The sequence below is a fragment of the [Clostridium] aerotolerans DSM 5434 genome, from assembly GCF_000687555.1.
GTDB classification, from domain to species: domain Bacteria; phylum Bacillota; class Clostridia; order Lachnospirales; family Lachnospiraceae; genus Lacrimispora; species Lacrimispora aerotolerans.
Window position 1 is genome coordinate 1 of sequence record NZ_JHWJ01000009.1, and the last position, 115,343, is coordinate 115,343.

General features: G+C 43.0%; 102 protein-coding genes, 1 pseudogene and 1 other annotated feature (1 of these 104 running past the window's edge). Of the genes and pseudogenes, 77 read left to right on the forward strand and 26 right to left on the reverse strand.

Annotated features, from left to right (window positions below):
• The 7 genes from T546_RS0112915 to T546_RS0112945 all read right to left on the reverse strand — a co-directional run.
• Window positions 1-244, reverse strand: a 244-nt coding sequence (locus T546_RS0112915; protein ID WP_026891965.1) for a transposase, incomplete at its 3' end; no start/stop codon positions are given.
• Between the two features lie 37 nt (window positions 245-281).
• Window positions 282-1,226 (reverse strand): hypothetical protein, encoded by a 945-nt coding sequence (locus tag T546_RS0112920; RefSeq protein WP_026891966.1) that lies wholly within the window; start codon window positions 1,224-1,226, stop codon window positions 282-284.
• A gap of 99 nt (window positions 1,227-1,325) precedes the next feature.
• Window positions 1,326-2,873 (reverse strand): DUF5605 domain-containing protein, encoded by a 1,548-nt coding sequence (locus T546_RS0112925; protein WP_026891967.1) that lies wholly within the window; start codon window positions 2,871-2,873, stop codon window positions 1,326-1,328.
• Between the two features lie 105 nt (window positions 2,874-2,978).
• Window positions 2,979-3,863, reverse strand: a complete 885-nt coding sequence (locus T546_RS0112930) for a carbohydrate ABC transporter permease (protein WP_026891968.1) — start codon at window positions 3,861-3,863, stop codon at window positions 2,979-2,981.
• A 1-nt stretch (window position 3,864) separates the two neighbouring features.
• Window positions 3,865-4,686, reverse strand: coding sequence for a carbohydrate ABC transporter permease (locus T546_RS0112935; protein WP_334291593.1), 822 nt, complete (start codon window positions 4,684-4,686; stop codon window positions 3,865-3,867).
• 133 nt (window positions 4,687-4,819) lie between these two features.
• Window positions 4,820-6,175, reverse strand: a complete 1,356-nt coding sequence (locus tag T546_RS0112940) for an ABC transporter substrate-binding protein (protein ID WP_026891970.1) — start codon at window positions 6,173-6,175, stop codon at window positions 4,820-4,822.
• 50 nt (window positions 6,176-6,225) lie between these two features.
• Window positions 6,226-8,187 (reverse strand): alpha-glucuronidase, encoded by a 1,962-nt coding sequence (locus tag T546_RS0112945; RefSeq protein WP_026891971.1) that lies wholly within the window; start codon window positions 8,185-8,187, stop codon window positions 6,226-6,228.
• A 305-nt stretch (window positions 8,188-8,492) separates the two neighbouring features.
• Here T546_RS0112945 and T546_RS0112950 point away from each other — a divergent pair, with 305 nt between their 5' ends.
• From T546_RS0112950 to T546_RS23520, 3 genes are all read left to right on the forward strand, one after another.
• On the forward strand, window positions 8,493-9,317 hold the full coding sequence (locus T546_RS0112950; protein ID WP_026891972.1) for an AraC family transcriptional regulator: 825 nt from the start codon (window positions 8,493-8,495) through the stop codon (window positions 9,315-9,317).
• Between the two features lie 2 nt (window positions 9,318-9,319).
• Window positions 9,320-9,853 (forward strand): AAA family ATPase, encoded by a 534-nt coding sequence (locus T546_RS0112955; RefSeq protein WP_026891973.1) that lies wholly within the window; start codon window positions 9,320-9,322, stop codon window positions 9,851-9,853.
• 147 nt (window positions 9,854-10,000) lie between these two features.
• On the forward strand, window positions 10,001-10,981 hold the full coding sequence (locus T546_RS23520; RefSeq protein ID WP_051629812.1) for an ABC transporter substrate-binding protein: 981 nt from the start codon (window positions 10,001-10,003) through the stop codon (window positions 10,979-10,981).
• Window positions 10,982-11,049: 68 nt separating this feature from the next.
• On the opposite strand, the gene T546_RS0112965 is transcribed toward T546_RS23520, so the two are convergent.
• The gene (locus tag T546_RS0112965) at window positions 11,050-13,338 is read right to left on the reverse strand and encodes a helix-turn-helix domain-containing protein (RefSeq protein ID WP_026891974.1); all 2,289 of its coding nucleotides are present in this window, start codon (window positions 13,336-13,338) and stop codon (window positions 11,050-11,052) included.
• Between the two features lie 231 nt (window positions 13,339-13,569).
• Between T546_RS0112965 and T546_RS0112970 the strand changes: the two genes are divergently transcribed.
• The 6 genes from T546_RS0112970 (at window position 13,570) to T546_RS0112995 (ending at window position 19,739) form a co-directional block, all read left to right on the forward strand.
• Complete coding sequence (locus T546_RS0112970) at window positions 13,570-14,523, forward strand: ABC transporter permease (protein WP_026891975.1); 954 nt, start codon at window positions 13,570-13,572, stop codon at window positions 14,521-14,523.
• A gap of 16 nt (window positions 14,524-14,539) precedes the next feature.
• Window positions 14,540-15,403, forward strand: coding sequence for a carbohydrate ABC transporter permease (locus T546_RS0112975; protein ID WP_024836497.1), 864 nt, complete (start codon window positions 14,540-14,542; stop codon window positions 15,401-15,403).
• A gap of 47 nt (window positions 15,404-15,450) precedes the next feature.
• On the forward strand, window positions 15,451-17,103 hold the full coding sequence (locus tag T546_RS0112980) for an extracellular solute-binding protein (RefSeq protein WP_026891976.1): 1,653 nt from the start codon (window positions 15,451-15,453) through the stop codon (window positions 17,101-17,103).
• A 42-nt stretch (window positions 17,104-17,145) separates the two neighbouring features.
• A complete protein-coding gene (locus T546_RS0112985; protein WP_026891977.1) occupies window positions 17,146-18,240 on the forward strand; it encodes a Gfo/Idh/MocA family protein in 1,095 nt (364 codons plus the stop codon).
• Between the two features lie 5 nt (window positions 18,241-18,245).
• Window positions 18,246-19,412 carry a Gfo/Idh/MocA family protein gene (locus tag T546_RS0112990; protein ID WP_026891978.1) on the forward strand — a complete coding sequence of 389 codons (1,167 nt, stop codon included), beginning with the start codon at window positions 18,246-18,248 and terminating at the stop codon, window positions 19,410-19,412.
• A gap of 105 nt (window positions 19,413-19,517) precedes the next feature.
• Entirely contained in the window at window positions 19,518-19,739 is a 222-nt protein-coding gene (locus T546_RS0112995; protein ID WP_026891979.1) for a sulfurtransferase TusA family protein, read from the forward strand.
• On the opposite strand, the gene T546_RS23525 is transcribed toward T546_RS0112995, so the two are convergent.
• Window positions 19,729-20,628 carry a LysR family transcriptional regulator gene (locus T546_RS23525; protein WP_051629814.1) on the reverse strand — a complete coding sequence of 300 codons (900 nt, stop codon included), beginning with the start codon at window positions 20,626-20,628 and terminating at the stop codon, window positions 19,729-19,731. The genes T546_RS0112995 and T546_RS23525 overlap by 11 nt on opposite strands.
• A gap of 238 nt (window positions 20,629-20,866) precedes the next feature.
• On the opposite strand from T546_RS23525, the gene T546_RS0113005 reads away from it, so the two are divergent.
• The 4 genes from T546_RS0113005 to T546_RS0113020 are packed head-to-tail and all read left to right on the forward strand — an operon-like array spanning window position 20,867 to window position 23,631.
• Window positions 20,867-21,559, forward strand: a complete 693-nt coding sequence (locus tag T546_RS0113005) for a YeeE/YedE thiosulfate transporter family protein (RefSeq protein ID WP_051629816.1) — start codon at window positions 20,867-20,869, stop codon at window positions 21,557-21,559.
• Between the two features lie 24 nt (window positions 21,560-21,583).
• Window positions 21,584-21,811 carry a sulfurtransferase TusA family protein gene (locus T546_RS0113010; protein ID WP_026891981.1) on the forward strand — a complete coding sequence of 76 codons (228 nt, stop codon included), beginning with the start codon at window positions 21,584-21,586 and terminating at the stop codon, window positions 21,809-21,811.
• 28 nt (window positions 21,812-21,839) lie between these two features.
• Window positions 21,840-22,388 (forward strand): YeeE/YedE thiosulfate transporter family protein, encoded by a 549-nt coding sequence (locus tag T546_RS0113015; protein WP_026891982.1) that lies wholly within the window; start codon window positions 21,840-21,842, stop codon window positions 22,386-22,388.
• 16 nt (window positions 22,389-22,404) lie between these two features.
• Window positions 22,405-23,631 (forward strand): FAD-dependent oxidoreductase, encoded by a 1,227-nt coding sequence (locus T546_RS0113020; RefSeq protein ID WP_026891983.1) that lies wholly within the window; start codon window positions 22,405-22,407, stop codon window positions 23,629-23,631.
• An 80-nt stretch (window positions 23,632-23,711) separates the two neighbouring features.
• Here the strand turns inward: T546_RS0113020 and T546_RS23530 are convergent, their stop codons facing one another.
• Window positions 23,712-26,213 carry a glycosyltransferase family 2 protein gene (locus T546_RS23530; RefSeq protein ID WP_051629817.1) on the reverse strand — a complete coding sequence of 834 codons (2,502 nt, stop codon included), beginning with the start codon at window positions 26,211-26,213 and terminating at the stop codon, window positions 23,712-23,714.
• A 218-nt stretch (window positions 26,214-26,431) separates the two neighbouring features.
• Between T546_RS23530 and T546_RS0113035 the strand changes: the two genes are divergently transcribed.
• The 9 genes and pseudogenes from T546_RS0113035 (at window position 26,432) to T546_RS0113075 (ending at window position 41,646) form a co-directional block, all read left to right on the forward strand.
• A complete protein-coding gene (locus T546_RS0113035) occupies window positions 26,432-27,340 on the forward strand; it encodes an AraC family transcriptional regulator (RefSeq protein WP_026891984.1) in 909 nt (302 codons plus the stop codon).
• Between the two features lie 151 nt (window positions 27,341-27,491).
• Window positions 27,492-28,841 carry an ABC transporter substrate-binding protein gene (locus T546_RS23535; protein WP_051629819.1) on the forward strand — a complete coding sequence of 450 codons (1,350 nt, stop codon included), beginning with the start codon at window positions 27,492-27,494 and terminating at the stop codon, window positions 28,839-28,841.
• 21 nt (window positions 28,842-28,862) lie between these two features.
• A complete protein-coding gene (locus T546_RS0113045) occupies window positions 28,863-29,753 on the forward strand; it encodes a carbohydrate ABC transporter permease (RefSeq protein ID WP_026891985.1) in 891 nt (296 codons plus the stop codon).
• On the forward strand, window positions 29,750-30,577 hold the full coding sequence (locus tag T546_RS0113050; protein WP_026891986.1) for a carbohydrate ABC transporter permease: 828 nt from the start codon (window positions 29,750-29,752) through the stop codon (window positions 30,575-30,577). The genes T546_RS0113045 and T546_RS0113050 overlap by 4 nt, the downstream gene beginning before the upstream one ends.
• A 15-nt stretch (window positions 30,578-30,592) precedes the next feature.
• Entirely contained in the window at window positions 30,593-32,032 is a 1,440-nt protein-coding gene (gene gtfA / locus T546_RS0113055; protein ID WP_026891987.1) for a sucrose phosphorylase, read from the forward strand.
• A gap of 81 nt (window positions 32,033-32,113) precedes the next feature.
• Window positions 32,114-32,551: pseudogene (locus T546_RS26525) on the forward strand (transposase).
• Window positions 32,552-32,770: 219 nt separating this feature from the next.
• The gene (locus tag T546_RS0113065; RefSeq protein ID WP_026891989.1) at window positions 32,771-38,575 is read left to right on the forward strand and encodes a glucoamylase family protein; all 5,805 of its coding nucleotides are present in this window, start codon (window positions 32,771-32,773) and stop codon (window positions 38,573-38,575) included.
• A gap of 5 nt (window positions 38,576-38,580) precedes the next feature.
• Window positions 38,581-40,974, forward strand: coding sequence for a GH36-type glycosyl hydrolase domain-containing protein (locus T546_RS0113070; protein WP_026891990.1), 2,394 nt, complete (start codon window positions 38,581-38,583; stop codon window positions 40,972-40,974).
• 36 nt (window positions 40,975-41,010) lie between these two features.
• The gene (locus tag T546_RS0113075) at window positions 41,011-41,646 is read left to right on the forward strand and encodes an HDIG domain-containing metalloprotein (RefSeq protein ID WP_026891991.1); all 636 of its coding nucleotides are present in this window, start codon (window positions 41,011-41,013) and stop codon (window positions 41,644-41,646) included.
• On the opposite strand, the gene T546_RS0113080 is transcribed toward T546_RS0113075, so the two are convergent.
• On the reverse strand, window positions 41,643-42,590 hold the full coding sequence (locus tag T546_RS0113080; RefSeq protein WP_026891992.1) for an FAD:protein FMN transferase: 948 nt from the start codon (window positions 42,588-42,590) through the stop codon (window positions 41,643-41,645). The two genes, T546_RS0113075 and T546_RS0113080, sit on opposite strands and share 4 nt — an antisense overlap.
• A 1-nt stretch (window position 42,591) precedes the next feature.
• Window positions 42,592-43,530 carry a LysR family transcriptional regulator gene (locus tag T546_RS0113085; protein WP_026891993.1) on the reverse strand — a complete coding sequence of 313 codons (939 nt, stop codon included), beginning with the start codon at window positions 43,528-43,530 and terminating at the stop codon, window positions 42,592-42,594.
• Window positions 43,531-43,703: 173 nt separating this feature from the next.
• Here T546_RS0113085 and T546_RS0113090 point away from each other — a divergent pair, with 173 nt between their 5' ends.
• The 5 genes from T546_RS0113090 (at window position 43,704) to T546_RS0113110 (ending at window position 51,283) form a co-directional block, all read left to right on the forward strand.
• A complete protein-coding gene (locus T546_RS0113090; RefSeq protein WP_026891994.1) occupies window positions 43,704-44,303 on the forward strand; it encodes an NADPH-dependent FMN reductase in 600 nt (199 codons plus the stop codon).
• 14 nt (window positions 44,304-44,317) lie between these two features.
• On the forward strand, window positions 44,318-46,741 hold the full coding sequence (locus T546_RS0113095) for a flavocytochrome c (protein WP_026891995.1): 2,424 nt from the start codon (window positions 44,318-44,320) through the stop codon (window positions 46,739-46,741).
• A 208-nt stretch (window positions 46,742-46,949) separates the two neighbouring features.
• The gene (locus T546_RS0113100; RefSeq protein WP_026891996.1) at window positions 46,950-48,317 is read left to right on the forward strand and encodes a jacalin-like lectin; all 1,368 of its coding nucleotides are present in this window, start codon (window positions 46,950-46,952) and stop codon (window positions 48,315-48,317) included.
• A gap of 228 nt (window positions 48,318-48,545) precedes the next feature.
• Entirely contained in the window at window positions 48,546-48,821 is a 276-nt protein-coding gene (locus T546_RS0113105; RefSeq protein WP_026891997.1) for an ArsR/SmtB family transcription factor, read from the forward strand.
• 38 nt (window positions 48,822-48,859) lie between these two features.
• The gene (locus T546_RS0113110; protein ID WP_026891998.1) at window positions 48,860-51,283 is read left to right on the forward strand and encodes a DsrE/DsrF/DrsH-like family protein; all 2,424 of its coding nucleotides are present in this window, start codon (window positions 48,860-48,862) and stop codon (window positions 51,281-51,283) included.
• An 83-nt stretch (window positions 51,284-51,366) separates the two neighbouring features.
• On the opposite strand, the gene T546_RS0113115 is transcribed toward T546_RS0113110, so the two are convergent.
• The gene (locus tag T546_RS0113115) at window positions 51,367-51,639 is read right to left on the reverse strand and encodes a GNAT family N-acetyltransferase (RefSeq protein WP_026891999.1); all 273 of its coding nucleotides are present in this window, start codon (window positions 51,637-51,639) and stop codon (window positions 51,367-51,369) included.
• Window positions 51,640-51,802: 163 nt separating this feature from the next.
• On the opposite strand from T546_RS0113115, the gene T546_RS0113120 reads away from it, so the two are divergent.
• From T546_RS0113120 to T546_RS0113130, 3 genes are all read left to right on the forward strand, one after another.
• Window positions 51,803-52,639, forward strand: coding sequence for a hypothetical protein (locus T546_RS0113120; RefSeq protein WP_026892000.1), 837 nt, complete (start codon window positions 51,803-51,805; stop codon window positions 52,637-52,639).
• 133 nt (window positions 52,640-52,772) lie between these two features.
• Window positions 52,773-53,390, forward strand: coding sequence for a gluconate 2-dehydrogenase subunit 3 family protein (locus T546_RS0113125; protein ID WP_026892001.1), 618 nt, complete (start codon window positions 52,773-52,775; stop codon window positions 53,388-53,390).
• A 29-nt stretch (window positions 53,391-53,419) separates the two neighbouring features.
• Window positions 53,420-55,144, forward strand: a complete 1,725-nt coding sequence (locus T546_RS0113130; protein ID WP_026892002.1) for a GMC family oxidoreductase N-terminal domain-containing protein — start codon at window positions 53,420-53,422, stop codon at window positions 55,142-55,144.
• Between the two features lie 94 nt (window positions 55,145-55,238).
• On the opposite strand, the gene T546_RS0113135 is transcribed toward T546_RS0113130, so the two are convergent.
• Window positions 55,239-55,937 carry an AAA family ATPase gene (locus tag T546_RS0113135; RefSeq protein ID WP_034599261.1) on the reverse strand — a complete coding sequence of 233 codons (699 nt, stop codon included), beginning with the start codon at window positions 55,935-55,937 and terminating at the stop codon, window positions 55,239-55,241.
• Window positions 55,938-56,043: 106 nt separating this feature from the next.
• Window positions 56,044-56,928 (reverse strand): DUF2935 domain-containing protein, encoded by an 885-nt coding sequence (locus T546_RS0113140; RefSeq protein WP_026892004.1) that lies wholly within the window; start codon window positions 56,926-56,928, stop codon window positions 56,044-56,046.
• A gap of 147 nt (window positions 56,929-57,075) precedes the next feature.
• On the opposite strand from T546_RS0113140, the gene msrB reads away from it, so the two are divergent.
• From msrB to T546_RS0113175, 7 genes are all read left to right on the forward strand, one after another.
• The gene (gene msrB / locus T546_RS0113145; RefSeq protein WP_026892005.1) at window positions 57,076-58,026 is read left to right on the forward strand and encodes a peptide-methionine (R)-S-oxide reductase MsrB; all 951 of its coding nucleotides are present in this window, start codon (window positions 57,076-57,078) and stop codon (window positions 58,024-58,026) included.
• Between the two features lie 60 nt (window positions 58,027-58,086).
• Complete coding sequence (locus T546_RS0113150; protein ID WP_051629822.1) at window positions 58,087-59,463, forward strand: PQQ-dependent sugar dehydrogenase; 1,377 nt, start codon at window positions 58,087-58,089, stop codon at window positions 59,461-59,463.
• A 41-nt stretch (window positions 59,464-59,504) separates the two neighbouring features.
• The gene (locus T546_RS0113155) at window positions 59,505-60,047 is read left to right on the forward strand and encodes a beta-class carbonic anhydrase (protein ID WP_026892007.1); all 543 of its coding nucleotides are present in this window, start codon (window positions 59,505-59,507) and stop codon (window positions 60,045-60,047) included.
• A 33-nt stretch (window positions 60,048-60,080) separates the two neighbouring features.
• Complete coding sequence (locus T546_RS0113160) at window positions 60,081-61,073, forward strand: Gfo/Idh/MocA family protein (RefSeq protein WP_026892008.1); 993 nt, start codon at window positions 60,081-60,083, stop codon at window positions 61,071-61,073.
• 41 nt (window positions 61,074-61,114) lie between these two features.
• Window positions 61,115-61,353: a binding site (T-box leader), on the forward strand.
• A 59-nt stretch (window positions 61,354-61,412) separates the two neighbouring features.
• A complete protein-coding gene (locus tag T546_RS0113165; protein WP_026892009.1) occupies window positions 61,413-62,633 on the forward strand; it encodes a pyridoxal phosphate-dependent aminotransferase in 1,221 nt (406 codons plus the stop codon).
• Between the two features lie 20 nt (window positions 62,634-62,653).
• Window positions 62,654-63,793: an MFS transporter gene (locus T546_RS0113170; RefSeq protein WP_026892010.1), complete on the forward strand. Its 1,140-nt coding sequence runs from the start codon at window positions 62,654-62,656 to the stop codon at window positions 63,791-63,793.
• Between the two features lie 386 nt (window positions 63,794-64,179).
• Complete coding sequence (locus T546_RS0113175) at window positions 64,180-65,553, forward strand: family 43 glycosylhydrolase (protein WP_026892011.1); 1,374 nt, start codon at window positions 64,180-64,182, stop codon at window positions 65,551-65,553.
• Between the two features lie 227 nt (window positions 65,554-65,780).
• Here T546_RS0113175 and T546_RS0113180 read toward each other — a convergent pair whose 3' ends face one another.
• From T546_RS0113180 to T546_RS0113215, 8 genes are all read right to left on the reverse strand, one after another.
• A complete protein-coding gene (locus T546_RS0113180; protein WP_026892012.1) occupies window positions 65,781-66,413 on the reverse strand; it encodes a DsbA family oxidoreductase in 633 nt (210 codons plus the stop codon).
• Window positions 66,414-66,543: 130 nt separating this feature from the next.
• Window positions 66,544-67,509 (reverse strand): hypothetical protein, encoded by a 966-nt coding sequence (locus T546_RS0113185; RefSeq protein ID WP_026892013.1) that lies wholly within the window; start codon window positions 67,507-67,509, stop codon window positions 66,544-66,546.
• 11 nt (window positions 67,510-67,520) lie between these two features.
• Complete coding sequence (locus T546_RS0113190) at window positions 67,521-69,104, reverse strand: MBOAT family O-acyltransferase (RefSeq protein WP_026892014.1); 1,584 nt, start codon at window positions 69,102-69,104, stop codon at window positions 67,521-67,523.
• A 3-nt stretch (window positions 69,105-69,107) separates the two neighbouring features.
• On the reverse strand, window positions 69,108-69,335 hold the full coding sequence (locus T546_RS0113195; protein ID WP_026892015.1) for an acyl carrier protein: 228 nt from the start codon (window positions 69,333-69,335) through the stop codon (window positions 69,108-69,110).
• 12 nt (window positions 69,336-69,347) lie between these two features.
• Complete coding sequence (locus T546_RS0113200; protein ID WP_051629824.1) at window positions 69,348-70,532, reverse strand: alanine racemase; 1,185 nt, start codon at window positions 70,530-70,532, stop codon at window positions 69,348-69,350.
• A complete protein-coding gene (locus tag T546_RS0113205; protein ID WP_026892017.1) occupies window positions 70,529-72,034 on the reverse strand; it encodes an amino acid adenylation domain-containing protein in 1,506 nt (501 codons plus the stop codon). The genes T546_RS0113200 and T546_RS0113205 overlap by 4 nt, the downstream gene beginning before the upstream one ends.
• A gap of 2 nt (window positions 72,035-72,036) precedes the next feature.
• The gene (locus T546_RS0113210; protein WP_084326380.1) at window positions 72,037-73,368 is read right to left on the reverse strand and encodes a sensor histidine kinase; all 1,332 of its coding nucleotides are present in this window, start codon (window positions 73,366-73,368) and stop codon (window positions 72,037-72,039) included.
• Window positions 73,358-74,071 (reverse strand): response regulator transcription factor, encoded by a 714-nt coding sequence (locus T546_RS0113215; RefSeq protein ID WP_026892019.1) that lies wholly within the window; start codon window positions 74,069-74,071, stop codon window positions 73,358-73,360. Before T546_RS0113215 ends, T546_RS0113210 begins: the two co-directional genes overlap by 11 nt.
• Window positions 74,072-74,422: 351 nt before the next feature.
• On the opposite strand from T546_RS0113215, the gene T546_RS23545 reads away from it, so the two are divergent.
• From T546_RS23545 to T546_RS0113335, 24 genes are all read left to right on the forward strand, one after another.
• Window positions 74,423-74,947, forward strand: coding sequence for a ferritin-like domain-containing protein (locus tag T546_RS23545; RefSeq protein WP_156951336.1), 525 nt, complete (start codon window positions 74,423-74,425; stop codon window positions 74,945-74,947).
• 114 nt (window positions 74,948-75,061) lie between these two features.
• Window positions 75,062-75,196, forward strand: a complete 135-nt coding sequence (locus T546_RS26125; RefSeq protein ID WP_268116307.1) for a hypothetical protein — start codon at window positions 75,062-75,064, stop codon at window positions 75,194-75,196.
• A gap of 323 nt (window positions 75,197-75,519) precedes the next feature.
• Complete coding sequence (locus T546_RS0113230; protein ID WP_026892020.1) at window positions 75,520-76,473, forward strand: glutathione S-transferase C-terminal domain-containing protein; 954 nt, start codon at window positions 75,520-75,522, stop codon at window positions 76,471-76,473.
• A gap of 56 nt (window positions 76,474-76,529) precedes the next feature.
• The gene (locus T546_RS0113235; RefSeq protein WP_026892021.1) at window positions 76,530-77,615 is read left to right on the forward strand and encodes an ABC transporter substrate-binding protein; all 1,086 of its coding nucleotides are present in this window, start codon (window positions 76,530-76,532) and stop codon (window positions 77,613-77,615) included.
• Between the two features lie 24 nt (window positions 77,616-77,639).
• On the forward strand, window positions 77,640-78,401 hold the full coding sequence (locus T546_RS0113240; protein WP_026892022.1) for an ABC transporter permease subunit: 762 nt from the start codon (window positions 77,640-77,642) through the stop codon (window positions 78,399-78,401).
• Window positions 78,402-78,415: 14 nt separating this feature from the next.
• Complete coding sequence (locus T546_RS0113245) at window positions 78,416-79,177, forward strand: ABC transporter ATP-binding protein (RefSeq protein ID WP_026892023.1); 762 nt, start codon at window positions 78,416-78,418, stop codon at window positions 79,175-79,177.
• Window positions 79,178-79,188: 11 nt separating this feature from the next.
• On the forward strand, window positions 79,189-80,301 hold the full coding sequence (locus T546_RS23550; RefSeq protein ID WP_051629825.1) for an iron-containing alcohol dehydrogenase family protein: 1,113 nt from the start codon (window positions 79,189-79,191) through the stop codon (window positions 80,299-80,301).
• Between the two features lies 1 nt (window position 80,302).
• Window positions 80,303-81,382: a histidinol-phosphate transaminase gene (gene hisC, locus T546_RS0113255; RefSeq protein WP_026892024.1), complete on the forward strand. Its 1,080-nt coding sequence runs from the start codon at window positions 80,303-80,305 to the stop codon at window positions 81,380-81,382.
• Window positions 81,383-81,542: 160 nt separating this feature from the next.
• Window positions 81,543-83,177 carry a pectate lyase family protein gene (locus T546_RS23555; protein WP_051629827.1) on the forward strand — a complete coding sequence of 545 codons (1,635 nt, stop codon included), beginning with the start codon at window positions 81,543-81,545 and terminating at the stop codon, window positions 83,175-83,177.
• 627 nt (window positions 83,178-83,804) lie between these two features.
• Window positions 83,805-85,712, forward strand: a complete 1,908-nt coding sequence (locus T546_RS0113265) for an NADH-quinone oxidoreductase subunit 5 family protein (RefSeq protein ID WP_026892025.1) — start codon at window positions 83,805-83,807, stop codon at window positions 85,710-85,712.
• Window position 85,713: 1 nt separating this feature from the next.
• Window positions 85,714-86,571 carry a respiratory chain complex I subunit 1 family protein gene (locus tag T546_RS0113270; protein WP_026892026.1) on the forward strand — a complete coding sequence of 286 codons (858 nt, stop codon included), beginning with the start codon at window positions 85,714-85,716 and terminating at the stop codon, window positions 86,569-86,571.
• A 46-nt stretch (window positions 86,572-86,617) separates the two neighbouring features.
• Window positions 86,618-87,052: an NADH-quinone oxidoreductase subunit B family protein gene (locus T546_RS0113275; RefSeq protein WP_024836452.1), complete on the forward strand. Its 435-nt coding sequence runs from the start codon at window positions 86,618-86,620 to the stop codon at window positions 87,050-87,052.
• A 21-nt stretch (window positions 87,053-87,073) separates the two neighbouring features.
• On the forward strand, window positions 87,074-87,415 hold the full coding sequence (locus T546_RS0113280; protein ID WP_026892027.1) for an NADH-quinone oxidoreductase subunit C: 342 nt from the start codon (window positions 87,074-87,076) through the stop codon (window positions 87,413-87,415).
• A 36-nt stretch (window positions 87,416-87,451) separates the two neighbouring features.
• Window positions 87,452-88,531 (forward strand): hydrogenase large subunit, encoded by a 1,080-nt coding sequence (locus T546_RS0113285; RefSeq protein ID WP_026892028.1) that lies wholly within the window; start codon window positions 87,452-87,454, stop codon window positions 88,529-88,531.
• 54 nt (window positions 88,532-88,585) lie between these two features.
• Window positions 88,586-88,951 carry a 4Fe-4S dicluster domain-containing protein gene (locus T546_RS23560; protein ID WP_024836449.1) on the forward strand — a complete coding sequence of 122 codons (366 nt, stop codon included), beginning with the start codon at window positions 88,586-88,588 and terminating at the stop codon, window positions 88,949-88,951.
• Window positions 88,918-89,256 (forward strand): hydrogenase maturation nickel metallochaperone HypA/HybF, encoded by a 339-nt coding sequence (locus tag T546_RS0113295; RefSeq protein WP_024836448.1) that lies wholly within the window; start codon window positions 88,918-88,920, stop codon window positions 89,254-89,256. The genes T546_RS23560 and T546_RS0113295 overlap by 34 nt, the downstream gene beginning before the upstream one ends.
• A 42-nt stretch (window positions 89,257-89,298) precedes the next feature.
• A complete protein-coding gene (gene hypB / locus T546_RS0113300; RefSeq protein ID WP_026892029.1) occupies window positions 89,299-89,952 on the forward strand; it encodes a hydrogenase nickel incorporation protein HypB in 654 nt (217 codons plus the stop codon).
• Window positions 89,925-92,231, forward strand: a complete 2,307-nt coding sequence (gene hypF / locus T546_RS23565) for a carbamoyltransferase HypF (protein ID WP_051629828.1) — start codon at window positions 89,925-89,927, stop codon at window positions 92,229-92,231. Before hypB ends, hypF begins: the two co-directional genes overlap by 28 nt.
• 14 nt (window positions 92,232-92,245) lie before the next feature.
• On the forward strand, window positions 92,246-92,473 hold the full coding sequence (locus T546_RS0113310; protein ID WP_024836445.1) for a HypC/HybG/HupF family hydrogenase formation chaperone: 228 nt from the start codon (window positions 92,246-92,248) through the stop codon (window positions 92,471-92,473).
• Window positions 92,460-93,503: a hydrogenase formation protein HypD gene (gene hypD, locus T546_RS0113315; RefSeq protein ID WP_026892030.1), complete on the forward strand. Its 1,044-nt coding sequence runs from the start codon at window positions 92,460-92,462 to the stop codon at window positions 93,501-93,503. The genes T546_RS0113310 and hypD overlap by 14 nt, the downstream gene beginning before the upstream one ends.
• 21 nt (window positions 93,504-93,524) lie before the next feature.
• Window positions 93,525-94,502 carry a hydrogenase expression/formation protein HypE gene (gene hypE, locus T546_RS0113320; RefSeq protein ID WP_026892031.1) on the forward strand — a complete coding sequence of 326 codons (978 nt, stop codon included), beginning with the start codon at window positions 93,525-93,527 and terminating at the stop codon, window positions 94,500-94,502.
• An 87-nt stretch (window positions 94,503-94,589) separates the two neighbouring features.
• Window positions 94,590-95,159, forward strand: coding sequence for an N-acetylmuramoyl-L-alanine amidase family protein (locus T546_RS0113325; RefSeq protein ID WP_026892032.1), 570 nt, complete (start codon window positions 94,590-94,592; stop codon window positions 95,157-95,159).
• A 70-nt stretch (window positions 95,160-95,229) separates the two neighbouring features.
• Window positions 95,230-95,991, forward strand: a complete 762-nt coding sequence (locus tag T546_RS0113330) for a MurR/RpiR family transcriptional regulator (protein WP_051629831.1) — start codon at window positions 95,230-95,232, stop codon at window positions 95,989-95,991.
• Between the two features lie 129 nt (window positions 95,992-96,120).
• Window positions 96,121-97,491, forward strand: coding sequence for a 6-phospho-beta-glucosidase (locus T546_RS0113335; protein WP_026892034.1), 1,371 nt, complete (start codon window positions 96,121-96,123; stop codon window positions 97,489-97,491).
• Between the two features lie 17 nt (window positions 97,492-97,508).
• On the opposite strand, the gene T546_RS0113340 is transcribed toward T546_RS0113335, so the two are convergent.
• Window positions 97,509-98,471, reverse strand: coding sequence for an aromatic acid exporter family protein (locus T546_RS0113340; protein WP_026892035.1), 963 nt, complete (start codon window positions 98,469-98,471; stop codon window positions 97,509-97,511).
• A 168-nt stretch (window positions 98,472-98,639) separates the two neighbouring features.
• Between T546_RS0113340 and aroE the strand changes: the two genes are divergently transcribed.
• On the forward strand, window positions 98,640-99,509 hold the full coding sequence (gene aroE, locus T546_RS0113345) for a shikimate dehydrogenase (RefSeq protein ID WP_026892036.1): 870 nt from the start codon (window positions 98,640-98,642) through the stop codon (window positions 99,507-99,509).
• Between the two features lie 73 nt (window positions 99,510-99,582).
• Window positions 99,583-101,016: a 6-phospho-beta-glucosidase gene (locus tag T546_RS0113350; RefSeq protein ID WP_034599272.1), complete on the forward strand. Its 1,434-nt coding sequence runs from the start codon at window positions 99,583-99,585 to the stop codon at window positions 101,014-101,016.
• On the opposite strand, the gene T546_RS0113355 is transcribed toward T546_RS0113350, so the two are convergent.
• Window positions 101,013-102,920 carry a sensor domain-containing diguanylate cyclase gene (locus T546_RS0113355; protein WP_026892038.1) on the reverse strand — a complete coding sequence of 636 codons (1,908 nt, stop codon included), beginning with the start codon at window positions 102,918-102,920 and terminating at the stop codon, window positions 101,013-101,015. The two genes, T546_RS0113350 and T546_RS0113355, sit on opposite strands and share 4 nt — an antisense overlap.
• Before the next feature lie 244 nt (window positions 102,921-103,164).
• Between T546_RS0113355 and T546_RS0113360 the strand changes: the two genes are divergently transcribed.
• The 13 genes from T546_RS0113360 to T546_RS0113420 all read left to right on the forward strand — a co-directional run bounded on the left by T546_RS0113360 (window position 103,165) and on the right by T546_RS0113420 (window position 114,712).
• Entirely contained in the window at window positions 103,165-103,629 is a 465-nt protein-coding gene (locus T546_RS0113360; protein WP_026892039.1) for a pyridoxamine 5'-phosphate oxidase family protein, read from the forward strand.
• Window positions 103,630-103,772: 143 nt separating this feature from the next.
• Entirely contained in the window at window positions 103,773-104,867 is a 1,095-nt protein-coding gene (locus T546_RS0113365) for a glycerol dehydrogenase (protein ID WP_026892040.1), read from the forward strand.
• Between the two features lie 179 nt (window positions 104,868-105,046).
• Entirely contained in the window at window positions 105,047-105,235 is a 189-nt protein-coding gene (locus tag T546_RS0113370) for a ferredoxin (protein ID WP_024836431.1), read from the forward strand.
• 76 nt (window positions 105,236-105,311) lie between these two features.
• On the forward strand, window positions 105,312-106,538 hold the full coding sequence (locus T546_RS0113375; RefSeq protein WP_026892041.1) for a DUF438 domain-containing protein: 1,227 nt from the start codon (window positions 105,312-105,314) through the stop codon (window positions 106,536-106,538).
• 149 nt (window positions 106,539-106,687) lie between these two features.
• Window positions 106,688-107,116 carry a PTS sugar transporter subunit IIA gene (locus T546_RS0113380; RefSeq protein WP_026892042.1) on the forward strand — a complete coding sequence of 143 codons (429 nt, stop codon included), beginning with the start codon at window positions 106,688-106,690 and terminating at the stop codon, window positions 107,114-107,116.
• Window positions 107,117-107,158: 42 nt separating this feature from the next.
• Window positions 107,159-107,653, forward strand: a complete 495-nt coding sequence (locus T546_RS0113385; RefSeq protein WP_026892043.1) for a PTS system mannose/fructose/N-acetylgalactosamine-transporter subunit IIB — start codon at window positions 107,159-107,161, stop codon at window positions 107,651-107,653.
• Window positions 107,654-107,691: 38 nt separating this feature from the next.
• Window positions 107,692-108,519 carry a PTS mannose/fructose/sorbose/N-acetylgalactosamine transporter subunit IIC gene (locus T546_RS0113390; protein ID WP_026892044.1) on the forward strand — a complete coding sequence of 276 codons (828 nt, stop codon included), beginning with the start codon at window positions 107,692-107,694 and terminating at the stop codon, window positions 108,517-108,519.
• A gap of 1 nt (window position 108,520) precedes the next feature.
• Window positions 108,521-109,333 carry a PTS system mannose/fructose/sorbose family transporter subunit IID gene (locus T546_RS0113395; RefSeq protein ID WP_034599276.1) on the forward strand — a complete coding sequence of 271 codons (813 nt, stop codon included), beginning with the start codon at window positions 108,521-108,523 and terminating at the stop codon, window positions 109,331-109,333.
• A 192-nt stretch (window positions 109,334-109,525) separates the two neighbouring features.
• Window positions 109,526-110,491 carry a sugar ABC transporter substrate-binding protein gene (locus tag T546_RS0113400; RefSeq protein WP_026892046.1) on the forward strand — a complete coding sequence of 322 codons (966 nt, stop codon included), beginning with the start codon at window positions 109,526-109,528 and terminating at the stop codon, window positions 110,489-110,491.
• Between the two features lie 23 nt (window positions 110,492-110,514).
• Complete coding sequence (locus T546_RS25965; protein WP_026892047.1) at window positions 110,515-111,822, forward strand: sensor histidine kinase; 1,308 nt, start codon at window positions 110,515-110,517, stop codon at window positions 111,820-111,822.
• Window positions 111,823-112,506: a response regulator transcription factor gene (locus T546_RS0113410; protein ID WP_026892048.1), complete on the forward strand. Its 684-nt coding sequence runs from the start codon at window positions 111,823-111,825 to the stop codon at window positions 112,504-112,506.
• A gap of 11 nt (window positions 112,507-112,517) precedes the next feature.
• Entirely contained in the window at window positions 112,518-113,864 is a 1,347-nt protein-coding gene (locus T546_RS0113415) for an ABC transporter substrate-binding protein (protein WP_166429821.1), read from the forward strand.
• Window positions 113,865-113,875: 11 nt separating this feature from the next.
• Window positions 113,876-114,712: a Cof-type HAD-IIB family hydrolase gene (locus tag T546_RS0113420; protein WP_026892050.1), complete on the forward strand. Its 837-nt coding sequence runs from the start codon at window positions 113,876-113,878 to the stop codon at window positions 114,710-114,712.
• A 62-nt stretch (window positions 114,713-114,774) separates the two neighbouring features.
• On the opposite strand, the gene T546_RS0113425 is transcribed toward T546_RS0113420, so the two are convergent.
• Complete coding sequence (locus tag T546_RS0113425) at window positions 114,775-115,170, reverse strand: pyridoxamine 5'-phosphate oxidase family protein (protein ID WP_026892051.1); 396 nt, start codon at window positions 115,168-115,170, stop codon at window positions 114,775-114,777.
• Between the two features lie 118 nt (window positions 115,171-115,288).
• Here T546_RS0113425 and T546_RS0113430 point away from each other — a divergent pair, with 118 nt between their 5' ends.
• On the forward strand, window positions 115,289-115,343 hold the 5' portion of the coding sequence (locus T546_RS0113430; RefSeq protein WP_034599280.1) for a winged helix-turn-helix transcriptional regulator. Its footprint extends 314 nt past the window's final position; only the first 55 of its 369 coding nucleotides appear in the window; the start codon lies at window positions 115,289-115,291; its stop codon lies beyond the right edge, outside the window.

Below are 115,343 nucleotides of genomic sequence, written 5' to 3' on the forward strand. Positions count from 1 at the left end.
ATGTTTTTGAGTTATAACCATTCCTGCTATTATCTGTTTCTTTGTTACGGAAATCGTACTTGGAGTAACCAAGTTCCTCCTCCATTTCACCATCCAGACTACCTTCCAGGATGACAGACATCATTTCTCTCATGAGACCATTGACATCTGTACCATTCTTAACTGGATTTTCTTTCAGATATCCATTCATCATTTCACGTAGTGCCTGTCTTTCGGGAGACTCGTCCCTTCTTCTTTTTGCCATAAAATAAAACCTCCAAACTGAGTAATTTTATTTTACATCAGTTTGAAAGTTTACACAAACTTTGGGATTCTCCCATGTCTCCATTTCCCATCATAACACCCATGTCGTTGCTAAATAAATATGTGGTCTGGCTGTTCTTTATTTTATCTTTGAAATCAGCCGTAATAATGTCATCATAGGATTGTATCAATTCTTCTGAGGTATTAATCGCCTTTTTTTCATTGTGAATGGTCACATTGATTGGATAATGAATCAATTGCGCTAATTCTTTTTTATTATCACTTGTAACATATGATTTGATTTCCTTTGCGAAGTTCTCAATTTCTTCCGTACTTGCATTCATGAGAGGATATCTTGCCTCAGGGGTACTTGCAAAAGAGTAGGAGAGTACCAGTTTAACGTCTGCCTCAACTCTATCTTTTTTATTTTTATAAATTCCTGTCAATAAATCCCCTTCTTTCGTCCCAGGAATTATCAAACCATAAAAAATGATGCTGTCGTCTTCATTCTTTAATGTATATGTTGAACTATTAGCTTTTGATGTAAACGCTGGGTCATTAAGTTGTATGGTCCCAGTTAAATGAGCTTCTGTATTGTCATCTCCTGAGGTGATTAAGGAGGCTGTCAAATCATCCCCATTTCTGAATATGGCTAAAAATATCTCCGGCTTGCCAGCTTTCCCTTTAAATACGCTGCTGTTCTGGTCGCTGATAACCATATTAACCTCATCAATATTCTCTGGTGTGAAAACCGCCTCTTTGGAAAATGCCTGCGTATCGGAATCGGGAATTGCTGGCTCGTCAGTAGCCTCCAAATTGCTTTCCGGCTCCCTATTTTCACTGGAAGCCATGGTAGATTCCTCTGCTTTTGTTTCCGGTTCTGTTTTTGGTGCTTTAAGTTTCTGGGCAGTAATGGAATAGCCTAAAACAAGGAAGAAGAGTACTACGGGAATGATGATAACTATTCTCTTTTTTTGTTTCAATGGATTAAACCTCACATTCATATTTGAGTATCATAGGGACGCATTTTATTATCTACGTTATCATAAAATGAGGAGATTAACAAGATACAATCAACCAGTTCATACCATAGCCTTCTTTACTCTGATTGCCATAAAGGCTCTTCCTGGTAGTGTAATAATAAATCTTCCTTTATAACGTCCTCTGGGTTCTTTTGTCATATTCCAGGAATCAATGACCTCCACCTCATATTCGTTCTTATCATCAAAATAAAAAGTCCGGAAGGAAGGACGCATAAAGCTATAATAGAATAAGTAATAATCCTTAATTGGTTCCTCTTTTTCTTCCTCCGGTACCCCGCAAATTTCATCCCAGCCACATTTTTCATAAGGCATCAAACCGTAACCTGGAGTTTCCAGCATGATATCATGAAGAAATTTAAACCGTTTCCAGCTTTCCCCTTTCAGTTTTCCCCCATGGGACCACCAGAGAATATTATCATGGCTCAAAAAGCACTCACTATGTCCGGGATACCCACCTCTTATGGCTGCTTCCCAGAATCGCCTCACCATTTCTTCTCCGCTTATATTACCCCAGCCATGCTGAATATTTCCTTCATAAGCAATTTCATCTAATACCACGGGTTTCCCAAACTGTGCCCTCCACTCATTGACCAGCTCCGATGACCGATATAGCTCTTGTCTTTGAATGCTGCAGTGGGTGATCCAGGGACGGGTGTGGTCGTAAAAGCCAAAGCAATTGTGAATGGACCGCAAATGATGATAGGGATCCTTTTCGCAGATAATGGCTGCGTAACGCTCCCAGTCATCCATAGACTTTTCTGGAAGCAAATCATATTCATTGGCTAAGGACCACCATACGTTATGGAAGGCGGCAAAGCGTGCTATCACATAATTAAAGTAAAGATCATCCTGTTCCTTCGTCATCTGGGAAAAGCCCCATCTGTCGTAAGGGTGCATGACAATAAGGTCGGCCTCGATTCCTCGCTTGCCCAGTTCATAAATACAGTTTTCTATATGAGTGAAATGTTCCGGATTAAATCTTGTAAAGTCCCAGTCATTTCCCTCTTGAAGATTTCCAAGAGAAGCAGTAAAATCATTGAAATTATCACTGGTCAATACACTGCTGTCAATGGGCGTACCCTCATAGGGGTAAGACCTCGGTTCTCCCAGATTATAATCATAATGTTTCGGAAAGATGCAGAAACGAATTTTATTAAATCCGGCTTCAGAAAGGCTCTCCAGGGTCTCTGCAATCAGCTCATCGGATTGCAGCTCCCATACATAGCATGTGGTTCCAATGGAATAATATTTCGTGCCATCCTCATAGGAAAAGTGGAATTTGTTTACCACCCGGACCGGACCGTGATTCTCCTTTCTGGCAGCTGATACCAGGAATTTCCCTTCTGACTTTTCCTCTGAAAAATCACCTGTGATGGTAAACATATACTCCCCCTCATAAGAAGGCATAAAGCGTACTTTATAGCTTCCATCTCCGTTATAGAAGCCATCTGCTGTAACTTGTTCCTGTTCTCCCTGAAAATATCCTTGTATCCTGTATTCAGTAAATGGGTTTCCCTCTGTTTTTCCCTTAAGCTCCACTTCAAAGACATCCCATTTAGCGACCTGTGGTTTAAATATCACGTCCATAATATCTCCTTAACCTTTCCTGTGAATTCTTGATCTGATAGAGCCTCAAAGCTGAAAAAGGCTCTGCGCAGTGAGAGCGCGAGAGCCAAAATGTTTGTTATAATATTACCCTTTTACTCCTGATGAAGTTACGCCCTCTACAAAGTATTTCTGTGCAGAGAAGAATAGAATCAGCGCAGGGACTAGAGCTAAGAAGGACATGGCAAGAATCTGATTCCATTCCACGATACCGCTGCTTTGGTCGATGGACATCTTTAAGGCCAGGGCAACGGGATACTTTGCCAGACTGGTCACATAAATAAGTGGTCCTAAGAAATCATTGAAGCTCCAGACGAACTGGAAGATCATACAGCTGATGAGTGCCGGCTTTAAGGCTGGCAGCAGGATTCGGACCAGAACCTGGAAGGAGTTACAGCCGTCAATGGTTGCCGCCTCATCGAGATACGTTGGAATCGAGCGTAAAAACTGAATCAGCATGAACACAAAAAAAGGTTCATTGGCAAAAATAGTGGGTGCAACCAAAGGTACATAAGTATCCAAAAGTCCAAACTGCTTCCACAAAAGGTAAAGAGGAATTCTCGTTACTACAGCAGGAAGGAACATGGTTGCCATTAAGATAGAGAAGAAAATCTTCTTAAGGGGAAACTGGAATCTGGCAAAGCCATAAGCCACCAGGGTACTGGATACCAGACAAAACACGATCTTCGGTATTACAAATAAAAAGGTATTGATGAAAAACGTGGTAAAGGTATACTTGGTTCTTGTCTTCCAGCCTTCGATATACGGTGTAAAATCAATCCGCTTGGGAATGAAGTTTACAGAGGTAAAAATCTCGTTGTTCGTCTTAAAGGTAGCGCCCACCAGCCAGAGAATGGGATAGATCATAACAATGGCTACGATGGTTAAAATGGCGTACCGGAAGACTGCGTTGATTGCCTGCTGCTGACGTCTGCGCCGTTCTATTTCACTGAATTTGTATGTTTTTTCCATGTTAGTTACCTCCGTCAGAATAAAATACCCACTTATTCTGTGTTGCGAAAAGAATCAGCGTTACAGACACGATTATGACAAACAAAATCCAGCTTGCTGCACTGGCATAGCCCATATTAAAATATTTAAAGGCATTGTCATAAATAAACATGGAGGTAAGGTAAGTTGAGTTTAAGGGGCCTTTGCCTGTTACCAGATACGGTCCGTTAAATTCCTGGAATGCATTGACAAGCTGCATGACCAGATTGAAAAAAATAGTTGGTGTTATAAGTGGAATTGTAATGTGAAAAAATGAGTGGAATTTAGTCGCGCCATCCACACTGGCGGCTTCATAAAGATCCTGGGGTACATCCTTTAAGGCGGCCAGGAATATGAGCATGGCGGAACCAAACTGCCATACTTTAAGTAAAACAATAATGCTCATGGCACCAGAGGGAGAGGAGAGCCACGGAACTGGTTCACCGCCAAATAAGCTGATGAAACGGTTTACAAAGCCATCCTGCTGGAATAAAAACCGCCATAAAACAGCAACTGCAACGTTTCCGCCTAAAAGAGATGGAACGTAATAGGCAGTCCGGTAAAAATTAATGAATTTCAATTTAAAGTTTAATATGTATGCAATAAATAACGCAAAGGTGAGCTGCAACGGTACCGTAATCACTGTGTACTTTAAGGTAGCAAGCAGCGTGCTTAAAAAGTCTTTATCCTTGAAAAGATTCGTATAGTTAGTCAAACCAATGAAGTTAGGCTCTCTTACCAGATTGTAATCCGAAAAACTGATGATAAGTGCGTTAATAAACGGATACAGGGTAAGAAATACCATTCCTATCAGCCATGGAAGAATATATACAAGTCCTATTTTACTGTGTCTCAAGAAGCTTCCTCCTTTTACCAATGGATTGCAGGAGAAGACGGAGCTTCGCCTGCAATGCCATCTAACGGATTTTAATAATGGATTATTTTCCGTACTGCTGTTTTAATTTTGTAACCTGTTCGCTTGTTGCATCAAAGATTGCTTTGGCTGCTTCGTCTACCGTGCTCTGGCCGAACTCGAATTTTTCGTAATTGCTGTCATAAGCATTGGTGAAGACAGCACTTTCAAAAATAGGAGAGTTGTTGATTACCTTAGCATCCTTTGTAAAGTCATAAGCCTGCTTTACGGCACCTGTAATCTGTCCGTCTGCCTCTAAAGAAGCTTTTGCGGCCTTGGATGCCACCATACCACGGGTAGAACCCATGAGCTTGGTGCCTTCCGGATCATTTAAGATGTACTGTAAGAATTCAGCTGCTTCCTTTGGATGCTTGGTATCCTTGGAGATTGCCATAGTTAAGGATGGTTTTGCCATTGTGCCTTCAAATTTAGCTCCGTCAATCACTGGAAGAGGAGCAACGATCAGCTCGTCCCCTTTATCAGCCAAAGTCTTTGCATTGGAAGCGATTCCGCCGGTCCATTCCAGTACACCAACGTAGCCGCCATTAATGAACTTGGAGTTCTGAGCAATGGAAACAGGATCATTGCCTACATTTTCAATGTAATCTTTTCTGGAACAGAATACGTGAGCATCGGCGAGGTCCTTGTACCATGCCAGAGCTTCCTTGTAATCCTCTAAGGTGTAATTCATGGTCAGATCGTCTGCAAATTCGCCTTTTCCGGTTTTCTGCTGTAAGTAATAAGTAGCAGCAAAGCGGAAGGTTGGGCTGACGATGAGATACGAATTAGGATCATTCTTGGTAAAGATCTTGGCAGCTTCCTTATATTCTTCAAATGTCTTTGGAATTTCCTTGATTCCTGCACGGTCAAAGGCAGACTTATTTAAATATACGCCCAGAGTGTTCTGTCCGTATGGAATGGCCTGCATCTTTCCGTTGCTCTTACCAAATTCCAAAAATCCAGGCTCATACTGAGTGAAATCAAATACATCCTTTACCTGATCCAGATCATAGAATCCGTCTCCCTTTGGGCTGTACTGTAAAATCCAGGGATAGTTTACTGTCATGATATCTGATGCAGTTCCGCCTGCATAACGGGTTGCAAACGTTTCTTCTAAGTTACCGAATCCGGAAGGCTCGCCTGTTACAACGATTTTGCCTTCATGGGCTGCATTGAATGCATCAATTGCCTTTTGGGTTGCCTGATGGCGGTCGTCATTGCCCCACCAGGAAAAGCTTAAAGCTACCGGCTCATCGCCGCCCTTTGCTTTTGCATCACCGCTGGCTGATGTATTGCTAGAGCTACCCCCGCAGCCTGCCAGCGTAAGACTTGCAGCCAATGCTGCCGCACACATAATACTTGTTTTTTTCCACTTCCTCATATTGATACCTCTCTTCCCTATACTTTCATTCCTATATCCAATTAACTAAGTTAATCAAATATCCTTCTGCCTCGTTCATCCTCAATTCCGGATTTCCGATAAAAATAGGTGTTCACCTGGTCCCGCCAGTTTGTTGCATTTTTTTCCTGCTGGATTAAGCGGGTCTTTACATTCTCATAAGCTTCTTCATCAAGTACTTCCTTTAAGCTGTCCCAGACTGTCTGGTATTCCATTACCTTTTCCACTCCATTAAAATGAGTGTCGTATATGTGCTGAATCACCGTCTTTCCCGAATGCAGAACATGGGTATACGGAACGTGGTGGAAGAAGAGCAGAAGCTCATCCGGACAGGTTTTAAGGCTTTCATATTCCTTACAGCGTTCCTCAGAATACTGTCTCGTGAAGCCAGTTCCAGTGGCCATGGTACGATCTCTTCCTACGCCGTCTCTGTCGGCGTAATGATACGTTCCCCATTTGTCATATTCATAGCCATCCACATCAGGTCCATAATGAAGGGAAGGCTTGCACATAAATCCCACAGAAAGAGGGCAGGTGTAATCTTCATACGTATCTCTGGAAGTAGTAAGAATGGAAGATACCTTTTGTAAATCCCCGTCATTTAAGTGAAAGCTTAAACGAGTCCATTCTTCTGAAATTTCCTGAGAGGATAATTCGTTGTTCCAGATAAGTCTGCCATAGCCGTAAAGATTGGCCTGAGCCAGCTTGTTGCCTGTCCAGTTGTGGTCCATACCTACATTGACCACGGCTGCAATGCCGGAGCAGCTCTTATTTGGAGAATTTTCCTTGATGGTGTGTTTCACCAGGTCGTTATCCCTGTGTCTGGTATCGAAGTCCAGTACCTCCTTCCACATGGGAACGAGATAGCAGATATCCTTTTGATGGCCTGTATATTCCTGGGTTATCTGGAATTCCAGAATCTGGTTTGTCTTTTTCAATGCCCCAAATAGAGGTGAGATAGGCTCCCTGATCTGAAAATCAATGGGACCGTTTTTAATCTGCAAAATCGCATTCTCTTCAAAACATCCATCTAAGTCTTTAAATATGTCATAAGCAGCCCTTGCTCTGTCAAGGCTTCGGTCCCGCCAGTCCTGGGTACAGTCATAGACAAAGCAGCGCCAGATAATAAGTCCCCCAAAGGGCTTTATGGCTCTTGCCAGCATATTGGCTCCTTCGTCATGATTCCTTCCATATGTAAATGGTCCAGGTTCCCCTTCGGAATCAGCCTTTACTAGCAGGCCGCCAAAGTCAGGTATGATGCGGTATAGATTGCTTATGACGTCCTTCCACCAGCTCTCCACTTCCAGAGAAAGAGGATCCGCAGTGGTCAGCCCCCCTACCGTGATAGGAGCAGCGAAATTAATGGAAAGGAAGGTCTTTATTCCATAGGAAGAAAAGATCTCCGCTATTTTTTTGATTTCTGTCAGCGCTTCATCTTTAATAAAGAAGCTTTCCAACTTGTGAACATTAACATTATTAATGGATACTGCATTGATTCCCACTGAGGCCAGGAGCCTTGAGTACTGAAATACCAGCTCCGTATCACCCCGAAAGGAGTTGTTGTGGTAAAATATGGAGTTTCCAGCATATCCCCGTTCGATGGAGCCGTCGTAATTATCCCAATGGTTGACCATGCGGATGGTTTGATCCGGCTTGGATTCATAAGGAAATAACGTCGTTTCTCCAGCCAGCAGCAATCGGTGCAGACCGAACATTCCATAAAGGAGACCTTCATAGGAACCGCTTATTACCTGGTATCCATGTAGAGTTTTTTCAATACGGTAGCTTCCGTTCGTTTCAGCTTCACTTGAAAGGGAAAAAGCAATGGAAGCAACTGGATCCTGGGACAGTGATATGTCTTCAAACAGAAGTGGCATCTCACGTGCTATGGTTTTTGATATAGGCGAATCGCTTTCCTCATCCATATACCAGGTGGAAATCCCGGGGTTTTGCACTTTCTTAGTCAGCCAGCACAAATCTCTCGTCTCAAACATGTTGTAAAATCCTCCTAATTGATTGGTACTTTTCTCATAAAGCCATCGGCATCCCGGAAATGCCTTCTAGTTTTTCATCTCCAATATAATTTGCATAAATGATTAATAAATGAAGTTTAAAACTAGCTCCATTATAGCAATTTGCACAAAGCAAATGAATGAATTAATCAAAGGTGATTTGTACTTTTTAAAGATTATTTTTGATTGATATCATGGTGTTGCTAAAATTCCTGTCTTAATTTATAATATTCTTATACCAGAAACATAGGAAAAACCTCGATTTTTGTCGATAAGGAGCGCTTGTTATGGATTTGGATTTTAATAATATGGTTCCAGAACTTCATTACTACATTCATAGAAAATGCACGGTCAACTGGAAAATAGAAGCGGGGATCACCCCATTTATTGATATTACCTATGTGATCAAGGGCAAGGCAAAGTATACCATAGGCAATCAGGAGTATATCGTTAAGAAGGGAGACCTGCTTTGCATCCCAAAGAAGACGTACCGTGCCGCGACCAATATTCCAGAGGATTTGATGGAATGTTATGTGGTCAACTTCTTTTTACGTGATTTAAACGGACAGGATGTGTCGCTGCCCTTTCCGGTCATCAGCCATATTGGGATTCATCCCCGGCTCATTACCCTTTTTCATGAGATTCATGGAGAGTGGATGCAGCGTGAATTTGGCTATATGCTGAAGGTGAGGTCCAACATGTGCCTCATCCTTTATCAGGTATCCAATCTGCTGTTGAATGAGAAGCGCATCAGTCAGGAGGATCCCAGAATCAAAAACAGCATCCGGTTTATGAGCAGCCATTATTCAGAGCCTTCACTGACCATTGACAAGCTGGCAAAGCAGTTTGATCTCCATCCCGTTTATTTTGGCAGCCTCTTTCAACAGTCCACCGGTATGACCTTTAAACAGTATTTGACCTCACTTCGTCTTAATTACGCGGAAAGTATGTTAAAAAGCGGGGAGTACGGAGTCAGTGAAGTGGCGATTCAGTGCGGGTTTTCCGATATTTTTTATTTCAGCCGGCTATTTAAGCGTAACAAGGGGATTTCTCCTTCCGAGCTGTTTCCGGAGAAGGGGAAAGGATTACAATTAGAACAGGGGGAAGAGTGAAGATGAAGTATCAGGTAATTCATATCTATGGGGCCTCCGGATCTGGAACCTCCACCTTGGGGGAGGCAATATCCAGGAGATATGATTATTTTCATATGGATACGGATGACTATTACTGGCTGCCAACCAATCCCAGTTTCACCGCTAAACGTGATATTGAGGAGCGATTATTCCTGATGAAGCGTGATATAAAGGCTCATGAAGGCGTTGTCATAACCGGCTCATTGGTTGATTGGGGAGATGAACTCATTCCGTATTTTGATCTGGCAATCCGTGTGGTGACAGATCAGAGTGTTCGGCTGGAGCGGATTAAAAAGAGGGAAAAGGAACGATTTGGTTCAAAAATAGAAGCTGGGGGCGATATGTTTGACCAGCACAGGGTATTTTTGGATTGGACAGCCCAGTACGATACTGGTGATGTAACCATGCGCAGTAAGGCCATGCATGACAATTGGGAAAAGCAGTTACCATGTAAACGAATTTCAGTGGATGGTGGAAAACCGGTGGATGAAATCTTGAAATGTGCTTTTGAGTAGTATGTCAGCTGAATTATTATTTAAAGTTCCGAACCTGTGACTTGGCGTCCAGGCCGGAACTTTTTTCTAATCTGTACAAAGACAGATATTTGTGATATACTAACTCCTGTTAGTTAAGACTTACTTAAAACGGGAGGTACTCATATCATGAGTAAATACAAGAGAAAAAGTATATTAGCAGCCGCAGCGTTATCTGCCATACTGCTTACTGCCTGCGGAGCAGCAAATAAAGGAGCAGCCCCGGAAGCTGGTTCAAAGGTGACAGAACAAACAACTGAGACGACCCCAGATACAAGCAAAGACACCAGAGTCATTAAGATGGAATATGGAGACGTAGAAATACCGGCAAATCCAAAACGGGTGGTGGTGGCATTCTTCCAGGGAGATTTACTTGCACTTGGGATTCATCCGGTAGGCACCTCCTTTAATGATGACGCAGTATTTGAACAGGAGCTGGGAGACGTTACCGTTGTGGATGCCTTTGAATTAAATCCGGAAGCCATTATGGAGCTGGATCCTGATCTTATTATCTGGAACAATACAGATGATTATGAGAGACTATCAAAGATTGCCCCAACTCTGGCCAGAAATTACTACGATATGGAAGTAAAGGACCGGGTCGCATTTTTCGGAGAAGTATTTGGAGTACCGGAAAAGGCAGAAAAGATTATGTCAGACTTTGAGAAAAAGGCGGAAGAATCAAAGAAGCAGCTTTCTGAAAAGGGGCTGGGGGATAAGAATGTTATTCTATTAGAAAATCAGACAAAGGGAGTATTAAGAGTCTTTGGTGATGATTATGGACGAGGCGGTGAGATCATCTATAAATACTTAGGCTTAAAAGCACCGGAGAGAATCCAGAAAGAGGTTATGGATAAAGAAGGCGTGGATTACATAGATATCTCCTATGAGACCCTTAAGGATTATGTGGGAGATTACATTTTTTCTGATGAAAGGATAGCTGAGATGAAAGATGTAGAAGTGTGGGAGAGCCTTCCAGCGGTCAAGGAAGGACGACTGGTGCAAAACTCCAGCGGTATGTTCTGGTTCAGTGATATTACTTCCATGAATGCACAGATGGATTTTGTTATGGATTCTTTACTGAAGACAGTGGATGGGCAGACCCGATAAAGGAAAGCTTTGTTACAAAGGACTCATGCCGGGCATTTATGTCAGGCACGGGTCCTTTTTTCGTTGTTTTACTGGGAAAGACCTGGGGTCTTATATTTTCTGTATTCTCCAGGAGTCATGGCTACATATTTCTTAAAGAACCGCTGGTAGCTCTGGACGTTATTGTACCCCACCTTTTCCGATATTTCTGTGAGAGTAAGGAAAGAGCCGGTCAGGTAATCTTTGCTTTTCTCAATCCGGGTCTGATTTAAATAATCGGTTAAAGTAATTCCTGCCCTGGCACGAAAAATCTTGCTTAGGTAGGAATAGCTGATATTTAGATAATCAGCAGTGTCTGTGATGTTCATATCCTTCATATAGTGATCACTTAAATATTGTTTTGCCAATTCACAATAGTTGTTTTCTTTGGCATCGTTGCTTTTATACTGAACAGAGATGTTTCTTAGAAGCACTTTGCTGTCATGGATCATATCAGCCAGAGATTTGTATTCATTCAGAGCGTCCAGTAAACTGGTCTCCATGTGGCGGGTGAAATGAAATTCATGGTCCAGCTCCACCAGAATCCGGTTATACACATCCTTTACCTGAGAAACGTTGCGGATTGCCATAAGCTTCTCTTCTAATTCCAGAAAGAGCCGCTCAATTTCCGGTTCATTCTGAGTGACAATACTTCGGATAAAAGAAGCGTTGATGTTTAAAAGCATACCGTAAAGCTCATCAGAATCCATGACCTTTTCCGTTTGCCCGCTGGTGATCAGCTCATTGCTCCAGTGGAAGAAACAGGCGTTCTTCACAGCTTCCAGACATTTTGGAAATTCCTCCAGGATTTCCTCCCCGTGATGTATGGTCTGGCTGAGACCGAAATAGGCGTTCCCATTGGTCAGCTTGATTACCGTATCTGTCAGGACCCTTCTGGTCTGGTCAAGATTCTCCCCTTCATTTCCCTGATAAAGCAGGACGAAGGTCTCTTCCTCTATCTTCGTTAAAATACCCTTTTGAGAGGACAGGAGATAGCTTCGCAGCACTTCCTCTAAATTCATCCGAAACAATAGCTCTTCTTCTGATGTCATTTTCCTGTGGGAAACGTCAAACCGAACCAGTAAAAGCTGGCAATGGCAGAAGCCGTTGTTATCAAACAGATAAGGATGGTCGCTTATGAACTCCTGTTTGTACTTCCGGTTCTCCAAGAAGCTTCTGAATGTAAAGGCTTTGCTTAATTCGTCAAAACGCTTTAATTTTATCTTCACATTGGAATTATAGGTGTTCATTTCAGTAAAAATCTGTTTCAGCAGCTCTATTTCGTCGGTAACTCTTTCCTGGCTGGTATATTTGCCCCCTTTTGCAAAATCAGAATACAAAATATGTATGGGGCGGTACAGCCGTCTGGCCATATAGGCGGAAATGATAAGAGAAAACAACATAAGGCCAGCACATACCAGCAGAATATATTTGCCCAGATAAACCGCTTCCGTATAGGAGTCACTAAGTGGGTAGGAGGTAACTGCTAAGGCATTAAAATCCACAGGCTTTACAAAATAAATCCGGCTGTTTCTTATGACATAAGAAACCTGAATGTCAGACGATTTAAAAGACTGTAAGACCAGCTCCTTTGAGTCCATATAGCTGCTATTTCCTTCCATCATAGTTCCATCAAGGGCAGTAAGGAAGAATTCTCCCCGGCCGTTTCCTAAGTGATAGGAGTCTAGAATATCATGATACAATCCCTTCATGCTGATATTAGCCACCAGATAAAAGTCCGGTTTTCCCTTTAAAACCAGTGAAAGGACCAGGTTGTTCCGCTTGTTGTATAAAAAGCTGTATTTATCAAACAGCGATTCATCCTCAAAGACAAGACGGGGAGGCAGCTGTTGTATGGTGCAGGAGGTTTCCTTAATGTCATGAATCCACCCGGTATCATAAAATTCCGGGAAAAAGTATTGTCCTGTTTTTGAACTGTATATTTTGCCTGTGGTCCTGTCGTAGAAATATACGGAATCAATGAGGTGATACTTTTGTGTCATGGCGGATAACCGTTTTGAGATCATGGACAGGTCCGTATTATAGCTGCCGGAATAGGTATAGGTGCTGTACCTCTTTTCGCTGATTTCAGTTGCAAGCTCCAGCTTTATATTTTTAATTCTCTGATCGATTCCGGAGGCAATCTCATTAAGGGCAATGGATTTTTGCTGATAAAATTTCTTGGTCGCCTGCTGAATCATCATGTGGTACCAGAAGAGCCCCAGAATGCTGATGGGGATCAGAATTAAAAGGATATTGGATAGCAGAATTTTTGTAAAATACCTTCGAAAGCCTCTTTTTTCTCTCCCCTTTAAATTCCAGATTCTAAATCCTTTCATAAAAGCATCCCCCGTTATAAAAAGTCCAATTGTTACCAATTGTAAAAATAAGCCATCTTTTACTATAGCATATGTTTTCCTGAATTTTCAATAAAAAGCAGATTCCTACATGGTTATGATAGATATTCATAGTACAGGATAGTTATTCATAGCCCCAAATAGAATCCTACTATTGTAAATAGGGGGATCACTGGGTAGATTGGAGGAAACGACAGATTACGGAGGGAAGCTATGAAAGGTAAGTTGTTAGTAAGCCGCCGGGCCGGGTGCCGGTCTGGGGATAAAAGAATCTGGTTTTATTTATGGAGAGACAAATGGCTCTATCTGATGCTGGCACCTGTCATCATCTACTATATTGTATTTAAGTATGTACCAATGTACGGTCTCATCATAGCCTTTCAGGATTATAATGTGTTTAAGGGGATTGGCGGAAGCAAATGGACGGGACTTCTTAACTTTAAGCAGGTATTTACAACGGATCTTTTCTGGCTGTCCATCCGCAATACCTTAATTCTTAATCTATCCACACTGGCAGTAAATTTTCCTCTGACCATTGTGGTGGCACTGATGTTAAATGAAGTACGGTGCAGCGTATTTAAGCGGATTTCCCAATCCTTTCTTTACCTGCCTCATTTTATGTCATGGGTGGTGGTGGCAGGCATTGCCACCAATTTATTTGCTCAGACAGACGGAAGCATCAATCATCTCATTAAAACCCTGGGCTTTGCCCCCATTCCATTCTTAAACAGCAAAGGCTGGTGGATCTTTACTTATGTGATCTGTAACGTGTGGAAGGAAATCGGCTGGGGAACCATCATCTATCTGGCGGCTATAACAGGCATTGATGAGTCTCTTTATGAGGCTGCATACATAGACGGCGCAAACCGGATTCAGAGAATCCGTTATATTACCCTTCCCATGATCCGGTCGGTCATCATCGTCATGCTGATTTTATCCATCAGCAAAATGATGAGCATAGGTCTCGATGCTCCCTTACTCCTTGGAAATACAAAGGTAATCAATGTCTCGGAGGTAATCAGTACCTATATTTACCGGCTGGGAATCGTAAAAGCCGAATACAGCTTATCAACGGTCATCGGTCTCTTTCAGTCTGTGGTCAACATCATCATACTGATCCTGGCGGATCGTTTTGCCAAGCTGATTGGCGAAGAAGGCATTCTATAGAAAGGAGCAGCCTGTCATGAAGAAAAAAATTCCATCCTGGGGAACTGTGATAAACTATATCCTGCTGTCCCTTTTAGTCATCATATGCTTTTATCCCTTTTTAAATGTGGTTGCTTATTCTCTCAGCAGCAACCGGGCGGTTCTTTCCGGAAGCGTTACATTTTATCCCATAGAAATGCAGTTAGATGCCTATAAGGAGATTATACATCGAAGTCAGATCTGGACGTCCATGAGGGTGACCATACTTGTAACCTTATTAGGCACTGGCCTTGGGCTGATGCTAACCGTATTTGCGGCTTATGCGTTATCCAAGGATAAATTAAAGGGGCGTAAATGGATCTCTGGAATGATCCTTTTTACCATGTATTTCAGCGGAGGCATCATTCCTACCTTCCTGGTGGTGAAAAACCTGGGTATGTTCGATCAGCTTACCTCCCTTTACATACCATCAGCGGTCAATGTATTTAACTTCATTGTAATGAGAACTTTTTTCCGGGAGATTCCAAAAAGCCTGGAGGAGGCAGCCTATCTGGATGGTGCCACGGACGTACAGATCCTTTTGAGAGTGGTCCTTCCCCTTTCCATGCCGATTATCGCTACCATCGGATTGTTTTACGCCGTTTATTATTGGAACGATTATTTTAACGCCCTGATTTTCATTCAGTCCCCTGAAAAATTTACTCTTCAGCTGCGCCTTAGAAGCCTTTTGTTTGAAGGAGAGCTTGGGGCAGCAGGCAATGAAGGCTTAGCCCAGCAGGTCATGGCAGAATCTCTTAAAATGACCTGTATTGTAGTAGGAACCGTTCCCATACTGGCTGTTTATCCATGGCTTCAGCGGTATTTTGTAAAGGGTGTTATGCTTGGGTCTGTCAAAGGTTAGCAGATCCGGATTATAAATACACTAATTATATGATTGGAGGAAGGTATATGAAAAAGGCAAGACGTTTGCTGGCGGGGGCACTGGTCTGTGCAATGGGAGTGAGCTTATTTGGCTGCAATGCTTCCAGGGAAACAGGGAAAAAGACAGAGGAAACGGGGACGGTCGGGACAGAGACCAAAGAGGAAGGCAGTGAATTTAAGACCACCTATGGGTCCAGGAAATTTGATGATGTGACCATAACCGTAGAAGTATTTGACCGGAGCAATGCGCCGGAAGGAAGCACAGTCATTGATAACAAATGGACCAAATACATCAATGAGGAAATGAACAAGGTAGGTATTACCGTAAAATTCGTAGCGGTTCCAAGAGCCGATGAAGTAAATAAAGCCCAGCTTATGATGGCGTCAGGCACAGGGCCGGATATCATGATCTGTTATACGTCATCTATTGTGGAAGGATTTTATAAGGATGGGGGAACCTATGACCTTTCTCCATACGTGGACGGAATGGATCAGGCGAAGAACCTAAAGGATTACATCGGAAAAGATTGTATGGACCTTGGACGGAATCAGGAGGGAGAGCTTTGGGCCATTCCGGCAAGACGTTCCACCACGGCCTCCACCAACTTATTTATCCGCAAGGACTGGCTGGATGCTCTGGGACTCAAAGTGCCTACCACAAAAGAAGAGATGTACCAGGTATTAAAGGAATTCCAGAAATACAAACCAGACGCTTTTGCAGCCAGCTTCTGGGTTTGCACCAAAGCAAGCGATATCCCAGGCGTTATGGCAGCGTCCTTTTTAAAGAATATCGCAGATGAAAAGGCTTATGCTATCGAGGGCGACTCTGCAACCAGCCTCCTGTATACAGACCCAGGCTTTGGAGAGTATTTCAAATGGATGAATGGGTTGTATAACGAGGGACTGATCGATCCGGAATATTATGTGGATACCACGGAAAACGCCTTAAAAGAGGACTTTGTAAACGGAAAGGTGGGCTGCTTTGAATCCAATGTAAATTACAATGTTGACAGTCTTAGAGGCAGCCTGTTAAAAGTGCTCCAGTCAACAGACCCAAAGGCAGATGTCATCAGCATCCCACCCTTAAAGAATGAAAATGACGGAGAGATTTATAACAAGAATTACCCCATTAACGGAGCCTACCTTTTCATTCCTCAATCCGCCAAGAATGTAGAAGCAGCTGTTACCTATCTTGACTGGCTTGCAACCAAGGAAGGCGGCTTTACCCTTTTTCATGGTATTGAGGGAGAACATTTTAAATATGATGATTCAGGGGTTCCATGCGTCATAGATGCAGGGTATAATACAAAGGACAAAGACTGGACCAGACACGATTTATTCCTCATCGGAAACCAGGGTTATTATAAGACCCCCGATGAATTTGCGAAAGCGACCTCCAAGGAGTGTCCCGGATACGAGAATTATGTGCTTGATAATTATAAGAATGCATCCCTTGGAATCGTCAGGCACGATCCTACCTTCACAGCTCCAACTTCTACAGAGAAAAACACGGAAATCAGTGTTATCCGGGAAGAGTATTTCGTAAAATTAGTTACCTGTCCTCCTGATAAATTCGATGCCACCCTTCAGGAATTTAAGGATAAGTTAAAGAAGGCTGGTTACGACCAGATCATGACTGAGCGGACAGAATATTATGACAAAGCCTTTGCCGGGAAATAAGCTGGTCCAGACAATCGGGTGAAAGGCGAAAGGAGATACAACATGGGAAACGGGAACGATGGCATGAATTATGCGCCAAAGGGAAAACCAGAACCAGTGGTTTCAGAGGGGACCTTCTGCATCGCAGCGGTGGCGCTGGATCACGGACACATCTATGGCATGTGCAATGGCTTAACAGAGGCAGGCGCTACGCTAAAATGGGTCTATGACAGGGATCCGAAGAAAGTAGCTGACTTTATGAGGGCATTTCCTCAGGCTAAGGCAGCAGGGAGTGAAGAAGAGGTGTTACGAGATCCTGAGGTAAAGCTTGTTTGTTCCGCAGCAATAACCAGTCTTCGCAGTGCTTTGGGAATCCGGGTCATGAAGGCAGGAAAGGATTACTTTACAGACAAAGCCCCCTTAACGACCCTTGAGCAGCTGAGAGAAGTAAAGGAAGCCATTCAGGAGACGGGAAAGAAATACATGGTCTACTACAGTGAACGGATTCACGTAGAGGCAGCCGTTTTTGCCGGTCAGCTCATAGACCAGGGTGCCATCGGAATGCCCATACATATTGACGGCTTTGGGCCTCACCGAGTGGGAGCTCCAGAAAGCAGACCGGAGTGGTTTTTTCAGAAGGAGAAATACGGTGGCATTCTCTGCGATATCGGAAGCCATCAGATCGAACAGTTTCTCTATTACTGTGGGGTAAAAGAGGCTAAAGTACAGTACTCTCAGGTTGGTAACTTTAGTCATCCGGATTATCCGGAGCTGGAGGACTTTGGAGATGCGGTGCTTTTAGGGGACAATGGAGCCACCCAGCATTTCAGGGTAGACTGGCTGACACCAAAGGGGCTTTCCACCTGGGGAGACGGAAGAACCTTTATTTTAGGAACCAGGGGATATATAGAACTGCGTAAGTATGTAAACATCGGAACCGGAGACGGAAGCTCTGACCACGTATTTCTGGTAAATGATGACGGGGAGCAGCATTTTTTAGTTACGGGAAAGGTGGGATATCCATTTTTCGGACAGTTGATCTTGGACTGCATCAACCGGACAGAAAATGCCATGACTCAGGAGCACGCACTAAAGGCGGTTGAGCTGTGCGTCAAGGCAGAAGATCAGGCAGTCCTTATAAAAGAAGCCGGGAGGTAGAGACCATGTTGCAGATCGCAGTTGTGGGAATCGGAAATATTTCTCCGGCTCATATCGAAGGCCTTCTAGCCTTCCCGGACCGGTGCCGGATCGTAGCCCTGTGTGATATTTATCCGGAAAAGGCGGAGAGAGCAAAGGAGAAATATCATCTGGATTGTAAGGTGTTTGATGACCATGAAAAAATGCTAAAGTCCGGCCTGACCATCGATGTGGTACACGTTTGTACGCCTCCCTATGTGCATGGGGAAATTGCCATACATGCTATGGACTCAGGCTGTCATGTGGTAGTGGAAAAACCAATGGCAACCTGTCTCAAAGAGTGTGATGCTATGCTGGAAGCAGAAAAGAGAAATAAAGTCACAATGGCATGCATTGCACAAAATCGTTTTAGAAACCAGATTTACAAATTAAAAAAGGTGGTAGACAGTGAGTTAGCTGGAAAGATCTGCTGCGCCCATGTAAATTCCAACTGGTGGAGAGGCCATTGCTACTATGATCTGTGGTGGAGAGGGCTTTGGGAAAAGGAAGGCGGAGGGCCTACCTTAAACCATGCCGTGCACCATATCGATATGCTTAACTGGCTGGAGGGGAGGCTCCCGTCTGGTGTCATGTCCATGCTTGCCAACCTGATGCATGACAATGCAGAGGTGGAGGACTTATCCCTTGCCATGTTGGAGTATCAGGATGGAAGCCTGGCTCAAATTACCAGTTCTGTGATCCATCATGGGGAAGAACAGGGCATTGAACTGCAGTGCTCCAACGCGAAGCTTTCTTATCCCTGGAGCTTAAAGGCGGAACTTTCAAGGTCCAATGGTTTTCCGGAGGACGGAGGAAACCGGGAGCTGATGGATAAGCTTCAGGCTCTCTATGAGGAAATTCCTGACCTTACCTATGAGGGCCATACCGGGGAAATTGATGACATCCTTTCTGCAATCGAGAGCGGAACCAGGCCTCTGATTACTGGTGAGGATGGAAGAAAGACCGTGGAGCTTATTACAGCCATATACAAAGCTGGATTTTTAAAAGAGCGAGTAAGTCTGCCCATCTCACAGGAAGATGAATATTACTCCTTTGATGGAATCTTAAATCACGCGGTACGGTTTCATGAAAAATCCGCATCGGTTGAAAATTTTATGGATGTCGGGATTACTTTAGGGAATTATAAGAGTTAATGAAAGCAAAGAATATTTCTCTGATATGACAAAAGGCTCCATTCACACCCGTGGTGAGTGGAGCCGAATCAGGTAAGAGAGCAAATTGCCACAAGGAGGTATGGTATGAATAAGATTGACTGCCTTGGTGAGATCTGTCCGGTTCCGGTTTTGAAGCTTCGTAATGTCATGGATTCCATACAGAAAGGGGAGGATTATTTGATGGTCACCGATCACAGCTGTACCATTAAGAATCTGGAGTCCTTTTGTAAAGCGAATCACTTGAAGTATGATTCGGAAGAAGTGATGAACGGAGTATGGGAAATCACCATTACATCTAACAGATAGTTTCCTTTAATACCCGTTCCATATACTTAATCAGTTTTGAGGACTCATTGTTGACAGGAGTCTGGCTGCTGTGGCGAATGGAATAATAGTCATTTTCAATTTCCAGGCAAGGGCAGTCTATAATCCTTAGCTGCTTGTGATAAAGCTCCTTTTTCATTGCCATATAAGGGAGAAATGCCAGACCAAACCCATTGATGGCAGACAGCTTAATGGATTCCGTGGATTCTAAAGTATAGGGAATATGAAGCCGATGAATCTGAATTCCATTTCTGGTCAGCACCTTATCAATGATTTGCCTTGTTTTCTGAGTTTTTACCAGCATCAACAGGGGGTAGTGGTAAAGATCATCGCAGGATAGAGAATCCGGAACTTCCATCTTTTCCCCAGCTACCAGATAGAAGCGGTCGGAAAATACTTTCTTTGAGGACAGGCCTTTCATTCTGGGTCTCCCTATGATAATCCCCATATCAGCGTAGCCTTTTGCAATTTTTTCTTCGATCTGACTGCTGGACATGACCTCCATCTGGAGGGTGTACTGGGGGTAGCTATTCTTGACGTGAAACATGGTGCAGGGGAGTGCGTAGGAATAGACACAGGGATTTGCAATGATATGTATGATTTTGTTCTGGTTCTGGGCATTGGCAATCTCAAGGGTCATTCTGTCATAGGAGGAGACCATTTCCATGGCGCGCTGATATACAATAGAGCCAGTGTGAGTGGGGATTACGCCGTTGTAGCTCCGTTCAAAAAGACGAGAGCCGATTTCCTGTTCCATGACCCGAAGCTGCTGGCTCAGTGCAGACTGGCTGATGTTCATCTGTTCCGCCGCCTTTGAGATGCTGCCTGATTCCACAATCTTTAAAAACATCTTCAGATTCTGAATATTCATGATAACCGCCTTTCTAATAAGATATTTTCATTCCATATCTGGACAGTTCCCGAAAAATTTGACCTAATTATAACAGAGAATCAGCCTTGTGACCAGCGTTAGACGTTTTTTAGGGTATAAGGAAATCTTATAGCCTATAAAAATGTTGATTAACTGAAAAATCCTGGTTGTGTTATAATTAGAAACGTAGATTGTTATATAATTATCAATATCTACCATAGCAGAAGGGAGGATTTAAGTGTCAGAAACCAACACAGGTACCGTATCAGGTACACAAAGAGTGCGTAAGCCTAGAAAGCCAAAAAAGAGTCAGATTCCTTATGCCATATTGCTTACGGCACTGATCATCGCTTTTGGAATTTACTTGGGGCAGGGGAACAACAAGCTTCCGGTTTACTGGGGATTTGGTATTGCCTTTGGCTACATCCTGCAAAGATCCAGATTTTGTTTCACAGCTGCCTTCCGTGATCCATGTATTACAGGAAGCACATCGGTAACAAGAGCTGTTCTGGTGGCATTTGCCGTATCAAGCGTAGGATTTTTAGCCATCAAGTATGCCAGTGTCCTAAAGGGAGCAGAGACCAATCTAAACATGGCAGGAGTATCTCCTATCGGATTACCCCTGGCATTGGGAGCTGTGTTATTTGGAATCGGTATGGTAATTGCAGGAGGATGCGCATCGGGAACATTGATGCGGGTCGGAGAAGGCTTCCTCATGCAGATGCTGGTACTTGTATTCTTCATAGCAGGTTCTGCCTGGGGAGCCCATGACATGGGATTCTGGGGAAAATTCAATGAACATGCACCGAAGGTATATCTGCCTGATGTATTTGGCTGGTTCGGGGCAATTCTCGTACAGGGGCTGATTATCGTTCTGCTATACATAGCAGCCTTAAAGTGGCAGCAAAAGAAAATGGGCACCATGGATTAAATGAAAAAGAAAAGGAGATTTAAAATGGCTGAATTTACATTAGACTGTCTGGGAGAGGCTTGTCCGGTTCCCTTAATGAAAACAGAGAAAAAAATGGGAGAATTATCCATAGGAGATGTACTGGTGGTATCCATCGATCACAGCTGCGCCATGAAGAACGTACCGGAATGGGCAAGAAAACAGGGCCACAATGTGGAAATCGAGGAAGTGGACGACGGAGAATGGGAAATCGTAATCGAGAAAACTAAGTAAATGTCCCTGTGAAAGTAGGTGAATTAATTTGAAAGAGTTTTTTATAAAACTGGGTGAAAATCCTATTTACAAAAAGCTGCTAAAGGAACCTTTGACCTATGTGGCAGGAGCTGTTTTGCTTTCCGTGTTCCAGATTGCTCATTTCACTGTATTTGAGAAAGGCTGGGGCGTAACAAGTACCTTTGCCGTCTGGGGAACCTGGGTCTATCAGGCACTTGGCGGTGATGCCAGCGGCTGGGCATATTATGCGCCGGAAAAGATGCAGAAGGAGCTATATACCAGCTTTCTGGTTGATGGAGGGTCCATTCGAAATCTTGGAATCATCATAGGGGCTTTGGCGGCTACCTTGTTCGCATCTCAATTTAAGATCAAAAAGATCAAGACCTTACGACAGGTAGTAGCTGCCGTTCTTGGAGGCCTCCTCATGGGATACGGAGCAAGACTTGCCAATGGCTGTAACATTGGTGCCTTATTTACGGCCATTGCTTCCTTCTCTCTGTCTGGTTGGGTGTTCGGAGCCTTTCTTTTGGTGGGAGCGTTTATCGGAAGTAAACTGCTTGCAAAATACTTTATGTAGGAAATGGACGGTTACCATGGAAAAGAAGACGGAAAGCTATGATGTAGTTATCATAGGAGGCGGAGCTGCCAGCTTAACCGCCGGTATTTACTGCGGAAGAGCAAAGCTTAAGACACTGATTATAGAAAAGACTCTGGTGGGCGGCTTAGCTACTTACACCAATGAAATAGAAAATTATCCAGGATTTCCTGATGGCACCACGGGACTTGGCCTGATGGATCTGTTTCATAAACAGGCAAAGAAATTTGGAGTGGATTTTAAATTAACGGATGTCAAAAAGGTTTCCCTGGAGGGAGATTTAAAAAGGGTAGAAACCTTTCGCAATGTTTATGAAGCAAAAGCTGTCATTATCGGAAGCGGCGGAAAGCCTCGGCTGACCGGCGCAAGGAATGAGGAAAAGTTTCTTTATGATAAGGGGATATCCTTTTGCGCTACCTGTGATGCAGCAGCCAACACCGGTAAGACGGTAATGGTGATTGGAAGCGGTGATGCGGCCATAGAGGAAGGTATGTTTTTAACCAAGTTTGCTGATAAGGTAATTGTTTCTGTTATGCATGACAATGGGAACATGGACTGCAATGAGATTGCAAAGGCCCAGGCTCTGTCAAATCCTAAGATGGAGTTCCTATGGAATACTGTAGTGGAAAGCTTTGAAGGAGAGGAAAGACTGGACACCGTGGTCTTAAAGAATGTAAAGACGGGAGAAAATCTTCCTGTTAAGGTAGACAGTTGCTATTTGTTCATTGGATATCTGCCGAATACAGAATTGTTCCAGGGTATTCTAACGATGAACCGAGGCGGATATCTCATCACCAATGAGCGTATGGAGACCAACTTGCCAGGAGTCTACGGAATTGGTGATGTACGGGATAAATTCTTAAAGCAGGTTGCCACGGCAGTGGGAGATGGAGCTGTAGCTGGTTATGGGGCAGAAAAGTATCTCTCAGAATGCGAGATCTTTGAAAAACAGGTCATGAATGAGGGGAATCCCTCCCTTGTCTATATTTACAATGGCATTGATGCTCATTCCAGAGAGCTTCTTCCTGCCTTTAAGGAATTGGAGGAAACAAGAAAAGATATGAGAGTATCCTGTATCGATATTTATAAATCTGACGGAATCGCAAAGCGTCTTGGCGTTCATAACAGCCCCTGTGCCCTTTGGATCAAGGGTTCTAAAATCCAGGGGAAAATTGAAGGTGAGATAACACAAGACCAGATAGAGAATATGTGCAGAGAATCATAAAGAAAGACCCGCTGGGAAGCAGAAGGAAAAAACGTTCCTGTCTGACTCCTGGCGGGTCTTTTCGTTATGATAAGCCTCCATTATACGGCATATCTGCTCAGCTCTTCTAACAGCTCCGGATCAAAGGCAATCAAATCGCCCTGAATCCGGCGTATTAGTTCGTCAATCTCATCGGTATCCTTATCTGTCAATTCATAAACAATCTGTTCCCCTTGAATCCGTCCGATAATCTTATCAATTTCATCAGGATCATCAGGTTCTAAAAGCATTGGTAAGGTCTTATTAACAGGTGGAAGCTCCTGAGGCGTCATGCCATATTTACGCCCATCTGTAATTTCAGCCAGAATGGTGTTTATCAGTGATTTGGACACCAGATCCTTTAAATTCATCACCTCTAACAGCTCTTCCTCGGATTGGTTTAAGTATTTTCCTGTCCGTTTCAGCACCATAACGGTGCCTGCCGGAGTGGTAAAGGTATAGGTGGCATCTATTCCTTTGTCCGTCTGAAAATCAACGGCTGAAAAATAAAGGTAGTTAAAGCTTAAGAGACGGCAGCTGGAACCATCTGCGAACACCACCAGCTTATCAAGCTGGATTCTGGGCTGCTTTCTTTTATCATAAAAGGGCTGTGAAACTCTTTTCCTAATATTTCTAAGGATATCATCGTAGGCAGTGATCCACATATCCATCTGCATGGGCAGCGTATGGGTCCTGTCGTAAATGATCTGCATGTACTGCCGTTTATTGGCCTCATCAACCGGCGTGATCTTTGCTGAATACTGCCAGCCGTCCCTGTGTTCCTTTACATAGACGATTTTCCCAATGAGACAGGCCGTATAAAGAGGCGTGGTTATCACCAGCTTAATGGTCTCATTTTCCGGAAGATATATGGGCGTCTTTGCTTTAAAGGCAACTCCATTTTCCGATACATCAACGGTTCTGGCTTCGTGGCTGGACTTCTGGTACTTCACATGGACCTCTTCATCCGCACGGATTCGTTCGTTGCTTCGGTAAGCAGGCCGCCCCAGCATAAAGAACAGGGCATACAGGAGTGCTACCAGGTTATAGAAGATCCAGAAAATAATAATGCTGCTGTAAAACAGGGCCCAACCGTATTTCCCATATACGAACCGCACCATGGCGGCAATGGAAAGGACAAGAAGCACGGCGTGAGGAATGGCAAAGAGGGAAACCTGGAAGTTTTTAAAATCCCCTTCCTCCTTTTTATTGGTCACCTTAAAGGTTCTCTGATGAATGTGAAGAGATTCCAACAAAACAGGAACAATCAGATAAGGCATAAAGATGGTGTCAATGATCTGGCTCCATCGTTGATTTCTGATATTACTTGATAAATACCGCATGGAAATGCTGTAAAAAAAGTAGGCCGGAAGCCAGAAAATCACAATCCCCCAAAAGCCCGTATTTACAATTTGAAAATCAAACAGGGCAAAGAGAATGGGAGAGAGAATGAAAATAAGCCGGTTAAAAAAGGACCACCAGTAAAGATAGCTGTTTAAGTATGTAATTCTCGATAAGAGAGGAAGCTTTGGCGTAAAGATGGCATTGGTATTTTGAAGGCTCTGTATAATTCCTCTTGCCCACCGAATTCTCTGCTTTAGCATGCTTTTTATGGTCGTGGTGGTAAGACCGGCAGCCTGGATTTCGTCGGTGGCATATGTAATATAGCCTGCTTTTTGAAGCCGGATGCTGGTCTCAAAATCCTCGGTGATGGTGTTCGTGGGAAACCCGCCGATCTCTTCCATGGCCTTTCTGGAAATCACCGTATTGCTTCCTGTATAAGCAATGGCATTGGAGGAGTTTCTCATGGTATTGATTTCTTTGGAGAAAAAGTCCTGCTCGTTTGGAATGTTGCCTTCTGCATACAGATTAAACTGGAAGAGATCCGGATTGTAAAAGCTTTGAGGTGTCTGTACCAGGCCAAGCTTTAAGCTGTCCTCCTTCTCATCATCTCTTCTGGGCCTCCAGGAACCATTTTCTTTGATCATCTTTGGCAGGAGAAAATAAGGGACTGTTTTTAAAAGAAAGGTATGCTGGGGAATCATATCCGCATCAAAGGTGGCGATAAGAGGAGATGAGGTATGGCTCATGGCGTAGTTATAATTACCGGATTTGGCATGCTTGTTGCCGGAAAAGCCCAGGTAGCCGATGGAAAACTCTTCCGCCAGTTTTTTGATTTCCTCCCGGTTGCCGTCATCACAGAGATAGATATGTACCTTGCTTTTATCGGGGTAGCTCATAAAGGTACAGGCATTTACCGTCTTATATAGAAGGTCCTTGGGCTCATTATGGGTGGCGATAAAGACATCCACATCGGGATACCATTCCTCAGGAATCTCCGGGCACTCCAGCCGGTAATGATCCATTCTCATTTTCTGAAAGAAAAGCTCAAAGGTAGTGAATACAGTGATAGTCTCAGCCAGGATAAGAAGGACACCAAAGATGGTATTTAACACTCCCTCCTCTAAAGGCAGGGTAAAGAGAATACGCCATCCGATATAGATGGTCATTAGTATTATGGTAATGATAAAAATGATTTTCCGCTTTTTTTCTATGTCGTTCATATAAACCTTCTGTTCTTGAAATTATAGGTACCTGTCAAGTTAGGTTACATCTATGTTCCTTATTATAGCAAAAATGCGGAGCAATGCAAAGATAATGAAATGGTACAATTTGGAAATCCTCCAAGTTGTAATATGGGAATGGATTTGATATGCTTGATTGAAAGAGATAACGGGCATCTTAACCTTAATAGACAGCACAGTCGAAAATGGAGAACATTATGGAAAATGAGAAATATTTGAAGGATAATATGGAATCACCCAATTATGAAATATTTTATAAGGACAACACGCCGTCTGCAGATCATCCTCTTCATTATCACGATTTTCTGGAAGTTTATTATCATGTGGAGGGGGATTGTGATTATATTATTGACAGCCGTATTTATACCTTAAAAGATGGAGATATCGTTTTAATTAATAACCAGAAGCTTCATAGGGCCGTTATTAAGGATATGACAAAGCCTTACAGACGGTATGTTTTATGGCTGGAGTATAAGTTTATAGAACAGCTGCTTGAAAACAGTGTGGATTACCAGAAGATGATAGGCGTGGAGAGCAACGTGGAAATCATTAGTCTGCCGGAGCAGCAGAAAAAGGAGATTGTCTCCCTGTTCCACAACATGAGCCTGGAAAGCAGGGGAGCAGATGCGTTCAGCTCTTATCTTCAGGAGTGTTATTTAAAGGAGCTGCTCCTTCTTTTATGCCGGTATAGCCAGAATTACAGTGTAGTGGAAGAGAAGGTTTATAAAAATGATGATATGATTGAGTCAATTATGGACTATATTGACCAGCATTATATGGAGCCGCTGTCCCTGGACTTAATTGCCCAGGAATTTTTTATGAATAAATACCATCTTATGAGGAAGTTTAAAAAACATACCAGAATGACGATTATGGACTACTGTAAAAAGCGCCGGCTTATCATTGCCAGAAACTATCTGATGGAAGGAGTAAGGATCCAGGATATCTATAAATTAAGCGGATTTGATGACTATTCCAATTTTTTCAGGTCCTTTAAGGCGACCTATCAGATGTCACCCAGAGAATATAAAAAATATATGGAACAGAGCCATAATAATACCATACAGCTGGCTATGGACCGGGATCTTATAGATAATAAACATTAATTCCTGAAAAAATGTCAATATCTGCAATGTTCACGCCAGTTAAAGTAATTTATTCTGATTTTAAAATGCTATAATTTACACAAGAGATTCGAAAAGATCTCTTAAAAAATTAGCATAATGCATAAGGAAGCAACGAGAAGGAGGACCAGATATGAAAAAAATATTTAGTTTCTTACTGGCAAGTGCAGTTATGGCATCTTTAACAGCATGTTCCGGGGCTGCAAAAGATCCAGCCTCTAATAGCGGTACAACTGCTGCAAAAACAGAAGAGACATCCAAGGGCGCCAGTGGGAAAGGCGAAAAAGTGGAGATCAGCTTTTTGGTTACAAAACCGGAGATTGTACCACAGTTTGAGGAAACCTTTAAAAAGTATTCCGAATCAAACCCCAATGTAACGATTTCAGCTATCCCGCTTTCCGGACAGACTATTTATGAGAAATTGACCTCATTATATGCGTCTGGAAATGCACCGACTATCACTATGGTAGGCGGACCGGAATTTAATTCCTTTAAGGACAACTTTTTAGACTTATCCAATGCCGATTTTGCAAAAAAGGTATATAGCTGGGCAATTGATAAGACGACCGTAGATAATAAAGTGCTCGCTGTTCCTACGACTGCAGAGGGAATCGGCATCATGTACAATAAAACAGTCATTGAAGCAGCGACCGGAAGAGACTTTGATCCTGCCAGCATTAAGAACAGACAGGACTTTGCAAAGCTTCTGGAAGAAATCTCAAAGACAGAGTATGCACCAGTACAGATCACCAATAAGGACTGGCTCCTTGGATCCCATTTAACCTCTGTGTTATACGGTTCCGTAAGCAAGGACTTTAACGAGAGACAGGCTGTGATCGAGGCTTGCAAAAAAGGGGAATACGATTTTTCAAACAGTGAGGTCTTCAACAACTGGATGGATACCTTTGATCTGCTTATGAAATACAACAAGTATCAGAAAGCTCCTCTTGCCAACGCTTATGAGGATGACCAGCTTACCATGGGAAGCGATCAGGTCGCTTTCTGGCCGATCGGAAATTATATTTATCCAAACATCATTGACATTAACCCAATTGCAGATGTAGGCCTTATGCCTTATCCAATGGGAGATGACGATGCAGCGGTAGGTAACAAGGATATCGTATTATCCTACTCCATGTTTGCCATTGATGCCAAGCAGTCAACTCCTGCACAGCAGGAAGCAGCTATCGATTTCTTCAACTGGCTGATTACGACCGATGAAGGACAGGATGCCTATATCAATACTCTTATCTTCGTTCCCATTTTTGAAGGCTTCAAGGTACAGCCTTCCAATCCGGTTGCAAAGCAGATCGTAGCTTATATGGAAAAAGGTGATACCTTAGAGCGTATGAGCGATTATTTCCCGGCTGGTGTTATGAACCAGTTTGGTGCGACCATGCAGCAGTATCTGGATGGCAAGATCCAGAGAGCTGATGTGGCGGAACAGTTTAAGAAACAATGGGTGGAGTTCTCAAGCAAATAATGACTTAAGATGGGAGATATTATGTATAAAGAAAAATCAAAACTAAAAAGCCTGCAGGTATTTGCAATATTTGGTCTCGTTCCGTTATTGGTTTTCAGCATCGTAGTACTCATCCCTTTCTTTGCCGGACTTTTATTATCACTTACGAATTGGAATGGTTCCATTGGAGGCAGCATTCAGTTCATTGGAATTCAGAATTATATTTCAGCAGTCAAGGACCCCTTATTCTGGGGGTCCTTAGGTAAAACCTTTTATTATGTTTTCTTTGTTATGATTTTAACAAATACCTCTGCTTTTTTATTCGGTTTGCTGGTGACCAGCGGCATGAAAGGACAAAATTTTTACCGGGCAGGGTATTTTACGCCTAATTTGATCGGCGGCGTTATTTTGGGGTATATCTGGCAGTTTATTTTTGCCAGGGTATTGGTTTATCTGGGGACAAAAACAGGCATATCAGCCTTGGAAATGAGCTGGCTGACAGACCCTCATATGGCGCTTTGGGCTTTGATCCTGGTAGGAGTCTGGCAGAATGCAGGTTACATGATGCTCATTTATATTGCAGGATTTGTAGGAATCGATAAGAGCCTGATTGAAGCAGCCAGAATGGATGGCGCAAGCCCCATTCAGATGCTTAAAAGCATTAAGATTCCAATGATGGTTCCTGCGTTTACGATTACGCTGTTTCTTACGTTAAGAAAAGCATTTATGGTTTACGATGTAAACCTTTCCCTCACAAGGGGCGGCCCCTATAATACAACGGAGCTTATATCCATGCACGTGTATAACGAGGCATTTTTAAACCAGAACATGGGACCTGGACAGGCAAAAGCCTTCCTTTTGTTTCTCATCGTTGCGGCAATTGCAATCGCTCAGGTGGCTGCTCTTAAGAAGAAGGAGGTAGATGCAATATGATGGCAAAGAGACGGTTGGTTTCCCTTGGGAAACATATTTCAGCCATTTTATTTATGGTTTTCATGCTCCTTCCGTTTTTCCTCGTGCTTGTAAACTCCTTAAAGCCGAGAATTGATATTATTAAAAATCCCCTGGCACTCCCGCAGGCCTTATCCTTAGCAAATTATGCAAAGGCCTGGACGACCATGAAATTCGGGCATGTGCTTATGAACACAGTCTATATCACCGCATTCTCCCAGATTTTCCTCATTTCCTTTGGAGCCATGTTGTCTTATTTACTGGTGCGCTGGAACTGGAAAATCAATAAATATATTTTTACTTTGTTAATCTGTGCCATGATCATACCATTTCAGTCCTTGATGATACCCTTTGTCAGTATTTTTGGCAAGCTGGGCTTAATGAACAGCCGGACAGCCCTCATCTTTTTCTATATGGGATTTGGTATGCCTATGACAACCTTTATGTACCACGGTTTTATGAAGGGAATCTCAAAGGAAATGGAGGAGGCAGCGTTAATTGATGGTTGTTCCCATTTTTACTGCTTCTGGAAAATCGTATTTCCTAATTTAAAACCAATTACAACAACGATATTGATTGTAAATATTTTATGGATATGGAATGATTTCCTTCTCCCTTCCCTGGTTCTGATTAAAGACAAAAACAGAACCATACCGCTTTCTACCTTCTATTTCTTTGGAGAGTATACGGCGGAGCTGGGACTTGCCATGGCAGCGCTGATTTTAAGTGTATTGCCTGTGGTTGTGATTTATCTTTTCCTCCAAAAGCAGATTGTGACAGGAGTAATGGATGGTGCGATTAAATAGTGGAGGTAAACCAACTTGAACATTTCTAATAAAATAATGCTGATTACTTACCCGGATAGTATGGGTGGAAATTTAGAAAGCTTAAATCATGCCCTTAATACAAGCTTTAAAGGAGCCGTAGGGGGCGTTCACATTCTTCCATTTTTCCCTTCCAGCGGTGACAGAGGATTTTCCCCTGTTACTTACGATATGGTAGAACCGGCGTTTGGAGACTGGAGCCATATCGGAACGCTGTCAGAGAATTATTACCTGATGTGCGATATGATGGTCAATCACGTATCCAAGAGAAGCCGTGAATTTCTTGATTATATGGAGCGGGGCGACGAATCCCCTTATAAGGATCTGTTTCTTGATTATGCCAAATTCTGGGGAGAGGGAAAGCCGGATGAACACGATATCCAGATACTCTACCGCAGAAAGGATGGAGAGCCTTATCAGGACTTTATCCGAAAAGATGGAAAAAAGGTAAGGCTTTGGTGTACCTTTACACAGGAACAGATTGATCTTGATATCCGTACAAATGCAACAAAAGAATATTTAAAGAACAGCTTTCATTTTCTGGCGTCAAAGGGAATTAATGTAATTCGTCTGGATGCCCTGGGCTATGCGGTTAAAAAAAGGGAAACGAGCTGCTTTATGGTCGAGCCTGATATCTGGGACTTCATTAAAGAAGTCAACTCCATGGCAGGAGACAGTGTCTGGCTGTTGCCGGAGATTCATGACACCTGGCAGACAGCCAAAAAGCTGGAAAAGAATCAAATATGGAGCTATGATTTTGTACTTCCTTTTCTAATGCTCCATTCTCTCTATTCCGGAGATACGGAAAGTTTAAAGGGCTGGCTTGATGTGGCTCCCCGGACACAGTTTACCGTACTGGATACCCATGATGGAATCGGAGTTTATGATGCCTTTGACTGGGTGAATGAAGGGGAAGCGGAGGAGCTGATCACCAGATTAGAAGACCGTCTCAGCTACAGCTATAAGCCGCTGAATCCGGAAAAGAAGAGGTTTAAAAAAGCATATCAGCTTTACACAACTTATTTTTCGGCACTCCATGAAAATGAAAAGGCATATCTTTTAGCTCGCGCCGTTCAGTTTTTTGCACCAGGAATCCCTCAGGTATATTATGTGGGCATGCTGGCAGGAGAAAATGATTACGAAGAGCTTCAAAAGAATGATGATCACAGGTCCATTAACCGCCATAATTATTCGGTATCTGAACTGGAGGCCTGTGCAAAGAAAGATGTGGTAAAGAAATTGACCGCATTAATGCGCTTTCGTAATACCTGTGAGGCATTTGATGGTGATTTATCCGTGACCATACCTGCCCCTGGAATGCTTCGGATGGTAAGAACCGGAACAAAAGAGAGAGCAGAGCTTTTATGTAATTTTAAAACCTACGAATTTTCCATACAGTATACGGAGCAGGGAATTCTTCGTCAATTGACTCTGTAGATGATGAGGGGCTGTAAAAAAACTCCCCTAAAAAAATCGCTGAGGTCGTGAGACTTCAGCGATTTTTTGGTATAATTAATTATGCGACTAAATAAAAATACCAATGATAATTATACAGTACAACAGCTAAAATTATCATTGGAAATTGAAAAACTAATTGATATATCTGATCCAGTATACACTTTCTGTGAGGTAATGGATCACATCGACCTATCAAAATATTTTGTAGAGAAAGGCTACAGAACAGATCGTCCAAGATGTGATTAACAGAAACTCCTCAAAGTGGTACTCTTTGCTTTCCTGGAACACGGAATCTGCTCTCTGTGGGAAATCGAAAAACTTTGCAGAAATGATATCCGATATATGTATCTTCTTGATGGCATGAAGGCGCCTTCATTTAGTGATGAGATGATGCAGGCAACCATGGAGGCAATGCCGCTTCGCCAGATGTTAAGCTTTATCCCTGGGATGAGGCGGGAAATGTTACAGCAGCTGATTGATGCATTAAATAAAAATTAATGTGAATCAACGTTGCCTATTTAATAGATTATAGACAATGTGGGCGAGATGAGAAAACAGGGAGAATATGTCCTGAATTATTCCGGTAAAAAATTCATAAAAATCATAAAAAATGTCACAATATTGTATTGTGGCATTTTTTATGTAAAAACAGGCAAACTATGTAAAAAGAGATGCCATCATAAGAGAAGGATTCTTAAATAAGGAGGAGCGCTTCTATTGCAGATCTTAATGGAAAAAATTAATTTTAATATAAATTCACCGTTTCTTCCGGTGGCTTTAGTAATACTGAGTTTGTTCATCTGCTTTATTTTATTTATGCTCTATTACCGGTTCTATCATTTTGATAAAAAAGTATGTTTTCCCTCCTGCTTTCAGGTAACAGGAGATAAGCCGGGACCGGGGGAATGGGAGAAGCAGATGCTTGAACTGGCTAACGGGCACAGCCAGGTCCGTTTAACCGGAAACAGTTTTGTTTTAAACGATTATAATCAGGCTGCTTATAAAAAACTGAATCGAATCAGAGACAGAATTTCTGCTCTGTCTCCAGGCATCATTTCCCTGATTCCAGCTGCACGCTGGCTCTATGATAATTTCCAGTTAATGTACCGGGAGATGAAAAAAGTACGTACTTCCGGAACCAGCTATGCCGTGCTGCCAATTCTAAAGGCAAAAGAATACCATAATTTCCCCCGGATCTATCTTGTAGCAAAAAAGATGGTGGCTCTTTCCGGCGGGCATATAAGTGAAGAAAACATCTCAGTCATGTTAAATGCCTATCAGCAAAAGGTTGCGCTTACGGATAAGGAGATCTGGGTTTTACCGGAAATGCTGGGCTTTTGCATTCTGGAAGAAATCATTGCAGTTGCGGATGAAATTCTTCATATGATCGATGTGAAATCTAAGGCAGAAAAATTTCTCACAGAAAATCTGGAACGAAAACAGGGATCTGCTGATTTATCAGCGCTGCTTTGTAAAACAGAGGATAACTTAAAGCATAACTATTCCTTTCATGCTCACGTGATCTATCTGATGAAAAATATGTCCTTTGATGAGGTTTCCATTCAGAAATATTTAAAATATCATTTTGCTTCAAAGGACAAACAGATGAAGACTTCTTCTGTATACCAGGAAGAAGGAAGAATACAATCTTTTCTTGAAACAAATATCAGGACGTTAATCGTCAGCTTACGAGATATCAATGAAGTGGATGAGGAAAAGTTTTTTGAAACCTATTCTGCACTGGAACAGATTTTATCCCAGGATCCGGCTGGTGTTTATTCAAATATGGATCTGGAATCCAGAGGAATGTACCGTGGAGTAATCGTTAAATTATCTCTCCGCTACCGGCTGCTGGAAGAAAAGATTGCCAAAGATTGCCTGGAGCTGGCGGTTCGGGGGCAGGAGGGTCTCCATTGTTCTCATCACGTGGGGGCCTATCTCCTGGGGAAGGGGTATCCCCTTTTAAAAGCAAAGGCATTGGAAAAACCAATTCCGCAAAAGACCAGAAAAAAATGGAATGCAGTAGGATTTCTTTATTTCTTATGCCTGATTCTCCTGTTTCTGGGACTGGAAGGCTGTTTGCTGTATCTGTTCAGGAATATTGGTGGTATCCGGTCTGCAGGAAGGTCTGTAATTATCGTTTTGACGGCTATGCCGCTGTTAATGGGCATTTCCATGGAAATAATCAATTTCATTTTTACCAGAAGAATTACGGTGAGAAAGATACCGGCTCTTGACTATCTGGAAGAAATTCCGGAAGATGCAAGAACCTTTGTAGTCATGCCGGTTATTGTATCCTCAAAGGAGCAGGGACTTCAATATATGGAGCGTCTGCAAAAGCATTATCTTGCAAACCGGCAGACAAATCTTTTTTTTGCATTGCTCCTTGATTATGAAGACGCTAAGGATCAGTCCATGCCAAAGGATGATGGAATCCGAAGTGCCCTTGTGGAGCGGATGAAAGAGTTAAATGAGCTGTACCCGTCAAAGGACCAGCGCTTTTCCCTGTTTTTTCGCTGCCGTAAATGGAATCAGGCAGAGAACTGCTATATGGGCTGGGAGAGAAAACGAGGAAAACTGGAAGAGTTTAATGACCTTTTAGACGGGGCGGGAAAAGACAGTACCACATTTACAGACGTTTATTGTGATGAAAATCTTCTTACCACCTTTCAATATGTGATTACACTGGATGCAGATACCAATCTGATTCGTGACAATGCATCAAAACTGGTGGGATTGATTGATCATCCGTTAAACAGACCGGTTCTTGACCCGTCAGGCAGGAAGGTAGAAGAAGGCTATGTCATCATTCAGCCCTCCGTCAGAAATCATATTGCGGATAAGAATGCAAGCTGGTTTACAAAAATATTTAGCGGAGAAACTGGACTTGCTCATTACGGAACTGTGATATCAGATATCTATCAGGATATCTTCAACCAGGGAATTTATATCGGGAAAGGGATCTATGATAGGAAAGCCTTCCGTACAGTACTTCATAACAAGGTACCGGAAAACAGGATTCTCAGCCATGACCTTTTTGAAAGTTGTTATGCCAGAACGGCTTTTTCCAGTACAGCCAGGATTATGGATAATTTCCCAAACAGCGTTTTGTCATTTACAAAAAGAGAGCACCGCTGGCTGCGAGGAGACTGGCAGCTGGTACCTTGGCTGTTTGTGAGGAAAACTGCAGATGGCAGTAGCCTAAGTCCTCTATCCAGGTGGAAAATTTTTGACAACTTAAGAAGAAGCCTGGTTCCGTTCAGTAAAACCTTGTTTATACTCTTTAACTTTTTGTGGCTGCCAGATGCATATTATCTTTGGCTGCCCCTTGTTTTCTTTAATGATCTGTTTAATCTGATTATTTTATTATTGGCCGTGATCACTCAAAAACTTATCCGGCCAAAGCTTGCGTTTGTGTATAAAGGATTTTTAAAAGAACTGTCTGTGATGTTTGTCAGAGCATTTCTGGAATTTACAATCATGCCTTACCGTGCTTATATGGCGCTGGATGCAATTATCAGAACTTTGTACCGGTTAATGATCAGTAAAAAAAATTTGCTCTGCTGGAATACCGCCGAATCCGTGGATGCCTCTGTGACTAATACCAGAAAAGGTTATTTCCTTACGATGTGGAGTTCTCTTCTCCCGGCATTTTGCCTTTTATTACTTTTGTTATCTGGCAATCTGTCCCTGGCAGGAATGTGTCTGGCAGCGATTGTCATGGCAGACTGGTTTCTGGCTTTTGAAGCTGCTTACCGGATCAGCCAGCAAAAAATCATACACCATCAAAAAGATCAGGCGGAGAATCAGGAATTTCTCATGGATACCGCCCGCAGAACCTGGCAGTTTTTTAAGGATTTTTCCACAAAGGAGACGAACTGGCTCTGTCCGGATAACTATAAAGCCTCAAAAGCTGAAAAGATCAGTGATAAGACATCTCCCACCAATATCGGGCTTCAGTTTCTGTCAATTCTTTCAGCCATGGATCTTGGATTTGAGACGTTAAACTCCACAGTGGGAGCAATTGAAAACCTCATGGAGACCGTGCAGAAGATGGAGAAATGGAAGGGACACCTCTATAACTGGTATCACATTGAAACATTGGAGGTGCTTAACCCTGCCTATATATCAACGGTAGACAGCGGAAATTTCTGGGGACATATGATCGCACTGAAAAATGGTCTCTTAGAGCAGCTTGACAAGCCAGTAAGCCCGGATGAGATGCTGACAGCCCGAATCAGAACCCTATGCAGTAAAATAGACAGCATGTTGGCAAATGTGGATTTTCGATTTTTATTTGATGAGAAGAGAATGCTGTTTCATATCGGATATCATGTATCCTCACATACCTTAGACGATGGCTGCTACGACCTGATGGCATCGGAATCATCACTTACAAGTCTGCTTGCCGTGGCGATGGGAGAAGTACCGTTAAAACACTGGTATAAACTGGGAAGGCCGTTAACGGTAGTAAAGGGTATTCCATGTTTCGTATCCTGGAGCGGTACCATGTTCGAGTATCTGATGCCTAATCTTGTGTTGAAGGAATATGAAGGCTCTGTCTATGAACAGACTATAAAAGCAGCAGTGCTCCAGCAGATGAAGTATGCCAAAGAAGCAGAAATCCCCTGGGGAATATCAGAATCTCAATATTACCGTTTTGATTTAAATGCCAATTACCAGTATAAAGCATTCGGCGTTCCAAAGATAAGGCTTCAGCCGGTTCGTAAGGATTCTCTGGTAGTGGCACCTTATGCAACAATACTGGCACTTAATACAGCAGAAAAGGAATGTATCAGCAATTTAAAGAGGCTGAAAGAATTGGGTGCTTACGGTAAATATGGTTTCTATGAATCCATTGATTTTGATGTGCCCAGTTCCGTGGATTTAAAACCTTACTGTATTGTGAAATCCTATATGGCCCATCATCAGGGCATGAATCTGGCAGCGATTAATAATTACCTGAATGAAGGGATTCTAAAAGAACGGTTTCACGCGGAAATGATGATAAAGGCAACGGAAGTTCTGCTGGAAGAAAAACGCCAGTCTTATTTGATTTCCATTGCAAAACAGGGGTATACCATAAAAATCGGAAAACCACTTTTTACAGAAGACCGTTACAATAACCGGTATATCAATCGTACAGGTTTAACCACACCCATTGTAAATTATTTTTCAAACGGGAAGTATTCTCTTTTGATTACCTCAGACGGGGATGGGTTCAGTCAATACGAGGACCGCATGCTTTACCGCTGGAGATCCGATGTCTATGCAAATACAGGGAACTATATCTATATCAAGGACAAGAATCAGAGTAAATACTGGAGTGCTGCCTACCACCCAACCCGGATCGAGCCGGAAGAGTATCACGTGATTTTCAGCCCCCACCAGGCGGAATTTAAACGAAAGGATGGGGACATTTCCACTCATATGATAGTCAGCCTGAATGCAGATCGCAATTTTGAGATTCGAAAAGTCACATTGACCAATCATGGAAATGAGGAAAAGCAGCTGGAGGTGACCAGCTATATGGAAGTAGTAGACGATACTCATATGGCAGAAATCAGCCATCCGGCGTTTAATAAACTCTTTCTTGAAAGCGAGTATGTGAAAGAACAGAATATTTTCCTGGCCAAAAGACGTCAAAAGAATGAGGCCGACAATCCTTACGTCATGCATATGGTAAAAACTGATGAAAAAGTGTGCAAAAAGGTTGAATTTGAAAATGACAGAAAACGATTTATCGGCAGAAACAATACGCTGGAAAATCCGGATTGTGTAGTAAACAGCATTGCCTTTTTTAATGATCCTGGTTTTTGCAACGATCCCATTATGAGCATTCGGGTACAGATCTGTATCGGTGCAGGTGAATCAGCCAGTTTGACTTTTATTACCGGTGTATGCAGCGGGAGAGAAGAGGCAGTAAAAATTGCAGAGGAATTAAATGTAAGTTACCGGATTGATGATCTTTTGGAGAAATTCCGGCTTCAAAGCAATCTGGAGTTAAAGTACCTGGAGATTACGAAAACACAGCTTAACTCCTTTCAGGATATGATCAGCCCTATATTTTATCCTTGTAGTATTTTCCGGGGACCTCATGAAAACATCCGGAGAAATTTTAAAAATCAGAGCTTCTTATGGAAATTTGGTATTTCCGGAGACAATCCCATTCTGCTTTTTGTAGCCCGGTCCATGGAAGAAGAGCGGATCATCAAGGATGTATTAAAGGCATACGAATATTTAAGAGTAAATCTTGTGATGGTAGATCTGGTTATCCTGGTGGATTCCAAATATGGTTATCTTCAGGAGGTGGATCAGTTAATCAATGATCTGACCAGTTCTCTGCGTATCTATGATACCGGAAGCGGTAAGACCAGCTTCTTTACCCTGCATACGTATGAGCTTCTGCCGGCAGAGATTGATTTGCTGTATACGGTTGCCCGGGTGGTATTTTCAGAGAAAACAGGTATTTATTTTACAAAACGGAAAGAAAATCAATTGGAGCTGCTGGAGGAATATTAGGACTTATGGAGAATTATGAGTTTTTTAATGGCTTTGGAGGATTTGTCTGTGATGGCAGAGAATATGAAATTCTGCTGGACGGAAATAACAGGCCGCCGGCACCCTGGATTAATGTGATCTCAAACAAGGACTTTGGTTTCCAGATATCGGAGTCGGGGGCAGGCTTTACCTGGAGCATTAACAGCCGGGAGAATAAGCTTACACCCTGGTCCAACGACCCGGTCAGTGACAGGGCGGGTGAGGCAATCTATATTATGGATGAAATTACCGGAGAGGTAATGACACCTATGTCTCTGGGAAGATCTGACAGAGGCATATACCGGGTAAGGCATGGGTTTGGATACAGCCGGTTCCTTCATGAGGAATCAATGGTTGAGCAGGAGCTGACTGTATTTTGCCCACTTCATGAATCATTAAAACTATGGAACTTAACCCTTAAGAATCAGTCGGATAAAGTGAAGTATTTAAGCCTTACCTATTATGTAGAATGGGTGCTGGGAACCCAGAGAGAGCAGACCGATCCCTATATTCTCACCTCCTATGACAATGAACATGAATATTTGTACGCAAAAAACATTTACACCATGAACTTTCAAAACAACTATGCCTACCTGTTTTCCAATGAGACAATTGTGGGTTATACCGGAGACAGACAGGAGTTTCTGGGACAAAAGGGCAGTATCAGAGAACCAAGGGGAGCAGAAGTCAAGCTTACCTGCAATACAGGAGTGTGTTATGACTCCTGTGGCGCAATACAGGTATCCATAGCACTTCAGCCTCAGGAAAGTAAAACGGTGGTATTTGGACTGGGCCAGAGCAGCAGCTTAAATGAGATTAATCAGATCAGAAACAGATTCAGGGATGTGACTGCGTCAGAAAAAGAACTGGAAGAAGTCAGAGCCCACTGGGACAAATTATTAGGAACCATTCAGGTAAAGACAAAGGACCGGGCAGTTGATATCCTGGTTAACGGCTGGCTGCTCTATCAGACATTATCCTGCCGGATTCAGGCAAGAGCAGGATTTTATCAATGCGGTGGAGCTTATGGATACCGGGACCAGCTTCAGGATACCCTTTCTCTGCTTTTTACCGATCCGGGTATTTTGCGCAGTCAGATTCTCATAGCCTGCAGCAGACAGTTTGAGGAAGGAGATGTCCAGCATTGGTGGCATCCTCCCATGGGAATCGGGGTAAGGACACGAATTACCGATGACTTGCTCTGGCTGCCTTATTGTACTGCTGCTTATATTCAAAACACTGGAGATTATTCAATTTTAAAGGAAACAGTGCCTTACATTAAAGGTCCGGTACTCAAGGAAGGGCAGCACGATGTCATGTTTACTCCTGAAGTGTCCCAGCAATCCGGAAGCGTCTATGAACATTGCAAAAAGACCATTGACCGGACATTTTTCGGAGAGCATGGACTTCCCCTTATGGGCGGAGGCGACTGGAATGATGGTATGAATGAGGTGGGAATACAGGGAAAGGGCGAAAGCGTATGGCTTGCCTGGTTTTTATATACCGTATTAGGGGATTTTATTCCTTTATGCAAGCAGGAAGGGGAAGAGGCCTACGGACAGGAGCTGGAGCAGAAACGGGAAACTCTGCTGCAAAGCATTGAAGAACATGCCTGGGATGGGGAATGGTATCTGCGGGCCTTTTATGACGATGGCTCGAAACTTGGATCAAAGGTAAATGATGAATGCAGAATTGATTCCATCAGTCAGTCCTGGAGTGTAATCTCAAAAGGAGCCCGCAAAGACCGTGCCAGGACCTCAATGCAGTCGGCATGGCGTTATCTGGTACGGGAAGAGGATGCCCTTTCTTTACTTCTTGCACCTCCTTTTCATAAAACAAATAAAAATCCGGGCTATATCAAAAATTATATTCCAGGCATCCGGGAAAATGGAGGTCAGTATACTCATGCAGCGGTGTGGCTTGCAATTGCAACAGCTATGGAGCATGATTATGACATGGCACAGACCCTGTTCACCATTCTTAATCCCATTTATATTACACAGAAAAAGAAAGAAGTTCTTCGTTACGAAAAAGAACCTTATGTAATGACAGCTGATATCTCATTAAGCCCGCCTTATACCGGAAGGGGCGGCTGGAGCTGGTATACTGGTTCCGCAGGCTGGATGTATCAGGGGCTGTTAAACTGGTTTCTGGGGATACGAAAAGAAGGGAATGAACTGGTGATTGATCCGGCAACGCCTGTAGATTTCGGAGATTTTACCATTGAATATAAATATGGCAGCTCTTATTACGAAATCAGGGTCGAGAGCAGGAGCAAGGGGAAACTGACAACGGAATCCATTATTTTAGACGATAGGCCGATTCAGGGGAACAGAATTGTACTGGAAGATGATGGAGAAAAGCATCATATTATAGTATGATTAAAAAGGCAGTTAATAGGAAGAAAGGCAAATTTCATGTCAGACAAAGAATATAGGAAAGAGCAGTTTCTTAAGATAGATGAGCACCTGCTCCATGATAACTGTCCATCCGAATATCTGGAAGAAATTAGCGGGGAACCGTGGTTTTCTGAGTATCCGTTTTCCATGCTGTTAAAACTAAAGGACACACCCCAGTCAAAACGCCACCATCCGGAAGGCAGTGTGTGGGCTCATACGATGATGGTGGTAAATGAAGCAGCAAAGCGGAAACGGGAGAGCAAATCGGAACGAACCCTGATGTGGGCAGCGCTGCTTCATGATATTGGCAAACCGGGGACCACAAAAATCAAGAGAGAAAAAATTACCTCCTATAATCATGATTTTGAGGGAGAACAGCTGACAGAAGATTTTTTGTCCTGTTTTACTGGTGACGTTTGCTGGATTACTTCTGTGGCAAAGCTGGTCAAGTATCATATGCACATTTTGTATGTTACGGAAAAACTTCCATTTGGAGATGCCGGTAAAATGAAACGGGAGACGGATGTGAATGAAGTTGCCCTGCTGGGGCTTTGTGACCGCATTGGCAGGGGAAATAGTGATCCGGATTATGAAAAGGAAGTAATAAGAAAATTTAAGAAAATAATTTGTCTACAGCATGAGACAGACTCTTAAGAGTCTGTCTTTTGGAATGGATATATTTTTCCCATAAGATTATCGGTACAGGCCAGATGTCCGTCTTTTGTTATCACAATAGCGCCCAAATCCTTCCGTTCATTGACCATGTGGATGATAGAGATCGCATCGTATCCAAACAATTTTGTCGTGTAGATGTCACAGTCCAGAGAGGTATCTGCAATGATTGTGACAGAAGCGATATCGCTTTTTATGGGATAACCTGTTTTGCTGTCAAATATATGGTGGTATTTGCTGCCTTCCTTTTCAAGCACTCTTTCGTATATGCCTGACGTTACAACGGATTGGTCTTTTACTTTAACTATGGCGGCCGCATTTCCTCTTGGCAAAAACGGATTTTGAATTCCTACGTTCCACTCGTCCTCATGGGACGGGGATTCTCCAAAAACAAGAACATTGCCTCCCATATCCACCTTAGCAGAGACAGCTCCTTTTTTCTGAAAGAAATCCATGACTTTATCCGCAAAATATCCCTTTGCAATTCCTCCAAGGTCTATTTCCATACCATCCTTTAAGAAATATACGGTTTTAGCTTCATCGTCCAGTTGTATATTGTCAGGATTTAACAGTTCCAGCACATTCTCAATGGCTTCTTGTTCAGGTACATGCGCTTCGGCAAAACCGATTCTCCATAGCTTTATCAATGGGCCGATAGCAATATTTAAAAAAGAACCTTCACAAAGACTATGCTTTTTTCCTATTTTTATCAGCTCATAAAGCTCTTCATCCACCTTTTGCGGAGCGAATGCAGCTCTTTTTTTCAACATGGAAAGCTGGGAGTCCTCACGATTGGCACTAAAGACTTCGTTATAATGAATCAACATGTCCTCAGCTTTTTTTAACAGAATCTCAGAATTGTTTCCCTTAACATAGAGGGAGATTTTAGTGCCCATAAGATATATTATTTTTGTATGTTCAGTCATTTCAGTCTCCTATCGGGGTTTCGTCCTGCCCATGAGTTAAAAAGGCATCAATCAGGTCGTTATCAATCTTGGTCAGTGTTCTTTCCGTGAGATATGCAATAAAATAATCTAAGCTCAGCTCATCGATGGGAATGGGATAAATATTGTATTTAGACGGGCACTCCTTAACATAGACGCTTTCCGGTACGATGGCAAGTCCTAAATTACCTATAGCCAGCTTAAGTACCGTATTGATATCCGTACTTTCCATGATGATGTTAGGCTCTACCTTATAAACATTTAACAGCTGATCGATCTGTTTTCTGATGGCGGAACCCTTGGAGGTCAGTAACAGCCTTTGGCATAAGAGTTTACTTATGTCGATGGTTCCTTCCGGGATGATATCAACATTTTCCTGATAAAGGTCACAGCAGCGGGGAATTACGGCCCGGTATCGGTGTCTGCCCCAGCTGACGGAATTTAAGTTTGGTGATATGTTTCTGGAGTTTTGACCAATCCAGAAATCCAATTCATTGTTTTGAGTAAGCCTCTCACTTTTTTCCGGCAGAACCTCGGTAAGCTCGATTCTGCAGTTGGGATGCATGTCCAGAAACTCCGGGATAAAAAGAGGCAAAAGGTAGGTTCCAAGGCTTGGAAGTACCCCTATCTTTATGACCGTTCTGTCCATATCGGATACATCGGAGATATCCTTAAGAAGCTTTGCGTATTTATTTTCTAAAGAAGTCAAATACTGATAATATATCTTCCCCTGCTCCGTCAAGCGGTAAGGGAGTTTGTTGCGGGTGATAAGCTCACAGTTTAACTCGCCTTCCACACGTTTAATCACCTGTGTCAAATAGGGCTGGGAAATATAAAGGGATTTAGCAGCCTTACTATAATTGCTGTATTTTAAAATGGCATCAATATAATACAGGATGTCCTGAGAGGAGAATTTAGACATTTTATTCCTTCCTTTGAAAAATAATTTACTTTTTTAGGTTTGTTTCTGATTATAACAAATTTGTTATTAAACTTCAATAAATTACTATTAGATAATATGGATACAATATGTTAAAATAATATCAAACACATGAGTATTACTGTGAAAGCTTAATGTACAGGAAGGGGATTACTATGAAATATTTAGCAATCGTAGGCACCAATTCAGATGTGTCAACCAATCGTATGCTGCTTCAATTTATGCAAAAGCATTTTTCTGGTGAAGCGGAGATTGAAGTATATGAAATTAAGGATTTACCTGCCTTTATGGAACCGGAAGATTCTGAAGTTCCTGAAAAGGTAGCAGAGTTATCTGATAAAATTTTGAGCGCTGATGGAGTCATTATAGCGACCCCAGAGTATGATCATGCGATTCCGGCAGTTTTAAAAAGCGCTCTTGAATGGATTAGTTATACGAGTCAGGCACTTACGGACAAGCCTGTTTTAATCGTGGGAGCATCTCACGGTACTCTTGGTTCCTCCAGAGCACAGGCTCATTTAAGACAAATACTTGATTCCCCTGAGCTTGCAGCCAGAATCATGCCAAGCAGTGAGTTCCTTTTAGGAAAATCACAGGGTGCATTTGACAATTCAGGCAATCTCATCTATGAAGATAAGTTATCAGAGCTTGATGAAATTTTCAGAGAGTTTGTTCTGTTTACGGATATCACATCAAAGCTTCTGGAAGAGAAAGTTTTGAATAAAAAAGTGAAAAAATACACTTGGCAAGACTAGGAGGATAAATATCAATGAAATTTATAGCTATTGTTGGAACGAATGCAAAAAAATCCTATAATCGTAAGCTCCTTCAGTTTATGAAAAAGCACTTTGAATCAAAGGCAGATATAGAAATACTTGATATTACAGATGTTCCTATGTTTAATCAATCTGATAATCAGTCCTACGGTCCGGTATTACAGATGTTCAACGATAAGATTACGGAGTGCGATGGTGTTATTATGGCGACTCCTGAATACAATCATTCCATTCCATCCAGTCTTAAAAGCTTGATTGAATGGTTAAGCTTTGACCTTCACCCCCTTGCAGGCAAACCAGTGATGATCGTTGGTGCTTCTCTTGGAACTCAGGGTTCCTCCCGTGCACAGCTCCATCTTCGTCAGATTCTGGATGCACCAGGTGTGGATGCCAACGTAATGCCAGGCTATGAATTTTTACTTGGCAGTGCGGATAAGGCATTTGATGAAGCTGGTGACTTAAGCAATGAAGGAACCATAGATTTCCTTGAGATTTGCTTCCTTCGGTTTATGCGTTTTGCAAAAATTGCAAATCAGCTGAATGAGGAAGAGGAATTCTCCTTTGAGCCAGGTGAGTATGAGGTAAATGCAATCGGCCACAGCGGAAGCCTTCCAATGAAGGTATCCTTTAGTGAGAAACGAATCGAAAGTATTAAGATTGATACCGAAGGTGAGACAGAAGGCATCGCCGATGTTGTTTTTGTTAGAATACCAGATAAAATTCTGGAAGGACAGACTTTAAATGTAGATGCCCTCTCCGGTGCATCCGAGACCAGCAATGCAGTCATTGATGGTGTGGCCAAAGCTGTGAAGCTTGCCGGAGTTAACCCTGATATTCTTAAGAGACGTCCAAAGCCAGCCAGCAGCCGTATCAGAGAAGACGAAGAGTATACTTGTGATGTAGTTGTTGTAGGCGGAGGCGGTGCTGGATTAAGTGCAGCTGCTACCGCATTACAGAATGGTTCCAGTGTCATTGTTCTTGAGAAATACCCGGCAGTGGGTGGTAACACCATTCGTTCCGGTGGTCCTGTCAATGCAGCAGATCCAGAGTGGCAGAAAAAGTTTGATGAGAACCCAGGAGAGAGACATACCATTGAGTCATTACTAAATACGGATGAGAGCCAGATCCATGCAGAATATCTGGATGATTTCCGCGCTCTGAAAGAAGAATTCGCTGCCTATCAGAAGAAGTTCGGCACAGAGAAGGGCCATTTATTTGACTCCCCGCTTCTTCACAGAATGCAGACCTACTTTGGAGGCAAACGAACAGACTTAGAAGGCAACACCATATACGGACAGTATGATCTTGTAAAAATAATGACAGACAGAGCGTTAGAGAGCGTTAACTGGCTGGAAGAAATCGGCGTTGAGTACGATAAGAGCATTGTATTTGCCCCTGTTGGTGCATTATGGCGCCGCGGTCATAAGCCTGTAAAAAGCTATGGTACTGCATTTATCCTGGCTCTTCACAAATATGTAGAGGAGAACTCCGGAAAGATCATCACTGACAGCCCGGTCAAGGAATTAATCATAGAAAACGGTGAAATCAAAGGCGTAATAGCTACTGGTGTCAATGGCCAGAAGATCACAGTATACGCAAAGGCAGTTGTCCTTGCAAGCGGTGGCTTTGGTGCCAATACAAAGATGCTGAAAGAGTATAACACCTACTGGAGCAATATTGACGATGATATAAGAACCACCAATTCCTACGCCATGACTGGTGATGGAATCGCCCTTGGTAAAAGCGTAGGAGCAGCGCTTACTGGAATGGGCTTTACACAGATGATGCCTGTATCTGACCCTGACACCGGCGAGTTATTCAGTGGACTTCAGGTACCACCGGAAAACTTCGTAATCGTCAATCGGGAAGGAAAACGATTCGTCAATGAATTTTCCGGAAGAGATGTGTTAACAAAAGCTGCCATCGACCAGGGTAGTCTGTTCTACCTGATCGCTGATGATGAGATAAAGAAAACAGCAGCCAATACCAGTCAGGAAAAGATTGACCGTCAGGTAGAAGCCGGCACCTTATTCAGAGCGGATACCATCGAAGAGCTGGCTGTGAAAATCGGTATGGATCCGGCAGTTCTTAAGGATACGGTTAATAAATACAATTCCTATGTAGATGCGGGCTTTGATCCTGAGTTCCATAAGGACACCTTCAGCTTAAAGGTGGAGAAAGCTCCATTCTATGCAACTCCAAGAAAGCCAGCGGTTCACCATACCATGGGCGGACTGAGAATTGATACAAATGCCCGTGTATTAGATGAAAATGGACAGCCAATTAAACATCTTTATGCAGCAGGAGAAGTTGCTGGAGGTATCCATGCAGGCAACCGTCTTGGCGGCAATGCGTTAACTGATATCTTTACCTTCGGACGAATTGCAGGAAAAACGGCTGTAGACGAAATGAAATAACTAAAATCTGATTAAGAATAAGACCACCTTACCCTTGCCTATTTTGGCAAGGGTATTTTAATGCGACAAAAACCACCATTCGCACTTGAAAAAATGTTGAAACAGGTCAATTGTTGCGTTTTGATTTCATTTATTAAGTGGGGAAAAGGCTATATAATAGAATTGTTACTGAAGTGATACATAGAGGTACAAAAGGAGGTTATAAGCAATGACGAAACACAGGAGTAAAATAAGAAATATGGCTCTATTTGCACTGACAGCCGTTCTCATGACCGGTAATTCTGTTTCAGCTTTTGGAGGTACCGGCAATCCGCAATCAGGCACCTTCCGCATCCTCACTTATAACATTGGGGGCCTGCCATCCATGTTTTCCAGCAGCGGAGATCCAAAGAATTACATTCCCCAGATAGGAGCTAAGCTCCAGGCCTATGACTTAATTCATGTGCAGGAGGATTTTAATTATCATGCAGCCCTTTATGCAAACGACACTCATCCATACCGGACCCCTACATCAGGCGGGGCAGGAATCGGAGATGGCATGAATTTCTTATCCAGCTTTCCCTATGAAGATATGGACCGGGAGACATGGACGGATCGTTATGGGCTGATTGGCAATGGCAGCGATGAGCTGACACCAAAAGGATTCATGTACAATCAGGTTAAAATCGCAGACGGAGTTTATGTGGATGTTTATAACCTTCATGCTGACGCAGATACAGATCCAAAATCCCAGGCTGCAAGACGCAGCAATTTGTCTCAGCTGGCCACATACATAGAGGAATATTCCAAAGGACATGCAGTCATCGTTTTCGGTGATACCAACTGCCGGTATACGAGAGCGGATGACAACTTAAAAGCCCTGTTCGTAGATAGGCTGGGAATGAAAGATGTTTGGATTGAAAAAATCAGAAATGGAGATTATCCGCAAATGGGAGCAGATGCACTCCTTGGTGTTTCAGGCTCTACAAGTCCTGACAATGAAGTAGTGGATAAGATTTTTTACCGCAGCGGCAACGGGGTTACCCTGACCCCATCGTCTTATAAGGTTGAGAATACGTATTTCACCGACTCAGCCGGAAATCAGCTTTCGGATCATTATGGAATCAGCAGTGAATTTTCCTATACCACTGACAGCCGTCTCACCTATAGTAATTTATGGGGAGGCTCCGGTGGCATTGCCTTTAATTTCTTAAGAAATATGGCGCCCTTAGAAAGTAAGCCGGTTTCTGTATCCATACGTGGGGATAACCGGGTGGATGCTGTATCAATGACTTATGCAGATGGAACCGTATTAAGGAATGGAGGAACCGGAGGAACAGAAAAAACGCTGGCTCTGGATTCGGATGAGTATATCACAAAAGCTGTCATATATAAAAACGCCTATAACAAAGGGGATCGGATCTTCTATCTGGAGCTGACCACAAGCAAAGGACGTGTGTTAGCAAACGGTGTAAAAAGCGGAGCATCCCTTACGTTAACGGCTCCTCAGGGAACGTATCTCGCAGGCTTTTTTGGACGTGGGGAAGCCAATGTGGATAAACTGGGAGCAATCTGGCGAATCATAGAGTCAAGATAAGATTAATTAGGGGCTGTCACGACCTTGAAAATTTCCACAAGATATGGCTTTTGATTTCTGATTCAATTTCCATACCTTGTTTGAAGAAAGTAGTCACGGCAGTCCCAAGTTCTTATGGTTTTATCTTACATTTTATTTCAGGTTGACATTTTGATCTATATATCGTAATATTGTAATATATAGAAATACAGATAAATTAAGGCATACCCTTACAGAAAAGAGGTCTTTATGAATAATAACATCGAACATTACACAGAAGCAGCGGAGCTTTTAAAAGTGCTTGCCCATCCGGTCCGTTTATGTATGGTCAATGGGCTGCTAGAAAAAGGAGAATGCAACGTAAGCTTTATGCAGGCATGTCTTAAAACGCCTCAATCCACCGTATCCCAGCACATACAAAAACTAAAGGCTTCCGGAATTATAGAGGGCCGCAGAGAGGGACTTGAAATTTATTACCGGATCAAGGACCAGAGAGTGGCAGAGCTGATAAAGCTACTGGTGTAGCACTTCATATAATATGATTCATCTGGAGGATAGTAATCATGGGTAAAAAGGTTTTAATCGTAGGCGGTGTTGCAGGCGGAGCCTCAGCAGCAGCCAGGCTTCGAAGGCTTAATGAAGAAGCTGAAATCATTCTTTTGGAAAGAGATGAGTATATCTCATATGCTAATTGCGGCCTGCCATACTACATAGGAGGAACCATTGCAGAACGGGAGAAGCTGCTGGTGCAGACGCCTCAGGCCATGAAAAACAGATTTGGTATTGATGTGAGGATTCACAGTGAAGTAATATCTGTTGATATTGAAAATAAGAGGGTTCTGGTAAAAAATCCAGAACGGGGAGAGTATGAAGAAACCTTTGATAGCCTGATTCTTTCGCCTGGAGCAAAAGCTTTGCGTCCGGATATCCCTGGGATTAATAGCAGCTTTATCCATACCTTAAGAAATGTAGGGGATACGGACCGGATCAAAGCCTGGGTGAATGAAAAAAAGCCCTTAAGAGCAGTGGTAATCGGCGGAGGCTTTGTAGGCGTTGAGATGGCGGAGAATCTTAAGGAACTTGGGATACAGACCACACTGGTGGAAGCGGCTCCCCACATACTGGCTCCCTTTGACGATGATATGGTACTGGCGGCGGAACAGGAATTAGAGCAGAATGGGGTCCGCCTTATTTTAAAGGATGGCATCACAGCCTTTCGCGAAACCGAAACGGGGATAGATGTCCATTTAAAAAGTGGAAATACACTTTCTGCTGACCTTGTAATTCTGGCTATGGGTGTAAGACCTGATACCTCATTTCTCTTATCCAGCGGTATTGAGCTTGGGGAAAGGGGACATATCCTGGTAAATGACCATATGGAGACAAGCGTCAAGGACATCTATGCAGTCGGCGATGCCATTGAAGGAAAAGATTTTGTAACAGGCGAAAAGAGTGCAGTCGCTCTGGCTGGCCCGGCGAATAAGCAGGGTAGAATTGCCGCAGACAACGTAGCTGGGCTCAGTTCCCGCTATGATGGCTTTCTTGGTACGTCCATCATTAAGGTGTTCCATTTGACGGCAGCCCGAACAGGTGTCAGTGAAAGAACTATGAAAGCCAGTGGAATGTATTATAAAATGGTACACATACACCCCATGTCCCATGCTTCCTATTATCCCGGAGGACATAACATTTCCTTAAAGCTGATGTTTGATGGGAATGGAAAGATACTGGGGGCGCAGGCAAGCGGATACGACGGAGTTGATAAACGAATTGATGTGATTTCTACGGTCATCAGTATGAATGGAACGGTAGAGGATTTAACAAGACTTGATTTATCCTACGCTCCCCCCTATTCCTCCGCAAAGGATCCGGTCAATATGGCAGGCTATACAGCAGAAAATGTGCTTCGTGGTTTAAGTCACATTACCACATGGGATAAGGTGTTTGAAAACAGAGATAAGATACTTCTCCTGGATGTGAGAGAGGAAATGGAATACAGCTTAGGTCATGTGGATGACTCCATAAATATTCCTCTCAATACCTTAAGAAGCAGACTATCCGAACTCAGGAAGGACCAGAAAATAGTCGTTTACTGCCAGGTGGGGCAAAGAGGTTATCTGGCGGACCGGATTCTCACCCAGCATGGATTTGAGGCGGAAAATGTAACTGGCGGCTTTAAACGGGTAAAAGATTATCTTCATAAGGAAAAGAAAGAACCTGCCATTTCAAATGCGAATGAGCCGGATAAAGAAACAGCCAAAATCTTGGATGCCACCGGACTTTGCTGTCCTGGCCCCCTTCTGAGAGTAAAGCAGGCTATGGATCAGCAAAAAGAAGGTGAAATTTTGAAAGTCACAGCATCAGATCCCGGATTTTATGAAGATGTGAATGCATGGTGCAAAAGTACGGAAAATCAGCTTTTGAATCGCAATCGGGAAAATGGTAATGTAACAGCTGTGATACGCAAAGGAAAATCAGTGATCCCAAGCTCAAAGGAATCTGTAGAAGAAAATACAAAAAATAACAAGACCATGGTAGTGTTCAGCGGTGATCTGGATAAAGCCATTGCTTCCTTTATTATAGCCAACGGTGCTGCATCCATGGGAAGAAAGGTGACTATGTTCTTCACCTTCTGGGGACTTAATATATTAAGAAAGCCGATTAAGGTAAAGGTGAAAAAGGGACTGATGGACTCCGTGTTTGGTATCATAATGCCAAAGGGCAGCAAAAAATTAAAGCTATCCCAGATGAATTATATGGGAATGGGAGCTCAGATGATACGTTCCGTCATGAAGAACAAGAACGTGGATTCCCTGGAAAGTCTTATAGAGGCGGCAATTTCAAACGGTGTGGAAATCGTTGCCTGTCAGATGTCAATGGATGTTATGGGTTTAAAGAAAGAAGAGCTGATCGACGGAGTAAAGATAGGCGGAGTTGGTTATTACCTGGGAGAAGCGGAAGAGTCTAATGTAAATTTATTTATATAAAAATATATACGACTGAAATATGGGAAGCCTGCGGTAATTAACTGCCAGGCTTCCCATGTTTCATTGCTTGGGTGATTTAAAAATTATTTTAACACATCCTGATATTCCGGGTGTTTTTCAAACCATGCAATTGCATAAGAACAGGTTAGAACTGCTTTTTTCCCCTGAGAGCGGAGATGTTCAGCCACCGCTTCCATAAGCTTTCCAGCCACGCCCTGGCCTCTTAAAGAATCATCTACAAAGGTATGGTTGATATCTACGGTGTCCGCATCCACATTGGGAAACGTAACTTCTGCCAGCAGATTATTATCGGAATGAAAATAAGCGATCTGATTTGGATTATAAGTAAAATTCATATGATTACCTCCTTACATGTAGTACAGAAATTATATCACGAATGGGGGATCCATTCAACAAACCGGAAGAAATATTTTCCTTGGCTGTCTGTCTTAATGTGACAAAAAAGTTTGGTTTGCATACTATATTAATCAAAGAATATAAAAATGGTAAGGTGAATCTATGGGAATTATGAGTCTCTTCCTGCAAAAGATAGCAAGATTACGTGAGAAAGAGGCCGAACAAGGGGAGGCTTCGTATGAGGAGCAGGTGACAAGGTCGGTAAACGATTTTGTGAATGTACTCCAGCTCACTCTTAAAAAGACAGCAGAGGAATTTGCATCAAGGGACGGGGCAAAGATATTTCATAGTGACCTCGCGGCCTTAGCAGAGGAAAGTAATCCTGATTTAAAGGATGTGGAAGAACTGGCCCAAAAGATACATAATGAAATCAAAAGAATACAGTCTCTCATATCCCTTCATGCAGGCAACGTACAAAAGGCAGAGGGAATCCGCACAGGCCTTAAGCTTTTAGAAGATATTGAGACGGGGCTTAAGTCGATTTACCCCTATGAAGAAGAGGCGCTTGATAAAGATACCTTAAAAGAGTCAAAAATCGTGAAAGATTTAGATATCCTGCTTACGAATCTATCGGTCCTCATAGAAAATAAAGAGGTATCAGAAAGATACAGTGAGCTGGAAGGCCAGCTTAAGGAAATCTATGAATCGGTTCAAAAGCTGGTGCAGTCATTTGAGGATGCCACTCCGGAAGAATCAATAGAAGAGCTAAAACAGAAAGCCGCTGAAGTGTTCAGCAGCTTTCAGGAGCTTCTTCCCCTTGTATCCTCAAGCATTGAAGAATTTATTGCCGCAGTGAAACGTGAGAATGAAGAAGTGCTGAAAGAAGAGGAGCAAGGCGAACAATTCAATGAGTATAAAAACGAGCTGATTCAGTTGATCGTTTTAAATGAAAGACTGAACAGCTCCATACGCTCTGTAAAAGACAAGAACCAGTCATAGCTTTTAAATGAGGGTAAGATTTCGGACTCCTGAATCCGGAATCTTATCCTTTTTATTTGCAGTAAAAAAGTGCTAGATGGTACAGGACCATCATAAGATGGTATGAATAATTTATTGTAAAGCAGGTGGAAGATTGGATTGGACAAATCGTGATTCAGACTTAAATGTGTGGGAAGCGGTTCCTGAAACTGGTTATCTGGAAGAGGCATATAAAGCTTTTGTGGATTCCATAGTTCCCCGTTCTCCAGATCTTGCGGAGCTGTATGGGATGATCCAGTATTACGGTGCATTGGATTTTAATACAGATGAGTATCTTATCATGTCAATGGGCAGTCTCTACGTTCCTGTGGCAGTTTTAGGAGCCGAAGTCCTAAACACGGCTGCCAGACAATATCTCTATGAGAGGGATGGAGAGGCGAATGTTGAGCCTCCTCTCAATGGATCTTACTTTGCCAGGCTTACCATGAATGAACGTCTTGCCGTCATGGCAGTGCTTTTGGGACCGGATCGAATCAACTATTTTCCCGTTCAGGAGAATTTTGCATTGGAAGACATCCTTCCCATTTTCCCGATTATGAACCGGCTGACTTTTATGGGGTATTATTCTGAATGGTGGGGGTATGGTACCACCAGGATTCTGCCGCCCAGTCAGAGAGTTCTTGAGTATTTTCCCGGAAGCTGGGAGCAGATTGGATATCCAGGACCTTCCCTTGGCTACAGGGCTGCAAGGACTTATGACTATACTGAGTAACCGGAAGAAACTATGAATTGGAGGAAAATATGGCGAACGGATACGATGCAGATGTAATTGTAATAGGTGCAGGTGGCGGCGGAGGGGTAATCGCCAAGGAGCTGGGAGAGAAAGGTATCAAGGTTCTGGTCATAGAGGCTGGTCCCTGGTATGGCAACAGCAAGTGGCCAAGGCCCAACGAGGAGCCTGGGGCAGAGCGTGGGTCCAGCATAGATGATCTGGATATCAATCTGTTAAAGACCACCTTTACGGATCTGGAAGATGATATGAATGATTCCATATCCGGTAAGTTTCGCTGGGGCGTGGCAAACAGGGATTTGAGTCCCTGGATCAGGGTAGTGCCTAAGGGGGGCTTTACCTGGCAGTCGGCAGGAGTTGGTGGAACAACACTGTTGTATTGGGCCAATTCTCCCAGGGCATATCCGGAAGCGTTTGAAAAGGAATGGCCTATTTCCTATGAAGAAATGATTCCGTATTATGAAAAGGTGGAAAATACCCTTCCTGTCCGGGAAGCTACGGGAACAGCCAAGGAAGATTTGTTTTACTACGGTGCAAAAAAGATGGGGTGGAAATACATACAGACAAAAGATTTAACAGAACCTGGCTACCGGGCGCAGCCCAATGCTATATTAGGGGTCAATCCCATGTTAAATAACCCTGATTTCGATATCCAGAACAATCAATCCGTCGGCTGTACCTTAAGGGGACACTGTGTCAATGGCTGCAGTCTCGGTCCCAGTGTGGATACGGTGGCAAAGAGATCCACTCTGGTCAGCTATATTCCCATGGCACTCCGGACCGGCAATGTGGAAATCATGCCTAATTCCTTTGTTATAAAAATCAATACAGGCGAGGATAACAGTCAGGGCATCTATGCACAAAGCGTCACGGTGAGAAATACCTTTACAGGAGAGATTCGGGAGCTGCGGGCAAAGGTCATTGTTATGTCCTGCGGTTCCATTGAATCACCAAGACTTTGGCTTAATTCTGGTCTGCCTGAGAATGAGTGGGTGGGAAAAGGTCTGACCAATCATATGATTGACTGTGTCTCCGGCATTTTTGAAGAGGAAGACTTAATGAATGCCCTTGGAATGTCAGAAATAAATCCTTTTGTGGGCCAGAACTCAGCCGCCCGCTTTGACTATCCTGGTCTTGGAGCCTTTGAGCCCTTTGGAACAAGTCCTGGCATCAATTCTCTCATGATCTATGGAACCAGTCAGAAGGGCTATTACTTCCAGAATCAGACCACAGATGAAGAGCCTTGGGACAGAGAGGGAATTATAGCCGGTGAGCTTTTAAAAGAATTTATGAAAGATTACAGAAGGACCCTTAGCATTGTAGTTTTCGCAGATGATTCCGTTAATCAGAACAATGGCGTTTACTTAGATCCGGAACAGAGAGATGAAAACGGGTTCATTCCGATTATTTCTTATGAGTTAAGTGAAGAAGATACTTTAAAAAGGGATCAACTGGTAGGCCTTGCCTGCGATATCTTAAGAAGCGCTGGAGCGAAGACCGTTTCCCGTGCCAACTGGCCGCCGGATGTGTGCGCCCATATCATGAGTACCATGCGTATCGGATATGTGACGGATACAGACTGTGAGGCAAAGCAGGTGAAGCGGTTGTTCATTGCAGATACCAGTGTGTTATGCAATGGACTGGGAGGCCCAAACCCGACCCTGACCAGTCAGGCACTGGCTACCAGAACGGCAGAGAAAATCGTTGCAAAGTATTTTACTCCTGCCACTACATAAATAAAGGGATCCAGTCATATTTTAAAGCTGGATCAATCATAGGAAAGAGCCGATGGGTGTGAACATTTCATCGGCTCTTTAGTGTTATAAAAACTTAATCCAATAATTTATTTAAAAAATAATCTTTATTTTCTACAAATAATTTGGTTATCTGGTAAGCTTCTGACTCCTCGTAAGAAATGGGAAGAACCGATGAACCATCAAAAGAGTAGATTAATGCATCGGGATATGCCAGCAGAATGGGAGAATGGGTAGCGATGATTAACTGTGACCTACTTTTGACCAGTCGGTTGATTTCGCAAAGTAATGTCAATTGCCTTTGAGGAGATAGTGCGGCTTCCGGCTCATCGAGAATATAAAGCCCTTTTCCACCAAATCGGTCTTGAACCATGGATAGAAAGCTTTCACCATGAGATTGGTCATGTAGTGACCGTATGCTACCCTCATATATATCATCAATTTCCGTCGCAAAATTATAAAAACTTTCTGCTCTTAAAAAGAAACCATCCTTTGCATGATGGAAGCTTTTGGAAAGAAGTAATTGTTTATACAAAGAGGAATGAGTATCTCTTGAAGAAAAGCTATGGTCTAAGCTTCCCCCTTCCGGATTAAATCCATAGGCGATTGCAATTGCTTCCAGCAGAGTAGATTTCCCGGCTCCATTCTCCCCTACAAAAAATGTTACTGAATCATTAAGAACCAACTGGTCGGTATTTTTAAGTGCTTCAATCTCATCATAATAGGTACAGGATTCTTCCTCCGGCCATCGAAAGAGGACCTCTTTTATATACATAATACACCTGCTTTCATCATTAAAAAATCAGAGGGTGTCGATTCTCCCTCTGATTTCATTATAACATGAATGATATGTATTCGATAGCTTTCCTCTATCCATAATTTTATTTCATTAGATAAATAAAATGGTTTGCCTCTCTTAATAAGTGATCCGTGTAAAGGGCAAGCATGATGGACTGGACCTTGCAGCGCATAATAGCGTCGGTTGTGTTTGCTTTAAAATCCCGAATCTCATTGGTGCTGATTAATAGCTCCTGATTGGTGGGGAAGGTATTGGTTCCCGTTTCTTCTTCGGCTAGAGTATCAAAAAGCTCAGCAAGCTGGTTTGCCCTGTTAAAATATGCGGCTTCCGTAGGATCAAATTGGCCTCTCATGACCTTGGCGTGATCTGACATGTTATGGGTCCAGAAGGTCCTGTAATCCTCTATTGCATTTTCATCTCTGTTTTGAAGCGCGGAAAGAATCATCTGATATCTCTTTGCTTCCATAAGTACGTGTAAGATATCTCCGGTGTACATCATGGTAAAGAGACGGCAGGAGGCTCTGTCATTTAAAAGATCAGACTGGAACTGGATAAAGGAATCGGTGAGAGTAAGAACACTCTGGTTCAAATGAATGACATCCTGCTCTAAGCTTCCTGTGATTGTCAGATTGCCATAAACAGGAGCAATATCATACTCCTTTACCGTAATATCAGGCCTTGTGCTGATACCGGTATAATTTTCTGCATCCTGCTCGGCTCCTTCTGTAAATTGGGTATAATATTGACCGGACTCCAGGGCATCACGGGGAATTATCCCATTGGCTAAAATAATTGTGGTCAGTAAAAACTGATCATAATTCTGTTTGTAGGCATCGGCCTTTTGTGCAAGGTTTTTTCCAGGAGGCGGCATGGTTGCTTCAATGAATATGGCATGTTCTTTCATAATACGGAGCCAGAAGAGATGATATTGCAGGGACCATTGTACGAATAATTCTTGGGATAACATATACATTACTCCTATGAATACTAATTAATGAATCTTATGCTTGTTGTCCAGTAAGTATTCAAAAAATCGAACAGGCAGATTTTGCTTGTTTTCATTCCTTGTTTTTGATATTATATCAAGAAAAAACATATAAGAGAGGTGGTTCCTATGAAAAAAGAAATTTATTTAGCAGGCGGTTGTTTTTGGGGAACAGAACAATATCTTCAGAACATTCCAGGTATCCTGGCAACAGAAGTTGGCTATGCAAACGGCAATACAGAACATCCCACCTATGAAGAGGTCTGCAGGCACAACACCGGCCATGCAGAAACAGTAAAGGTGGAGTACGAGGACACTGTAATAGGGCTTCCCTATATTTTAGAACTGTATTATGATGTGATCAATCCAGTGAGCATAAACCGCCAGGGCGGTGATGTTGGATCTCAATATCGGACCGGAATCTATTATACAGATGCAAAGGATGCTCCTGTGATAGAAGAATCTATAAAAAAACTCCAGAATCATTATAAGGAGAAAATAGCCATTGAACGGCTTCCTCTTGAAAATTATTATAAGGCAGAAGAGTATCATCAGAAATACTTAGATAAAAACCCAGGGGGATATTGCCACATTGGGGCAGATAAGTTCGAAAAGGCAAAAAAGGCAGTGGATAAAGATAAAAAGTATGCAAAGAAAACGGAAAATGAGTTAAAACAGGAGCTTTCAAAAGAACAGTTTGAAGTAACTCAAAACAGTGCAACTGAGGCTCCTTTTCAAAATGAATATTACAATGAATTCCGGGAAGGAATCTATGTGGATATTACCACTGGAGAACCTCTTTTCATGTCAGCAGACAAGTTTGATGCCGGCTGCGGCTGGCCCAGTTTTTCAAAGCCAATAGAAACAGAGACGATCAAAGAACTTCTTGATACCAGTTACGGACGGATCCGTACAGAAGTAAGAAGCAGTCATGGGGATGCCCATCTTGGCCACGTGTTTACCGATGGCCCTAAGGAAACGGGCGGACTGCGTTATTGCATTAACAGCGCATCCCTTCGGTTCATACCAAAAGAGAAGATGGAGGAAGAAGGCTACGGGGCTTATCTGGGATTGTTTTAAGTTTTGTATAATTTAGAGAACCTGGAATATAATGTACTAAAATATTTCCAGGAGAAGTGAATGTTTCAAGGCGTAAATAGAAACAGAATTCATTCTTGCAATGATGATGATACTATGTTGGAACGGTATCTGGATCCATCCGATATCTATATCATAAGAGGTTATGGGGTGGAGGTTTTTATCAACAACTTAGATGCCCCCTCCAGCATGGTATTCGATGAAGAAGGAAATATTTTTATCTCCGATTCCGGCAGGGCTACAGATCATCCCAGAATTCTTAAACTGGTCAACGGACAGTTTGAGACCATTGCAGATGATTTTGTTACTCCTATATCAGGAATCAATTATCTGCATGGCATTCTTTATGTATCTCACAGAGGCTTCATCACCAAAATATATAAAGACGGTACAAGACAGAATATTATTATGGGACTGCCTAGCAATGGAGACCATATAAACAGTCCGGTCGCTTTTTCTCCGGATAATAAACTATACTTTGGACAGGGTACTGTTACCAACAGCGGAGTGGTGGGAAATGACAATAAATGGGTGACCGTTTCTCCATTGTTATGTGATTATACAGGTGATTATGTCATGCTCTATGGGCAGAATTTCATGACGGATAATATACTCACAGAGGCGGTCACAGACGACCCGGCATTTACCGGTGCATTTTCCCCTTATGGGATTCCAAATATTGAATTTGAAATCAGGAAAAAATATATAAAAGCCTCAGGAAGCATCTTACGAGCCAATCTGGACGGTTCTAATTTAGAGCAGGTCGCATGGGGATTTCGTGATCCTGCGTTTTTAAGGTTTGATAACAGCGGGCAGCTCTACGTGGTAAATAACGGCTTCAATCCAGTCGGTTCCAGACCTATTGAGAATGCCAGCGAAGATTTTTACTATGTCACACCGGATCAGTGGTATGGCTGGCCTGATTTTTCCGGTGGAGAACCTGTGGATTCTCCCAGGTATACCCCGGTAGGAGGAGTCCAGCCGACCCTGATCTTTAAAAACCAGCCCAATGTGCCGCCCAGACCTTATGTGCGGTTTCCACCTAATTCCACCTTATCAGGCTTTGAATTTAATTATAATCGTGCCTTTGGTCCATATGGAGATGTTTATGTGACCGAGTTTGGAAGCACCATTGACGGGCGTATGGGGGAAGGAACGTCATATGCCGGCTCCGGGCACCGGATATCCAGAATTGATATGAAAGCCAGAACCATCAGTACCTTTGCCATTAATAAAAACGGATTTCCCTCATCCATTGCAAGAAGCGGTGGATTTGAACGTCCGGTTCATCTCCTTTTCGGACCAGACGGAGCCATGTATATTGTTGATATGGGATATAATCTGGATGGGGATCCCAGTGTGTTTGTACCAAAGACCGGTGTTGTATGGAGGGTTTACCGAACGGCAGAAGCCTTATGAAATTTTAAGGTACCAAACATTTAGCAGGAGATGAATCAACGATGATTGATGAGATACTTGAGTATAACGAAGCATTTGTTAAGAATAAAGGATACGAAAAGTATATTACGAATAAGTATCCCGATAAAAAGACAGCCATAGTCTCCTGTATGGATACCAGGCTGACCCAGCTCCTTCCAGCTGCACTGGGCATGAAAAATGGCGATGCCAAGATAATTAAAAATGCCGGGGGCATTATTTCCCATCCCTTTGGAAGTGCCATGCGAAGCCTGTTAATCGGCATTTATGAGCTGGGAGTGGATGAGATTCTTGTCATTGGACATACGGACTGCGGAGCCAGATATACAGACAGTCAGGGAATGATTCAGAAGATGAAGGCCAGAGGTGTGGAACAAAGAAATATTGATTTGATCAAATATTACGGCATTGATTTTGAATCCTGGCTGGGCGGCTTTTTAGACTTAGACCAGTCCATTACGAAATCCGTGGATATCATTCGTAATCACCCCCTGGTGCCGGATTCCATTAAGGTCTACGGTCTGGTGATTGATTCGGTAACAGGTGAACTGCGCCGTGTGGTGTAGGACCGCGGCTTATGGACAAAGGAGTGATTCTGTATGAAGCTTGGCATTGCAGGAACAGGAATGATAGTAAAGGATTTTCTATCCATCAGGGAACAGATAAAAGGTCTGATCATAGGGGCACTTTTAAGCACGCCTAAAAGTGAAGGGTCGGCAAGAGAGCTTGCGGCTCAATATGGGATCGAGAAGGTCTATACCCAATATGACCAGCTTTTAAATAGCGATGTGGACACGATTTACGTGGCATTGCCCAATCACCTTCATTTTCAGTTTGCCAAAGAGGCCCTAGAGGCAGGAAAACATGTAATTGTTGAAAAGCCTTTTACTACCAATGTTTCAGAAGCCATTATCTTAAGCAATCTGGCTCGGGAAAAAGGTTTGTTTCTCATAGAAGCGGTTACCACACTGTATCTCCCAAATTATAAAAAGATAAAAGAAATGCTGCCTGAGCTTGGAGATATAAAGATAGTCCAATGCAATTTCTCTCAGTATTCTTCCCGTTATGATTCCTTCAAACAGGGACTGGTCCTTCCGGCCTTTGATCCCCGTTATTCCGGTGGCGCTCTCATGGATATTAATATCTATAACCTCCATTACGTGACCGGTTTATTTGGAGAGCCAAAAAGAGTGGAGTATTATCCCAACATAGAGAGGGGAATTGATACCTCAGGCATATTAATTCTCAGCTATCCTGGTTTTCAGTGTACCCTGACTGGTGCTAAGGACTGTTCCAGTCCGGCTGTATACAGAATACAGGGAGATAAGGGATATCTGTTTCAGGAAACAACAGCCAATGTATGCGGAGAAATAACTGTTGTATCCAATGATGGGACAAGGGTAGTAATGAATGAAAACCATAAGAATCATCGCATGATAGATGAGTTTACAGAGTTCCAGGAAATGATAGATAATCATAGGTTATTAAAGTGTTATGATCTTCTGGACCACACCCTTTTGGTCAGCAAAATCCAAACGGAGGCAAGAAAAAAGGCAGGAATATATTTTTACGGGGAGAAAGAAAATTTATAATTGACAATTATTCCCCCCTGTGCTATGATTGCGGAAATAGTGAAAAGGCGATGAAGAGAAATAGTACATATTCGCGGAATTTCAGAGAGAAGATGGTTGGTGCGAATCTTCATTCCAAGGTATGGAAGCAGTCTCGGAGCTTTGGACCGAACGGTGATTTTATTACTTAGTAGGCTCCAACGTATTCCCACGTTACAGGGACTCGGTATGATAGTACCGTAAGAGTGCAGAGAATTCTCTGAATTTAGGTGGTAACACGGATTGTATATTCGCCCTAAGCGTTTCGACGCTTAGGGCTTTTTTTATTTTATTTTACGCAGAAAAGAAGGAGAGAAAATTATGAAGACATTTGAAAAATCTGCAAAACTGAACTACGTGTGTTATGATATCAGAGGGCCAGTAATGGATGAGGCCAACAAAATGATTGACCAGGGGATTGATATCCTGAAGTTAAACATAGGAAATCCTGCTCCCTTCGGATTTCGGGCGCCAGAAGAGCTGTTAAGACTTATGAATGAGAATCTATGCAACACAGAAGGCTATTCCGATTCCAAGGGTCTTTTATCTGCGAGGAAATCCATTGTGGAATATTGCAGGAAAAAAGGAATCCATCAGGTGACCACTGATGATGTCTATACAGGAAATGGTGTCAGCGAGCTGATCACCCTATCCATGCAGGGACTTTTAAATCCTGGTGATGAAATTTTAGTTCCTTCTCCGGATTACCCCTTGTGGACTGCTTCTGTCACACTTGCAGGCGGAAGTGCGGTTCATTATATCTGCGATGAGCAGTCAGAATGGTATCCGGACATTCAGGACATTAAAAGTAAGATTACAAGCAGGACAAAAGGCATTGTTGTCATTAACCCAAACAATCCAACGGGAGCCTTATATCCAAAAGAGCTGCTTTTAGAAATCACAGAGCTGTCCAGGCAGAACGGACTGATCATCTTTGCCGATGAGATTTATGACAGACTGGTGCTTGATGAAGAGGAGCACGTATCCATCGCATCCCTTGCACCGGACCTTTTGACCATTACCTTTAACGGTCTGTCAAAATCGCATCTAATCGCTGGTTACCGCTGCGGCTGGATGTGCCTGTGCGGGGATAAATCCTTTGCTAAGGGATATGTGGAAGGAATCAATCTCTTATCCTCCATGCGGTTATGCTCCAATGTTCCTGCCCAATCCGTCATCAGTGCTGCCCTTGACATGGAAGAGGAGACAAAACAGCTTCTTGTACCAGGGGGAAGGGTCTACGATCAGAGAGAGTACATATACCACGCATTGAATGCGATTCCGGGAATCTCTGTGGTAAAGCCGAAGGCTGCCTTTTATATGTTCCCCAAAATCGATACGAAACGGTTCCAGATTGAGGATGACGAAAGGTTTGTTTTAGACTTCTTAAAGGAGAAGCAGATACTTCTGACCCATGGCGGCGGCTTTCATTGGGAAACGCCGGATCATTTCCGGGTGGTCTATCTGCCGGAGATCAATCAGCTGAAAACTGCCTGTGAAAAGCTGTCTGATTTCCTGTCTTATTACAAGCAGAAACACTGATACAGGCAAATGGAGGGGCTATGAGGTATGGAAAATTAGCAGTGCCGGTCATGTTAGTATCTCTGCCGGTGATTATGTTTGAAGGTCTTTTTCCGCTTTACACAGAACAGCTGGGTTACTCAACGTTTCAAATGACCATTTTTTATTCTGCCTTCGCTCTGGCAGGGCTTTTGATGAGGCTTTTCATGGGAAAGCTTTCTGATAAGTATACCAGGCGAAGCGTGTTCCTTTTATCGGTCTTATTCTATGCAGCTGCATATGTTTCCCTGTCCGGAGCGGTATCCATGCCTCATATAATGGCTGCAAGATTCATTCAGGGAGCCGCGGGCATTTTACTCACCCTTTCCGTGGTTGGTGTCATCACCGATGAAAATGATAAGTTCGCCCAGACCATGGGCCGGTTTGACAGTAACCGGAATCTGGGGGGAATGATGGGGGTAGGGCTTTGCTTTCTTATTTTCACCAATTACGATTTGCTCTCAGGCTGGAACGTATTCTTCCTTTGTTGTTTTGCGGCTTCCATGACTGCATATTTATATAGCCTTGTGAAAGTCAGAAAACAGGAAAAAGCGAACGCTCCCCAGAAGGCTAACGTTGTATTTTCGGGTGAAAAGAAGAAGCTATGGATATTTAACCTGTTTTTCTGCCTCTTTGCAAGCATGACCGGAGTTTTGTTGATTCCATATGTGGCGGCAGCTTTTAACTTAGGAATGGAATCCCTTTTATCTGTTTTCATGGTTCCCATGGTTGTTTCTTCCTTTGCAGGGCCTCATCTTGGAAGGCTGGGAGATACCTTTGGCTATCGAAGGGTCATGACTTTATCTGCTTTTTTATTAGCCCTTATCGCTGTTTTGATTCCCATGTTTCACACTCCTGACAGCTTTACCATCATCTGGACCTTTTATGTATTATCCATCTCTACGCTGGACTATTCCATGGATGCTTTGTTTGTTCAGGGAATAGAGGAACATGTAATAGGAGATTATTATGGAAAGTATGCCTTTGGCTCCAACATTGGTCATATTCTGGGACCATTGGCGGGAGGATACTTATTTGACCATCTGGGAATCAGTACTCCATATATTACCTTTGGTGTGTGCATGTTATTCTTTGGAGTGGCGTGTATCCGGTATATGCCAAAAGAAAACAGAACTTTATAATCTTTGAGTGTTTTAACGCGATTAAAATAATATGCCTCATGAACCAGCATCAGATATCTGTTGGTCCATGGGGCTTTTTTAAACCGTTTTAGTGAGATATGGGAAAAAGATACGAACAATATAAAAAAACCAACTTAATTAATAAAAAAGTAAACATACATACATGGTATTATTTGTTATAATAAAGAAAATAAGTGGAGTTTACAGTGAAAAAGGGAAGGCGTATGGCAATGTTGGGGATAGAAAGGAGGGCAGAGGCTGATACCCCTGATGATATATGATTTCTGGAATGGAATGGAATGAAATGGAGAGGAGGGAGAAAAAAACAAATTTTCAATTATTTTAAAGATAACCTTTGATCATGTTAGAAAAAATGGAGGGTGTTTATGAGTAAATTATGGAAGCTTTTAGGCTCAATGCTTGTTTTATTAACGTGTTTTCCTTTTGTAAGCTATGGGGATAATCCCATAATTACTGATGTCTTTACCGCAGATCCGGCAACACTGGTGTACGATGGAACCTGCTATGTATACGTTGGGCACGACGAGAATGATGCGCCCAATACTGGATACAAAATGGTGGACTGGAAGGTCTATTCCTCTACCGATATGATAAATTGGACGGATAGGGGAACCGCTCTTACCACCAAGACCTTCAGCTGGTCAGGCGGAGATGCCAATGCAGCCCAGTGCATCTATAGGAACGGAAAGTTTTACTGGTATGTCAGCACCCATGACAAAACCAACCCTGGAGTTGCTATCGGCGTTGCGGTATCCGACAGCCCCACAGGTCCTTTTAAAGATGCCTTGGGGCGTGCTCTCATTACCAATGATATGACTAAATATGCGTCTCACTCATGGGATGATCTGGACCCTACCGTATTTATCGACGATGATGGACAGGCATATTTATACTGGGGAAACAAAGCCTGCTATTGGGTTAAGCTCAATGATGATATGATTAGCTTAAAGGGAGCAATTACAGCCATTCCAATCACAAAAGAAGCCTTTGGACCAGGATTTGAGGAGGCCCCCTGGCTGTATAAGAGAAATGGTTTATACTATCTTTTATATGCTTCCGGTTTTCCAGAGAGCATCGCATATTCTACCAGCAGCAGTCCTGCCGGGCCATGGACTTACCGTGGGATTATTATGAAACCGACTCCTACTAGCACTACCATTCATCCGGCAATTGTAGATTATAAGGGAGCTTCTTACTTTTTATACCACAATGGATCATTGCCCGGAGGCGGGAGCTATAAGCGTTCTGTCTGTATAGAGAAGTTTCAATATAATTCTGATGGAACCATACCCTTAATTACAGATACAACCACAGGCCTAAATGGGACCATGAATCGTATCAAATCCTATAATTTCCAAAATATGTACTGGAGAAATACAAACTTTAACGTGAAAATAGAAGCAAACGTAACCCCGGCGACCGACCAATTCTGGCAGGTGGTACCTGGACTGGCAGATTCTACGGATGGCAATGTATCCTTCCGCTCTGTTTACTATCCTGGATATTACTTAAGACAGAATAACAATGAACTGAAGCTGGAGAAACATGACGGCAGCACAAAGTTTTCAAAAGATGCCACCTTTAAGAAGGTTCCTGGTCTAAAAGATTCCGGATGGTCCTCCTTCCAGTCCTTTGCTGCACCTGATTTATATATCAGGCATAGTAATTACACCTTGAGGATGAGTGCCATAAGTACGGATCTGGACCGACAGGATGCTACCTTTGGAATCGGTAAGTAAATTGAAGGGAATGCAGGTGCTGGAATAAGAGGAAGAATTAAAAAGCCTTGTCATTGAATAAAAAATAGAGGGTGTTGTAAAATGAAGATTTCATATAAGACAGGGTTGTTAATCAAACAGCCAATTATTATATCTTGATGATGTTTATCATTTTGCAACACCCTCATATCGAATAATCAATTACAAGGCTTTTTTCCTCTGACAGGGATAAGCGAAAGAAGCGGAAGTTACTTGTGATACGCTTTGTTTAATGCATCCAGGATATAATCAGGGCTTTGAGCACCAGATATTACATATTTGCCGTCAATGATAAAGTGAGGGATGCTGTTAATTCCAAGTTTTACGGCTTCTTCTTCGTCTCTTTGTACCTGAGCGGATAGGGTTCCATTCTCATACTGGGATTGGAAGTGGGTTAAATCCACGCCCAGGTCTTTGGTAAGCTGAAAGAGAACATCCTTATCTTCTAAGTGGAGTCCCTGAGTGAAGACCCCTTTAAACAGACGGCGGATGAGTTCCAGATTCTTTCCCTGACCAGCAGCATAGTGTGCCAATTCATGGGCCAGTCTCGTACGTTCCACTTGAAACAAATCAAAGCGGATATTAAGACCCACCTGTCTGCCTGCTTCTGTAATGCTGTCATTGTTGGCTTTTGCCTGGGCATAGCTGACATGATACTTATCTGCAATAATCTGGTTAATGTCTTTGCCCTTGGTGGAATCAGATGACATATTGAGTTCAAAGCTTTTAAAAATCAGTTCCACCTCATCACGGTGTTCAAATTTTTCCAGTGCAAGTTCCAGTTTCCGTTCTCCCAGATAGCAGTACGGGCAGACGAAATCAAACCATAGTTCAATTCTCATAAAACAAACTCCTTTCTATTCCATAGGAATGGAGTGACATTGTTTAAGTGTAACTAATATAATTACAGTTGTTAATGTCATTATAAAGTTCTATTAGAATTTTGTCAATACTGGAAGCTTAAACTAGGGGTTACTCTTGTTTGGTCAGCTTTTTATAAGCAGCCAGGTCCTGGTTCCAGGACTCATAGGTTTTGTCCTTACGGTGATCGGTCAAAATGCCTTGCTTCGATAAATAAGAACCGATATAGCCTGATATTTTAACGCTGCCGAAGTAATTCGGATGGTCTCCCTCATCTCTGGTATCCTTACTCCAGTCCATAGGAACCTCAGAAGTCATAAGATTAAGATCAAGGAAGGTAAGTTGGTTCTTCTCTGCAAGGGAAACTGCGGTATTGTGCTTGCCTGGAGTCCAGTTCTTAGGGGTTGGTACAGAGTAAAGTACCAGTTGAATGTTCTCTTCCCTGCAAAGCTCAATAATTTTATTAATATACTCCATAGGCTGTTCTCCAATGGGATAAACGGAATCACTTTCCCTTATATAAGGTCCGCCTTTGTAGGGATTTATCACTGGCACATACTTAAAGCCCTTATAGGTGCTAATTGGTCCGTCAGCCGCCTTGTTTTTTAAATTTTTAAGCATGTTTAAGTGGAAATATTTCCAGTTGCTGTGGAATTTGTAAACAGGGAACATATCCTTCATGTTCTCGTCTACCATATTATCCAGCGCACTCAGATATTCAAAATCCCTGTAAAATGCGTTTGTTTCCAGAAAAACAATTTTAGGGGATTGCTTTTTTAAAACCTTCTCAAATAAGTAATAGGTATCCTGGAGCCGCTGTCCTGGTACTCCACAGTTATAACCTGTATAGCCGTAATCCTTCCAGATTTCCATGGGGGATATACTGGATACGGCTTCGCTGTCTCCGATAACCAGATAATCAATGGTATTATCATCCTCGCTGGTAATGCTGTTTGTTTTTTTATATAAACCGCTGTCCATGGTGTTGTTTGGAAGGATCAGATACGATAACCCATACAGCAAAATAAAAAGTCCAGATAGAAAAAGAACTATTTTGACCTTGTTATTGATTTTCATTTCATCACCTCTTAAAATCCGGCATAAATTAATTTCACCGGTAAATATCCCTCGCCGTAAGCACCAAAAATAAGCACCACAAGAATTGCGGCATAAAGAAAGGCAAAACGGGCGGGCATGCGCCATGCAGAAATCTCATCACGAATGGAAACTCCCCGCTCATGGATCACTCCCACAATAAGGACCGTAAGGAGGCCAAAGAATGCGGCATAGAAATCCTGAATGGATACCCCTAGCTTAAGGAGAGAACCGTCGGTAAGTACCGACCAGTTAAATCCGGTAAAAATGGAAGCGAACATCTGAAACCCTAAGGTTAAGTTTCCTGCATTAAAGAACAACTCGCCGGTAAATACAATTATAAGCAGCTTTATGGTCTGAAACACACGGTATGGAATGCCTTCCCTGTTCATGTGTAGGGCATTCGTCACTGTTACGACCCATGGTTCTAAAAGATTTTCAAGGAGTATGATGACTAAATAATACATTCCAAAAAAGATATAATGCCACCCGGTTCCATGCCAGAATCCATTAGCCAGCCAGACTCCAAACAGTGGGAGGGCGGAAGATAATACCTGCCCTAAGTGCTTTCCAAATCGTTCCCGTGATTTTTTTCCCAGCTTTTTCCCGAATTTCGTCAGAGAGATGGGATAAAATACGTAATCCTTTAACCAGGTACCAAGGGTAATGTGCCACCGCCTCCAAAATTCAGATGCATTTTTTGCAAAAAAGGGCTGGCGGAAGTTTTCCGGTACAATAACCCCAAAGATTTCTCCGGTACCAATAGTCATATCAATACAGCCTGAAAAGTCAGCATAGAGCTGGAAGGTATATAAAACGGCGCCGATAATAATGGTAATGCCGCTGTAATTACCAGGTGTACTAAAGATATTGTCCACAAGAGGATTTAATCGGTCTGCGATCATAAGCTTTTTAAACAATCCCCAAAGAACTCTCTGCAGACCATAGGTGAGGTTCTTATAATCCAGAGGCTTTCCGATATAGAGAGAATCTGCTGTCTGATTGTATCGGCAGATGGGCCCTTCCATTAATGTGGGGAAGAAGGCGAGATAAAGGGCAAGCCGCTCTAAATTATCATCAGGCTTGATTTTATCGTAATAAACATCAACCAGATAAGATACTGCCTGTAAGGTGTAAAATGAGATTCCAATGGGTACTACAAAATGCATGGCAGGCACAACTTCTTTGAAAGAAAAGATATGAAGTATGTCATTGATGTTCTTTACGAAAAAATTAGAGTATTTCAGTACAAGCAGAATGCCCAGCTGAAAACCGATGGAAAGCCATAGAATGCGGCGGCGTTTCCTGGCATAGACTGCTTTCAGCGCCTTTTTGTCCTGGGAAGCCAAAAGCTCCCGTTCCCCCTCTGCTTTGCAATAGCCAAGCCACAATCCACCGTGATGGATGAGCAAAGTAGACAGCAGCAGGTATATGAGGAGCTTTCCGCTGATGGAATAAAAGAAGATATAGCTGGCCAGTAAAAGGACTTTTGAACGGTGGCGCTGGGGGCAGAAGTAGTATGCCGCCAGCACCAGGGGGAAAAATGCAAACAGGTAAAGGGGGGAAGTGTACGTCATCTTTTATTCCTCTTTCAGACGGGTGATCATACTCCAGATTGCATCTGCGGAATTAAAGTTTGCAGGGATCATTTCACCAGGGGTGATTTCAATATCAAAGGCCTCTTCTAATTCAGGAATGAGAGAGAGGATGGAAAAAGAATCTAACAGTCCTCCGTCAATGAGCTTTGTCTCTGTTTCATAATCAATGCCTGGGTTAATACCATTTAAAATTTCAAATAACTGTTCCATACTTGTTCTCCTTTATGATTGAAAATAATTGAATAAATTGGTTGGTGTGGCTGGCCTTGCCTCTATATACTGGTCCTTCTGTGAATAGAGAAGAACGGTGGGTAAATCCCGGCTTAAGAATAAGGACATTCCTTCTGTGACAGAATAGGCGCCTGTTTTTTCAAATGCCAGATAATCCCCAGTCTTTAAGCCTGTAAGAGGATACTGCTTGACAAGCATGTCGTTTACCGTACAAAGAGATCCGCAGATGGTCCATTCTCTTGTTTCCCCATCCTTTTCTCCCAGATGCTTTATGAACGGCTTTTTCATAGCAAGCATCTGTCCGTAATAATTCACCTGATGACAGCCGCCGTCGACGATGCAATAGGATTGGCCCTTGTTTGTTTTCATATCCACTACTTTTGTCACATAAGAACCGCAGCAGGCGGCCATAAAGCGACCCATTTCCAGGGTGACGACTCCTCCAAAGGTCATTTCCTCAATGGCCTTTGATAGCTGATGGAGCATTTCATCTTCCTGATTTTCTTCCTCTTCAAAGTAACAGACGGGGAGTCCGGGGCCATATTCGATTTTCTTAACAATAAAGCCGTATTTTTCTTTCCATGCGTCGCAAAGACCATCTAGTCTTGAAAGCTCTTTGAAAAGCTTGGAGGAAGATTTTTTCTGAGTACCGGAAAAATACTGGATTCCTTCGATGGTAACCCACTCATAAGGCCCTTTCCCTATGAGTTCCTCTAAAAGCTCCTCATCCATTCCAAACTGGTTTCCGCTGGTAAGTCTTAACAGCACATTCACATGGGCCTGGTATTTTTCTGCACAGGCTGTAATCATCTGCCAGTGGGAGAGGGATTCTACGGTATAGGTAATGCTTTCACCAAAGGTTTTCACGGCATGGTCTACGTCTGAAATATTCTTATGAACACCGGACATGACGATTTTTTCCCCGGGGACATTGGCTCTTTCGCAGATAGAGAATTCTCCGGGAGAGCAGACCTCAAAGAAATCCACCTGATCCACCAGGCTTTTTATGAGAAATGGATTGGCCTTCATGGCATAGCACAGTTCCACCTGATTGCCAAGGATTCCTCTTATTTTTTGAATCTGTCCGGCCAGAGTATCCAAATCAAACAAATAGAGAGGCGTCTGATAAGTGCGGACAGCATTGGTTAAGGTTGTGTTGTTGATTGAATTTTTCATATACACATCTCCAGTAATTTTTTTCTGTCAATTTTCCCATTAGGGGTAATGGGTAATTCGGTGAGAGGGTGAAAACCAGTGGGTATCATATAGGAAGGAAGCGTGTTTCGCATCTTTTCAGAAAGTTCCTTTCCTTCCATGGTACCGACATAAAAGGCAGTGATTCGGTTTCGCTTCTCATCGAATACACAGCAGGCCCGTTCCATGGAAGGGTAGCTGTTCATAGCCATTTCGATTTCTTCCAGCTCAATGCGGTGTCCCATATGCTTGATCTGAAAGTCTTTCCGTCCCGCAAAGCAAAGCTCCTTGTTTTCGTTATAAAAGGCTAAGTCTCCGGTTCGGTATATCAGCTCTAAATAATTATTGTTCAAAGGATTCTGGACAAAGGCACGTTTTGTCTGTTCCGGGTTATTATAATAGCCAAGGGCGAGGGCAGTACCAGCTACACAAAGCTCTCCGCTTATTCCCGGACTTGTCACCTGCTTATCCTCCTCATCAAGGAGAAATACCTTTTCATTGGGAAATGGTTTTCCAATGGGTATCTTTTCATCGGCCTGAAACTCCCGGTCGATCTCATAATACGTGCAGTTACAGGTGATTTCCGTAGGGCCGTAGAGGTTTACATACCTGGCATCAGGAAGATACTTCTTCCAGGTGTTCAGCTGCTTGACCGGCATGGCCTCTCCGCTGAATAATACCTTTTTAATCTGATCTGGCACCTTGTAGGTAAAACCCTTCAGCTGGGATACGAGACAAAGTGCGGATACCGCCCAGATTAAGGTAGTCACCTTCTGCTCGCACAAATAATCCAACAAAAGAGTAGGAATGGAAAACATTCTTTTTGGTATGATCACCATGGCAGCACCCGTTTTTAACGTGGAATAAATGTCTTTTACGGATACATCAAAGTCAAAGGGTGCCTGGTTTCCGATGATGTCTTCCTCTGTAATGTGGAAGAGACCAGGGAAATATTCCATAAAATCTATGACGGACCGATGGCTGACCAGGACGCCTTTTGGAATGCCGGTGGAGCCAGAGGTGAAGTTACAGTATAATGGATCCACATCAAGGGAATGAACACGGATTTCTCTTAAAGCCGCTTCCTTGATTTCGTGTTTCACCATCTCATGATAATCAAAGCATTGACCCAGATAACCGGCTTCCTTAAGAACATGTCTATCCTCACCCAGGGTGATGACAGAGCCTGCTTTGGAGGTTTCTAATATCTGGCGGATCCGAGCTGGCGGCTGGTCCATATTGATGGAGATATAAAAGCAGCCTGCAGCCACGATTCCCATAAATGCGGTCAGCGCCTCCACACTTTTATCCATGAAAACGGCCACGGGACGTCTGGGAGCTTCCTGCTCCGATAAAAAGCTACCGATGCGCCTGGCATTGTGTAACAGCTCTTCATAAGTTACACATTTCTCCGGATCCAGGACTGCTGTTTTTTCGGGGTACAACTTAGCGGATTGTTCCAGGTATTCTAATACATTTTTCATAGTTACGCTTCCTTTCCTTGGGCTGACACTGGAAAGCTGGCCCTGGCTTCAAACCGAGTCCGGTTTTTTCTTATCTTAAAGGTCCCTTTCATCTGCTCTGTTATTTTTCGGCAGGTCTTAAGACCGATTCCAGTACTTTCCGCCAGAGAATGATCCTGTCGGATATCATTGCTGATGCTGATGATTATGTGTTGTCCATTGCATTCGGCATTTACAAGAACTGGTCCACTGGTGCTTGCATATTTTCTTACATTGGAGAACAGGTTATCAAAGAGGCGTTTAAAGTATTGAATATCACCTGTTATCATACAGGACTGCTCTAAAAGTCCGGTCCTCACATCAAACCCCTGATTGCTTAAATCAAATACATGTTCGCCAATCAGCTGTTCTAAAAGGATGCGTGCATCAAAGGTCTCTTTCTTCATCAGTATGGTCTCCTTGCCAAATACAAGGAAGTATTGAAACAGCTTATCGGACAGCTCCTTTAGCTGGAGGGATTTTTCTTTGCAGCTTTTGATATATTTAGAAAGCTGTTCTTCTGAATGATATCCTTCCGTTTCCAGAATCTCCAGATAGCCGATGAGAGCCGTGAGAGGAGTTCTGATGTCGTGGGACATGGAAGTAATCAGCTCGCTGTTCGCTTCCCAGGCCTCTTTTTCGCTTTTGTAACGTGTAATAATGGAATTTCTCATATTGTCAGCGTTTATGGCCAAAAGGGCTATCTCGTCATTTCCTTTATGATAGATGGGCTGTTCTAAATTTCCCTGTTCAATCAGGGAAACTTCTTTTGACAGGAGCATGATCCGGGCTATGATTTTGTGATTATAAAAGATCACGATGCCGAATAAAAACAAGAAGAAAACTCCAAGGGAAATATAAAAAACAATGTTATACCATTTGATTTCCGAGGAATCGATAATGGAAACAGAATAGATCCCGTCGGTAAATGCAATGTTTCTGGTCAGCTGCTGGCTTTCTTCCAGGAAGGTTCCTGTGGACTCGTAATTGTAATAAGCATCGTTCCAGAAGCCGGATTCATATAGGATCTCATCGCCGCTATATATGGTTAAATACGTGTATTTATGGCTTTTGACCCATTTGGATAAGGCCCTTACATCTTTTACCGAAAGTTTATTTTTCCTGATATAACCTTCAATGGAATTTTGATAGTTTTCCAGCCGTTTTGCGGAGGCATCTGCATTTAAATGATTCCTGGAAATCAAGTAATCTCCCAGAGACTGAGTCGCCAGATACATGAGAAAGCTGATCAAAAGACCTAAGGCCAATACATAGACCTGCTTGTAACGGAGGGAAGATCTCATACTAAACTTCATCAATCTGATAGCCCTTTCCCCAAACGGTGCGTATGATCGTTGGATTATTGGAATCGAGTTCCAGCTTTTTCCGCAGCTTTAAAATGTGAACCATTATGGTATTGGTGGAGGAGGGAAGAAACTTATCATTCCAAACGCCCTCGTAGATGGCTCTGGCATCCTTGGCACTGCCTCTGTTTTTCACAAGATACATGAGAACCTGAAACTCTGTATCCGTAAGGTCGATTTTTTGGTTCTCCCGGTAGACCTGACGGCTTTGGGTATTAATCAGAACATCCTGAATCCGGATTTCTGAATTACTGATATTTGGCTGGGATTTTCCTTTATATATCACGTATCTTCTTAAAAGTGATTGAACCTTCATAAGAAGCTCCGACTGGGAAAATGGCTTTACCAGATAATCGTCTCCGCCAGTTTCATAAGCCTCTGTCTTATCGCTTTCCTTTGATTTGGCGGTGAGAAAGAGTATGGGGGCGGAAGAGGTCTTTCTGATTTCTTTGCATACATCGATTCCCGACAGACCGGGCATCATGATATCAAGTATAATTAAATCAATGTCCAGATTTTTTGAAACGGTTTGAATTGCTTCCGTTCCGTTAGCGGCATCCCAGACAGAATAGCCTTTATTTTCCAGATGGATACGAAGTACTTCCCGTATATCGGCATCGTCATCCACAATTAAAATCTGCTGTGCAGCCTCCATGGTCCGCGGCCTCCCTCTTAGTATTTTGAATATGAAAAATTATAACATTTGGGTGAAGAATAACAATGTGTTTTAGGAGGATTTAAGAATTATTAAGAAATGAAATACGGCTGTATTTCCAGTTATTTTTACACCATACGGTTCTACCGCCTTCTACCGTATTAGCATGCCCATGATTCTTTTTGTTTTCTTAAATTTCGCTGACAAAAGGAGAAAGATTAATGGAATCAAATCATAGGAATTGAATGTGATATACATTTATTTAACAAAAAATAAAAAATTAGGATAATTTCTCACTCATAAGGAAAGAAAGTCATAGGATATAGTAAGTAACACCTTTGGAGACAATAAATGAAAGAATATGATTTTTCTGAAATAGCCTCTGAAAGTTCTCCTTTTACGAATTTTGCAGAAACAATATATGATCAGAAATTCATGGATATGGAAATATACAATTATCCTGAAAATCTTGCCAATGCCATGGAGCTGATGAAACAGGCATTGAATGGAGAGGTTGAAGATCAGATGTTTTATATGTGGCTGATTAGCAACGCTCCGACCGAAGAAGAAAGGCAGATTATTGGAAGCATCCGTGACGATGAAATGGGGCACTTTGAATTATTCCGTCAGATTTATTATGATCTGACCGGTATGGACCTGCGTCAGGCGTCGGAAGAAACATTTATACCACCGGAAAACTATTGTGATGGAATAGCCAGAGCGCTTTTAGGCGAGCAGAATGCAGTGCGGAACTACAGAAAGATTCTTTACGCCATGCAGTCCCGCATTCATATAAATATGCTCATTGATATTATTACCGATGAGATCAGACATGGGATTCTTTATAATTATCTGTTTAGTAGAAATGGCTGTTAATCTAGCCAGATTGATGCGTAATGCATGCACATAGCAGGGCCTTTTTACAGCCCTGTGTACATAAAATACGGAAGAAAACAGCACAATAAAAAGAAAAACATTCAGGAGGTACCCATGCCAAAAGACAGTCAGCCAGATAATAAAAAGGCCAGAATGGAAAAATGCAACGGACAAACACCCATTACAAGAGAGAATCAGAATAAGAATAAAAATGCCAAAAGAAAGTCCATTGAGCATAATGATGTGTAAGCTGTTTTCTCCCAAAAAAGATATCAGAAGCGTCCCAAAAGACCTTCTGATATCTTTTTTTTGTGGGTAGCTAACACAAACCTTTATTTTATAATCTTAGGTTAAGCCGGTGGTATTGACTGTTCCATAAATGTTCACTTAAGGATTAAAATTTTATATATGGCTCTTATAATAATATGATTGACAAGGAAGAAAAGCTATGATATTATTTTCTAAATCAAAAACACATTAACATATAAGAATAGTATGTATATAGCTGCGGCAATAGAAAGCAGGAAACAAAATCAGAGACTCAATGGTTGAAAAACATCGAAGGAGAGAACATGGAAAAATTTAGTACTTTTCGTAAGGAGATTCAAAATGATGGTGCTTTCAGACAGCAGGAGAACCAGTTTGCCACACCCTTTGGCGATCAGGAAGGACTTATTCCCGTTGTTCCCAATAAATATCGGTTATTATGGATGCCGGCTTGCCCCCATGCCCATAAGGTAGTGATCGTGCGAAGACTTCTGGGGCTTGAGAACGTCATCAGCTTAGGGGCAACAGGGCCATACCGGACAGAACATGCATGGGAGTTCACAAATGATCCGGGAGGCGTGGATCCGGTATTAGGAGTACAGTACATAGAAGATGTTTATAAAAAGGCAGATCCCAGTTATGATAAAAGACCCACAGTGCCTGTAGTGGTAGATATTGAGACGGGAAAGGCTGTTAACAACGATCATGTTACTTTGACTCTCCAGCTGGAAACCGAATGGAAGAAATATCATAAAGAAGGTGCTCCCGATCTATTTCCTGAAAAATTAAGGGATGACATTCTTGAATTAAATGAGATCATTTATCAAAGGATCAACGTCGGTGTTTATAAGGTCGGTTTTGCTCACAGCCAGGAGGCTTATGAGAAAGCTTACACTGAGCTTTTTTACTATTTTGATCAATTCGAAGAAAGACTCAGCCATAGCAGGTATTTATTCGGAGACGCAATCACTGATTGCGATGTTCGATTATATCCCACACTGGCCAGGTTTGATGTTGTTTACCATCTGCTGTTCAAATGCAACAAAAAAAGACTTAAGGACTACCCTAATTTATGGGGATATGCAAGAGATTTATACCAGCAGCCTGCTTTCAGGGAGACTACAGATTTTGCTTTTATTAAGGACTCTTACTATCGTTCTCCTCATCTTAGGAAGCTATTTGGAAATGTTTATAATATATTGCCAAAGGGACCGGATTTATCGGAGTGGAATAGTCCTCATGGCCGTAGTTCATTATAATGATTTGCTCATAACGAAAACTAAAAACATAAGCGCAGAAAACAGGGAGGAACATTATGATTAAAAAATTTGGAGCAGTATTATTATCAGCGGTAATTGGTTTGAGTTTAGCTGCCTGTGGCAGTCAGGGTACGGAAAAGTCAAGTACGGAAAGTAAAGCAGGGACGGAAAGCGGGACAAGTGCAGAGGCGGAAACAACCGCGGAAAGTAAAGATGGAAGTACTAAAAAAGCAGACATTAAAGTAGGAGATATACAATGGAACAGTGTTGGAGCGTTGTTCAAAGGTGCGGGAATCTCTGATCCTGCTTATAATTTAGACGTATCCGTATTTGATGGAGGAAATTTAGCATTAGAAGCTCTTACTGCGGATCAAATTGATATTGCCAGAACCAGCGAAATACCTCCTCTTTTTGCAGCCCAGGCAGCAGACGGAGGAAACTTTCAAATTGTAGCAGTCTTAAATGACAGAATTACGACGGTAGACCAGGAAGTCCTTGTAGGACCTGATTCGGAAATCACCTCAGTAGCAGAATTAAAAGGAAAGAAGGTGGGTTATACAAAGGCAACAACCGCTCACTATTTCTTATATGAATTTCTAAAAGATGCAGGACTTACCTTTAATGATGTTGAAGTGGTTGAAATTAATCCTTCTGACGGAGCGGCGGCGTTATTAAGCGGAGATATTGATGCCTTTGCCAGCTTTGGAAACGGTATCGTAGCGGCCAAAGAAAATGGTGCAAAAGTAATTGCAGATGGGAATGATAAGCTTTCCGGTTACTTCCCCATTGTAGTTGCAAAATCTGCATTGGAGGATGAGGAAAAAAGAAAGGCAGTGGTTGAATACATTGCAGATCTTAATCAGGCATATCAGTGGATTGGCGAAAAGCCAGATGCCTGGGCTGAAGCCTCCGCAGAGCCATCGGGCAAAACGGTAGAAAAGTCCCTGTCAGATATTAAGGCAGGCTTGTCTCAGACAGATTCCAAAGTTCTTACCATCAATGATGATATTATTGCCTCCGGCCAGAAAATTGCAGACGCATTTTATGAATTAGGGGTATTGGAGAATAAGGTAGATGCCAGCAGTATTTATACGGACAAATATTCAGCCGAAATCGAGAAAGCAATTGCAGCACGTCAATAATCGTAACATACAGAGGGTTTTATTATGAAGATAATAAATAAACATTTATGGAAAAATATATTTTCATGGATGCTTCCCATCGGACTTATTATCATCTGGTACCTGGTCACAAGCTTTGGGGGGACGAAATTAAGATTTCCAACCCCTCAGGCTGTGGTAGTACGTGGAATTGGAATGCTTAAGACCGGAGAATTGCAGTCTTATATTTTGGTTAGTACCCAAAGAGCTCTTCTTGGATTTTTACTAGGAGGTGTCATCGGCTTTTTACTTGGTCTGATTACGGGGCTGTCGGTTAAAGCAAACATCCTGTTAAACACAACCATACAAATGTTTCGTAACATACCGGTATTGGCTATTATACCTCTTGCAATTGCATGGTTTGGTGTGGGAGAACGGCTTAAGATTTACCTTGTAGCATTTGGAACGTTTTTCCCTATCTATGCGAATACCTTTCATGGGATCCAGTCTGTGGATAAAGATCTGCTTGAGATGGGTAAGGTATATGGGCTTTCGAAAGGAAGTATTTTTCGGAGAATTATATTTCCATCGGCCCTGTCCTCCGTTTTAGTAGGAGTCAGACTATCTCTTGGAATTATGTGGCTTGTACTGATTGCAGCAGAAACCGTGGCAACGGATGCTGGAATTGGATATATGGCAATGACTGCAAGGGGACTTTTTCAAATGGATAAGGTGGTGCTCAGTATTGTTCTATATGCCATTTTAGGAAAGATCTCAGACGTGATTGCCGTAGGGTTAGAATCAACATTCTTACGCTGGCGTAAATGATAAGAGGTGAGAAGATGGAAAGGAAGCATTCGTTTGAAATTAAGATCGATGATCTTGAAAAATCATTTGACCAGCTGCAAGTATTAAAACGCATTAATCTCTCCATTGCAGCAGGAGAGTTTGTTGCAATCGTCGGGCACAGCGGCTGCGGAAAGAGTACCCTTCTCAGATTGATTGCGGGACTGGATAAGCCAACTTCCGGTAAGGTCTCTATTAATGGAGAGAATATAAATACAGTGAACGAATCCATACGGTACCTGTTTCAGGAACCCCGCCTGCTTCCATGGGAGACCGTGGAGAATAATATCAGTCTGGGAATGAAAAAGAGTGATTCAGGACGTATTCTGGATGCGTTAAACAGTGTGGGGCTTTCCTCCAAGCAGAAAGAATGGCCAAAGAATCTTTCGGGAGGACAAAAGCAGAGAGTGGCGCTTGCCAGAGCACTTGTTAGTGATCCCGGTGTGCTTCTTCTTGATGAACCCTTAGGAGCTTTAGATGCTCTGACAAAAATTGAAATGCAGAGACTGATTGAATCACTGTGGAATAAACAGGGCTTTACCGCAATTTTGGTTACCCATGATGTGGATGAAGCCGTTTATCTGGCTGATCGGGTGTTTGTCATGGAAGGCGGAAAAATCAAGGATGAAATAGAGATTGCTCTTGGAAGACCCAGAATCAGCGGCAGTGATAAGGTATACTATACCAATTTAATACTAAAGCAGATATTACAAAAAGAATTTGAAGATCCGGTGGGAGAAGAAAATTTTGTAATTTAAGGAGGCGTGATATGGTCAGGATAAAGGCACCGAAAGAATACATCAGTGAGCCAGATGTGCTTTATAAAGCTGGGGAATATATCAAGAAATATGGAAAGAAAGCTTTGATTGTCAGTTCGGAAAAAAGTTTAGAGGCAACAAAAGATATCTTACTTCCAAGCCTCAAAGAAGCAGATATTCTATATGAAATACATTTATTTACAGGGTATCCGACGATGGAAGCGGCAGAGACGATTGCGGCTTCTTATTCTGATTTTGACGTAGTAATCGGCCTTGGAGGAGGGCGGGTGATAGATACTGCCAAGGTAGTTGGAACAAAGAAGGATTTACCGATTGTAACGATTCCAACCATTGCCGCAACCTGTGCTTCCTGGGCTGCGGTATCCATTCTTTATAACGAAAAGGGTGAATTTACCGATGCCTTTTTTAATAAGATAGGTCCGGTTCTTATTCTTGCAGACACAAGAATCTTGTTTCAGGCTCCCAAGCGGTATTTATATGCAGGAGTCATTGACACGTTTGCAAAGTGGTATGAAATCTATCCTTATGAAAAATTGCAGGGGGATTCCACCTTTTTACAGGTTATGATAGATATTGCGAAAAGGGCACACCGGACGCTAACGGAAAAAACTCCTGTTGCGCTTTTAAAAGCAAAGGCCGGAGAGATCGGAGAAGAAGCAGTTCAGACGATTGATGCTATCATATTTCTTGCGGGATTAACAGGCAGCCTGCAGACGGATACCCTATATCAGGGAATTGGACATCCCCTATACAATGTACTGAGTTATGTTGATGAGACCAGGCATCTTCTTCATGGAGAAAAAGTAGGCTATGGATTATTGATCCAACAGGTATTGGAGCAAAAAACAGAAGAAGAAATCCATGAAGTAATCGAGTTGTTTCGTTCCTTTGAAAATGCATTCACTCTGGAGAATCTTCATATAAAGGGCAATGCAGAAAAACTGGACTTTATTTCAGAAAAAATATGGAGCGATTATCATGAATCCTTAAATTACCTGGGGTATGGTTTTTCTGCAAATGAAATCAGCGAGGCAATTCTTAAAATCGATGATTACATAGAACATAGTAAGACAAAAGAGCCAAACAGAAAGAAGGGTGAATGAAGTGGTTGAGATAAAGGACAGCATTAAAGATAAAAAAATTAATTATGTAAAGCGGGAGCTAAATTCCAAAGGACAGAGAATTATTCAGCTGGATCGCAATGAAAATACCATTGGCTGTTCTGAAGCAGCTATGGAATATGTGGCGGAGCATTTGGATCATATATCCATTTATACCGATATTTTTGCAAGCCCTCTTCGTGAAAAGCTGGCTGCCATACATGGGGTCGAGACAGGACAGATTCTCGTTGGAAACGGCTCCTTTGAATTAATAAGTCTGATATCGCAAATCTTTATTAATTCGGGAGATGAAGTTATTTATCCGAATCCTTCTTTTGAATGGTACAAAACATCAGGTAATTTAGCAGGAGCGGCTGTTATCGATGTCCCCCTGGAAGAACATAAGGTATCGCTGAAAGAAATTGAGAAAAGAATCACGGATAAGACTAAAATAATCTGGATTTGCAATCCCAATAATCCGACGGGGACCCTGATTGAGGAAGAGGAGTTAAAAAGCTTTTTAGATCGTGTTCCCAACAATATTTTAATTGTAGTTGACGAGGCATACATTGATTTTGTACGTGAGCACAGGAAACCAAATTTGATTGCGGAGTTACCTTTATACAAAAACCTCATCCTTTTGCGTACCTTTTCAAAAGTCTATGGACTTGCTTCTCTCAGGGTTGGATATGCAATTGCCCATGAAGAGATCATCAATCAGATCGTTCCTTATAAGATACCGCCTAACACAAACCGGCTTGGTATTTTAGCAGCGGAAAAAAGCCTGGATGATGAAGCGTTTTACAACTATATCGTGGAATATATAAAGAAGCAGGCAGGTGTTTTTTATGAGGCATTTGAAGAACTTGGGCTTTCCTATATTCCCTCAGATACAAATTTTATATTTTTCAATCTAAACCAGGATTCAGAACCAGTGGTAAAAGCCCTGGCAGAAAAGGGAATACTGGTACGGGGAGGAAGTGAATACAATTATCCCCAGTGGATCCGTGTAACAATAGGAACAGAAGAGGAAAATAATAGCTTTCTTTCCGCTTTAAAGGGGATTTTATTGTCCGGTAACTAATCTATCTAATTGTATGCTAATTTTAACTCATTTCGGTCATAGCCTTGTCCGAAATGAGTTTTTATTTTACCACAGGAAAAATGAACGAATCCATAAAAAGGATAATATAGTGATAGCGTAGGCTCTAAATCCTATAATTTTTTTAGAAAGGTAAAGATATATGATGAAAAAATGGGAAACAATCACGGGGACGTCTATTTCTGCAAAGGCAGAAGGTATTTCACTGACAGAGAGCGGAGGCTGGTTCGAAAGCGCTTATCTGAAATGGAAGCCTGTAGACAAAGCGGTATCTTACCAGGTATCTGTAAAACCTGCTGGAGCGGGCGACTCGGCCTACGTACAAATTGATGATACACTGATTCGTAAGTATTCCTCGTATTTCAGGGCGGATGCATTGGGACTTTTGGCTGGTCAATACACCTTTAGGCTGGAAGTGAATTTTGCAAGTGGTTCCAGGGAAACCACAGTTTCTGAACCAATAACGGTAAAAGGAAACAGCAGGAGTGGATTTGCTTTTTCTGGGGAATCCCCCTCCCAGACAGCGTCCGGCGCTTATGAGGAAAATGGAGCTTTAAAAAATGGGGCGCAGATTGTATATATCACGTCTGCAACGGCAAAAACCGTAACCCTTGATGTCATAATAAATAACTCTGGAAAAAAACAGACCGCAACTGGAATTGGGGAGATTATGACCCTGCGTCAAAAGGGCTATGATAAAACCCCTCTTGCCATTCGTTTTATTGGTCAGATTACAGGGGAGGATATGTCCGGCCAGCTAAACAGCAGCGGATACCTTCAGGTAAAAGGTAAATCAGCCTATACCGAGATGAACATGACCTTAGAAGGTATTGGAGATGATGCAACGGCATACGGCTGGGGGATTCTGGTCAGGAACTGTAAGAATCTGGAAATCAGGAATTTAGGCATTATGCTGTTTCCTGATGATGGGATTTCCCTTGATACAAGCAACTGCAATGTATGGATTCATCACAATGATATTTTATACGGAGCAGCAGGTTCTGATGCGGACCAGGCAAAGGGTGACGGTTCCATTGATGTTAAAAATGCATCCACCTATGTCACAGTATCCTATAACCATTTCTGGGATTCCGGCAAGTGTTCTCTATGCGGCATGAAGGACTCCGAAGAATTTTTCGTCACCTATCACCATAACTGGTATGATCATTCCGATTCCCGTCACCCCAGAATCCGGCAGGCCTCGGTTCATATTTATAATAATTATTATGATGGTATCGCAAAATACGGAGTTGGTGTGACGAATGGAAGCTCTGCATTCGTAGAGGAAAACTATTTCAGGCATTGCAAATATCCAATGATGAGCTCCCTCCAGGGCACAGATACCCTGGGAAAAGGAACCTTTTCCGGTGAGAACGGAGGAATGATTAAAGCTTATCATAACAGGATAGAACAGGCAGACAGCCTTATTTACGCCAATTCAAACAATGGAACAACAAATGGAAACGAAACATCCTTTGATGCTTATGAAGCCTCCAAACGAAGTGAAACCGTACCAGCCGCCTATAAGACCGTGGCAGGAAATACTTCCTATAACAATTTTGATACCTTAAAAGATACGGGTACCCGTCAGGCAGATATTGACGATGTAACAGCAGTAGAGAGCACCGTAACTACAAATGCCGGCCGTATGAATCAGGGTGACTTTACCTGGAAGTTTAATAACGAAACCGATGATACTTCTTATAATTTAAACAGTGAACTCATGTCTAAAATAAGGAATTATAAGACCCAGCTTATGTCAGTAGGAGTCAAATAAATACCGTAATATTCTGCATTAGAATCACTGATTCCATCCTTAAAATGGAATTAAAAAGTCGTTAGAAAACTCTGTTTCATGGTTTAAATACTGGTTATTTTATCCTGAAGATTGTATGAAAAGTAACAATAAAAACACTTAAAACCATAAAAAAGAACAGCCTGAGAAGCTTTTATTTCTCAGGCTGCTTTTTCGGTTCTCCGCTCAAACAGGTATAAACAACTCCTTTCTGCCCTGTTTTTCAGTACAAATTCTTGCTATTTCAGGCACTTCAAGGCGGAATCAATGCCTATACTTTCTGTCTTTTTTTAAGTACAATCTTAATTTACGCAAAAATATGATCTTATATTGTCTAAAACTTAACATGTCCTTGTATTTATTTTAGTACATATCTCTGCGTTCTCATTTTTTTTATGAGAATTAGTTAAAATTTTGTCAAAAACGAAGCTTTTGTGTAAAATGTACACATAATAAAACATTGACAAGAAATTTTAGTGTGATAGAATGAGAACATATAAATCGATAATGCGGTTGACATCGCTTGTTTGTACTATTTGAATAGCTTTATTGATGAAAACAAGGCTTGTTTTGGCAAATACTATAAAACAAAGATAAGGTGATGAATGTATGGTTGCAATTACTGTTTTCCTGTTGTTTCCTATGGTGGCTGCATTAGCTATTTTTTTGGTTAAACACGATGCAGCAAGAAGTATGTTAGTCAGAATCAGTGCTGTCATAACAGCCCTTCTGACACTGGTAGTGGTGGGAATCTTTTTTAAGGACGGAATCCGTATGGCATGTCCATGGGAAGAAGAAATTGATCTCATCATTGTAGCAGTCGAAGTTATAATCGCTGCTTACATTATTACTCTTGGTATCCGTAACAAAAAGTACGTCATATCTATTCTGTCATTTCTGCAGACAGCAGCAATTCTTGTTTTTGAGTTTGGGTTTAAAGAAGGAATCACCGTTCAGACAGCCATCGTTTTTGATAAGCTGACAGCGATTATGGCCTTGGTAATCGGACTGGTGGGAAGCCTTATTTGTATTTATGCGGTGGGTTATATGAAGGATTATCATAACCATCACAAGGAATACAAAGAAAGGAAAAGCTTTTTCTTCTCCATCCTGTTTTTATTCCTTTCCGCCATGTTTGGAATCGTTTTGAGCAATAATCTGGTGTGGATGTATTTCTGTTGGGAGATTACGACTCTTTGCTCTTTCCTTTTAATCGGCTACACCCAGACAGAGGAAGCAAAGAACAATTCCCTCCGTGCCCTTCTCATCAACTTAGGTGGCGGAGTTGCCTTTGCAGCCGCCATTATTTTCATCGGGATGTACTATCACACCCTGGAGCTTTCCGTGCTGACACAGAAGAATCCGGATGCAGTCATTATGATCCCAGTCTTCCTTTTATCCATCGCAGCACTCACGAAATCTGCCCAGCTTCCCTTTTCCTCCTGGCTCCTTGGAGCTATGGTGGCACCAACGCCTACCTCTGCGCTGCTTCATTCCGCGACCATGGTAAAGGCTGGCGTCTATTTAATTATCCGGCTTGCACCCTTATTAGGCCCTACCAGTGTAGGCAGGGTGGTAACCTTTGGCGGCGGTGTGACATTCCTTGCCTGCTCGCTGATGGCCATATCCCAAAGTGACGGAAAGAAGATTCTTGCCTATTCCACACTTGCAAACCTGGGTCTGATTGTAATCTGTGCCAGTGCCGGAACCCAGGAATCCTTATGGGCAGCAATTTTACTGATTATCTTCCACGCAGTATCCAAATCCCTGCTTTTCATATCCGTAGGTTCTGCAGAGCACCAGATCGGAAACCGGAATGTGGAAAATATGGATTTGTTAATGGGAGTGTCCAGTAAGCTGGCATTCTACATGATGATCGGTATTGCCGGCATGTTCCTTGCACCCTTCGGAATGCTGGTATCCAAGTGGGTAGCCATGAAAGCACTCATTGATTCCGATAATGTAATCATTGTTATTATCCTGGCTTACGGAAGTGCAGCTACCTTGTTTTATTGGGCTAAATGGATGGGCAAACTGGTATCTAAGGTCAATATGGGTCATAAGAACCATCACGAATTATCCTTAGATGAAGAGCTTCCCATTACAATTTTGGCTGTCCTGGTGGTGATTTCCTGCTTTACATTTCCTCTTGTCTCAAGATATGCCTTAGAGCCATATCTTACCGAGGTCTATAAAAGCACGGCACTGATCCCCATTGAGACAAGTGACATTAAGCTGATGCTTTGTATGCTGAGCATGCTCATACTGCTTCCAATCAGCTTTATTCCCATCTATAAGAATGACAAGAGAAGAAAGGTTCCCATTTATATGGCGGGAGAAAACACGGGAGACAACCAGACGTTTTACGGAGCAATGGGCGTAAAGCAAAAGGTGGAGATGCGCAACTGGTATATGGAAGATTTCTTCGGAGCCCATAAACTTACCTTCTTAAGCAACGCACTGTGTACAGCAATCCTGGTAGTGGGAGTCATACTGTTGATAGGAGGGTTGGCATAATATGAACATTGTTAGAATCATTGCAATTATTATATTCACACCTTTGGTTGGCGGCCTTATAACGGGAGTAGACCGTATCATATCCGCCAGGCTTCAGGGAAGGCAGGGACCGCCCCTGTTACAGCCCTTTTACGATGTATTAAAGCTGACGGAAAAGGAATCCATAGAGGTCAATTCCATGCACCGTTTCTTTGTATACGTGTCCTTGGTATTTGTAGTATTTACGACTCTGATCCTGTTATCCGGAGGAGATATCCTCTTAGCCATTTTTGCCCTTACTCTTGGGTCCGTGTTCTTTGTACTGGGCGGCTATGCCTCCAATTCCCCGTATAATACCATTGGATCGGAGCGGGAGCTTTTGCAGATCATGTCCTATGAGCCTATGGTTCTTCTGACCTGTATCGGTTTATATTATGCGGAGCACAGCTTTTTCATCCGGGATATTGTATCGGCTGAGAAGCCATCCATACTCTATCTTCCTGGAGTCTTTATCGGGCTTGTATTCGTCCTTACCTTTAAGCTGAGAAAATCGCCATTTGATTTAAGCATGTCACATCACGGACATCAGGAGATCGTAAAAGGAATCACGACCGAGTATTCCGGCAAGGATTTAGCTGTAATTGAGGTGACCCACTGGTATGAGGTCATCATTTCCCTGACTCTTGTCTATGTGTTTTTTGCAACAGCAGCACCCATAAGCCATGTTTTTGCAGTCATCGCCTGTCTGGTCGTCTATCTCTTTGAGATTATCGTAGACAACGGCTCTGCCAGGGTCAAATGGCAGCAGGCCTTAAAATCAGCCTGGGTCGTAACTGCAATTATGGGAACGGTTAATCTTTTGATCCTTTCCTACTTTTAACTGGGATTCATGAAAAGAAACCAAATTTTGCGGTATGGAGGATACTATGGATGGAATAAAAAAATCACCCTGGATTTTGCATTATGACGGTACCAGCTGCAATGGATGCGACATTGAGGTGCTGGCCTGTCTGACTCCCTTATATGATGTGGAACGTTTTGGCATGATCAATACAGGTAATCCCAAGCACGCCGATGTTTTTTTAATTACCGGAAGTGTCAATGAACAGAACATTCCTGTGGTAAAGCAGCTTTACGAACAGATGCCTGATCCAAAGGTGGTCATAGCAGTAGGAATCTGTGCGACCTCAGGAGGAATCTTTGCCGAGTGCTACAATGTGGCAGGCGGAGTGGATAAGGTAATTCCAGTGGATGTATACGTACCGGGCTGTGCGGCCCGTCCGGAATCCATTATAGACGGCGTGGTAAAAGGTCTTGAGATTCTGGGAGAAAAGAAAAAGAAGGCCGGAAAGAAACAATAAAACTGGCTAAGGAGGGAAAATATGGCGGGTGAAACCTTAAAAGAGATTTCTGCTTCGGATCTTCTGACGGAGACTCTAAAACTTAAAAATGAAGGATACCGGCTCGTTGCCATCAGCAGCACCTATAAAGAAGAGATGGAGCTGACCTATTCCTTTGATTTAAATTATGAACTGGTGAATCTAAGGCTTCATATTGATACGGAAGCAGAGCTTGACAGCATCAGCATTATTTATCCTTACTCCTTTTTATATGAAAATGAGATCAAGGAATTGTTTGGAATTAAAATAAATGGAATCACACCGGATTATAACAATTCCCTTTATAAGATTCCGGTCAAAGCGCCATTTGGTGTACAGGAGTAAAAAAGATGCTCTCATGCATCGGATTGGAGGTTACTTATGGGAAACAGGACAATTGTTCCTTTCGGTCCCCAGCATCCCGTACTTCCCGAGCCAATACATCTGGATCTGGTTCTGGAAGATGAGACGGTGGTGGAGGCGATTCCTAGAATCGGATATGTTCACAGAGGGTTAGAGAAGCTGGTAGAGAAAAGAGATTTTCAGCAGTATACATTTGTCGCAGAGCGAATCTGTGGAATCTGTTCCTTTATGCACGGCATGGGCTATTGCATGTCAGTGGAAAGTATTATGGGAGCAGAGATTCCTGAACGGGCTAAATTTTTAAGAACCATCTGGGCGGAATTTTCCAGGCTCCACAGCCATCTTATGTGGCTGGGACTCTTAGCGGACGCCTTTGGATTTGAAAGTCTGTTTATGCAGTCCTGGAAATTAAGAGAACAGGTTCTTGATGTATTTGAAGAGACCACCGGGGGCAGAGTTATTTTCTCTGTCTGTGATATTGGCGGTGTGAGAAAAGATATTAATAAAGAGACCCTTCATAAAATCCTTGAAGTCCTGGACCGCATGGAAAAGGAGCTTAAGGAAATTGCAGCCGTATTTATCAATGATTCCACCGTGAAGCTGCGGACACGGGGTGTTGGTAAACTGTCGAAGCAGGCTGCCTTTGACCTTGGGGCATTAGGTCCCATGGCAAGGGCGAGCGGCATTGAGATGGATATGAGGACTCAGGGCTATGCGGCTTACGGAAAACTGGACTTTAAGCCCATTATTGATGAAGAAGGGGACTGCTATGCAAGAACCAGGGTCCGTATCGGAGAGATGTTCCAGGCCATGGACTTGATTCGCCAGTGCATCAGGCTTATGCCGGAAGGAGATATCAAGGTAAAAGTGACCGGAAGTCCAAAGGGAGAGTATTTTACCCGTCTGGAGCAGCCCAGAGGAGAGGTCCTTTATTACGTGAAAGCAAACGGAACAAAGTTTCTTGACCGGGTCAGAGTGAGAACGCCTACCTTTGCCAATGTACCGGCCCTGCTTGAAACCTTAAAGAACTGTTCCCTGGCCGATGTGCCCATACTGATACTTACCATTGATCCATGTATCAGTTGTACGGAACGGTAACCGTTTTACCTGCAGAAAGCCAGAGCTGCCATAAACAGCGGAATTGAGGGTGCTATGTCAATATTAAGAATGACAAAAACATTGATTAAAAATTTATTCCACGGTCCATTTACCGTATCCTATCCAATTGAGAAAAAGGAGACCTTTGACCGGACCAGAGGAAGTATCGGTATTTCCATCGATGACTGCATTTTCTGTGGCATGTGCGAGAGGCGGTGTCCTACCAACGCCATTCATACGGATAAGGCAAGGACCTCCTGGAGCATTGAGCGGTTAAAATGCATTCAGTGTGGCTATTGCACGGAAGTCTGTCCGAAAAAATGCCTCATGATGGAGAACCACTATACGGAACCGTCGTTTGGAAATGTAAGGGATGTACACGTAAAATGCACGAATACCCAATCACCCAGCGAATCATAGAGATCGCATGGGAATATGCAAAGGAACATCAGGCCGAAGAGATTAAGGTCATCAATCTGGTGGTGGGAGACTACTGCGGCTATGTGGCAAGCTCCATAGAGCTGTATTTCGGCCTGATTGCAGAAGGAACGCCCTGCGAACATGCAGAGCTTCATATGGAAAGGGTAATCCCCAAGCTGAGATGCAAACGCTGTGGGGAATTATTTGTCCGCAAGCCCTTTCATTTTGAATGCCCCATCTGTAACGGTGATGGGGAACCCACAGAGATCGGACAGGAGTTTTATATTAAGTCCATTGAGATATGATAGAGGAAGGATAAAAGGAATTAGCCTGGAGCGGAGGTACATATGTCTGAGAATAAAGAAATAGAGATCATGCAGTCTGTATACGATAAGAATGATGAGACTGCAGCACGGATCAATGCGTCCTTGACGGAAAAGGGGATTTTTGCCGTTAACGTAATGGGAGCTCCTGGAGCGGGAAAGACCACATCTCTCATTCAGATCATCAAACGGCTTGACGGGATCAAGTCTTATGTGATTGAGGGAGATATTGAGGCTGATTTTGACACAAAAAAACTATTGTCTCTTGGAGTGCAGGCCATTCAGATCAATACAGGTGGTGCCTGCCATCTGGATTCCCCTGTGATCGGGGAAGCAGTGGAAGAGATGGAACTTCAAAAAGGAGTTCTTTTTATAGAGAATATTGGAAATCTGGTTTGTCCTGCTGAATTCATGATCGGGGAGCATGTAAAGATGCTTATATCCACCGTCACCGAAGGAAGCGATAAGCCATATAAATATCCCCTTGCATTTGAAAAGGCGGATATCATTCTGATCAATAAATGTGATCTCATCCCATATCTTGATTTTGATGAGGACTTCTTTATGAAAGGAGTCCGTGCGTTAAACAAGTCAGCCCCTGTCATAAAAGTATCCGGAAAGACGGAAGAGGGCTATGATCAGGTAGCAGCATGGATCAGGGAAAAGATCAATCTATGACATTAAAAATATATGCTTACGGCATTGTTCAAGGGGTTGGTTTCCGACCCCTTGTTTATCATATGGCAAAGAATGAAGGAATCTCGGGGTCGGTACGAAATGTAGGCGGATATGTGGAAATCATTGCTCAGGGGGAGAAGGGGGCAGTGGGCCGGTTCCTAACAGTACTTACGGAAACAAAAGATATGGGATATGAGATCATTAAGCTGGAGAAGGAGGAGATCTCTTCCCTTACGCTTAATGATTTTGTCATCTTAAAAAGCGGTGTGCTTGGAGAGTCCTCTGTGATTCCGCCTGACCTTCCTGTCTGCCCTGCCTGCAGGAAGGAGCTTTTAAATCCGGGGAACAGGCGCTATGGGAATCCGTTTATCAGCTGTATTTCCTGTGGTCCCAGATATACCATTATGGAGCGGCTTCCTTACGACAGGGACCACACAGCCATGATTGATTTTAAGATGTGCGAGGAATGTGAAAAAGAGTATACGTCTCCGGAAAGCAGACGTTTTCATGCCCAGACCATTTCCTGTAATGACTGCGGACCTTATCTCATATACCGGGATAAAAAGAAAGAGGAAAAAGAGTGGCAGGAGGGAGAGGCACTGGATCAGGCAGCAGCGGCGCTTTTGGAGGGCGGAATTATAGCTGTAAAAGGAATCGGAGGCTATCACCTTGTGTGCTCTCCCTTTCGGGAAGATACCGTAAACAGGCTTAGAATCTTAAAGGGCAGGGAAGAAAAGCCCTTTGCTGTTATGTTTTCTTCCATTGCCGAAATAAAAAAGTATTGTCATGTCTCAAAGGAAGAACGTTCCCTGTTAGAATCCAGGCCAAGACCCATTGTGCTGTTGCGTCGGGAGGGAGATTACATGGCCCCTTCCACCAACAAAGGGAGCATGTACTGCGGAGCCTTCCTTCCTTATACTCCGCTTCAGATCCTGCTCACTGGAAGACTGGGACCTCTCATTATGACAAGTGCCAATATATCAGGACAGCCAATCATCCGGGAAGATGAGCCTATGCTCTCTCTTTCTTCCAAAGAGCTAAGGGGCGTTCTATATCATCATAGAAGAATACTCCGCTCCGTAGATGATTCAGTGGCAAAAATCGTGGCTGGAAAACCACAGCTCATCAGAAGAAGCAGAGGCTATGTGCCTTATCCGGTTTTTCTCTCCGAAGAGGTGAAAGAAAATCATGGGGAGAAAGAGCCCTCTGTGTTTGCGGCCGGGGGAGATTTAAAGGCTTCCTTTTGCTTCTATGAAAATGGAAGCGCAGTGGTATCCCAGTATTTCGGGGATCTGGAGGAAAGTAAGGTGATGGAGGAGTATGAAAGCTCCTTTGAGGATATGAAAGAGCTGTTTCGGTTCCAGCCAGAGCTTGTTGTCTGCGACCTCCACCCAAACTATCATTCTGCCCGGTATGCCAGTACTCTGGGACTTCCTCTCATAAAGGTGCAGCATCATCACGCCCATATCGCTTCTGTTATGGCAGAGCATCATCTGGATGGCCCTGTCATAGGAGTCGCCATGGATGGAACCGGCTATGGAACCGATGGAACCATATGGGGAGGTGAATTTCTCATCTGTCAGGACAAGGAATGTAAGAGAGCCGGGCATATCAGTCCCTTTCCCATTCTTGGAGGAGACCAGTCCATGCGGGAGGCATGGAAAACAGCCATTTGCTGCCTGACTCATTTTGGTCTCCAGGAGTATATCACGGATGAAAGAAGCGATCTCATAAAGGCGGCTCTTCACCATCACGTGAATGTAGTATCCTCCTCCAGTGCAGGACGTCTCTTTGACGCAGCCTCCTCCGTTCTTTTAATCGCCCATGAAAATACATATGAAGGAGAATGTGCCTCTTTATTTGAAAAAAGCGGACTGTCCGCCATTAGCAGGCAGATAAGACCTGCCTCCGTGCCTTTTGAAGTTTCAGAAAGAAACGGCATATGGGAGCTTGATCCAAAGAGCGCATTTACTGCACTATGCAAAGAGAGAGGAAATGGAAATGTCAGTGCTCTAGCTCTCGGATTTCACATAGGGTTTGCAAAAGGAATTGTTTCCATTTGCCAAAAGCTAAAAGATCAGTACGGAATCTCAGATGTCTGCTTAAGTGGCGGCGTTTTTCAGAACACGGTCCTTACAGAGCATACGGCTGGATTTCTTAGAGAAAAGGGATTTAAAGTCTATATGAACCTGTCTGTTCCTCCCAATGACGGAGGAATCAGTCTTGGACAGGTATACCTTGGACGGAAATATTTAAAAGCATTTCATCAGACAAAATAGAAAGGCGGGAGCTTATGTGTGTTGCAGTACCGGGAAAGATTGTTAAGATCGATGGGGACTATGCAAAGGTCAATGTATTAGAAAATCTGACCGATGTAAATATCAAGCTGGTAGAGGCAGGAGTAGGCGATTATGTGCTCATTCATGCCGGGTGTGCCATAGAGGTTTTAAAAGAGGACGCAGCAAAAGAAATCATTGATTTGTTTCAGGAGCTTCAGGAGGTTTTTGATGATGAAGCTTGAACAGGTGATAAAGGCGCTGAAAGAATATGACGGTGAGCCGGTAAAGATCATGGAGGTCTGTGGAACTCATACAAAAAGCATCTTTCAGCATGGAATCAGGTCCATTATCTCGCCAAACATTCAGCTGATCTCAGGGCCGGGCTGTCCGGTCTGCGTTACCGCACCATCCTACATCGACCGTCTGGTGGAGCTTTCTCTAAAGGAAACGTATTGTGTACTCACCTTTGGAGATATGATGAAGGTAAAGGGCACTCAGATGTCATTAACAGAGGCAAAGGCAATGGGGGCAGAGGTAAAGGTGCTTTATTCTCCCTTAGGAGCCCTGACAGAAGCGGAAAATCATAAGGATACCCAGTATGTATTTGCAGCAGTGGGATTTGAAACCACGACTCCCGTGTACGCTCTGCTGCTTGATGAGATTCAGAAACGAAACATCAAAAACCTGAAATTAGCCACCTCCATTAAGACCATTCTGCCGGCGCTTTCCTTTATCTGTGAAAATGAGACCAGCATCGATGCCTTTTTAAGCCCCGGACATGTCAGTGTCATTACCGGAAGCAGGATTTATGAAGAGCTGGCAGCCGCATATAAAAAGCCTTTTGTGGTGGCTGGTTTTGAGGGAGAGCATATTCTGGCAGCCATCTATGAAATCATGACCCAGTTAAAAGGGAAACGGTATCAGGTCAAAAATCTATATTCCAATGCAGTGACAGAGGAAGGGAATCAGAAGGCAGAGGCACTCATTCACCAGTATTTTGAGCCAACAGATGATGCATGGAGAGGTATCGGGACCATAAAGCAATCGGCTCTTAAGCTGAAAGAGGAATATAAAGAATACGATGCAGGAGGAAGTCAGGAGGAAGTCATAGAAGCGCTTCCGCCAGGCTGTAGATGCACCGATGTGATTCTTGGCCGGATTCAGCCGGTGGACTGCCCCTTGTTTCAGAAGGTGTGCACGCCTTTGCATGCGGTTGGGCCTTGTATGGTCTCTTCTGAAGGGGCTTGTGGAATCTGGTATCAGAATTCGTAAGGAAAGGGGCTTAAGTACATTATGAAGATAGATATGACATATGGAAGCGGAGGAAAGCAGACAGGTGACTTAATCAACCAGGTGTTTTTAAAGCATTTTTCCAATCCGGTCCTGAACCGGTTAGAAGATGCGGCTGTTCTTTCTGTCTCTGGTAAGATTGCCTATACAACGGATTCCTTCGTGGTGACCCCTTTATTCTTTCGAGGGGGCAATATTGGAAAGCTGGCAGTGTGCGGAACTGTCAATGATTTATCCATGATGGGGGCAGTTCCCAAATACCTTACCGCTGGATTTATCATTGAGGAAGGTGCGGAGCTTAAAGACGTGGAGGCCATCGCAGAGACCATGGCACTTGCAGCCCAAGAAGCTGGAGTCAGTATTGTGGCTGGTGATACCAAAGTGGTGGAAGGGAGTGGTGGAATTTATATCAACACCTCTGGAATCGGGGAGATAATAAAGGAGGGCATCACCATATCCGGATGTCAGCCTGGAGATGTCATCATCTTATCCGGCAATCTGGGAGATCATCATGCTGCCATTTTATCGGAACGGATGGGAATTGAAAATGAGATTGTCAGTGACTGCGCCCCCCTTTGCACCATTGTGGCAAATTTGTTCGAGGCCGGTATCGACGTCCGTTGTATGAGAGATGTGACGAGAGGCGGACTTGCTACGGTGTTAAATGAAGCCGCAGACCAGTCGGGATGCAGCGTAGAGTTGTTAGAGGAAGCGATACCTGTCAGCAGGGAGGTAAAGGGCTTTTGTGATATTCTGGGGCTTGACCCTCTCTATATGGCAAATGAAGGGAAGATGATAGCCGTGGTACCAGAAGGACAGGCCGAAGAAGCCTTAAAGGCAGTGAAAAAAAGTCCTTATGGGACGAACGCCAAAATCATTGGGACCATCATGGAAGGAAAGGGAGTCCGGATGAAAACGAAGCTTATGGGCAGCAGGACCATTGACGTTTTATATGGAGAAGGCCTTCCAAGAATCTGCTGAAAAAACAGGATAAATTTTAATAATATGTAGCATCCACCTGAAAAATGAATATATTTATTATAGTTGAGTAGGAAAGGAAATGCTTACATGGCTATTAAAATATTTATTGATCAGGGGCATAATCCAAGCGGGTCCTTTAACAGCGGCGCAGAAGCCAATGGGCTTTATGAGTCGGAAATTAACTATCAGGTAGGGATTTATCTTCAGAACTTATTAGAGAGTGATCCCAGGTTTGAAGTCCGGGTATCAAGACCGGAGCCTGACACTGTTTTAGGAACCAACAATACTACCAGTCTGGCCGCGAGAGTAGCCCTTGCCAACAGCTGGCCGGCAGATTATTTCATCAGCATACATTGCAATTCAAATCCAAACCCAGCCATTAATGGTACCGAGATATACATCTATCAGTACTTTACCCAGGCACAATGGCTGGCAGAGCAAATTATGTCAGGAATTACCCAGACGGTGGGAACAAGAAACAACGGAATCCGGGAAAATCCCTCTCTGTATGTTTTAAGGAATGCAAACATGCCTGCAAATCTGATAGAGCTTGGATATTTAACCAATCCGTCAGATGCCGAAAAATTCAGAAATGATTTATATGGATTTGCTTACGGAATCTATCTTGGACTGTTAAGATACTTTGGATTTATATAAATCGGACCGCCTGGACTTTTCAATCCCTTCCATGGTATAATGAAGAATAATACTAGATTAGAGAAAAGATTTGAGGGAAAAGGATATGGCGTTGTTTTCCAATCAGGTACTGAGCCAGTTTGGCGAACTGGATTATGAAGTATATAACTTCATATTAAAGAACAGTGATAAGATTCCTTATATGACCATTAGGGAGGTGGCAAAGGAGGCCCATGTGTCAACTACCACCATAACCCGTTTTTGCAGGAAAGTACAATGCAGCGGTTTTTCGGAATTCAAGGTGCGTTTCAAGATGGAAAAGGAGAAAAAAACGGCAGCCAGCAAAACATACGACCACAGCTCAGTCTTTGAATTTTTTGAGAGAGTGGAGACAGAAAGCTTTCAAAAGCAGCTGGAGGCCATAGCTGAAGTCATTGCCGGAAAGAAGCAGATCATATTTCTTGGAACCGGTAATTCCGGCATCATGGCAGAGTATGCAAGCCGTTATTTCTGTGATATCGGTATTTTTTCCACGGGCATTAATTCTCCTATGTTTCCCATTAATTTAGAGTTCCCGGAAGAAAGTATCATTATCATTCTCTCTGTAGAGGGAGAGACCGAAATACTCGTTGATAATTCTTCAAAGTTAAAGGAAAGCAGCAGTACCGTTGTCTCCATTACCAACAGCAAAAACAGCACCCTTGCCAAGATTTCAGATTATAACATATCGTATTATATACAACGGGAGTTAAATGCCGTGGAAAAGATGAAGGTGGATATCACCTCTCAGATTCCGGCCGTGTACATTGTAGAGTCTTTAGCCAGACTCACTGTGCAAAGAAAACAGGGATAAAACACCCTGTTTTTTTTGTGGTACAATTGCCAAGAAGATCCCCCTTGTTACCAAATAGGCTTCCGGTATTTCCATGGCTCCCTTTTTCTAGTATGATCGTATCATAGAGAAAAAGAAGGAGGAAGATTTATGAAAGGAAAGATCAAAATTGTTACCATTGGAGGGGGCTCCAGCTATACTCCGGAGCTTATCGAGGGTTTTATAAAAAGAAAAGACCAGCTCCCCATCGGCGAAATCTGGCTTGTGGATATTGAGGAAGGAAAAGAAAAGCTTGATATTGTAGGAAATCTGGCAAAGCGAATGATAAAGAAAGCAGGACTTGACTGGGAGGTTCATTTGACCTTAGACCGGAGAGAGGCCCTAAAGGATGCAGATTTCGTTTCCACCCAGTTTCGGGTTGGTCTTTTAGATGCCAGGATCAAGGATGAGAGGATTCCACTGTCCCATGGCGTCATCGGCCAGGAGACCAATGGAGCAGGCGGCATGTTTAAGGCATTTCGTACCATTCCTGTGATTCTTGATATCGTAGAGGATATGAAGGAGCTTTGCCCCAATGCATGGCTTGTAAACTTCACCAATCCTTCCGGCATGGTGACAGAGGCTGTTATCCGCTACGGAAAATGGGATAAGGTGGTAGGCCTTTGTAACGTTCCTATTATGTGCCGGAAGATAGCTGCGGGATCCCTTCAGACAGAGGAAGAGGATTTGTTCTTCCGTTTTGGCGGACTCAATCATTTTCACTGGCACCGGGTATGGAATAAAGATGGGGAAGAAAAGACAGCAGAAGTCATTGAAAAGGTTTACGCCACAGAGGGGGGACTTAAAAAGGCAATGCAGGGGCTTAAAAGCTCCGGTGTGCAGAACATTCCAAGCATTAACTTTCTGGCAGGCCAGATCAGAAATTTAGGAATCATTCCCTGCATGTATCACCGGTATTATTATATTACCGATGACATGCTAAAGGAAGAGCTGGAGTCCTATGAAAAGGGTGAGACCAGAGCAGAGCTGGTGAAAAAAACGGAAGCCGAATTATTCGAACTGTATAAAGATCCGGAGCTTAATGTAAAGCCGCCTCAGCTTGAGAAACGGGGAGGAGCTTTTTATTCCGATGCTGCCTGTGAACTCATCTCTTCCATATATAATGATAAAAAGACCCATATGGTGGTCAGCACGAGAAATAACGGTGCAATCACAGACCTGCCTGATGATGTAGTAGTGGAGGTAAGCAGTATCATTACAGCTCACGGCCCCGTGCCCATTTCCTGGGGAAGCTTTGATGCTTCCAGCAAAGGTCTGTTGCAGCTGATGAAGGATATGGAGCTGACTACTATAAAAGCAGCTGTAACAGGAGATTATGATACGGCTCTTCAGGCATTTACCTTAAATCCACTGGTTCCAAGCGGAACCATCGCCCAGACCATTCTTGATGAGCTGTTGGTGGCTCATAAAAAGCATCTGCCTCAGTTTAAGGAAAAGATAGAAGCTCTGGAGGCAAAATAGATTCAATATACCGGTCGTTATCGATCGTGAGAGAGGACAAAGGAGCGTTTTAGCATAATAAGACGCTCCAATTGCTTTAGGATATAGAATAAGATGGCTCTTGCCTCAAATTCTTCCCGGCTGACAGGCAGCTCATGCTGCTTTAAATCAGAAAGCAGAAGGTTTAAATCCTGTAAAAGTCCTTCCCCTGTATTGTATCTGTGGTAATTCTGTTCAATGTTCCGAAGGAGTTTTGCCACCTCTTCTCCCTGACGGGGAATCAGAGATATGTTTTTAATATTTTCATAGATTCCTTCTAAAACGATGCTTTGCTGCTGACGCATCTCGATGTAATCTATCTCATAGGTGTCCTTTTTCCAGATGGCATTGTTATAATTGTTAAATGCACAGGTTCTGGCCAGCTCGATCTTTTCTCTTAGAATGGCAATGCAGCTTAAATCAAACCCGCTTTTATCTTCAATAAGAAGAAGCTGAGCCATATGGTTTAAGATGGCTTTGGCCTTTTTGTCCACTTCATCGGAGAGCTTTTGAAACTCATTCCCCCGCTTTCTTAAGTGGAGGTTTACAATGACTCCTACTGTGGTGCCGATGAAAAAGAGGGCGGCTTCGTTGCCGATGAGCTGGAGAGACATGGATTTTTCCGTTAGAAAATGAGTAATCAGAACGGAATCCATGGCAATGGCTTCTCCCCAGCCTGCATACAGGCAAAGAAGAGAGAACAAAAGAAGATAAAGGGCAAAGCCAGGGAGGGTAAAGCCAAGAAAGTAGAATACAATGCCAGAAAGAAGCAGAGCGCCCAGGAAAGCAAAGGTCCTGTTTCCAGCACTTTTAAAGGTCTCCCGTTTTGTATTTTGTATACTTAATACGGTAATAATTCCAGCCGTGGCAGAAAATTTGAGGCCAAGCTCTGCGGCAATGGCAATGGCTAAAACAGCGGCCAAGGCAATTTTTATACTTTTAATAATATTTTCGTGTTTCATAGGATTTGCCTCTTTGTTTTGATTTTTTCCTATCATATCATATTTGCTTTCTATTTTATACCCATAAAACATCCAAACTATAGGGAGAATATGTTGACAAGCTGGTGAAAAATGTGTATGTTATCCCTGATAAGGGTAAGTAGAAGGCTCATAAAAAGGAGAAAAGCGATGGAAAGAAGAATCACAGGAAAAACAGGATTAATGGGACTCATCGGCTCACCGGTGGGACACTCCGGTTCCCCGGCTATGTACAATTACAGTTTTGAGAAATTAGGACTTGATTATGCCTATCTTGCTTTTGATATTAAGGTAGATGGTGTGGAAAAAGCAGTGGAAGCCATAAAAACCTTAAAGATGAGAGGCTGCAATGTGACCATGCCCTGTAAGAGCGAGGCGGTCAAGTACATGGATGAGCTGTCACCAGCCGCCAGAATCATCGGCGCGGTCAACACCATTGTTAATGAAGACGGAAAACTCATTGGACATATCACCGATGGACAGGGCTTTGTAGACAGCCTTCGGGATCATGGAATCGACATAACTGGAAAGAAGATTACTGTCTGCGGAGGCGGCGGTGCAGCCACTGCCATTCAGGTACAGTGTGCACTGGAAGGTGCCAGAGAGATATCCATTTTTAATATTAAGGATGACTTCTTTGAACGAACGGTCATGACCGCTGAAAGAATCAAAGAAGAAAAGCCTGGCTGTATCGTAAACGTGTTCGATATTGCGGATCAGGAAAAGATGAAGGAAGAGATGGATTCCAGTGATATCTTTACCAATGCCACGATTGTTGGCATGAAGCCAATGGATGGAGAAAGTGTGGTAAAGGATCCTGCCATGTTCCATGAGGGACTTGTGGTGGTGGATGCCGTTTATAATCCTAAGGAGACCAGAATGCTTAAGGAAGCTAAGGAAGCAGGCTGTATCTGCATCAATGGACAGGGGATGCTTTTATGGCAGGGAGCCGCCGCATTTAAGCTATATACCGGCCAGGAGATGCCAGTAGAAGAAGTAAAGACTTTGTTTTTTAACTAGCTGGTCAAAACTCCTTTCGTGAGAGTTTGACAGGCAGCTTAAAATAATCATGAGTAAGGAAAGGATTGATAAAATGAGAAACGATTTTTTATGGGGCGGTGCTACCGCTGCCAACCAGTGTGAGGGTGGTTATAACGAGGGAAACAGAGGTCTTGGAACTGTAGATGTGATACCATGGGGAGAAAACCGCTTCCCGGTCATGCTTGGAGATATGGATTATAAGAGCCTTCCAAACGATTCTTTTTTCCCTGGAAGAGAAGCCATTGATATGTATCATACTTATAAGGAAGATATTGCTCTTTTCGCTGAAATGGGTTTTAAATGTTACCGGTTCTCCTTTTCCTGGTCCAGAATCTTCCCAACAGGAGAAGAGGAAAGACCCAATGAAGAGGGACTTAAGTTCTATGAGGATTTCATTGATGAGCTGTTAAAATATAACATTGAGCCTGTGGTCACCATCTGCCATTTCGATGTTCCACTGGCTTTGGTGGAAAAGTACGGATCCTGGAAAAACAGAAAGCTCATTGACTGCTACGTGGCTTACTGCGATGCCATTTTCCGTCGTTTTAAAAACAAGGTCAAATACTGGATCACCTTTAATGAGATCAATATTCTTCTCCATCTGCCATTTATGGGGGCAGGAATCCAGTTTAAGGAGGGCGAGAATAAGACTCAGGTAAAATACCAGGCAGCACACAATGAGCTGGTGGCTTCCGCCCGTGCAACCAAGCTTGCTCATGAGATCAATCCTGACTTTATGGTGGGCTGCATGCTGGCTGCCGGAAACTTCTATCCATATAGCTGCAGACCAGAGGATGTCTTTGATGCCATGAATAAGGATCGTGACAATTATTTCTTTATTGATATTCAGGCAAGAGGCGAGTACCCGGCCTATGCAAGAAAGATGTTTGAACGGGAAGGAATCGTTCTGGAAACAGAGGAAGAGGACTTTACCATCTTAAAGGAGAATACGGTAGACTATATTACCTTTAGCTACTATTCTTCCCGCTGTACCACAACCGACCCAGAGGTGCTGGGCAAATCCACGGCTGGTAACGTGATGTCCAGCGTGAAAAACCCTTACCTGAAAGCTTCTGAATGGGGCTGGCAGATCGATCCTCTTGGTATCCGGATTACCCTTAATTCTCTTTATGACCGGTATCAGAAGCCTTTATTTATCGTTGAAAACGGTTTGGGTGCCATTGATAAGGTAGAGGCAGACGGAAGCGTCTCTGACGATTACCGAATCGATTATTTAAAGGAGCACATCTTAGCCATGATGGATGCTGTGGATGAGGATGGCGTAGACTTACTGGGCTATACTCCTTGGGGCTGTATTGACTTAGTCAGCGCTTCCACCGGTGAGATGAGCAAGCGGTATGGCTTTATCTACGTGGATAAGGACGATGCAGGAAAGGGCAGCTTAAAGAGGAGCCGGAAAAAATCCTTTGAATGGTATAAAAACGTGATTAAAACCAATGGAGAGGCATTAAAAAACCGGGCTTAGATTATCGCCACCCGGTTTCTTCCATCATTTTTTGCCTGATAGAGGGCAATATCGGAACGGTGCATTAAGGATTCCAGAGTATCTTCTCCGGGACGGTATACCGTCAGGCCTATGCTGATATGAAGGGGGATTTTTTCCTCCCCCTCATGTCGCAGATTGATGTTTTCCACGCTAAAGCGGATGGCATCTGCAGCCTTATGATAATCCTCCTGGCTCTGGGCAAAGATGAGGGCTCCAAATTCCTCGCCTCCGATCCGTCCAAAAAGATCTTTGTGCTTGATCATCTTCTGGCACTGTCTTGCTACAATCTGAATCGCTTTATCTCCCGTAATATGTCCGAAGGAATCATTGATATCCTTAAACCGGTCGATATCGATCATTAAAAAGACTGCTTTTTCTTGCTGTGTGTTCATTTCGGATAATCTTTTTTCTGCATTTTCTATAAAATATCTTCGGTTCATCACCCCTGTAAGCATATCGGTTCTGGCCTGTATCTTTAATTCATCCTCCATCAGCTTGCGGCTTGAGATATCCTCCTGAACCCCAAGATAGCGTATGATATTCCCCTCATTATCCAATATGGGAGTAAGGCTTACGTATTCCCACATGATTTCTCCGTTTTTCTTCCGATTGCGGATTTCCCCGCTCCATTGGTATCCTGAGGTAATGGTCTCCCATAAATTATGATAAAACTTTCTTGACTGGTAGCCGGATTTTAAGATTCTTGGATTTTTTCCAATGACTTCTTCTTCCTGATAGCCTGTCAGCTCCAGAAACTTATTATTCACGTATTCAATCTCTCCGTTGGTCTTTGTAAGCATAAAGGAAACAGGGCTTTGCTCCATAATGGCCTTAAAGGTTTCTTCGCTGGTGTTAAGCTTTTTTGCAAGCTCTTTGCTTTGGGAGATATTTCGTATCACGCTGATGATGAACATGTTCTGTTCCAACTTCATTAAGTTGGCTGAAATGAGGACAGATATCTTTTTTCTTGCTTTTGTCATAATATGTATTTCCACATTTTTGCAATAACCCTGCTTTTGTATCATTTCCATAAATAATTCCCGTTCCCTGGAACATGACCAGAGATTTAATTTCACGGGAGTCTTACCAATGGCTTCTTCCCGGCTATAGCCCGTTTCCTCGGTGAATGTTTCATTGGTCTCAATGATTTCTCCAGTTTCAAATCTGGTAATAAGAACCGTATCCGGTATGGTCTCAAAGATCAATTGAAACTGTTCATTGGCCTGCTTTTTTTCCCAGTGCTCTCGCTGTACTGCCATGATAATGAAGCAATAGGAGCATATGATAATAGCAGCGATGGAGATAAAAAACACAAGGAGCTGGAGCGGGGTAGGAACAAAGACATCACTTGTTTTGTGGAAAAAAGTAATAACAGCCCGGATGACAAAAAATGCTCCAAATGTAAGCTGGACCGCGGAAGCCAGACGGGTAGTCTGACGGACAGAATCTATTTTGTGGTGAAGAAGGATTCCGGCATTGGAAAAAGAGATTCCTGATATAAGCAGGGAAAACAGGATGATACGCCAGCTCACATCATCAATGGCTAAGGTAAAGATAAAAAAGCTGATGAAAAACAGAAGGAATGTGACAAACAGCCATTTTTTTGCAATGGATAGTCCAAGAAATTTTGAAAATCCAACATTTAATGCAATCACTGCAAGAAAGGTAGACAGGTTGGATATCAAGATAGCTGGAGCGTCAGAAATAAAGCTTCCCCGGAGCGCAAAAACAAGGCCGCTGAGCGCAGTAAAGAAGCAACTGGCAAGAAGATAATTCATGCCTGGATAGTTATGTATAATGCGAAATATGAACAGCATAACGATTGCCTGGATTGAACTGATAAAAAAAAGTACAATCGACAAAGTGGCTAAATCAAGAGCCATGAAATCCCTCCTACCATAGATTTATGGAATTATATTAATATGATTTGAACCAAAATGCAACAACTACCCGTTGAAATATGTGGTTTTATTCTCAATTAACTGATTTTTGATGCCTTAGTGATTCTATAAGCGAGTAAATGAAATCTCTGGTTGATAATTTAATGCTTACCGTGTATGATTATAAAAAATTGTAACCATTATTGCCGGGAGATGAAAACCGGTTTTTACAGAGAGGAGAGCAGATATGTTTCGGGAAATAAGAAGAAAAGACAGAGAAATCGGTGAGGAAAGAATATCAGACATATTAAAAAAACAGCAATACGGTATTTTATCAACCGTTGATTCAGAGGGACAACCCTACGGCCTGCCAATCAGCTACGTTTATCATCATGAGGCGATCTACATTCACTGTGCGACAGAAGGACATAAGCTTGATAACCTGTTAAAAAATCCCAGGGTATCTTTTTGTGTGGTAGGAGATACCAATGTAATTCCGGATAAGTTTACCACGGATTATGAAAGCGTCATTGCATTTGGTGAGGCAAGCATGATAACAGGGGAAGAAAAAGAAGAGGCACTTATTGAAATCCTTCATAAATATTCTCCGGATTTTCTGGAAAAGGGAAAGCTTTATATAAAAAATGCAGCAGATAAAACAAAGGTAATGAAGATAAGCATCAGTCACATGACTGGTAAAGCAAGAGGTTAAAAAGCGTTTCTCTTCTTTATATAAGTATCTTTCGCCTGGTCAAATCTTATCTTTTAAACCTTTGTTAAAATATTGACATTTAAAAAATAGAGGAGTATATTTGACATAGCTAAAATATTTACATAAGAAGAGAGGAGTCTACTATGTTAAAGCTGATGAGGTCACCATTAAAGTATGTACAGGGTCAGGGAGCCCTTCTCCATGTCTACGAAGAAACGAAAAATCTGGGGAAGTCCTTCCTGTTTATATGCAGCAACAGCGGTTATAAAAGCTGCCATGAAAAGCTTTTAAAAAGCTTTGAAGGGACGGAGGCCAAAATATATTTTGAGATTTTTGGAGGAATCAGTTCCATTGGTGAAGTAGAAAAGATGCGTGCCATTGTAAAAGAGAAAGGAATTGACTGCGTTGCAGCCGTTGGCGGAGGGTCTGCCATTGATACGGCAAAGGCAACCGCTCATTATGAGAATCTTCCAGTCCTTATCATTCCTACTGTGGTGGCGACCGATGCACCCTGCACCGGCTTGTCAGTGATTTATCATAACGACGGAAGCTTTTCCAACTATATTTTCTATCCAAAGAATCCGGATGCGGTCATTGTGGATTCTGACATCATAGCAAACGCCCCGGCCAAATTCCTTGTGGCAGGAATGGGAGATGCTCTGGGTACTTATTTTGAAGCCAGAGCCTGCGAAAAGGCAAAGGCGCCCAGCCTGGAAAATGGCGGAATCACAAAATCTGCCATGGCTCTTTGCAGGTTATGCTATGACACCTTGCTGGAGGACGGCTACAAGGCCCTTAAGGCTTGTGAAAATAAAGTGGTGACCCCTGCATTGGAGTCGATTATAGAGGCCAACACATATTTAAGCGGCGTGGGTGCAGACAACGGCGGACTTGCTGTTTCTCATTCCGTATACAATGGATTTACCGCTTTACCAGAGTGTGAAAGCACCATGCACGGCAGCGTCGTTGCATTCGGCACCTTAGCACAGCTCATCCTTGAGAACGCCCCAGAAGAAGAATTTTACGAAGTCATGGAATTTTGTGCAAGCGTAGGTCTTCCGGTGACTTTAAAAGAGCTTGGGGTAACGGATAAGGAACGCGTCCATATTGCAGCAGAGAATGCCTGTGCAGAAGGCGAAAGCATACATAACATGATCGGAGATGTAACTCCAGAGCAGTTATACAACGCTCTGATTGTTGCAGATGCTCTGGGACAGGAATATTTGAATCTAAATTAAAATAGTAAGGATATAATAAACAAAAAGCGGTCTTTATGTTGTTTCTGCAACATACTGAGACCGCTTTTTTTGGTACAATTGAGGAATAATTTGTAAAATTATTACCAACAATAATGAGGTATCTTGGTTCAGGCCGATGAATTGCTGCCAGGACCCGAAAAGAGAAAGGAGTTTTGATTATGAAGGCAGAAGTAGATAGAGAAGGATGTATTGAGTGCGGATTATGTGCTTCCACTTGCCCGGAGGTATTCCGTATGGGAGACGATGGACCGGCAGAGGCATACGTGGACGAAGTACCGGAGTCTGTGATAGATTCAGCCATAGAAGCTCAGGATGGTTGTCCGGTAGCAGTAATCAAAGTAGAATAAAACATAAACGCCTCTTTCTGATTAAACTTAAAAAGCATACTCAGACTGGGGCGTTTTCTGAAAAGGAGGAATTCATGTGAGCGAATACATCAACAACCGTGAGATGAGACAGAAAGCCATTAAGGATATTATAAAGAAGCTGCATGAAGGAAAGACGGTAGAGGAAGTAAAGGCCACCTTTGAAGAAGCATTCCATGGTGTTTCTGCTTCTGAAATCTCTGTAGCGGAATCGGCACTGATTGCTGAGGGCCTTCCCTTGGAAGAGGTACAAAGGCTATGCGATGTTCATGCCGCTGTTTTTAAAGGCTCCATTGAGGAAATCCATCAGGAAACCGACCCGGCTCTGATACCCGGCCATCCGGTGAATACCCTGGTGAGGGAAAACAAAAAGATCAATCATATTATGGATAAGGAAATTCGTCCCTATCTGTCCCTGACCATGCTAGATGATAAGGACTCCTTCCAAAGCCTGCTTAATGGGATGGAGCAGCTTAAGGATTTAGCCATTCATTATCAGAAAAAAGAAAATCTTCTTTTTCCTTACATGGAAAAGTACGGAATCACAGCGCCCCCAAAGGTAATGTGGGGAGTGGATGATGAGATCAGAGCTCAGGTCAAGGAAGTAACGGACATGCTTCTTAACAGAGCGGAGAAGAATGAGACTCTTTTAAAAAAGACAGAGGAAGTCCTTGATAAGATTGGGGAAATGATATTTAAAGAAGAAAATATCATGATTCCCATGCTTTTAGAACAGCTCACAGAAGAGGAATGGAAGGTAATCGCGGACGAGAGCCTGGAAATCGGATTTATCATTGACCATGTTCCAGCCTATCAGCCAGGAGAGGCAGCCCAGAAGAAGGCAGAGGAAGAAAAGAAAGAGGAACCGGAGGTGGTATCTGGGCTTATAAAGCTTCCGTCTGGAGAATGGACTCCTGAGGAACTGACAGCGACCTTAAATACCCTTCCCTTTGATTTGACCTTTGTGGATAAAAATGACCAGGTGAAATATTTTTCAGAAGGAAAAGAACGGGCCTTCCCACGGACCAGGACCATTCTTGGAAGAAATGTTTCCAACTGTCATCCTCCGTCAAGCGTCCACATCGTGGAGAAGATTGTAGAGGATTTTAAAAATGGTGTGAAAGACCATGAGGACTTCTGGATCAAAATGGCTGGAAAATACGTATTGATCCGCTATTTTGCGGTAAGAAACGAACAAGGGGAGTACCTTGGTGTATTAGAACTGACTCAGGATATTAAGCCCATTCAGGAAATTGAAGGGGAGAAACGGCTGATGTCTGAATAAAGGCATTACAGATAAAAAGGTGACATTTGTCATGGGATCATGACAAATGTCACCTTTTTTTCCTTTAAATCCATGACAATAGACAGTACCTATAAAAAATCTCAGTTGATACAATGAAAGAGTCAAAAAGAGATTTGGAGGAAAAGAATATGAAGTATGTGGTGCTGGTCAGTCATGGCACATTTGCTCCTGGACTTCACAGCGTTTTAAAGATGCTGGCTGGAGGAGAGAGAAGCGATATTATTAGCGCCAGCATGGAAGACGGTATGGGAGCAGGTGATTTTGTAAGTAGGTTTGAAGAAGCCACAAAGACCATAACTAAAAAGGATGAGATCATTCTTTTGGCAGATATCATCGGAGGCTCGCCTCTGACCAATGCCCTGGATTCGTTGTCACAAAGAGGTCTTTTGACAAAGACCATTGCATTTGGCGGAATGAATCTCTCCATGGCTTTAACTGCAGTTTTCATGAAGGATGGAATGGAACGGGATGAGTTTCGAAACAGCCTTCTCACAGAGTCTAAGAATTCCATTGGGGAGATGGAATTAAAAGAAGATGATTCCGAAGAAGACATTTAATTTAACCCAAAAGCAAGTAAAAGAGAAAAGGAGGATTATAACATGTCAGTATCATTTGTAAGAGTGGATGACCGCATGATTCACGGGCAGACCTGTACCAGATGGGCGCTTGAATACCCATGCGACGGCCTGATCGCAGTCAATGATTTAGCTGCCGCTAATCCGGTACTAAAGGCAGCGTATAAAAGTGCATCAGGAAAAAAGACCTTTGTCTGGACCATGGAGGAGTGGAAAGAGAAATGCCAGAAGGTGCTAGACAGCAAGGACCGGTATTTTCTCATCACCAAGAATCCAGTGGACATGAAAAAGATTCTGGTGGACCAGGGCTTTGACCCGGGGCTAAAGACCGTTATCATCGGTCCTTGCAATGACAGACCGGGTTCCATAAAGCTTGGAAATAACCAGTCCATTGTCCAGGAAGAGGCAGAGGCTCTGGAGGATATCATGAAGGCCGGATATCGTGTTGAATTTGCTCTTTTAAAAGAAGAGGCCATTGGTAACTGGACTAAATTCCGGGGACAGTTTGGATTTCAATAAGGAAGTAACATGAATGAGGGGAAAGGTGGAAATATAAGATGCAGATTAATTTATTTCAGGCAGTTTTATTGGGGATATGTGCCTGTCTTGCCAGTATGCCGGGGCTTGGCGGTACGACCTTTGGTAACTACACCTTAGGACGTCCTTTGGTGGCAGGTCTGATTGTAGGCCTGATTTTGGGAGATATGCGCTCTGGTATCATCGTAGGAGCGGCGATCCAGATTATTTACATAGCCCTGGTGACTCCAGGCGGTACCGTATCCGCTGATGTGCGGGCAATCAGCTATATCGGTATTCCACTGGCTGTAGTGGCGATTAAAGGCATGGGGCTTGACCCGGCGAGCAAGGCGGCTCAGGACATGGCGGCTACCTTGGGAGCAGCGGTAGGAACTCTGGGAACCGTGTTGTTTTACGGAACAGCGACCATAAATCTGGTTTGGCAGCATATGGGCTGGAAGGCAGTGGAAAAGGGAGATTTTAAAAAGCTTTATCTGGTGGACATGGGGCTTCCCTGGATTTCCCATCTCATTTGTTCCTTTCTGCCAACGGTAATCATCACCATGGCAGGCGCAGGAATGGTAGACTTAATGAAACAGTATCTTCCCATGGACGGAATCGCCATGAAGACTCTGTTTACCGTAGGAAGTCTGCTTCCGGCGGTGGGTGTTGCCATTCTTTTAAAGCAGGTCATCAATAAGGCAACGGATTTCCTTACGTTCTTCTTTGGATTTATCCTTGCGTCGACCATGGGAGTAAATTTAATTGGAGCAGCCCTCATTGGAGGATTCTTTGCGGTCATCAATTATAAGATTCAGATGCTTAAGGTACGTCCGGCATCAGAGGCAGCTTTCGAGGAGGATATATAAGATGAAAAAATTATCAAAGAAAACCCTGAATAAGTCTTTCATATCCTGGTTCTATGGCCATTTGACCTGTTTTTCCCAGGAGCATATGCAGACCTTTGGCTATCTTTGTGCCATGCTGCCTGTAGTAGAAGAGCTTTATGATACAAAAGAAGAGCAAAAGGAAGCCATGCAGACCTACACTGCCTTCTTTAATACAGAACCCCAGATCGGTACTCTCGTAGTGGGAATTACCGCAGGTCTTGAAGAGGCGAAGGCCAACGGGGAGCCGGTAGACGGAGAGACCATCAACGGCATCCGCGCAGGACTGATGGGACCATTGGCCGGAATCGGAGATTCTCTGATTGTAGGAACCTTAATTCCCATACTTCTGGGCATTGGTCTGGGGCTTTCCGGCAATGGCTCTCCTATGGGTGCTATTTTCTATATCATCGTGTGGAATGTTCTCATGTTCTTTGGCATGAAGTTTGCTTATTCCAAAGGCTATGAAATGGGTGGAAAGGCCGTGGAGCTTTTGGTTGGTGAGCAGGCTCAGGCAATCCGTGATTCCATCATTTTAGTGGGCACGGTGGTGATAGGAGCCGTAGCAGCCAGCTGGATCAACATTACCACAGCACTTCCTTTGCCAGGAGGCCAGACACTGCAGCAGGCTCTCGATGGAGTACATCCAAAACTGTTATCTGCGCTGACGGTTGCGTTCTGCTGGTGGCTGATGACCAAAAAGAAGATGTCTCCTTCTCTTGTAATGCTGCTTTTGGTAGTTGTGGCTTTCGTCGGAGTATTAGTTGGATTCTTTAACCCTGGATTGTCTTATTAAGACGAGTCAGACAGAACGAATCCTTCAAAAGCCGGTATCCAACATGGGGAGATGAGGGACCGGATAATTAAATAGATTCGATGCAGGGAGACACGGAAGCTGGTGTCTCCCTAAAGGGCATCTATGACAAAAATATCTTTGCAAATATAGAGTCAGGTGTTAAGATTACATCAAGAAAGGGGGAAAGCATCCATGGTAAGAAAACAGGCAGGAAAGATTATTTTACTGGTGCTTTTTGCAGCCTTTGCAGGCGTTCTGTTCTTTTTTGCGGCAAACAAAGGCATGATGGCTGTAAAAAAAGAAGGAGGCCGCAGATTTGGTGCTACCTACATGACCATGAACAATCCCTTTTACGAGATCATAGATGATGAAATCCGCAGTGTATTAGAATCCAGAGGAGATATTCTGATTACCAGAGATCCGGCACTCAGCGTGGACAAGCAGATCGCCCAGATAAAGGAGTTTACTGACGCGAAGGTGGAAGCCATATTCATCAATCCAGTGGACTGGAAAGCGGTAGGTCCGGCCCTTTCTAAAGCGGCGGATCAGGGAATCCCTATTATCGTTGTGGACAGCGACGTATATGATAAGGACAAGGTGGCCTGCACCGTGGTATCTGATAATTATCAGGCAGGTGTTCTATGTGCGAAGGACCTCATGTCCCAGATGGCTGGAGGGAATATTCTGCTTCTCACCCACAAAGGAGCGAAATCCGGTATGGACCGGATTCAGGGCTTTCGGGATACCGTGGCAAAAGAGGACTCCTTTCATATTCTGGCGGAAGGGGAGTGCCTTGGACAGCTTGAGCTTGCAATGCCTGTGACAGAAGCACTCTTAAAAAAGTATCCTCAGACCAATGTGGTGATGTGCCTTAATGATCCGGCAGCCATGGGTGCTATGGCAGCTCTTGAGGATGCGGGGATGACAGGAAAGGCGGCTGTTTACGGCGTGGACGGCTCTCCAGACGGCAAAGCCTTGATTGAAGAAGGAATTATGACAGCGACTGCGGCTCAGTTTCCAAGGCGGCTGGGAAGAGAAGCAGCGGAAAGTATGTATCGTGTAATAAACGGAGAAAAGGTAGAGCCAGTGATAAAAATACCGACAGAACTCATTACCATTAAAAATCTGAAAAATTACGGTAGCAGCGGCTGGCAGTAAAGCGTGATAGGAGTGTGCACATAATGAGCAGGGAAAATGTCATTGCAAAGCTTCAAATTGGAATATACCTCCTTAATTTTGCAGCCGTATGCCTTGTGGCGGGAATCATGACCTACAGCTTAAAGGAGATTGTAGCGGTCATGGATGCCAAAAGCTTTTTAAAGGCGGTACAGGTTAGGCCCTGGAGGCCAGATACCATTCTTTTTACTTCCGTTGTCTGTTATCTTTTCCTTGTAGTGCTAAGCGGAGTCAGCCAGCTGTGGGAAGATAAGGGGAAATTGGTCCGTTCTTTCCTTATGATAGGGGAAATTGGTTTTTGTATTGGGACGACCTTAGCCCTTAACATGAATTATGACGGCCTGGTGCTTTTGGTAGTCGCTGACATGATCCGGGGGCAAAAAGGAGGAAAGCAGAAGCTCATACTTCTTGTGGCAGTCACCGGTCTTTATACAATTACGGATTATAATCTTCTGGGGCGGTATTTTGGCATGGTCCCCTGGGATTCTTTCATCTCATATTTCAGCATCAGCACTCAGGCACTCCTAAGGGGGACCAGGAGTATATTCGTGTCCATGAATCTGGTCTTATTTATCCTTTATATGGTGCTTTTGATTCAGGGAGAGCACCGGGAAAAAGAAAGAATCCGGTTTCTAAATGAACAGCTGGAAGCAGCCAACATAAAGATGAAGGCTTATGCTGCGGAAGCAGAGAAAAATGCGGAGACCAGAGAGAGGAACCGGCTGGCCAGAGAAATCCATGACACCCTGGGACACGTTCTCACAGGAATCATAGCAGGCATTGATGCCTGTATTACCCTGATCGATATTTCACCAGAAGAAACAAAGAACCGTCTTGTTAAAATCGGAGACGTGACCAGACAGGGAATCACCGATGTGCGTCGCTCCGTAAAAAAGCTTCGCCCGGATGTTCTGGAAAAGATGGAGCTTGAAAAGGCTTTGACTCAGATGCTTCAGGATGTAAGCCATAATACAAAGGCAGAAATCACATTTGACAATCAGGTAAGGCCCCTTAAATTTCATGAAGACGAAGAGGAGGCAATATACCGGGTAATACAGGAAGCCACCACCAATTCCATTCGTCATGGCCATGGGGAAAGAATTATGATATCCATTGAAAAAAAGGAAAAGTGGGTGACCATAACCGTTAAAGATGACGGTAAAGGCTGCGATTACGTGGAACAGGGCTTTGGACTCAGGCACATGGAGGAACGGCTTAAATTTCTGGGAGGATATCTGGAATATGAGGGACATAACGGATTTCTTATAACAGCAAGAATTCCAATCAGATGGGGAGAGGAGTATGATTCATAAATGAGCGGAAAAATTAAAATAGTCATAGCAGATGACCAGGAGCTAATCCGGGACAGTTTAAAAATCGTACTTTCAGCCAATCCGGATATGGAAGTCATTGATACAGTGGCAGACGGCAGGGAAGTCATCTGTTCCGTGAGGAATGCAAAACCGGATATTATTCTGATGGATGTCAGGATGCCCGGTATGGATGGGGTTTCCTGTTCTCAGATCATAAAGGAAAACTACCCACAGATTAAGCTTATAATCCTCACTACCTTTGATGATGATGAGTACGTCTATAACGCCCTCAAATATGGCGCCAGCGGATACTTATTAAAAGGCGTCTCCATGGCAGAGCTGTCTGCAGCCATTCGGACGGTACACAGCGGCAAGGCCATGATCAATCCGGATATTGCGGCAAAGGTGGTCCGCCTGTTTTCCCAGATGGCAAAAAGCAATTATGCCATTAATGTATCCAAAGGCAATGTGGGTGAGATCAGCCGTTCCGAGTGGAAGATCATTCAGCAGGTGGGGTACGGCAAGTCCAACAAAGAGATCGCTCTTAACTTAAATCTGTCCGAAGGCACGGTTCGCAATGGCTTAAGCTCTATTTTAAGCAAGCTGGATTTGAGAGATAGGACACAGCTTGCCATATGGGCGGTCCAGACTGGAGTCACTACACGAAATCTGGAGGAGTGTTAAGGAGACTGAGAATGAGGAGAGACAGAAAAATGGGAAAGAAGCAGTTTGCCGCCAGGCTTGCAATTATTGGGGCTGCAGCGATTCTCCTTTTAATTGCAGCTGTTTACTTAAACCGGAGGAGGCAGTCAGGAGAAGATGAAATCCTGCGCTTTGGAATGTTTGCAGGAAGCTATTGGGACGTTCCAAACGGAAACTGCTATGAAATCATAGACGATGCCATTGCACGGTTTGAAAAAGCCCACCCAGGGGTTAAGGTGGAGTATGTCAGCGGCATATTAAAAGAGGATTATTCGGAATGGCTGGCAGAACAGGTGCTTCTGGGAAAGGAGCCTGATGTATTCTTGATTCCGGCAGGTGAGCTTGCTACCCTTGCCTCTTCCCGCATATTAAAAAACTTAAACGGAGTGATCCAAAAGGACAAAGACTTTCATAAAGAATCCTATTATCAGGCTGCCTACCGGTATGGGAACTGGAAGCAAAAGCAATATGCCCTTCCATATGAAAGCGTCACCACATTGATGTTTGTAAATAAGACCTTGCTAAATAATGAAGGAATCGCCATGCCGGGAAATACCTGGAGCTGGAATGACTTCCTCACCATATGCCGGCAGGTCACAAAGGATACGGACCACAATGGAATCACAGACCAATTCGGCTACTATGGATACAGCTGGCAGGATGCAGCATATTCCAATGGACTTTCCCTTTTTAATGAAGATGGAACGGCCTCATATTTTGGAGATGAGCGGATGGAGGCGGCCTTAAGATTTGTAAAGGAACTGGAAGAGATCAATCAGGGGTATACGGTGACCGCAAAAGACTTTGATAAGGGCAAGGTGGCATTCCGGCCTCTTGCATTTTCCGAGTACAGAACCTATAAGCCGTATCCCTGGAGAATCAAGAAGTATTCAGATTTTGAATGGGACTGCGTAAAAATGCCGTCCGGGCCTTCAGGAGGAAGCCGGACGGAGTTAAACACCCTTCTTATGGGAATCAGCAGCCGTACCAACCATGAGACCATGGCATGGGAATTTATGAAGACATTATGTTATGAAGAAGATACCCAGCTTGCACTGCTTCAGCAGTCTCAGGGCATGCCGGTAATCCGCAAGGTAACGGAATCCCCTCAGTTTCAGGCCCTGTTAAAAAGTGAAGCACCGGGAAGGAATGCTGCCGTTGATATGAATATCATAGGTCAGGTCATGGAAGAAGCAGTGGAAATGCCGAATTTCAGGCTCTATCCATCGGCAATGACCATGGCGGACGGAGAAATCAGCCGTATGTTAAAAGGAGAGGCCTCCATGGACAGCGGCCTGTTAAAGCTTCAGCGAGAGATAAATGCGTTATTAAAAGAATAGGAGTATAAGTAATGCTTTTAAACCAGACAAATACGAAAGACTTAAGCTACAAAGCCATTTTCAGCGACATTGACGGCACTCTCTTAAACAGCAGACATCAGGTTCCTCCTGATACAGGCAGAGAAATCATAAGACTGGAAGGACTGGGAGTTCCCTTTGTGCTGGTATCAGCCCGGATGCCGGATGCAATGCTTCCCATTAAGGAGGAAATCGGCATCAGCAGTCCCATGATATGCTACAGCGGAGCTTTGGTCGTAGGAGAAAATGGAGAATATCTATACAGCTGTCAGGTTGACCTTTCAGAGGCGTTGAAAATCAAAGCCATGCTGAAAAAAGATCATCCAATGATAAGCTGCAACACATATGGAGGAAGCAAATGGGTGGTGGACGATGACCAGAGTTCATGGATAAAAAGAGAGGAAACCATTACCGGATTAAAAGCCAGTGTGGGAAAGATTGAATGCGAATTTAAAAAGGAACAGGGAATCCACAAGTTTCTTCTTATGGGAAATGAAGACGAAATTCTTTCAGTAGAGAACCGTTTAAAGCAGGAATATCCTCATTTATCTGCGGCAAGATCCAATGCTTGTTACCTGGAAGTTATGAATGGAGCAGTAATGAAATCAAAAGGAGTGGAATTTCTTTGCAATTACTATGGGATATCCATGGACCAGGTCCTTGCATTTGGTGATGGCCATAATGATATTGATATGCTAAAAGCTGTAAAAGCCAGCTATGCCATGGGAAATGCGCCTATAGAGGTTCGGGAGAGTGCTGCCTGGGTGACACTTGATAATGATCATGAAGGATTGCTTGCAGCTTTAAAGGAATGCTTTGGATTTGATTGAAAGGGATAAAATAATGAAAGTCCAGGTTTCTGCCCTGGACTTTTGCCATGTTTGTATTGGTATTAGAACTTAATTACCTTTGGATCTCCTGTGAAAGAAAAGATGGAAGCAGTTGCATTTTTAAGATAAAGAACCTCAAAGATTCCGTCATCAGCAGAATACATCTTACTCAGTGAAGCCTTGTTGTCCTCTATCATGGCTGCACGTGCCTCTGTGCGGTCATCTTGGATGGCTTCTGCTTCCAGTCTCAGCCAGGTTCCCTTGCTCATGCAGGAGATTTCGACCTTAGGATTCTTTATCATCTGTTCAAAAACAGGTTTTTTGTTATTGGTAGCAATGTAAAGCTTTCCTTCAAATTCACAGACAGCACCAAAAGGGCGTACTCTTGGCTGGTCCTCCTCATTGGTTGCTAAATAGAAAGTACCGGTTGCTTTTAAGTAATCAAGAACTTCTTTCATCGTTGTTGCTCCTCTCATCTTTTTATGATATAATGTGACTACTAGTTTATTATATAGCATAGAACACAATTGTAAACTACGATATTTTATGATACCTAGTATCAAGGAGGATACTATCATGGCAAAAAAAGATTTATATGGCTTATGTCCTTACGTTACCTCTCAGAAGATTC

What these genes read in the sequence shown, in the direction of transcription:
- T546_RS0112925 (WP_026891967.1), bottom strand. Translation starts at nt 2,873, where the DNA reads ATGGACGTGATATTTAAACCACAGGTCGCTAAATGGGATGTCTTTGAA.
- T546_RS0112930 (WP_026891968.1), bottom strand. Translation starts at nt 3,863, where the DNA reads ATGGAAAAAACATACAAATTCAGTGAAATAGAACGGCGCAGACGTCAG.
- T546_RS0112935 (WP_334291593.1), bottom strand. Translation starts at nt 4,686, where the DNA reads ATGGTATTTCTTACCCTGTATCCGTTTATTAACGCACTTATCATCAGT.
- T546_RS0112940 (WP_026891970.1), bottom strand. Translation starts at nt 6,175, where the DNA reads ATGAGGAAGTGGAAAAAAACAAGTATTATGTGTGCGGCAGCATTGGCT.
- T546_RS0112945 (WP_026891971.1), bottom strand. Translation starts at nt 8,187, where the DNA reads ATGTTTGAGACGAGAGATTTGTGCTGGCTGACTAAGAAAGTGCAAAAC.
- T546_RS0112950 (WP_026891972.1), top strand. Translation starts at nt 8,493, where the DNA reads ATGGATTTGGATTTTAATAATATGGTTCCAGAACTTCATTACTACATT.
- T546_RS0112955 (WP_026891973.1), top strand. Translation starts at nt 9,320, where the DNA reads ATGAAGTATCAGGTAATTCATATCTATGGGGCCTCCGGATCTGGAACC.
- T546_RS23520 (WP_051629812.1), top strand. Translation starts at nt 10,001, where the DNA reads ATGAGTAAATACAAGAGAAAAAGTATATTAGCAGCCGCAGCGTTATCT.
- T546_RS0112965 (WP_026891974.1), bottom strand. Translation starts at nt 13,338, where the DNA reads ATGAAAGGATTTAGAATCTGGAATTTAAAGGGGAGAGAAAAAAGAGGC.
- T546_RS0112970 (WP_026891975.1), top strand. Translation starts at nt 13,570, where the DNA reads ATGAAAGGTAAGTTGTTAGTAAGCCGCCGGGCCGGGTGCCGGTCTGGG.
- T546_RS0112975 (WP_024836497.1), top strand. Translation starts at nt 14,540, where the DNA reads ATGAAGAAAAAAATTCCATCCTGGGGAACTGTGATAAACTATATCCTG.
- T546_RS0112980 (WP_026891976.1), top strand. Translation starts at nt 15,451, where the DNA reads ATGAAAAAGGCAAGACGTTTGCTGGCGGGGGCACTGGTCTGTGCAATG.
- T546_RS0112985 (WP_026891977.1), top strand. Translation starts at nt 17,146, where the DNA reads ATGGGAAACGGGAACGATGGCATGAATTATGCGCCAAAGGGAAAACCA.
- T546_RS0112990 (WP_026891978.1), top strand. Translation starts at nt 18,246, where the DNA reads ATGTTGCAGATCGCAGTTGTGGGAATCGGAAATATTTCTCCGGCTCAT.
- T546_RS0112995 (WP_026891979.1), top strand. Translation starts at nt 19,518, where the DNA reads ATGAATAAGATTGACTGCCTTGGTGAGATCTGTCCGGTTCCGGTTTTG.
- T546_RS23525 (WP_051629814.1), bottom strand. Translation starts at nt 20,628, where the DNA reads ATGAATATTCAGAATCTGAAGATGTTTTTAAAGATTGTGGAATCAGGC.
- T546_RS0113010 (WP_026891981.1), top strand. Translation starts at nt 21,584, where the DNA reads ATGGCTGAATTTACATTAGACTGTCTGGGAGAGGCTTGTCCGGTTCCC.
- T546_RS0113020 (WP_026891983.1), top strand. Translation starts at nt 22,405, where the DNA reads ATGGAAAAGAAGACGGAAAGCTATGATGTAGTTATCATAGGAGGCGGA.
- T546_RS23530 (WP_051629817.1), bottom strand. Translation starts at nt 26,213, where the DNA reads ATGAACGACATAGAAAAAAAGCGGAAAATCATTTTTATCATTACCATA.
- T546_RS0113035 (WP_026891984.1), top strand. Translation starts at nt 26,432, where the DNA reads ATGGAAAATGAGAAATATTTGAAGGATAATATGGAATCACCCAATTAT.
- T546_RS23535 (WP_051629819.1), top strand. Translation starts at nt 27,492, where the DNA reads ATGAAAAAAATATTTAGTTTCTTACTGGCAAGTGCAGTTATGGCATCT.
- T546_RS0113045 (WP_026891985.1), top strand. Translation starts at nt 28,863, where the DNA reads ATGTATAAAGAAAAATCAAAACTAAAAAGCCTGCAGGTATTTGCAATA.
- T546_RS0113050 (WP_026891986.1), top strand. Translation starts at nt 29,750, where the DNA reads ATGATGGCAAAGAGACGGTTGGTTTCCCTTGGGAAACATATTTCAGCC.
- T546_RS0113070 (WP_026891990.1), top strand. Translation starts at nt 38,581, where the DNA reads ATGGAGAATTATGAGTTTTTTAATGGCTTTGGAGGATTTGTCTGTGAT.
- T546_RS0113075 (WP_026891991.1), top strand. Translation starts at nt 41,011, where the DNA reads ATGTCAGACAAAGAATATAGGAAAGAGCAGTTTCTTAAGATAGATGAG.
- T546_RS0113080 (WP_026891992.1), bottom strand. Translation starts at nt 42,590, where the DNA reads ATGACTGAACATACAAAAATAATATATCTTATGGGCACTAAAATCTCC.
- T546_RS0113085 (WP_026891993.1), bottom strand. Translation starts at nt 43,530, where the DNA reads ATGTCTAAATTCTCCTCTCAGGACATCCTGTATTATATTGATGCCATT.
- T546_RS0113090 (WP_026891994.1), top strand. Translation starts at nt 43,704, where the DNA reads ATGAAATATTTAGCAATCGTAGGCACCAATTCAGATGTGTCAACCAAT.
- T546_RS0113095 (WP_026891995.1), top strand. Translation starts at nt 44,318, where the DNA reads ATGAAATTTATAGCTATTGTTGGAACGAATGCAAAAAAATCCTATAAT.
- T546_RS0113100 (WP_026891996.1), top strand. Translation starts at nt 46,950, where the DNA reads ATGACGAAACACAGGAGTAAAATAAGAAATATGGCTCTATTTGCACTG.
- T546_RS0113105 (WP_026891997.1), top strand. Translation starts at nt 48,546, where the DNA reads ATGAATAATAACATCGAACATTACACAGAAGCAGCGGAGCTTTTAAAA.
- T546_RS0113110 (WP_026891998.1), top strand. Translation starts at nt 48,860, where the DNA reads ATGGGTAAAAAGGTTTTAATCGTAGGCGGTGTTGCAGGCGGAGCCTCA.
- T546_RS0113115 (WP_026891999.1), bottom strand. Translation starts at nt 51,639, where the DNA reads ATGAATTTTACTTATAATCCAAATCAGATCGCTTATTTTCATTCCGAT.
- T546_RS0113120 (WP_026892000.1), top strand. Translation starts at nt 51,803, where the DNA reads ATGGGAATTATGAGTCTCTTCCTGCAAAAGATAGCAAGATTACGTGAG.
- T546_RS0113130 (WP_026892002.1), top strand. Translation starts at nt 53,420, where the DNA reads ATGGCGAACGGATACGATGCAGATGTAATTGTAATAGGTGCAGGTGGC.
- T546_RS0113135 (WP_034599261.1), bottom strand. Translation starts at nt 55,937, where the DNA reads ATGTATATAAAAGAGGTCCTCTTTCGATGGCCGGAGGAAGAATCCTGT.
- T546_RS0113140 (WP_026892004.1), bottom strand. Translation starts at nt 56,928, where the DNA reads ATGTTATCCCAAGAATTATTCGTACAATGGTCCCTGCAATATCATCTC.
- msrB (WP_026892005.1), top strand. Translation starts at nt 57,076, where the DNA reads ATGAAAAAAGAAATTTATTTAGCAGGCGGTTGTTTTTGGGGAACAGAA.
- T546_RS0113150 (WP_051629822.1), top strand. Translation starts at nt 58,087, where the DNA reads ATGTTTCAAGGCGTAAATAGAAACAGAATTCATTCTTGCAATGATGAT.
- T546_RS0113155 (WP_026892007.1), top strand. Translation starts at nt 59,505, where the DNA reads ATGATTGATGAGATACTTGAGTATAACGAAGCATTTGTTAAGAATAAA.
- T546_RS0113160 (WP_026892008.1), top strand. Translation starts at nt 60,081, where the DNA reads ATGAAGCTTGGCATTGCAGGAACAGGAATGATAGTAAAGGATTTTCTA.
- T546_RS0113165 (WP_026892009.1), top strand. Translation starts at nt 61,413, where the DNA reads ATGAAGACATTTGAAAAATCTGCAAAACTGAACTACGTGTGTTATGAT.
- T546_RS0113170 (WP_026892010.1), top strand. Translation starts at nt 62,654, where the DNA reads ATGAGGTATGGAAAATTAGCAGTGCCGGTCATGTTAGTATCTCTGCCG.
- T546_RS0113175 (WP_026892011.1), top strand. Translation starts at nt 64,180, where the DNA reads ATGAGTAAATTATGGAAGCTTTTAGGCTCAATGCTTGTTTTATTAACG.
- T546_RS0113180 (WP_026892012.1), bottom strand. Translation starts at nt 66,413, where the DNA reads ATGAGAATTGAACTATGGTTTGATTTCGTCTGCCCGTACTGCTATCTG.
- T546_RS0113185 (WP_026892013.1), bottom strand. Translation starts at nt 67,509, where the DNA reads ATGAAAATCAATAACAAGGTCAAAATAGTTCTTTTTCTATCTGGACTT.
- T546_RS0113190 (WP_026892014.1), bottom strand. Translation starts at nt 69,104, where the DNA reads ATGACGTACACTTCCCCCCTTTACCTGTTTGCATTTTTCCCCCTGGTG.
- T546_RS0113195 (WP_026892015.1), bottom strand. Translation starts at nt 69,335, where the DNA reads ATGGAACAGTTATTTGAAATTTTAAATGGTATTAACCCAGGCATTGAT.
- T546_RS0113200 (WP_051629824.1), bottom strand. Translation starts at nt 70,532, where the DNA reads ATGAAAAATTCAATCAACAACACAACCTTAACCAATGCTGTCCGCACT.
- T546_RS0113205 (WP_026892017.1), bottom strand. Translation starts at nt 72,034, where the DNA reads ATGAAAAATGTATTAGAATACCTGGAACAATCCGCTAAGTTGTACCCC.
- T546_RS0113210 (WP_084326380.1), bottom strand. Translation starts at nt 73,368, where the DNA reads ATGAAGTTTAGTATGAGATCTTCCCTCCGTTACAAGCAGGTCTATGTA.
- T546_RS0113215 (WP_026892019.1), bottom strand. Translation starts at nt 74,071, where the DNA reads ATGGAGGCTGCACAGCAGATTTTAATTGTGGATGACGATGCCGATATA.
- T546_RS23545 (WP_156951336.1), top strand. Translation starts at nt 74,423, where the DNA reads ATGAAAGAATATGATTTTTCTGAAATAGCCTCTGAAAGTTCTCCTTTT.
- T546_RS26125 (WP_268116307.1), top strand. Translation starts at nt 75,062, where the DNA reads ATGCCAAAAGACAGTCAGCCAGATAATAAAAAGGCCAGAATGGAAAAA.
- T546_RS0113230 (WP_026892020.1), top strand. Translation starts at nt 75,520, where the DNA reads ATGGAAAAATTTAGTACTTTTCGTAAGGAGATTCAAAATGATGGTGCT.
- T546_RS0113235 (WP_026892021.1), top strand. Translation starts at nt 76,530, where the DNA reads ATGATTAAAAAATTTGGAGCAGTATTATTATCAGCGGTAATTGGTTTG.
- T546_RS0113240 (WP_026892022.1), top strand. Translation starts at nt 77,640, where the DNA reads ATGAAGATAATAAATAAACATTTATGGAAAAATATATTTTCATGGATG.
- T546_RS0113245 (WP_026892023.1), top strand. Translation starts at nt 78,416, where the DNA reads ATGGAAAGGAAGCATTCGTTTGAAATTAAGATCGATGATCTTGAAAAA.
- T546_RS23550 (WP_051629825.1), top strand. Translation starts at nt 79,189, where the DNA reads ATGGTCAGGATAAAGGCACCGAAAGAATACATCAGTGAGCCAGATGTG.
- T546_RS23555 (WP_051629827.1), top strand. Translation starts at nt 81,543, where the DNA reads ATGATGAAAAAATGGGAAACAATCACGGGGACGTCTATTTCTGCAAAG.
- T546_RS0113265 (WP_026892025.1), top strand. Translation starts at nt 83,805, where the DNA reads ATGGTTGCAATTACTGTTTTCCTGTTGTTTCCTATGGTGGCTGCATTA.
- T546_RS0113270 (WP_026892026.1), top strand. Translation starts at nt 85,714, where the DNA reads ATGAACATTGTTAGAATCATTGCAATTATTATATTCACACCTTTGGTT.
- T546_RS0113275 (WP_024836452.1), top strand. Translation starts at nt 86,618, where the DNA reads ATGGATGGAATAAAAAAATCACCCTGGATTTTGCATTATGACGGTACC.
- T546_RS0113280 (WP_026892027.1), top strand. Translation starts at nt 87,074, where the DNA reads ATGGCGGGTGAAACCTTAAAAGAGATTTCTGCTTCGGATCTTCTGACG.
- T546_RS0113285 (WP_026892028.1), top strand. Translation starts at nt 87,452, where the DNA reads ATGGGAAACAGGACAATTGTTCCTTTCGGTCCCCAGCATCCCGTACTT.
- T546_RS23560 (WP_024836449.1), top strand. Translation starts at nt 88,586, where the DNA reads ATGTCAATATTAAGAATGACAAAAACATTGATTAAAAATTTATTCCAC.
- T546_RS0113295 (WP_024836448.1), top strand. Translation starts at nt 88,918, where the DNA reads ATGCACGAATACCCAATCACCCAGCGAATCATAGAGATCGCATGGGAA.
- hypB (WP_026892029.1), top strand. Translation starts at nt 89,299, where the DNA reads ATGTCTGAGAATAAAGAAATAGAGATCATGCAGTCTGTATACGATAAG.
- hypF (WP_051629828.1), top strand. Translation starts at nt 89,925, where the DNA reads ATGGATCAGGGAAAAGATCAATCTATGACATTAAAAATATATGCTTAC.
- T546_RS0113310 (WP_024836445.1), top strand. Translation starts at nt 92,246, where the DNA reads ATGTGTGTTGCAGTACCGGGAAAGATTGTTAAGATCGATGGGGACTAT.
- hypD (WP_026892030.1), top strand. Translation starts at nt 92,460, where the DNA reads ATGATGAAGCTTGAACAGGTGATAAAGGCGCTGAAAGAATATGACGGT.
- hypE (WP_026892031.1), top strand. Translation starts at nt 93,525, where the DNA reads ATGAAGATAGATATGACATATGGAAGCGGAGGAAAGCAGACAGGTGAC.
- T546_RS0113325 (WP_026892032.1), top strand. Translation starts at nt 94,590, where the DNA reads ATGGCTATTAAAATATTTATTGATCAGGGGCATAATCCAAGCGGGTCC.
- T546_RS0113335 (WP_026892034.1), top strand. Translation starts at nt 96,121, where the DNA reads ATGAAAGGAAAGATCAAAATTGTTACCATTGGAGGGGGCTCCAGCTAT.
- T546_RS0113340 (WP_026892035.1), bottom strand. Translation starts at nt 98,471, where the DNA reads ATGAAACACGAAAATATTATTAAAAGTATAAAAATTGCCTTGGCCGCT.
- aroE (WP_026892036.1), top strand. Translation starts at nt 98,640, where the DNA reads ATGGAAAGAAGAATCACAGGAAAAACAGGATTAATGGGACTCATCGGC.
- T546_RS0113350 (WP_034599272.1), top strand. Translation starts at nt 99,583, where the DNA reads ATGAGAAACGATTTTTTATGGGGCGGTGCTACCGCTGCCAACCAGTGT.
- T546_RS0113355 (WP_026892038.1), bottom strand. Translation starts at nt 102,920, where the DNA reads ATGGCTCTTGATTTAGCCACTTTGTCGATTGTACTTTTTTTTATCAGT.
- T546_RS0113360 (WP_026892039.1), top strand. Translation starts at nt 103,165, where the DNA reads ATGTTTCGGGAAATAAGAAGAAAAGACAGAGAAATCGGTGAGGAAAGA.
- T546_RS0113365 (WP_026892040.1), top strand. Translation starts at nt 103,773, where the DNA reads ATGTTAAAGCTGATGAGGTCACCATTAAAGTATGTACAGGGTCAGGGA.
- T546_RS0113370 (WP_024836431.1), top strand. Translation starts at nt 105,047, where the DNA reads ATGAAGGCAGAAGTAGATAGAGAAGGATGTATTGAGTGCGGATTATGT.
- T546_RS0113380 (WP_026892042.1), top strand. Translation starts at nt 106,688, where the DNA reads ATGAAGTATGTGGTGCTGGTCAGTCATGGCACATTTGCTCCTGGACTT.
- T546_RS0113385 (WP_026892043.1), top strand. Translation starts at nt 107,159, where the DNA reads ATGTCAGTATCATTTGTAAGAGTGGATGACCGCATGATTCACGGGCAG.
- T546_RS0113390 (WP_026892044.1), top strand. Translation starts at nt 107,692, where the DNA reads ATGCAGATTAATTTATTTCAGGCAGTTTTATTGGGGATATGTGCCTGT.
- T546_RS0113395 (WP_034599276.1), top strand. Translation starts at nt 108,521, where the DNA reads ATGAAAAAATTATCAAAGAAAACCCTGAATAAGTCTTTCATATCCTGG.
- T546_RS0113400 (WP_026892046.1), top strand. Translation starts at nt 109,526, where the DNA reads ATGGTAAGAAAACAGGCAGGAAAGATTATTTTACTGGTGCTTTTTGCA.
- T546_RS25965 (WP_026892047.1), top strand. Translation starts at nt 110,515, where the DNA reads ATGAGCAGGGAAAATGTCATTGCAAAGCTTCAAATTGGAATATACCTC.
- T546_RS0113410 (WP_026892048.1), top strand. Translation starts at nt 111,823, where the DNA reads ATGAGCGGAAAAATTAAAATAGTCATAGCAGATGACCAGGAGCTAATC.
- T546_RS0113415 (WP_166429821.1), top strand. Translation starts at nt 112,518, where the DNA reads ATGAGGAGAGACAGAAAAATGGGAAAGAAGCAGTTTGCCGCCAGGCTT.
- T546_RS0113420 (WP_026892050.1), top strand. Translation starts at nt 113,876, where the DNA reads ATGCTTTTAAACCAGACAAATACGAAAGACTTAAGCTACAAAGCCATT.
- T546_RS0113425 (WP_026892051.1), bottom strand. Translation starts at nt 115,170, where the DNA reads ATGAAAGAAGTTCTTGATTACTTAAAAGCAACCGGTACTTTCTATTTA.